A 112,859-nucleotide genomic window follows, 5' to 3' on the forward strand; every position below is an offset into this window, starting at 1 on the left:
CACGAAATTACTGACAGGCCCCAGGATGCTTTTTGTATTTCATGGTGCAGAGGGTGCGCGCGAATGATGACGGTTCCAGGATGCGCTACCGAAAGCGAAAAGACGTGTTCAGGCGCTTTCTAAATCGAGCGATTCTTCTTCTGATCTGCCTGTTCGCGCTGAGCCTGGTTTCGATGTACGTGCAGGCCCATTGGTTAGGGGCTGTGAGCGGATGGGGCTTTGGGATGTTCGGTTTGACAAGCGTGGACCTCGTGCTGTTCGCCTTGTTCGCGTTTTGCGGGGCATATCTTGGTTATGCCCTGGCTAACGTTCGTCTGCCGGGAACAGCGAATAGGTAAGCCGATTGGACGGGAGCCTGCGCACTGGCTGCGTGCGACGTGCTGTGCGCAGGTCCCATGCCGATAGCCCCGGAGACAGCGGCGGAACCATCCGCAGATCAAGCCACCCTGCCACGTACCAAAGCGGTCATGTCGGTGACTCGCCACTCAACTGTTTTGCCCGTGCCAGATTCATTCCGATGACTGTCTGGTACGCGGCCAGCCCGCCCCCGTTGCCGGAGCCGTAGGACGTCATCACCCGCTTGCTCTCGGCATCGCGGAACGCCCGATACGCACGCGCCGCCTTGTCGAAAGCCTGGACGGGATGCATCGACCGGCTTCCCTCGCTGAGCTTTTCCAACTCAACCAACTCCGCACGCGCTTTCGCCTCCGCATGGGTCAACTCGATCTCCGATTGCTTGACGGCGGCGGGATAGCAATCCCGTTGCTCTGCGGTTGTGGTCTTCGCGTCGCACTGCTGGTAGAGCGCCTCGGCGGATGTTTCTGCAAACGCTGTCTGCGCGGTCGGCGCCATCAAGACAAACGTCATTGGGATCACTGCGAAATAGCGGTTGAGCATGGTGGTTGGATTCCTCGCGATTGCACTTGGCCCTCTTGGACATACGCCTAGTCAACATGTTCGCTTGCATTGGCGTTCCGGGCATCTTCTATGCTGAACGAAAGTGTCCATCGCAACAGCGATCGGCAGGCTGGCGATCCACTTGCCACGTGAACGCAACGACCCAGCCGACCGGCAAGGGAGGCGCCATGCAAGGAATCAATCACAAGGTTTGTGCAGTCATGCTTGCCGCGATGGTTGCGCTGCTGACGGCATGCGGCGGCGGCTCGGATAACGGTAGTAGCGCGGCTGCCCCGGCCGGCGGTATTCATCTGCAGGTCGTTTCGTTTGGCGATAGCCTGTCGGACGTCGGGACGTACGCGCCGATCGCGAGCGCGGTGGGCGGCGGGCGTTTCACGACCAACCCTGGGCAAGTGTGGACGCAAGACGTCGCGCAATACTACGGCGACGCGCTAAGGGCGGCGTTTACGATCGACTTCACGCATGCATTGACTGCGCAAGGCGGACTCGGCTACGCGGAAGGCGGTGCCACGGTGGCAACGCCCGCCAACCTGTACGACTTTCTGACCGACGTGATCGGCAACGTCGAGATGCCCGTCAATGAGCAGGTCTCCAGCTATCTGGCCACCAACGGGAGCTTCAACGCCAATCAACTGGTGCTGGTCTGGGCGGGCTCGAATGACGTGCTTCGCGCCGGGGCGTTGCCAGCCGCGGCGCCGATCGTGCAGACGGCTGCCACCACCCTCGCGCAAATCGTTGCGCAGATCATCCAGAACGGCGCCACGCATGTTGTGGTGGTCAATGTCCCGAACGTTGGGCTATCGCCCAAAGGCGTGACCTCGGGCGATGGCGGGGCCAACCTGACCCAGTTGTCGCAAATATTCAATGACAGCCTGAACGCTGCCCTGCAGGCCAACGGCGTGCAGGGCAAGGTCATCCAGGTCGATTCCTATACCTGGGTGAACCAGATCGTCGCGAGCTTTCAGGCCAACGGCTTTGTCGTGTCAAACACCAGTGTCGCCTGCGACCCCGCGAAAACGCCTCGTGCGACGGCCTTGCTATGTTCGCCGGCGACCTACGTGACGGCCAACGCCGATCAGACGTACATGTTTGCCGACAACCTGCATCCGACAACGCGCATGCACAGCCTGTTCGCCCAATTCGTGGAACAGCAGATCGCCAAGAGCGGTCTTGGCCACTGAGCCTGCGAATCAAGCGACCACTCGTCGGCCGGCAGCCTCTTGCCGGAGCCACCGTTTACACGGCGTTTACACTCCTCCCCCCAACCTTTACCCCGTTTTTACCCCCCTTTCCTTAATGTTGCAGTGCACGCAGGCCCACTGACGGGAGCCCGCGTGCACGCCGCATCCGGCCCCAGTCGGGCGCATGTGCGCCGGGTCGGGCGGCATCTACAAAAAACAAGGGAAAGGTCATGCAAGCCAAGCAGGTTTCTTTGCGCGCCACCATCGTCGGTGGCGTTGTCGTTTCCGCAGCGATCTGTGCCGCAGCACTCTCCAGCGCGGCCGCTTATGCGCAATCCACCGATGCCGCGCCCGCCGCTGCGCCCGCCAGTCCGCTGACGGCCAACGTCACGCTGGCCAGCCAGTACCGCTATCGCGGCATCATGCAAACCAACAACAAGCCCGCGATCCAGGGCGGCTTCGATTACGCATTGCCGGCCGGTTTCTACGTCGGCAACTGGAACTCGTCGATCAGTTGGCTGGGGGATTCCAACCCCAACGTCTCCGCCCCCATCGAGATGGATTTCTACGGCGGCTACAAGACCGAGCTGATGAAGGACGTGCCCATTGATGTGGGCGTGCTGCAGTACTGGTATCCCGGCAGCTACCCCGATGACTACACCCGCCCGCATACCACCGAGGGCTATGCACAGATCGGCTATGGCCCGGTCACGTTCAAGTACTCGCACGCGTTTTCCAACCTGTTCGGCTTTGCCGACAGCCATCACAGCCAGTACTTCGACCTCTCGGGCAACTTCGACACCGGTTTCTGGGGCCTGACGCTGAACCTGCACGTGGGTTACCAGCAAGTGCCGCATCAAGCGGTGCGCACGTCCTATGCCGACTGGAAAGTGGGCGTGACCAAGGACTTCGGCAGCGGCTGGACGGCTTCCTTGTCCTACATCGACACGAATGCATCGCGTCTGGCCTATACCAATACGCGCGGCAGCTATATGGGCAAGGCCACGGCGCTGCTGGCCGTGACCAAGACGTTCTGATCATTACCACCCGAACCTGAAACAGAAAGGGGAGCGCACATGGACTTCGTTTATCTCGCCGGCCTCGCGCTGCTGGCCTTGGCAGTGGGCGGGCTGCTTGCTCTCTCCGCCCGGCTCGCCACGCGCGACCAGCCGACCACGCACGCCATGGAGAAAAAGCAATGACCTGGCTCTATGTCCTGTCCGGGGCCATCACCGTGGCCTTGCTCGTGTACTTGTTCGTGGCCCTGCTGTGGCCGGAACGTTTCTAAAACGCGAGCAAAGCGATTCTGGCGGTCCGGCGTCGCCTTGCCGTACCACTTGTACTGTCTGCGGCGCCGCCAAACCACCAGAACCGCTGCGCTTCGCTTTGATCGCGTTTTCAATTTGATTCGAGGCACACCATGAATGCGTTCCTCCTCCAGCTGGCGATCTATCTGGTCGTGCTGCTGGTCCTGGCCAAACCGCTGGGGTCCTACATGGCCGGCGTGTTTGGCGACAAGCCTTCACGCGCACACTGGCTCGGGCCCATCGAGCGCCTGTTCTATCGCATTGCCGGCGTCAACACGCAGGCCGAGATGGGCTGGAAGCACTATGCGCTGGCGGTCATCGTCGTCAACCTGCTGGGCGCGCTGGCGGTCTACGCGCTGCAACGTCTGCAGCAGTGGCTGCCGCTCAACCCGCAGGGCTTTGGTGCGGTGTCGCCCGATTCTTCGTTCAACACGGCCATCAGCTTTGTCGCCAACACCAACTGGCAGGGCTATTCGGGCGAAAGCACGATGAGCTATCTCACACAGATGCTCGGGCTGGCCGTGCAGAATTTCTTGTCTGCCGCCACCGGCATTGCCGTGGTGATTGCGCTCATCCGCGGTTTTGCGCGCCACTCGGCCAACACCATCGGCAACTTCTGGGTCGACTTCACGCGCGCCACGGTGTACGTGCTGCTGCCGCTGTCGATTCTGGTGTCGGTGTTTTTCGTAAGCCAGGGCGTGATCCAGAACTTCGATGGCTACAAGGAGGTGACCACCGTCACGGCCACCACGTATGACAACCCGAAGATGGATGCCCAGGGCAACCCGCTCAAGGATGCCCAGGGCAACCCCGTGACGGAAAAGGCCACCACGCAGACGCAGACCCTGCCGATGGGCCCGGTTGCGTCGCAAGAGGCGATCAAGATGCTGGGCACCAACGGTGGCGGCTTCTTCAACGCCAACTCGGCGCACCCGTACGAGAACCCGAACGCGCTGACCAACTTTGTGCAGATGCTGGCCATCTTCATCATTCCGGCCGCGCTGTGCTTCACGTTCGGGGTGATGGTGGGCGACCGCCGCCAGGGCTGGGCGGTGTTGGCCGCCATGGCGATCCTGTTTGCGGTGCTGGCCACGTTCTTGATGTGGGCGGAGCTGCATGCCAACCCCATGCTCGCCAACCTCGGCATCGATCAGGCTGTGGGCAACATGGAGGGCAAGGAAACGCGCTTCGGCATCGTGGCCTCGTCGCTGTTTGCCACCGTCACCACGGCAGCATCGTGCGGTGCGGTCAATGCCATGCATGACTCGCTCACCGCACTGGGCGGCTTCGTGCCGATGTTCCTGATGCAACTGGGCGAAGTGGTGTTTGGCGGTGTGGGCTCGGGCCTGTACGGCATGCTGGTGTACGCCATCCTGGCCGTGTTCATTGCGGGCCTGATGATCGGCCGCACGCCGGAATACCTCGGCAAAAAGATCGAGGTGTTCGAGATGAAGATGACCTCCATCGCCATTCTCGTCACGCCGCTGCTGGTGCTGGTCGGTACCGCCGTGGCTGTGGTGATGGCGCAGGGCAAGGCGGGCATCTTCAACCCGGGCACGCACGGCTTCTCGGAAGTGCTGTACGCCTTCTCGTCGGCCTCCAATAACAACGGCAGCGCGTTTGCGGGCCTGTCGGCCAACACGCCGTTCTACAACGTGGCGCTGGGCATCTGCATGTGGCTGGGTCGCTTCTGGATCATCGTGCCGGTGCTGGCCATGGCCGGAACCTTCGCCAACAAGAAGCGCCTGCCGGTGACCGTCGGCACGCTGCCCACGCACGGCCCGCTGTTTGTCGTGCTGTTGATCGGCTCGGTGCTGCTGGTGGGTGCGCTCACCTACATCCCGGCTCTCGCACTCGGCCCCATTGCCGAGCATCTCGCACGCTAAGCGCACGGCGAGTCGTCTACCCAATATCAACAGGTGCCTTATGGCTATCCGTTATCCCGAATCCGAACCTGCTGTGCGTACGGTCAAGCACAAGCTTGAGCCCAGCGCCGGTGCCGTCAGTCCCGCTGCCGAGCCGCAGGCGCGCAGCACGCATACCACGCATACGGCGCTGTCCGCCAAGGAGGTGCGCAAGCTGTCGATGTTCTCGGCGGCGCTGGTCAAGCCTGCCATTGTCGATAGCTTCCGCAAGCTCACGCCCGCCGCGCAGGCCAAGAACCCGGTGATGTTTGTCGTCTATATCGGCAGCATCCTCACCACCATTCTGTGGATCATGGCCCTGCGCGGCCAGGCTGAAGCGCCTGCCGGCTTCATCCTCGCTGTGTCGGTGTGGCTGTGGTTCACGGTGCTGTTTGCGAACTTTGCCGAGGCGCTGGCCGAGGGCCGCAGCAAGCAGCAGGCGGCATCGCTGCGCGGCATCAAGACCACTGTGCAGGCCAAGGTGCTGGCCGACGCGCGCCGTCGTGACCGCGTGGAAGCGCGCGCCGCCACTGCGCTGCGCCGTGGCGACATCGTTCTCATCGAAGCCGGCGACATGGTCCCCGGCGACGGCGAGGTGATCGAAGGCGTGGCCTCGGTGGATGAAAGCGCCATCACGGGTGAATCGGCTCCGGTCATCCGCGAGTCGGGCGGCGACTTCTCGTCGGTCACGGGCGGCACGCGCGTGCTGTCGGACTGGATCATCGTGCGTATCACCGCCAACCCGGGCGAGAGCTTCCTTGATCGCATGATCTCGATGGTGGAAGGCGCCAAGCGCCAGAAGACCCCCAACGAGCTGGCGCTGACCATTCTGCTGGTGAGCCTGACCATCATCCTGATGCTGGCAACCGTCACGCTGCTGCCGTACTCGCTGTTCTCGGTCGAAGCCATGAAGGCCGGCAGCCCCATCACCATTACCGTGCTGGTGGCGCTGCTGGTGTGCCTGATCCCAACCACCATCGGCGGGCTGCTGTCGGCGATTGGCGTGGCGGGCATGAGCCGCATGATGCAGGCCAACGTGATCGCCACTTCCGGCCGCGCCGTGGAAGCTGCCGGTGACGTGGATGTGCTGCTGCTCGACAAGACCGGCACCATCACGCACGGCAACCGTCAGGCTTCGCGCTTCATTCCCGCGCCGGGCGTGACGCCCAAGGCGCTGGCCGAAGCCGCGTGGCTGTCGTCGCTGGCCGATGAGACGCCGGAAGGCCGCAGCATCGTGACGCTGGCGCGCCAACTGGGCGAGGCTTCCATTGATGAAGCCGCGCTCGCCAAGACGCAGCCGGTGTACGTCGCCTTCTCTGCGCAGACGCGCATGAGCGGTATCAACCTCGGTTCCCACACCTTGCTCGACGGTCAGGATCGCCAGATCCGCAAGGGCGCAGCCGATGCCATCCGCACGCACGTGACGGTGCTGGCTGGCAAATTCCCGGACGCTGTTTCCGCTGCTGTGGATGACGTGGCACGCAAGGGCGGCACGCCGCTGGTGGTGTCCGACAACGAACGCGTGCTGGGCGTGGTGGAACTGAAGGACATCGTCAAGGCCGGCATCCGCGAGCGCTTTGCCGAGCTGCGCCACATGGGCATCAAGACGGTGATGATCACCGGCGACAACCGCCTGACCGCGGCTTCCATCGCCGCCGAGGCCGGCGTCGACGACTTCATCGCCGAGGCCACGCCGGAGACCAAGCTCGCGCTCATCCGCGAGCAACAGGCGCAAGGCCGCCTCGTCGCCATGACCGGTGACGGCACCAACGACGCCCCGGCGCTGGCGCAGGCCGACGTGGCCGTCGCCATGAACAGCGGCACGCAGGCCGCCAAGGAGGCCGGCAACATGGTCGACCTGGATTCCAGCCCGACCAAGCTGATCCAGATCGTCGAGATCGGCAAGCAGATGCTGATGACGCGCGGCTCGCTCACCACGTTCTCGATCGCCAATGACGTGGCCAAGTACTTCGCCATTATCCCGGCGGCGTTTGCGACCACGTATCCGCAGCTTGCGGCGCTCAACGTGATGCACCTGGCCACGCCGGCATCGGCCGTGATGAGCGCGGTGATCTTCAACGCGCTGATCATCGTGTTCCTGATTCCGCTGGCGCTCAAGGGCGTGAAGTACCGCCCGCTCGGCGCGGCCACGCTGCTGCGTCGCAACCTGTTGATCTACGGTCTGGGCGGCCTGCTGCTGCCGTTCCCGGGCATCAAGGTCATCGACATGTTCCTGGCCGCAATGGGCTGGGTGTAAGACGAGCAAGGAGAACAACATGGCAACCACGACACAACCCACGCAAGCCGAAGTGCCGCAACAAGGCGGTCTGCTGCGCGCGGTGCTGGTGGTCTTCGTCGGGCTGTCGCTCATTACCGGCGTGCTGTATCCGGTGGTGGTGACGGGCATCGGCAAGACAGTGTTTCCGGCGCAGGCCGGGGGCTCGATCATTGAGCGCAACGGCAAGGCGGTCGGCTCGTCGTTGATCGGGCAGAACTTTGAGTCGCCGCAGTATTTCTGGGGGCGTATCTCGGCCACCTCGCCTAATCCGTATAACGCGCAAGCATCGGGTGGCTCCAACCTGGGCCCAAGCAATCCGGCGCTGACCGATGCCGCCAAGGCGCGCATTGCAGCGCTCAAGGAGGCTGATCCGACCAATACCGCGCCGATTCCGGCCGGCCTCGTGACCGCTTCCGGCAGTGGCCTGGACCCGCAGATCAGCCCTGCTGCTGCGGCGTATCAGGTTGAGCGTGTTGCGCGTGCTCGGCACCTGCCGGTGGAGATGGTTCGGAAGGTGGTTGCCGAGAACACCAAGGGGCCGATGCTGGGGGTGTTTGGGGAGGCGACGGTTAATGTGCTGGAGCTGAATCTGGCGTTGGATGATTTGAAGTGAGGCGGGTGGACCACCGGGCTTTTTGTTGGTGGTCCATCCCCCTTTCGTGCCCTGCCGGGCCCGACTCACTTTTCTTTGTCTTGCCAAAGAAAGTAAGCAAAAGAAAGGCGCGCCCGAGATGGCGACACCCTCCTTGAATTTTCATAACCGGGCGGAGAAGGAGGCAAACTCGCTGCGCTCAAACAGCCTCCTTCTTTTTTCCGCCCGCTTACGAAAATTCAAGGCGCCATCAAGGGCAGGAACGTCAAAGGCCAAACCGATGGCGTGCGGAAGCGAGCGGCCGGGATGGGGCGCGACGAACGGTTAATGCGCGTGACGAAGTCGTGCGCTGGCAAAAGACGGTTTGTCTTTCACTGCCCTAGATGGCGCCTTGGATTTGTGTTGCGGGGAGGAAAAAGAAGGGAGGCTTGTTTGAGCGCAGCGAGTTTGCCTCCCTTCCCTCCCCGCGACAAAAATCCAAGGGGAAGTCGCCATCTCGGGCGCGCCTTTCTTTGCTTACTTTCTTTGGCAAGACAAAGAAAGTGAGTCAGCCCCGGCAGGGGATGAAACAGGGGATGGACCACAAGGGCCAAAAACCCACCAAAATACAGCGCATGCAGGCAACCCAGCGCCCCAACCCAGACCAACTCCTGGCCGAACTCCAATCCGACCAGGAGCACGCCTCCCGCGGCAAACTGCGCATCTATTTCGGCGCATCCGCAGGTGTGGGGAAGACCTACGCCATGCTCTCCGCAGCGAAGGCCGCCCGCGCCCAAGGCATTGACGTCGTCATCGGCCTGGTCGAAACCCACGGCCGCGCCGAAACGGCCGCGCTGGTCGCCGCTCTCGAACACCTTCCCACCCGCCAGATCGAATACAAGGGCCGCAGCCTTCCCGAGTTCAACCTCGACGCCGCGCTCGCGCGTAAGCCCGCGCTCATCCTCGTCGACGAACTTGCGCACTCCAACGTGGCCGGCTCGCGCCACCCCAAGCGCTGGCAGGACATTGAAGACCTCCTGGCCGCCGGTATCGACGTCTGGACCACCGTCAACGTCCAGCACCTCGACAGCCTGAACGAGGCGGTGGGCAGCATCACCGGCGTCCGCGTGTGGGAGACCGTGCCCGATGCGGTGTTCGATGCCGCCACCGAAGTCATCCTCGTCGACCTGCCCGCCGATGAACTGCTGCGCCGCCTGGCTGAGGGCAAGGTCTACATGCCCGAGCAGGCGCAGCATGCCGCGCGCAACTTCTTCCGCAAGGGCAACCTCATTGCCCTGCGCGAACTTGCCCTGCGCCGCACCGCCGACCGCGTGGACGACGACGTGCAGGCCTACCGGCGCGCGCGCCGCATCGAAAACGTCTGGCGCACACGCGAGAGCATCGTCGCGTGCCTGGACCCGCAGGGCGACGGCGAGCAGGTCATCCGCAGCGCTGCGCGCCTGGCCGCGCAACTGGAATGCGATTGGCACGCCGTGGCGGTGGTGATGCCCCATCTGCGCGCCGCCGATGCGCGCGCCGAGCGCCTGCACGCGTTGCTCAAGCTGGCCGAAGACGCCGGTGCCAAGGTGGAGACGCTGGCCGGCACGAACGCCGTTGAGGCGATCACCGGTTACATCCGCCGCCACAACATCACCAAGGCCGTCATCGGGCGGCCGCCGGAGAAGCGCTGGCGTTCGGCGCGCGCCATCGTCGTGGCGCTGCGGCTGACGATCGGGCTGGAGCGCCGCCTGCCGAGCGGCGATTTTGCCGAATCCCTGGCGCGGCATTGCCCCGAGGTGGATGTGATCCGCGCCGCGGCTGACCCCGCGCGCACGCAGCTCACGCCGCGCGCCGCCGAGATCGGCCGTGCCGACGTGCGCACCGAGGTCGAACGCGCCGCCGATGCGGAGATCGGTTGGCTGACGCCGGGCTACCTGGCTGCGTGCGTATATGTGGGCATTGCGACCGCGCTGTCGAGCCTCGTGCGACCGGTGTTCGATCTCGCCAACATCGTCATGTTGTTCCTGGCTGCCGTGGTGGCGGTGGCGATGCGCCACGGGCGCGGGCCGGCAGCGTTGGCCTCGGTGCTGTCGGTGGCGCTGTTCGATTTTTTCTTCGTGCCACCGCGCTACTCGTTTGCCGTGAGCGACGTGCAGTACCTGCTGACTTTCGCGGTGATGCTGGCGGTGGGCATGCTGGTCGGCCAGCTCACGGCGGGACTGCGCGAGCAGGCCGAGGCGGCCGTGCAGCGAGAGGCTGCTGCGCGTGCGCTGTATGAGGCCGCACGCGAGTTGTCCGCTGCGCTCACGCTGGACCAGATCGTCAGCATCGGCGGGCGCTTCGTCAACGCAACGTTCGGCGGGCGCTGCGCGTTCTTCTTCGTTGGGGCGGACGGGCGCCTGGGCGCGCCGCAGATCGCCAAGCCCGATGGCGCGGCGGATGCCCCCTCGGGCATGCCCAACCTCGATCGCGTGCTGGCCGACTGGACGTATCAACACGGCCAGCCCGCCGGCACCGGTACGCACACGCTGCCCTCGGGCTCGGTGCTGTACCTGCCGCTGAAGGCGCCGATGGCGATTCGCGGTGTGCTGGCGGTGGAGCCCGAGACCTTCCAGGTGCTGGCCCAGCCTGACAACCGCCGCCAGATCGACGCCTGCGCCACCCTCATTGCCATTGCCATCGAGCGCGTGCACTACGTCGAGATCGCGCAGGACGCGCTGGTGCGCATCGAGTCTGAACGGCTGCGCAATTCGCTGCTGTCGGCCGTGTCGCATGATTTGCGCACGCCGCTCACTGGGCTGGTGGGGATGGCCGAGACGCTCACGCGCACGCAGCCGCCCCTGTCACCTTTGCAGGCCGAAGCCGCCGCCGCCATCGGCGAGCAGGCGCGGCGCATGCGCGCGATGGTCACCAACCTGCTCGACATGGCGCGCCTGCAAAACCGCGAGATCAAGCTGCGGCTGGAGTGGCAGTCGCTCGAAGAGCTGATTGGCGCGGCGTTGCAGGCGATTCCGCTGCCCCATCATCGCGTGGTGGTGGACGACCTGGCCGAACTGCCGCTGGTGCGCTGCGACGGGCCGCTCATGGAGCGCGTGCTGTCCAACCTGCTGGAGAACGCCGGCAAGTTCGCCCCTGAGGGTACCGAGGTGCGCGTCTCGGCGGCGATCGTGCAAGACGAGAAGCGCGGCCAGGAGTTGCGCGTGCGCCTGCGCGACCACGGCCCCGGTGTGCCGGTCGGCTCCCAGCGCATCATCTTCGAGAAGTTCACTCGCGGCGAGAAGGAATCGGCGACGACCGGCGTCGGCTTGGGCCTGGCCGTGTGCGAGGCCATCGTCAGCGCGCACAACGGCCGCATCTGGGTCGAGACGCCGGCTGACGGCGGCGCGTGCTTCGTGGTCGCCCTGCCCGCCGCCGAGCCACCGCCCGTGGAGGCGGATGAGGCCAACGCTTGACCCTGCACCGCCATGGGGCATATGGACATGCCGAAAATGTCGTTCAGTCGCGCTCGCCCGTATGACAGGATCACGTCACACCGCCCGCTACCCGCGGGCGGATTTCATTCACGACAAGATCCACGAGGTTTCTCCATGTCTCTGTTCTCCCGCCTTGCGCGCGTGGCCCTGCCGGCCGTTGCGTTTGCCATTGCCTCCGGCGCCCACGCCGACAACAAGCAGATCAAGCTCGGCACCATGAGCGGCCCCGATGCGCAAATCTGGGAAGTCGTGCAGAAGGTCGCCAAGAAGGACGGCCTGGACATCAAGATCATCGAGTTCAACGATTACGCCCAGCCCAACCCCGCGCTCGACTCCGGCGACCTGGACGCCAACGGCTTCCAGCACCAACCCTTCCTCGACAGCCAGATCAAGGCGCGCGGCTACAAGATCGTCAACGTGGGCCTGACCTACGTGGCGCCGATGGGTTTCTACTCGAAGAAGATCAAATCGTTTGCCCAGCTCAAGGAAGGCGCCAAGGTCGGCATTCAGAACGACCCGTCCAACGGCAACCGCGCCTTGCTGCTGCTGCAGAAGGCGGGCGTGATCAAGCTTAAGGCGGGTGTGGGCACGAATGGCACCAACGCCACCCTGCGTGACGTGGTCGAGAACCCGAAGAAGATCAAGCTGATCGAGCTGGATTCGGCCCAACTGCCGCGCTCGCTGGAGGATCTGGACGTCGCTTCCATCAACACCGACTACGCGGTCAAGAACGGTCTGACGCCCACCAAGGATGCGATCGCGCTGGAAGACCGCCAGGGCCCGTACGCCAACCTGATCGCCGTGCGCGAGAAAGACAAGAACCAGCCGTGGGTGAAGGCGCTGGTGCACGCCTACCAGTCCGAGGAAGTCCGCAAGTTCCTTGACACGCAGTTCAAGGGCGCGATTCTGCCGGCGTTTTAATGCCGCCTAAAAAAGTAAGCGAATACTTTCTCGGAAGGCTTGGTACTGAATCACGGCGCGCGGTGGGAAACATGACATTCCCGGCGCGCCGCACCGTTTGTTGCGTTGCGTCATCCTGTGACAGTTGCAATCGTTTCCGTCACCCGTGGCGCCTTGACAACGCGTTGCTGCATTACGTAGTTCTACCTTATTGCAATGCAACAAACGATTCGCTATAGTAGGAACTGTCTCCTCCACCCTCCTTGGTGGATTGTGGCCCGAGCACCTGGTGCTCGGGCTTTTTTCTTTGGCGTTCGCCACCCTCCCCCATTCGGGCTACCTTGCTTTCCTGCCGGTTCCGGCTACGCTGATTTCCTCAGGTTCGGTCATTGCGGCGTTGCCCGATAGCAACGAGCACTTTTTTCAAGCATCCGATTCAGCCCGCGACCGTGCCGCAGGCCCCGCTTGTCGGATCGCCGCATTGGAAGCGTCTCTTGGATCGCATCGCCGATCTGATTTGTGCGTAACCGTGCGCTTTCTGCCGCCAACATCGCGGAATTGCGTCAGCCTTTGTCCTACAGGCGATTCGGCGAACCCCGGACAGTCTGCGGGAGTCCCCTTCACTAAAATTCACCTTGCTCTCTCTTTAGAGAGCACTCCCCCCCTTTTGAGCCCGCCCCTGTTGCGGGCTTCATTTTTTTAGGGCACGATTTCCTCCATCCCGTCGCCGCCGACACCGGCGCCGGAAGCTCAAAAGGTTGGGGGAATCGCTCAAAGCCCGCGCAGTTGAAAAGCTGCGCGGGCTTTGTTTTTTCCGGCGCCGGCGCCTGACAAGCGGTGCGCACGGTGCTTCAATGACTGCACGCGGCAGATGCGTGCATGGCGCAAACAGGATGCGCCATGCCCCATACGAACAACAACAAGGACTGGCCGATGGAAGGTTTCGCGCAACTCGCCGTGCTGGTGGTGGACGATCACCCTGTGCAACGGGCGGCCGCCCGGCAGTTGCTGCACACGCTCGGCGTGCAGCAGATCCTGACCGCCTGCGACGGCCGCGAGGCGCTCTACCTGCTTCAGCTCTGCCACGTCGACCTTGTGCTGTGCGATATCGATATGCCCGGCATGAACGGCCCTGAACTGATGGAGCAAATGCTGCTGCGCGACGGCCAGATATTCCCGCGACAGGCGCCGGTATGGGCGTGGGTCAGTGCGATGGACGCGCCGATTGTCGAGTCGCACGTGAGCCTGGCCGATGCGATCGGTCTTGCGTACGCGCATGGCCTGCAGAAGCCGCTGCGCCCCGCGCACGTGTTGCCGCTGCTGCAGGAGGCCGCAGCGCGGGACGATGATCCTGCGCCCGCCAACCCGGCCAGCCCGCCGCAGTTCTCCGATGATGAGCTCGCCGCGCTGATCCATGAGACGCCCGAGCAGATCGAGGTGATGCTGCAGCCCCAGCACGATCTCGCCAGCAACCAGATTGCCGGCGCCGAGGCGCTGTGCCGATGGATGCATCCGGTGCATGGGCGTGTGTCGCCCGCCGCGTTCGTGCCACGCCTGGAGGCACTGGGCCTGGCAGACGGCCTGTTCTTCCATGTGCTGGAGCATTGCGTGCGCGTGCAGCACGCGCTGGCCGCACATGCGCATTCCGTGCCGATCGGCGTGAATGCCTCCGCGCAGACGCTCAGCCGCCGGGGCACCATCGAGCGCATCGAGGCCATCGTGCGCGCGTCGCGCGTCGCGCCGGCCTCCATCGCCATCGAGCTGACCGAGGATTCACCGGTGCCCGACGCCACGCAACTGACCATCGCGCTCAACCGCCTGCGCCTGCTGGGGCATCCCTTGGCCATCGATGACTTTGGCGTCGGCATCGCTACGCTCAAGCTGCTGGCCGACTTGCCCTTCTCGATCCTCAAGATCGACCGCTCGTTTACGGCGGCCGTCAACCAGACCAGCCAGCGCGGCGTGATCTGCCGCACCATGATCGAACTGGCGCGCACGCTGCATCTCGAATGCGTTGCTGAAGGGGTGGAAACCGATGCGCAGCGCCAGACATTGCGCGCATTGGGGTGTGCCGTCGGGCAGGGCTACCTGTGGGCGGCGCCGCTGTCGACCACGGCGTTTCTGGCGCATGTGCAGGCGGCGGCGTAGCTGCCGAATGTGGCAACGGTGTTCAGTTTCTTTCAGTCCTGATTGAAACAGCTTCTGCCCCGAAAGGTTACAGAGCATCCAAAGTAAGAAAAGTCTGATCCCTTTGGGTATCTCGGCTGGGTATGGTTGCCTGCACTGTTTTGCAGGTTCCCCTATCCATGACGACTCCGATCCATCCCATTCCGCCGGCGCGCGCCAAGCTGGACGCGCCATCCCAGGCGATGCTGCGCTCGCAGATCGACTGCACCTTCTTCGCGCTCCCTCGGCCGCGCCGCGCGCAGATCGACGATTGGCGACGGCGCATGCGGGACACCACGCAGCCTGCGCTGACTTGATCGCGCGCATCGCATGTCACCTTTCCTGTCGATCGTCGCGGCAGACGATCATCCCGTGATCTTGATGGGGCTGACGGCTGCCATTTCGCAATTTTCCAAGCAGCGTGTCGTTGCGCAAGCGCACGACGGGCGCGAACTGATGCAGGTGCTCGACCATATCGATTGCGACGTCGTCGTGACCGACTATTGCCTGAACGGGGACCCGCGGTTCGACGGCATGCAATTGCTGGGGCGCTTGCGCAAACGCCATCCGAAGCGCGCGATCGTGGTCTGTACGATGGTCCAAAACCCGGCCCTGCTGCGTGCCATGCGGCAGATCGGCGTGGCGGGCATCGTTAGCAAGAGTGACGACCTGATCCATGTCGGCCACGCCATCGAGGCGGCCACCCGTGGTCTGCACTACTTCAGCCCGTGCATTCTGGTGGATGGTGGCCTTGACCCCAACGAGCGCGACGTGCTCCAGACCCTGAGCGCCCGCGAGCGCGAGGTCGTTCGCCTCTATGCCAGCGGCTTGGCCGTGTCGGAAATCGCGCGCAAGCTCGGTTCAAGCATCAAAACGGTCAGCACCCAGAAGACCTCGGCACTGCGCAAGCTGGGGCTGGCCCGCGAGACCGATCTTTTCCAGTATGCGCGCACCAGCGGACTGTCTTCGATCCCCTGAGGGCGGAGCCGCGCGTCAGCCGATCCGGTGGCGCGTCGGCATGGGCAGCGTCTGTGCCGCTGGCGCCGCAAGCGGACGTGGTGCGTCTGCCGCGCCGCCTGCCATCAGCCAAATGAACAACGGCGTCGCGACCAGCGCGCCGGCCAGTTGCGCCAGCATGTAACCCAGCACGTCGCCGGGGCGGATGCCGGAGGGGCCGTCGGTCAGCGCGCAGGCCAGCGTCAGCGCCGGGTTGGCCAGCGACGACGATGCCGTGAACCAATACCCCGCCGCGATGTAGGCGGCCACCGCCAGCGGCAACTGCTTTGGCGCGTGCCGGCCGCAGGCGATGCCGACGGCCATCAACCCGAACGTTGCCAGCGCCTCGCTCCACCACAGCGCCGGGCCGGTCGTGACATGCGTGCCTGCCGACCATGCCGGCATGCCGTACATCGCATGCACCGCGGCCACGCCGAGCGCCGCCCCCACCCCCTGCACGATCACGTAGGCCAGCGCCTCGCGCCAGCGCAGGCGCCCCTGCAGCGCGGCCGACAGCGTGACGGCCGGGTTCAGGTGCGCCCCCGACACTGGCCCGAACGCCGTCAGCAGCGCGCACAGCCCCGCCCCACCCGCCAGCGATTGCGCCAGCAGCGTCCACGTGGCATCGCCACCGGAGAGGCGATGTGCGTGAATGCCCGCGCCGATCACCACGGCAATCAACAAGGCTGTCCCCACCGCTTCTGCAGCGATGCGGCGGCCCAAGGAGACCGAAGGCGAGGTGGCGGGCGCAGCGCGAAGCGGAGAGACGGTGGCCATGCGGGAGCGGAGTGCGGACGATGCAAGGTGCATCGCGCGGGAGTGTGAGACCGCCGCCTCAGGACGATCAATGCACTGCGGCGCGCTTGTGTCGCGCGCCGCAGTATCGAATAGCGGAATCGGGCTCAGGCGGGGCTTGCCGCGCCGGCTGCCGCCAGTTGACGCTGCTGCGTGCCCAGTCGTGCAAAGCCCGCTGCGGCTGCGCCGAGCGCCACCAGCATGGCGATGCATCCGGCGATCGCGCCGTGCGTGATGCCGGTGGCGCTGCCGTCTGCGGCAAACGTGAAATAGAGCCCGCCGATACAGGCCACGCCCAGCGCGCCCGCCAATTGCTGCGCCGTGATCAGCAGCCCCGCCGCCGCACCGGCTTGCGTGCGGGTCACGCCGGTCAGCACCAGGCCGATCAGCGGGACCACGACCAGCCCCTGCCCGGCCCCGTACAGCGCCACTGCGACGCCGATGCGCATCATGCCCGGCGTGGCGGGGTGCGCCCATTCCGCGCCAAAGCCTGACAGCAGCACCAGCAGGCCCGCTGCCATCAGGCCAAGGCCGCCCAGCAGGGCGCGCATGCCGTAACGCCGCACCAATGCATTGGCCACACGCGATGTGATCAGAAAGGTGATGGCCAACGGCAAGATGGCAACGCCCATGCGCAGCGCGGAGAGTTGCCGCCCATTCTGCAGATACAGCGTGATGATCAGGAAGAACGCCATCATCCCGATGTAGTGCAGCCCCGACGCTGTCAGGCCCGTCATGAAGGCGCGGTGCTGCAGCAGCGTGGGCGGCAGCAGTGGTGTGCCACCGGCGCGGTCGACGCGCGCTTCGAGCTGCTGGAAGGTCGCCATGCCGAGCAGGCCCACGATCAGCAACGCCAGGCTCCACACCGGCCAGTGCAGTTCGCGGCCGAACAGCAGCGGCACGAGCACGGCAGCCACGCTGATGGCCATCCACGCTACGCCGGCGGTGTCGAGGCGGACCTCGGCGGCGGCAGTTGGGCGCGGAATCCAACGCCAGCCCAGCAGTGCCGCTGTCAATCCCACTGGTACGTTGATCAGGAACGCCGCGCGCCAGCCCAGCCCGGCGATGTCCGCGCTCGTGAGGGCGCCGCCCACCAGCAGCCCGGCCGCGCCGCCGGTGCCCATGACCAACCCGAAGATCGACAGCGCGCGGTCGCGCTCCGCGCCGGCAAAGAGCGCCTGAACGCTCGCCAGTACCTGCGGCACCATCATCGCGGCGGATAGCCCCTGCGCGAACCGCCATGCGATCAGCGCCGGTGCACTGCCCGCCAGCCCACAGCCGGCCGACGTGGCGGTAAAGGCGATCAGGCCCAGCAGGAACAAGCGCCGCCGCCCGAACAGGTCGCCCAGGCGGCCGCCGGTGATGAGCAAGATCGCATAACCGAGCTGGTAGACGGCCAGCACCGCCTCCAGTTGTGCGGGCGTGGCATGCAGGCTCGTGCGGATGCTCGGAATCGCGACATTGGCGATGAATGCATCGACGATGAACATGAATTGCGCCGTCACCATCACGCCAAAGGCGAGCCAGCGGCGAGGCTCAGACGTGGAGAGGGTGGAAGAAACGTGGGTCACGATCGGCTCCGGAAAGTAGGATGAGCGCAGCGTAGGCGCCCGGGCCGATTCGATGCAGAGCTAGGATTAACCTAGGATTGTGTTATCCCTCCCACCTATACGCGCCGTCGTGTGTAATGCCGCCATGGACGATTTCACCGCCGACCTTTCCCGCTTCCCTGCGTTTCCTGCCGCGCCCCGCAACGAGCTGGGCGAGTTCCTGCGCAGCCGGCGCGGTCAGTTGCGCCCCCAGGATGTCGGCCTGCCAGAGGGCAGCGGGCGCCGCCGCACCGCCGGCCTGCGCCGGGAGGAAGTCGCCCAGCTCGCCAACATCAGCATCGATTGGTATGTGCGCATTGAGCAGGGGCGCGACGTGCGGCCTTCGGTGGCGACCATCGAGGCGATCGGTCGGGCATTGAAGCTGTCACCGGACGAGCGCGCGCACATGCGTGGCCTTGCGCGCGCGGAATCGGTCTTCACGGAGGGGGCCGGGCGCTCACCGGCCGAAGCCGTGCCCGACGTCTTGCGCCGGGCCGTTGCCCGCATGGACCTGCCCGCTCACGTGCGCAGCTACCGCGCCGACCTGCTGTGCTGGAACGAGGCCGCCTCGCGGCTGTTCATGGATTTCGGCACGATGCCGCCGGAAGACTGCAACGCGCTGGTCTACATGTTTCTGTACGCCAACGCGCGCGAGCGCTTTGTCGAGTGGGAGAACGAGGCGCGCCGCATGCTGGCGAAGTTCCGTGCGGTGTACGACCCGCATGCGGACGACCCGGTGCTCGTGGCGCTGGTCGACCGGCTGCGCACCTGCAGCCGCGAGTTCGACACCTGGTGGCGCCAGCACGAGGTGCGCGCCCAGCGCGCGGAGCACAAGCTGATTCGTACGTCCGACGGCAAGATCGTCCGTTACGACTACATCGGCCTGCCGGTGGTGGAAGACCCGCGCTTGCGCATGGTGCTGTACGTGCCGGTGGAGGACGGCACCTGAGGCTCAAGCTGTCAGCGCCGCGAAGATGGTGTCCGTGCTGCGTACGCGGCCCAGGCGCGGGAAGACGTTCTCCACCGAAGACCGATGCAGTGCGGCATCGGTTGAGCTCATGGCATCTTCGGCCAGCACCAGCGCGTAGCCGTGCTCCCATGCGGCACGCGCGGTCGATTCCACACCGACGTGCGTGGAGATGCCGCCCAGCACGATCGTCGAGATGCCGCGGCGGCGCAATTGCAGGTCCAGCTCCGTGCCGTAGAAGGCGCCCCATTGGCGTTTGGTGATCTGGATATCGGTGGGCGCGACGTCCAGCTCGGCGGGCTGTTCCCACCATTGGGGCGGCAGGCCACCGGGCGGCATCGGCGCGGGGCGGTCGACGGGCTGGCGCGGCGCATCGGCATAGTCAGGTGACCAACCCACGCGCACCAGCACCACCGGCGCGCCCAGCTCGCGAAAGCGCTTGGCCAGTTTGGCGGATGCTCCCAACACCTGGTCCGGTGAGTGCGGCCCCTGCGCAAACGGCAGGATGCCGCGTTGCAGGTCGATCAGCACCAGCGCGGTGGTTTTGGCGGACAGCGGTTGCAGCGGTTCGGGCATCAATGTCTCCTGGCAAGTCGTTACGGACGGCGGATCACACACGTTGCCGTGGCATGCGCCAGCAACGTTCCATCCTGCGTCTTGAGCGTGCCCTCCGACACGCCGATCGTGCGCGAGACATGCAGCACGCGCCCCTCAGCCACCAGCGGCTCATCTACTGGCACCGCCTTCACCATCTTCACGTTCAGGTCGACCGTGCCGTAGCCGACGCCGGCTTCCAGCGTGGAGTGCACCGCGCAGCCCGTGACCGAATCGAGCACCGTGGCCGCAAAGCCGCCGTGCACGCCGCCCAGCGGATTGAGGTGGCGCTTGTCTGCCTTGGCGCCGAAGCGCACGGTGCCGGCGTCGATGGCTTCCATCGTCATCGGGATGGTTTCGCTGATGGACGCGCGCGGCAGATCGCCGCGCGACATGGCCTGCAGCAATTGCAGGCCGGTCATTTGGGACGGATGCATGGGCAGTCAGTCGTTTGGGGTGGGGTGGGACGGCACGACACTCTACCCCGAGCCAGGTTTTTGTGACTGCAATGCGTTGCAACGGCCCGCGCAACAACGCCCCCAATGCGGGCGAGCCCTAGCGTTGCATCCATGCCGACGCGAAAGGCTCCAGAAAGGTGGCCCCCTCTACGCTCGCCCAGCGATTGCATCGGGCGGCCTGACCATCCGCTCCCTGCGCGTTACCCCAAGCCGGCATCACGACCGGACACCATCACCCACAAAGCAAGGAGACTTCGATGTCCCGTACCACGCGTTTTCGTACTCATGCCCTGGCGGCGACTGCTGCAGCCGTGGCCACCCTGGCCGCTCCCGGCGCCCACGCACAAGCGTCGAACGTGACGCTCTACGGCCTGATCGACACCACCATCAGCACCGTCAACAACACCAACGCCTCAGGCGCGCGCACCACCGGCTTCCAGATCCCCTGGTTCTCGGGCAGCCGTTGGGGCCTGACCGGCAAGGAAGACCTGGGCGGCGGCACGTCGGCCATCTTCAAACTGGAATCGGAATATGAAACGCCGACCGGCAACATGGACACCCCGGGGGTGCTGTTCAACCGCGATGCCTGGGTGGGCCTGTCGAGCGAGGCGCTGGGCAAGCTGACCTTCGGCCGCCAGAACGCGATTGCCCGTGACGTGTCGGGTATCTACGGCGACCCGTACACCAGTGCGAAAGTCGGTCTGGACGAAGGCGGCTACACCAACACCAACAACTTCAAGCAATTGATTTTCTACGCAGGCAGCGCCACCGGCACGCGCATGAACAACGGCGTGGTGTGGAAGAAGATGTGGGGCGGCCGCTTCCTGACAGCCCTGGGCTATCAGTTTGGCGAAGTGCCGGGCCAGTTCACGCAAGGCACCACCGAGTCGCTCGCGCTGGGCTACAACGGCGACAACTTCCACCTGGCGGGCTTCGCGCAACAGGCCAAGGTGGGCGGCTTCATGGATCGTTCGTACTCGGTGGGCGGCAACGTGATCTTCGGCATGTTCCGTGTCAACGCCGGCTACTTCCACTACACCGGCGAGCAACCGGCCGCGCTGGGCAACCGCAAGGACGACGCCTACACCGTGTCGCTGAAGGTTGCCCCGCCGGGTGCCTTCGACTACGAGATCGGCTACCAGATCATGAAGGCCGACAACGCCGCCTTCAGCGCCGACGGCAACACGCTCAACGCGTATGCCAGCGTGGTGGGTGCCACCGCAGCGGGCAGCGGCCGCAAGAACACGCTGTATGGCTCGGTGTTCTACCACGTGTCCAAGCGCACCGAGTTCTACGTGGCGGCCGACTACATGAAACTGAAGGATCAGTACATCGTGGGTTCGACCAACGGCCATAACAGCCAGACCGAGTTTGGCGTCGGTATGCGCACCCGCTTCTGATGACGTGCTGAGCGCCAGGCGCTCAGCGCTCGCGCACCTGATCAACGAATTTGTTGGTATAGGTGCGCGAGAGGTCGATGTGCTTGTCGCGCGCGTTGGCATTGCTGGCAGCGAGGACGCGCAGGACGGTGGGTGGGCCGTCGTCCGGCATGCGTCCGTCGGTGCCGAAAGTGGGCAACGCTGCGGCAAGCGCTTTGACGTAAAGCTCGGGATGCTCGCGCCGGAATTCGGCCGGCATGTGTGCGGCGACGTCCTCTACGCTATGCGTGTGCATGTAGCGCAGGGTCCGCACAAAGGCACGTGCCAGCTTGGCGGCCAAGTCCGGATGGGCTTCGAGCCATTCGGTCTGCAGATACAGGCACGCGGCCGGATACGAACCACCCAGCGCCGCGCGCGTGCCTTCGAGCGTGCGCAGGTCGAGCAGCACGCGGGCCTCGCCATTGCGCGCCAGGCGCGAGGCGGTCGGGTCGGTGGTCATGCCGGCATCGATGCGACCGCTGCGCAGCGCGCTGAAAAAGCTGTGCTCGGCACCGACCGGCAGCATGGTGTAGTCACCGGCAGATAGACCTTGCTGCGTCATCAGGTAACGCGTGAGAAAGCTGGTGGAGGCCCCAAGCCCCGTTACGCCCAGCGTGCGGCCGCGCAGATCGCGCATCGCCTGCACCGTGGCGGGCAGCCGCGTGGACACCACCTCCGCTTCGCCAGGCACCTGGCTGAACACGACAATGGCACGCACTTCCTTGCCCTTGGCCTGCAGGTCGATCGTGTGGTCGTAAAAGCCGACCACACCTTGCGCGAAACCGGTCAGCAGTTCGCTTTCGGCGTCCACACCGGCGGGTTGCGAGAGCAACTCCACCTCGATCCCCTCGTCGTGGAAATAGCCCAGGCGCTGCGCCAGCGTGGCAGGCAGGTAGATCATCTTGGCGGTGCCGCTGACCATCAGGGTCAGGCGCGTCGGGTCTTGCGCCAGGGCATGCGAGGCCGCTGCCGTCAGGCAGGCGGCGAGCCACGGCGTGACCCAGCCCCGGAGGCCGCGTGCGCGGGCGTCCCTGCAGGTAAAAACACCCATTGAGTTGTCTCCGGCTCTTTTGTAGATATCGGTATCGCGCAAGCGCTGCGGTCATCAAGTGATGGGCCCGGCGCACGCGTAGGCAGCCGCCACCATTCTAGAAAGCGGCAACCCACAAATCGCTTTCATTTCCAGACCGCGCGTCGCCTTCGCATGAAGCTGCTCCTGATCGAAGACAACGCCCCGCTGGCGCACTGGCTCTCCGAAGCGCTGCGCCGCGCGCACTTCACCGTGGACCACGCCACCGATGGCGAGTCCGCCGACAGCTTGTTGCTCACGCAGCATTACGATGTGGTGCTGCTCGATCTGCAACTGCCCACGCTGTCGGGTCAAGGTGTACTGCAACGTTTGCGCGCGCGCCGCAACGCTGTGCCGGTGCTGATCCTGACCGCCAGCGGCGGCATTGACGACAAGGTTGCCTGCCTGGGCGCCGGTGCGGATGACTACCTCGTCAAGCCGTTCGAGATCCGCGAACTGATTGCGCGCATCCAGGTGCTGGTGCGGCGCAGTACGCCCGACCAGTCGGTGGAGCTGCACTGCGGCGACCTGACCTACCACACCGGCAGCCGCACTTTCGTGCTGGCCGGCCAGCCGCTCGTGCTGCCCGCCCGCGAGCACACCGTGCTGGAAATCCTCATGCTTAAGCTCGGGCGCACGGTGTCCAAGCCGGCGCTGGTCAACGGCGTGTTCGGCCTGGACGAAGACGCCAGCCCCGAGGCCATCGAGATCTACATTCACCGCCTGCGCAGGAAGCTGGAGCACTCGGCCGCCACCATCGTCACGCTGCGCGGCCTCGGTTACCTGCTGCGCGATGCCTCGACCCAATCCCAATAGCGCGGGCGCAAGCCCGGCCCCGCCGCGCCCGGCCATCACGCAGACGGTTCAGCGCACCCGCAGTCTGCGTGCCCGGCTGGTGCTGTGGCTGGCCTTGCCATTGGTGATCTACGTGGCCGCCGATGCGTGGCTGGACCTGGCCGCCGCGCGCCACAACGCCGATCTGGTGCACTTTCATGCGCTGGACACCGCCGCGCAGATGATCAGCGGCCAGATCGAATGGGACGAAGGCCGCTTGCGCGTCTCGGTGCCCCCGGCCGCGCTGGCAGTGTTTGCCGCGCCGGAAACGACCGATGTGCCGGTGCGTGACCAGGTGTCATATCAGGTGAGCACCGAGCACGGCCGCCTGCTGGCCGGGCGGCTCGATTTCGGCACGCGCCCCGCGTTCGATGCCGCCGACTTGGCCGATGCCGGCACGTATACCGACACCGTGGAAGGCCGGCCCGTGCACGTGGCCGCCGTGGTGCGCACCATGTACGACGCCGGGCGTACCGAGCGCGTCGTCACGCGCGTGGCGCAGACCATGAACGGCCGCGACGCGATGATCCGCCAGTTGTGGTGGCCCTCCACCGTGCGCCAGCTTGCCCTGGTGGGGCTGGCGCTGGCGATGATCCTGATCGGCCTGACGCTGGAGCTGCGGCCGATCCTGCGGCTGGCCGCCAACGTGTCGGCGCGCTCGCCCACCGACCTTGCCGCGCTCGATCCACGCGGACTGCAGCGCGAGTTGCAGCCCATTGCCAGCGCGTTCAACCAATACCTGCAGCGCATTGCCGACAACGCGCTGACGCAGAAGCGCTTCATTGCCGATGCCGCGCACCAGATGCGCACGCCGCTGGCCATTCTCGACACGCAGATGCAGGTGGCCGCGCAAACCAACGCCGATGCCGCGCTGCGCGAAGTGCTGAAGGCCGCGCGCACCAGCACGCGCAACCTGGCCGATCTCATCAACGACCTGCTGCTGCTCTCGCAGGCCGAGGCCTCGGCCGCCACCAGCGAGACCGTCGACCTGACGCAGGTGGCGCGCACCGTGCTGGAAGACCTCGCGCTGCTGGCCGACGGCCGCCGCATCGACTTGGGCATGGATGCGGCCGAGCGGCCGCAGCCGGTCTGGACATCGGGCAACCGCACGCTGGTGGCGGCCCTGCTGTTCAACCTGGTAGACAACGCGGTGCGTTACACGCAGGAGGGTGGCCACGTGACGGTGCAGGTCGCGGCCGATTACGGCTGGGCCATGCTCACCGTGACGGACAATGGCCCCGGCATCCCGCCCGAGGCGCATGCTCGCGTGTTCGAGCGCTTCACGCGCCTGGCTGGCACGCACACCGAGGGCAGCGGCCTGGGCCTGGCGATCGTGCGGCAGATCGTCGATCGCATGGGCGGACAGATCGCGCTTGCGCCCGGACCGGGCGGTGTCGGGCTGGCGGTGACGGTGTGGCTGCGGCGCGCGGCGGCGCCGGCAGCCGTGTGAGAATTCCCACCGATTGCGCCGATTGCGCCGATTGCCTTACTGCACCGACACAAACACCGGGTTCGAGTAGAACCACAGGTCGTTGTAGTTTCGGTCGTTGATGGCGTTGAAGCTTTTCGCGCCCATGCCAGGCAAGGTAGTCACACGGAATGTCCGGCAAGAGCCTGGGCGGCGCTGATGTTCTATGCGGCGATCGCGCGAGTCTTGACCTGATGCAGCGCCGCCAACAGCGCGTCGACTTCCGAGGGGGCGAAGAGACCATCCGGGCCGTGCGGGGTGATGTCCGTGAAAGGCGACGTATATAGCCGGCCCGCTTCCATGACGCCGTGGTCGGTCAAGTGCTTGACGACCAGATCGACAAATTCAAGCTGATTGGCCGTCATCGGCTTACCGCCCACGAAGCTGGACAGTGCCTCCATGGCGGCCTGTCGATCCAGGCCAATCAGCGAACGCACGAAGAGGCCAAGGCCGTTGGCCTCGCGCTTGGCGCGCTCGATATCTTCTGCTGCGCCGATGCCGTTGGCGGAAAGCATGTGCTCCAACGCAACCAGATCGGCCTGGGTGAGCGGTAGATTGCGCCGCAGCTTGTGCAGCGTCAGGTGATCTTCATGCGCGCGCAGGAATACGCGTGCTTTAGCCCGAAAGCGTTCGAAGTCTGTTCCGCCGGCAAAGGCCGGCATGGCAATCTCGGCCACCTCGCCCAGCGCATCGGCAAAGTCGGTGTACAGCGGCTTGCGTCGTTTCCCGACTTCGATCAGATGGATCAGGGAGCGCAGGCGTCGTCTCGTCTGTTCCAGCATCGGCAGGCTGACGTCTTCCCACCAAGCCTCTCCTGCCACGGCTTCAATCCATTCGATCTGATTCTGCACGGCAGGAATGCGAGCGGTGTCCTTGCTCAGCAACGCTTCCGCCAAGTCACGCACTTGTGTCTTCATGCGCTCCAAGCCTGGCTCGTCGTGCAGCACGCATAGCTGCAGGCGCAGCATCAGCAGATCGAAACGCTTGGCCGCCTCGTCGTTGTCGTCGCGCAGGGTCGTGGGCAGGCCAGAGACATGTTGCGCAAGTTCCGCCGCTTGCGCCCGGCTCAGCCGTTGCCAGGCGTCCTTCTTTGCATAGGATTCGACATATCGACGGTTGGCTCGCACGACAAAGTTGTCAAATGACATCGACGCCACCTGCCGGTGCAGCCAATTGGCGGTTTCCTCACGCACGGCCGCTTCGGTGAGCGGGCCGCTATAGTCGGCCCGGGTCTGCTGGACTTGAAGCGGGCTCGGCTGCGCATCCAGGCTGGCCAGCAGTTCCACCCGGGCATTGAACAGGCGCTGTCCCAGCGGGGCCTGCATTGCGCCTTCCGCCGCGTCGGGGTTGGCATTGAAGAATTCAAAGTTCTGGCAGAAATCGAAGATCAGGAAATCCTGCTTGTCCTGCCCAGGGCCGTACAAGTCTTTGCACAGCCGCGTACCGCGCCCCACCATTTGCCAGAACTTGGCCTTGGAGCGGACGATCTTGAAGAACACCAGGTTCACGACCTCCGGCACGTCAATGCCGGTGTCCAGCATGTCTACCGAGATGGCGATGCGAGGCATCTTGTCGGCCACCGAAAAATCATCAATCAGTGTCTGTGCGTGCTCGACTTCGTAGGTGATGACACGCGCGAGCTGCCCGGCGTATTGCGGGTAGTTGCAGTCGAAGCGGTCGGCAATGAACTTGGCGTGGTCGTTGTTCTTGGCAAAGATGATGGTCTTGCCGATCCAGTCGCTGCCAGCCACGCGGTGACCGCGCTCCTCCATTAGAAGCGCGATCATCTGGTCGACGGTGTCCACGTTGAACAGCCATTTGTTGACCGCTTCGGCTTCCACGGTATCCGGCGTGCCGTTCTCGTCGTCCCATTCCAGTGCGTCCCACTGGTCTTTTTCGTCTTCCGACAGGTCATCGTAGTGAATGCCCTCGCGCTGAAACCGCAGCGGCACGGAAACGGCGCGCGGCGGCACGAGATAGCGTTCGGCAATGGCCTCGTCCAAGCCGTAGGCGTCGGTCGGTACGCCATCTTCCAGGCCGAACATGCCGTAGGTGTTGCGGTCGATCTCGTCTTTGGGGGTGGCGGTCAGACCCACCAGCAGCGCATCGAAGTACGAAAAGATGGCCCGGTATTTCTGATAGATCGAGCGGTGTGCCTCGTCCACGATCAAGAGGTCAAAGTGCCCGGGACCGAAGCGCTGGACGCCTTCCGCGCGCCCGTCGATCAGGCCCATCATCGTCGGGTAGGTCGACACGTACACGCGCCCATCCGATGTCTTGTCCCGCACGAGGTTGACCAGCGCGGCTTCCGGCAGGTGCGCAGCAAAAGCGTCCGCAGCCTGCTTGACCAGCGCCACGCGGTCCGCCAGAAACAGCACGCGCTTGACCCAGTTGCAGCGCATCAGCATGTCGACCAGCGCAATCACGGTGCGCGTCTTGCCGGCGCCAGTGGCCATGACCACAAGCGCCTTGCGCTGCTTGTCCTGTTCGAAGGCTTCCGCAATGCGCCGGATGGCGCGGTGCTGGTAGTGACGCTCCACGATGGCCGTGTTGATGGCCGCCGTGGCCAGCGGCTGGCGCGTCGTCCGGCGCTGGATCAAGCGCTCCAGTTCGTCTTTGTGGTGAAAGCCCTGTACCGTGCGGGGCGGATAGGCCAGGTCGTCCCACAGCCAGTGTTCGTAGCCGTTGGTGTAGTAGATCACCGGTCGTTGGCCGGTCATGGCTTCCAGGCAGTCTGCATACAGCTTGGCCTGCTGTTGGCCGGCGCGTGCGTCGCGCCGCGTGCGCTTGGCCTCCACAATCGCCAACGGCTTGCCGTCGTCGCCCCAGAGTACATAGTCCACATAACCGTTGCCGGACGGCGTGGGCATACCTGTTACGGCGTACTCCGTGGAGTTCGCCCCTGTGAGCGGCCAACCGGCGTCGCGCAGCAGGCGGTCGATAAAGCGGTCCCGGGTGGTGGCTTCATCGTAGTCGTGCGTGTCCTGCACCACGAGGTTGAGCGCCTTGGCTGCGGCCACCTCGGCCTGCAACGTAGCGGCGCGGAGCTTGGCCAACTCGGCGTCGAGAGCATCGTTCCTGCGCTGTTCCTCGGCCAGCTTCTCGTCACGCGCGGCGAGTTCGGTCTCCAGGGCCTTGACCTGGGCCTGGGTCTTGGCGGCAATGTTGGCGGGCGAGGCCGGCACCAGGGCGGGGTCAAAGCGCAGGGCCGGTTCAGGCCGGCCGGCAGCGGTACGTGCGTAATGGCGGGCCAGCCAGTACATGACGTGAAACAGCTCGTGCACCACGCCTTGCGCATCCTGCTCGCGCACCGTCCGGGCGCGGTGGATGGCCGCGTTGCCGTCGCGGCGGATCAAGTCCATCTTCGCGTGCACGGCTTGCCCGACCAGCGCCTGGAAGCCCGGGTCGAACAGATAGGCGGAGAGATCGTCCCGATATGGCCGGCGCAGCGTGGCGTCAGCGCGGAACAGCCATGCCACGGCGTGTTCCAGGGCGCGCCGCGCATAGAAGCAGGACGTGCGAGGGTCAGCGCTGGCGTAGCGCTCCGCGCTGGCGGCCTCGGCATACAGCTCTGGCCATTCCGACTGCAGGAAGATGAAGTTGCTCATAGGCCCTGCTCCGCTCTTGCCGGGTCGATTTTTATCAGGTTCAGGTGCCCGCAATGATGCCGCGGCTAGTCTCTACGGCAACCCCACGCCGGAGTGACAGATTGCACACTTTACCTTGCCGGCACACCGCCAGCGGATTCTCCACGCCATACCCGGCTGGCATCGAATCCATCCGCCAGATACGGCGTAAAGCCCACCAGCAGGATCGACATGGCGATCATGTCGCGCAGGTTGATGGTGCGCCGCGCGTTTCTGGGGGTGCCGCTGTGGCGGATGCCCGGGTAATCGGACGCGAATGCATACAGATTCTGCATGGCCTCTTTCACCTTGCCATGCGGCCAGTGCGCAACCTGGTTGCAGGCCAGCCCGAGGCTGCGTTCCGTCATCCCCGTACTGTGCCGCGTGAGCGCCTCCACCAGATTGATCTGCTTTTGCATGCAGGTCTTGATGCGGCTGTCGGAGGCCTCGGCATGAACGTCGCGGAAGGCGTGGTCGAAATCGCGCATCAGCATCGCCAGATGCAAGTCTTGCCCGGCTTGCTCCCGCAGGGTTTGAACGAGGCAGCCGAACAAGCCGGGCAGAGAGAGCGTAAGCACGCACGGCCGGCGTAGCTCATAGCGAAGGTTGTAGGTGTCGACCAGCCCGGCCAGCAGCTGGAAATACGCATTGGCCAGAGGCTCACCGCCCAGTTCGCCTACGGTGGTGTGGGCCTCTTGCAGGAACGCCAGCAGTGCCGCTTCGTCGGCAATGCTGCCTGCTGGTGCTGTGGCGAACAACGTGCGGCACGCATGCGGATCGTTGATCAGATCTGCCAGCGCTGCCCCTGAAGGCGCGTTAGACATTGCGCTCGCTAGATCGCGTGCCAAATCGCAGAACAGGTCTGGCGGCGCGCTTGGGTGGGTTGCCAGCACTTGCCACAGCTCTGGCCAGAGGCGTGGCCAGAGCGCGAGCCAAGTGCCGGGCTGGCCTCGGCGGGAATCAGGCCGTGCCACGGCAGCCGGCATTCAAGTGTTTTCCGGTTCAGAGGGATCGGCGTCACTCTTCAGCTGCCGAAGTTCTTTCTCGATCTGCTTGATGCTCTTGGCCGGCGTAGGCAGTTTTTCGGGCATGGTGCCGCCGATCTCGGCAATGGTCTGGCGCACCTTGGCACCCACCTCTCGGTGCGTCTCATTGGCCTGGCGCTTACCACGCACGTTGTCGCGTCGCAGCTTGTCTTCCGTCTGCGTGGCGCGGAACAGGTTGGCGGCCAGTTCCGTGCTGCCCATGTGGTCCAGGATCTTCTGGCTCTTCTTCAGGCCCTTGGTCGTGTGGATGTCCTTGGCGCCCAGGCCGCCGTAGAGGCCTTTGTAGCCGTGGTCCTGGAAGATGGCGTAGTCCAGCCCGGACTCCACGCCAGCCTTCTTGGCGGCACTCGTCAGCGCTTTGTTGTGCTCGGTCAGCTCACCGCGCAGCATGAGGCGGCGGGCGTCTTCGGATAGCTGGCCGAGACGCCCCGCATCCGCCAGTTCCTGCCGGCGTGTCTGCACGGCAAAGTACGTCTGCCCGTTGGCGATGACCGGCTTGGATGGGTCGCCGTTCTGGACGATGAGGTAGCAGGCGTATCGGGTGAGCCGGTAGTCCGTCACCCGACGGGCGGCACCGGAGCCGAGCTCGACCATTTTGTCGAACTCGACAAAATGGTGGTCGGTGGCCTGGCCGGAGCGCTGGCAGGCCAGCTTGGCCTTTTCAATGACTTGCACGAAGTTGCGCCAAGCCTGGTATTCCAGCACCGGCGCCAAGTCCCGCGCAAGCCAGAACTCGGAATCGTCCTCGTTCAGTTGCCGGATACTCTCAAATGTTCGTGCGTGTTTGGTGTCGACACGTTTGTCGCTCATTGCCTGCTCCCAGATGGCGGGCACCTGGGCTGCGGGCCGACAGCGTGTCGGGAGCGGCGCCGCCGCGCGTGGGCGGGCGGCGCGGAGCCTGGGTGCCGATTGTTTGCGAAGCAGACAATCTAGGCAGTGTTAGGCACGTTTGTTGTCAAACGTTGTCACGTTGCGCCCGGGTGGGCGCAGTGCATCAGAGCAGTCCTGCAAACGCGCGGTGCTGCAGCGAGGCGAACAGCGCGTCGAGTTGCGCCAGTGCAGCGCGGTGGGTGGACTTGAGGCGCTCGATGGCGGTGAGGCGTTGGGCGAATTGTTCTTGCAGGGCGAGCGGAGGGGTAAGCAGTTCGATTTGCTCGAATCTTGATTTATTGAGCAGGCCTTTCATCGCAGAGGTTGCGTCAGCTTGGAACAGGCGTTTGCCCACGCGGATCTGCCCATAGAAGAAATGGGCGTTGCCGAGCTCGGGTGTGAATGCATTGATCTGCTGATTGAATGCCACCTCTCGGTCAATCATGGCGGAGTTCCCGATGCAGTTGGGGCTTCCCGCAATGCAGGTCACGAGAATTGATCCGGGAGGTGCAGTGCGCGCGACGTGTTTTCCTTCAGGAGAGAGCGATTCGCTTGCTTGGGTAGCGTAGTAATTTGCGGTTCCGAGGTTGTCAGACTTGATCCACTCAATGGCGTTGCCGTAGTAAGCCGCATTGGCTCTGGACGGTGTATTGCCGGTCACTACCCTGCCGAGTTCACTGATCGGCTTGCGTTCCCATCCCTTCGGATTCGTCACCGGATCACCAAACATCTCGATGAAGACCGATTGTGCAAGCTCATCGAGCAGCGCGAGCGCCTGCCGGCGCTTGGCGCGCAGGGCTTCGGCCTGGTCGAGGATGGTGGCGATGCGGCGTTGTTCGGGGAGTGTGGGCAGCGGCACCGGCAACGACAGAAAGATGTCGTCAGGCAGGGTGCGCCGTCGGGCAGTGGTTCCCTGTAGCTTGGTTACGTAGAACCGGCACGCTTGTGGTGATCGCAGGAAGCGCTCCAGATACCGGTGATCAACCCTGGTGAAATCGCTCACGTCCCACACGTCGTACGCAGGGCTGACAATGGCCGCGTCATGCAGCCGCTGGAATGCAAGAACCCCTTCGTCGATGGGAAAGCCCACCACGAGTTGGTTGTAGCGCACGACCTTGTATGGCGACGTGTCGGCGCTGGCAACCCGCTTCTTAAATTTCTCCGCTTGGTCGACAAGCCCACTGTGCATGGTCATCGACAGGATCGGGTAGTTGCCGTCCCCCGCCCTCACAAGCCTTGCCGGGGTAATGATCTCTCTGAGCTGCTGGTGCTCTAGTTGCCGAGACGTCATGCCAGCAGCCTCCGCAACTCAGCGGTTTCGCGCTCGATTTCCGCTTCCAATAGCGTAAGGGCCGCGAGAATGTTGCTTGGTGAATCGTGCTCCACTGAGATGTGAGCGACCTCCTTGTACCGATTGATGGAGAGGTCATACCCCTGCGCCGCAATTTCCTCCTTCGGCACACAAAAGCTCTGCGCCGTGCGCGGGTTGTCGCGCTCGCGACGTTCGCGCTGGCTCCAGCGGTACAGCGCGTCGGGTAGGTTGTTCCTGGCGTGGTCTTCCGGCACCAGCGGCGTTTTCGGCGTGGCGCCCTGCTTGTCTTCGGGCAGCAGCGGCGTGCGCTTGTCGTCCAGGCTCATGCCGTCGGCGGCCAGGTCGTAGAACCAGACCTGGTCGGTGCCGCCCACGCCGGTCTTGGTGAATAGCAGGATGGCGGTCGACACACCCGCATACGGCTTGAACACACCGCCCGGCAGCTTGACGATGCCTTCCAGCTTATGGTCTTCCACCAGCATCTTGCGCAGCGTCTTGTGCGCGGTGCTGGAGCCGAACAGCACGCCGTCGGGCACGATCACCGCCGCGCGGCCGCCGTTCTTGAGCAGCTTCAGGAAGAGCGCGAGAAACAGCAGTTCGGTCTTCTTGGTCTTGACCATGCGCAGCAGGTCTTTGGCGGTGCTGTCGTAATCCAGGCTACCGGCAAACGGCGGGTTGGCGAGGATGAGCGAGTATTTGTTCTCGTCATCGGCATGCGCCTGCGCGAGCGAATCGCGATAGCGGATGTCGGGCCCTTCCACGCCGTGCAACAACATGTTCATGCTGCCGATGCGCAGCATGGTGTTGTCGAAGTCGTAGCCGTGGAACATGTTGTGGTGGAAGTGCGCGGCCTTTGCTGCGTCATGCAGCAGTTCGGGATGCTCGCGCCGCAGATACTCGCTGGCAGCCACTAGGTATCCGCAGGTGCCCGAGGCAGGGTCGCAGATGGTGTCTTCCGGCTGCGGCCGCGTGAGCTCCACCATGAAATCGATGATGTGGCGCGGCGTGCGGAACTGCCCGTTCTGCCCGGCGCTGGCGATCTTGCCGAGCATGTATTCGTACACGTCGCCCTTGGTGTCGCGCCGCTCCATCGGCACGGCGTCGAGCAGGTCCACCACCTTGGCCAGCAGCGCCGGCGTGGGGATGGTGAAGCGCGCATCCTTCATGTGGTGGGCGTAGGTGGAGCCGTCGCCGCCCATGGTGCGCAGGAAGGGGAAGGCGCGTTCGGCCACTACGTCGTACATGGCCTGCGCGCTGCCCAGGTTCTTGAAGTTGCGCCAGCGCAGGTCTTGCTGGTCCGCTCCGAAGATCAGGCGGCCGCTGGTGCTGCCTGTGCGGTTGCGCTCGTTCTCGGCCAGGGTGTGCAGGTCATCCAGCCGCTTGAGGAAGAGCAGATAGGTGAGCTGCTCGATGACTTCGATCGGGTTGGCGATGCCGCCGGACCAGAAGGCGTCCCAGATGCGGTCGATTTGGTTCTTGATGTCGCCGGTAATCATGCGTGTGCTCGTCGGGCTGGTTGCCAGGCAGTGTGTGCCTGCCGCCGTCGCCCGGCTGTGAATTCGTGTGATGCGCGGTGCGGCGTGGCCGGCACGTCGCTCGGGAATGGTGTGCCGCGCATTATTGCAGATCAGAAGGGGGGAGCGCGGCGCATGGACGGCGAGGCGGCATCGCCTGTATCACTCCGGCTTTCGACTTGAAGATCGGGGCAGTACAGGAGTGCTGGCCAACGGCGCAAACGGGTGGATGGACTGGCAAGACGCCAAGGGCAATACGTTGAAGATGCTGCTGGAGGCAGCTGGCCGAGGGTCCTGAACCGACGGCCGATCAACCCGCCTTGCGCTTGACGCTACGCGGCATCGGCAGCGTCGTCGACTCGCCCAGCGCGCGGTTGACCGCGGCAGGTTTGTCGACGAGATCTTCCAGCGTGTACCCGTCGAGCACCTCGAAGTACGCCCGCAATGCCGTCCCCAGCACCCCGCGCAGCCCGCATACGCGGGTGATCACACAATGGTTGTCTTCAGTGTGAAAGCACTCGACCAGGCGAAAGTCGGGTTCGGTGGCGCGCACCACTGCGCCCAGGTTGATCTCGGCGGCGGGCCGGCCCAACGTGATGCCGCCCGCGCGACCGCGCACGGTGTGCAGGAAGCCGTCCTGGCCAAGCTGCTGCACGATCTTGATGAGGTGGTTCTTGGGAATGTCGAAGGCATCCGCAATGCGCTGGATGGTGACCAGTTCGTCCGGGTGCACGGCCACATAGATCAGTGTGCGCAGGGCGTAGTCGGTGTAATCGGTCAGTCGCATGGCGGGCAGACAGGTTTGTGGTGCGCAAAACATTCACGAAAGACACATCTTACGGGCAAGTGAGCCAGAAGATGCGCCGGTTTGCCGCAGATCAATTTGTTGCATCTCAAATATATGTTTAATAGAATCGATTTCAAGCAGTTGCCTCGTCATCGAGGCAACACATAACAGAGCGTGACGGCGCCCCCGTCCTATTTGTTGTATTCATCACGCATATTTGGAGTTCACAATGCTGTCCGAGCGGTCCAAGCCTTTCATTGATGCCAGTGTTCCCGTGCTGCGCGAGCACGGTCTGACGATCACGCAGACCTTCTACCGCAACATGTTTGCCAGCCATCCTGAGCTGACCAACGTGTTCAACATGGGCAACCAGGCCAATGGGTCGCAACAGCAGTCGCTGGCCTCAGCCGTGTTTGCCTACGCCGCCAACCACGGCAACAACGCGGCACTGGGGCCGGTGGTCAACCGCATCGTGCACAAGCATGCGGCCGTGGGCATCAAGCCGAGCCACTACCCCATCGTCGCGCGGCACCTGCTGGGCGCGATTGCCGAAGTGCTGGGCGATGCCGCCACGCCAGAGTTGCTGGCCGCGTGGGATGAAGCGTATTGGCTGCTCGCCGCCGAGCTGATCGCCGCCGAAGCGCGCCTGTACCAGCATGCCGGCAGTGGCCCGGACCACCGTCAGCCGGTGCGCATTGTCGAGCGCCGTCAGCAAGCCGAAGATGTCGTCTCGTTCACGCTGGAAGCCGTGGGCGACACCCCGCTGGCGGGCTTCCTGCCCGGGCAGTACATCTCGGTGCAGGTGGAGCTGGCCCCGGGCGTGCTGCAGCAGCGTCAATACAGCCTGTCGGACGCGCCGAATGGCCGCACGTGGCGCATCTCGGTCAAGCGCGATGCCGGCGATGGCAATCATCCGGCCGGCACCGTATCGAACTGGCTGCACGCCAACGCACGCGAAGGCGAAGTCCTGCTGGTCAGCCAACCGTACGGCGATTTCGTCCCGCAGCTCGCCACCGATAATCCCATCGTGCTGCTGTCGGCCGGCGTCGGCATCACACCGATGATTTCCACGCTCAACACGCTTGCGCAGCAGAGCAGCGCACGCAAGATCGTGTTTAGCCATGCCGATCGCGCAGCCGCGCACGTTGCCCATGCCGATGACCTGGAGCGTGCGGCGCAAGCCCTGCCGGATTTCGAGGCGCACGTGTTCCTGGAGTCGGGCGAGGATGCCGCCTTCGCCTCGCGCCCGGCCCAGCCCGGTCGCATGACGGTCGATACATTCATCGACTGCCATGCCAATGCCGATTTCTATCTCTGCGGCCCGCTGCCCTTCATGCAGGCTCAGCGCGCGGCGTTGCTTGCCGGCGGCGTGCCGGTTGAGCGCATCCACCGCGAGGTGTTCGGCCCCGATCTGCTGGACGACATCCTCTAAGCCCAACTTTCGGGAGACCACCATGCCCCGCCCCGCCCCGCTGCTCACCATCGGCCAGCCCGATCCCGCCAGCCGCGTGCCATATGCGGGGCATCCGGTCTTTGCGCTGGGCTTCCGGCCGTTCTACTTGCTGGCAGCCGGGTTTGCCGCGTTGGGGATGGCGCTTTGGGCTGCCTTGTCGGCGGGCGTGTTGCCTTCTGCGCATGGTCCGGTGCTGCCACCGCTGTTCTGGCATGCGCACGAGATGGTGTTCGGCTTTGCGGCCGCCGTGGTGGTCGGCTTTCTGTTCACGGCGGGCAAGAACTGGACAGGCTTGCAGACGCCACAGGGGTGGCGGCTGGCCGCGCTTGCGGGGTTGTGGCTGGCGGCGCGCGTGCTGATGTGGACCGGGCCGCTGCCATTGGCAGTCGCCGTGGATGTGGCCTTCCTGCCGGCATGCGGCGTGTTGTTCCTGCTGATCCTGCGGCGGGCGCGCAGCGTGCGCAACTATGGGCTGGCGATCGCGTTGCTGGTGCTCGGCGCCATCAACGCCGGTTTTCATACGGCGCTGGCCATGGGCGCGCCGCTCGCCGCGCTGCGTTGTCTCGATGCGGCGGCCGGGCTGGTGTGCGTGTTCGTAACGGTCATGGGCGGGCGCGTCATCCCTATGTTCACGACCAACGCCATTGCCGGCGTACATATCCGGCGCACGGTGTGGGCCGAACGCGCGATGGTGCCGCTGACCGTGCTCGCGGTGGTTGCCCTGGCGGTGCCCATGCAGGGCATCGTGCCGGCTGCCGTGTTTGCGGCGGCGGCTGTGGTGCAGGCTATCCGCTGGGCCGGCTGGGATTCGCGCCGCACGCTGCGCACGCCCATCGTCGCCGTCCTGCACGTGGCGTATGCGTTCCTGCCGGTCGGGTTTGCCTTGCTGGCTGCCGCCGCGCTCGGTTGGGGCGATCGCTCTACCGCGCTGCATGCGCTCACGGCCGGCGCCATCGGTTGCGCCATCGTGGCGATGATCACGCGCACGGCGCTTGGCCACACCGGCCGGCTGCTGCGTACGGGCCGGGCGGAGAACTTTGCCTATGCCGCCGTTACCCTGGCGGCGCTGGTGCGTGTTGCCGGGCCGATGCTGCTGCCGCGCGGTGTGTGGATCGGTGCGGCAAGCGCACTCTGGGTGGCGGCCTTCGTGGTCTACCTCTGGCGCTACACGCCGTGGCTGCTGACCCCGCGCGCGGATGGCCGCGACGGCTGAGCGCGGTGTTTCCCATCTTCCATCGCATTGCCCGCTGAAGCGGCGGCTCCGTAGAATGGCGCAGCCCCACCGCTCTCTGCGTCCACGATGGATGTCCATTTGACGATCCACGGCCGGCACGATCTTGCCGGCCAGCTCTACCGCCAGTTGCGCACCGCCATCCTCGACGGCCGGCTCGTGCCGGGCGAGCGGCTGCCCTCCACACGCGATCTTGCGCAGCAGATCGGGGTGTCGCGCAAGACCACGCTCGATGTGTTCGAACGCCTGATCGCCGAAGGCTATCTGCACTCGCGCGCCGGTTCCGGCACCTTCGTGGCCGAGGCGACGCAGGGTTTGGCCGGACGCATGCTGCAGGCGTCGACGGCCGCGCAGCTCGCGTCGTCGGCGCCGTCTGTGCGTACCTTCGCCACGCCATGGAACGACGTGCCCGACGTGCTGCCCATGCCGCGCACAAGCGTGGTCTACGACTTCGTGGGCGGCGTGACGGAGAAGCGTCTCTTCCCGTTCGACAAGTGGCGCAGTTGCGTCGCGCATGCGCTGCGCCAGCAGGCGCGCGGGCGCGGCGCGTATCACGACCCGGCCGGCGACCAGGCGCTGCGCCTGGCCATCTCGCGCTACCTGGCGTTCAGCCGCGCAGTGGTCTGTGCCTGGGGCGATATTGTCGTCATGCATGGCGCGCAGCAGGCCATCGACCTGATTGCCCGCGTGCTGGTGCGCCCCGGCGACACGGTAGCGGTGGAAGACCCCGGTTATCCGCCCGCGCGCATTGCACTGCAGGCGTTGGGGGCCAACGTTGTGCCGGTGCCGGTGGATGCCGAGGGCCTGATCGTCGACGCCCTGCCGCCGCACGCCCGGCTCGTCTACGTAACGCCGTCGCACCAGTTCCCATTGGGCATGCCGATGAGCCTGGCGCGCCGCGCGCAATTGCTCGAGTGGGCGCAGCGTCATGACGCGCTCATCATCGAAGACGACTACGACAGCGAATTCCGCTTCGACGGCCGGCCGATGGAATCGCTCAAAAGCCTGGATGCGGCCGGTTGCGTGGCCTACGTCGGCACCTTCTCGAAGACGATCTTTCCGGAGCTGCGCATCGGTTACGTGGTGCCGCCGGCCTCGCTGGTGGTGCCCCTGCGGCGTGCCAAGCAGGTGGCCGACTGGCACAGCGAGTCGCTCACGCAGGCGGCACTGGCCAAGTTCATGCTCGACGGCGATTTCGGCAAGTATCTGCGCCGCATGCACAAGGAATACGCCGCGCGGCGCAACGCACTGCTGCGGCATCTGCGCGGGCCTCTTGAACGGTGGCTGGCGCCGATGCCCTCGGCGGCGGGCATCCACATGGCGGCGCAACTGCAGGCGCCATTGTCGGAGGCGGCCGTGGTGAAGCTGGCCGAGAGCGTGGGCGTGGGCCTGTACGGCACGGCCAGGATGCACGTGGCACTGCCGCCGCAGCCGGGGCTGCTGCTCGGTTACGGGCACGTGAACGTGGCGGAAATCGATGCCGGGCTCAGCAAGCTGTCGGAGGCTCTGGCCAGGGTGGCTACCTGAAAGTCACGCCGATTGGTGCTTTTTTCGGGGCCACCAGAACGCTAATCTGGCATCCGTCCCACGCTACGGATGCCCGATCATGGAAGCTCGTCTCGATTACACCAAGAGCAGTCCCGCCGCCGTTCAGGCCGTTATGGGCCTGGAGAAAGCCCTCGGCAAGAGCACGCTCGAAAAACCCCTGACCGAACTCGTGCGCCTGCGTGCCTCGCAGATCAATGGCTGCGCTTACTGCATTGACCTGCACACCGCCGACGCGCGCCGTGCCGGCGAAGACGATCGGCGCCTCGCCACCGTTTCGGTCTGGCACGAAACGCCGCTTTTCACCGACCGCGAACGCGCCGCGCTGGCCTGGACGGAAGCCGTCACGCTGGTCGGCCAAACGCACGTGCCCAACGATGTGTGGCACGCCGTGCGCGCGCAGTTTTCCGATGCGGAGTTGGTTGACCTGACGCTGCTGATCTGCACCATCAATACGTGGAACCGGCTGGCGATCAGCTTTCGCAAGCCCTTGGCCTGAGCGGCCAGCAAGGCGGAGGAGCGCCCGCCTATACTCGGTCGATCGGCCGCATCCCGACCGCGTTCCGCCGATTTTGGAGGCAGCATGCTGCACCCCGTCCGCACCCTCAGCATCAACGTCGCGCGTCATTTCGATGACGTGGCCGCCTTCCTGGCCGAGCCGCTGAATTTCCCCACCTGGGCGACCGGCCTGTCGACGGGGCTCACACCCGGCACGCAGGGTTCGGGCGCGGCGCCCGGCGAGTGGATTGCGCAGGCGCCGGAGGGCGCTGGGGGCACCGTATTCATCCGCTTCAGCCCGCCCAACGAGTTCGGCATTGCCGACCACTGGGTCCGCCTGCCTGACGACACCGTCGTCTACGTGCCGCTGCGGGTGGTGCGCAACGGGGCCGGCACCACCGTTTCGCTCACGCTGTTCCAGCCACCCAACATGGACGATGCGCAGTTTGAGGCCGACGCGGAATGGGTACAGCGAGACTTGGTGAAACTCAAGACGGTGCTGGAAGCGGAGTGAAGGTTGAAGGTTCAGGCCTGTTCAGTATGCGTGGTTTGCGGTGCGGACGGCGACGCGAGCGACGGATCGCCGTGCTCGTTCGATCCCTTCACCCGGTGCACCAGGAACACGCAGAACAGCCCCGCCACCACAGCTAGCCAGCCATTGAGCCCGTAGCCGTCAATGTGTCCGTTGGCGCCATTGGTGAGCAGCAGCCCACCCAGCCATGCGCCGATGCCCGTGCCCACCGACATCACCGCACTGTTGGCCGAGAGAAACGCGCCGCGCACCTGCGGGGAGGGCACCGTCGTCATCAGCGCCTGCATGGGCACCATGCGGCTGGAGAGGATCACCATGAAGCACGGGAAGAACAGCAGGATGCCGACAAACGGCCAATCCGGCAGGTGCGTCATCACCAGCACCGGAATGAAGGCCAGCAACGCGGCCACCACGAACACGCGGCGGCGCCCGTAATGGTCGGCCAGCTTGCCGACGGCGCGCGAGCTGAAGAACGACGCCGCACCACCCGCCACATACAGCCATGCCAGATCCTGCGGCGCCACGCCATGGTTGGCCACCAGCACCGGCGAGATGAACGGAATCACCAGCATGTGCGAGCCCATCATCACGAAGGTCAGCAGAAAGGCACGCAGATGGCGCGGGTTGGTCAGCAACTGCCACAGGCCCGTGAGGATCTGGCCGGGCGTCTGGCTGGTGCCGCTGAGGTGTTCGGTGAGCGGCGGAATGGTCTGCCGCGCGCCCAGCCAGATCAGCACGGTGAGCGCGGTCAGCAGGAAGAACGGCGCCGTCCAGCCCAGGTGCGCCCCTAGCGCCACGCCCACCGGCACACCTGCCATGGCCGCCAGCGCAAACGACGACATCACCACGCCGGTGGCGGCCCCGCGCCGCGCGGGCGGAATCACATCGGCCAGGACGGCGAGAACGATCGACCCGAGCACGCCGCCCGTGAGCCCAGCAAAGGCACGTGCAAACAGCAGCATGGCGTAGCTGCCCGACAGCGCGCAGGCCAGGTTGGCCAGCGTGAACAAGCCGTAGACGGTCAGCAGCAGGCGGCGACGGTCGAAGCGGTCTGTATAGGTGGCGGCCAGCAGGCCCGAGGCGCCCGAGCACAGCGAATACACCGACACCGCTGTGGCGAAGGCCGCCGGGCCGATGCCAAACGTGTGCATGATTTGCGGCCCGAGCGGCATCATCACCATGAAATCCATGACGACGGTGAACTGCGTGAGCGCGAGCAGCCAGAGCAGGCGGCGCTCTCGGGTGGGGTCAAGTCGGGGCATGAGGGCGAAGGAAAGGAGTGGGCGCACGCTGGTGGCGGCGCCTATTTGTGTCTAAAAATATATCTTACGATAGTTATCGCGACACAAGAAGTCAAACTCTATTCAGCAGGATTCTGCTCCTGACCGATGCGTCAAGGGGAGCAACGGGCTATTTCACCCGCAGCGCCCACAGCACGTCGAGCACGTGCTGCGTGGAGCGCTCGATATGCCCGGCCCGGTGCGCGATCCCCAGCTCGCGCCACAGTGCCGGCCGCAGCGGCCGCATGACGATGCGCGCGTCCGACAGCGGCGCTGATGCCTCATGCGGCAGCAGCGTCGCGCCATAGCCGGCGGCCACGAGGCTCTTGATCGCATCGTTGTAGTTGAGCTGGATGCGCGGCGCGGGGTGGTGGCCGTCGGCCGCGAACCATTCCGTCGTCAGGCGCGAGAGCCGCGTGGTGGCGTCGTTCAGGATCAGCGGCTGCGCGGCCAGCCAGGTGGGCGTGATGCGCGCCGGGCTCTGCCAGTGCGCGGGCAGGAAGGCCACCACCGGATCGCGCCGCCACGGCTTGATCGCCAGCCCCGCCACCTGCGACTGCGGCAGGGCCACCAGCCCGATGTCGAGCGCGCCATCGGTCAGCCCCGCGAGCGTTTCCTGCGAGGTGAGCACCGCCACCTGCACGTCGATGCCTGGGTGGTCCTGGCGCAGCGCCTCCAGCGCCTGCGGCAGCAGGTGCGCGATCGCGCCGGTGGAAGCCCCCAGCCGCACGCGCCCGCTCAAGCCCTGCACCTGGCGCTGGATATCGTCGAGCGCCTGTTCGGCATCGGCCAGCAGCTTGCGGGCGCGTTCGACCATCGCCTCGCCGATGGCCGTCGGCCGCACCTCCCCACGCTTGCGCGAGAGCAGTGGCGCACCCACGCGGCTCTCCAGCTCGGCAATGTGCAGGCTGACCGTGGGCGGTGCCAGGTGCAGCGCGCGTGCCGCGTCGGCAAACGAGTTGCGGTCGGCCACTTCCACCAAGGTGCGCAGACGGTCCAGGCTGATCTCTCGCATCGCTCTCTCAGGGTCGGTTGGCTGATTCAGAAAACATGAATGTGGTGGTTGTGAAATTCAACTTTTCACATTCTAGGCTGCGCCCGAAGATAACGGCACACACGCTTCACACGCGCCTGCCCACCAACCCCACTGGAGACTCCCGCCATGTCCGCTCCCCTGATCTTCATCGACGGCGACCAAGGCACCACTGGCCTGCAGATCCACGAACGCCTGCGCGGCCACAAGGACTTGCAGGACTTGCAATTGCTGACGCTGCCCGCCGAATTTCGCAAAGACCCGGCCCGCCGCGCCGAGGCCATCAACGCCTGCGATATCGCCATCCTGTGTCTGCCCGATGCCGCGGCGCGCGAGGCGGTGGCGTCCATCGTCAACCCGAACGTGCGTGTGATCGATGCCAGCTCCGCGCATCGCACCACGCCAGGCTGGACGTACGGTTTTCCGGAGATGACGGCTGGTCAGGCGCAGCGCGTTGCCACGGCCGCGCGCGTGACCAATCCCGGCTGCTATCCGACCGGGGCGATCGGGCTACTGGGCCCGTTGGTCTGGGCGGGGCTGGTGCCGGCGGACTACCCCGTCAGCATTCACGCGGTGTCCGGCTATTCGGGCGGCGGCCGCGCGGCCGTTGAGCAGTACGAAGGGCCCGAAGCATCGAACGCGCCGGCGCTCCAGGTATACGGGCTGGGCCTCGCGCACAAGCACACGCCGGAGATTCAGCAGCACGCCGGGCTCACGCAGCGGCCGATCTTCGTGCCAGCCTACGGCGCGTTCCGCCAGGGCATCGTGCTTACGGTGCCGCTCGAAGTGCGGCTGCTCGCGCCGGGTGCCAATGCGGCCAAGCTGCATGCCTGCCTGGCGGATCACTACGCCGGCACGCGGCACGTGCAGGTGATGCCCCTGGAGGCGTCATCCGAACTGACGCATCTGGACCCGCAAGCGCTCAACGGCACCAACGACATGCGTCTGGGTGTGTTCAGCAATGCGGCCCATGGCCAAGTGCTCTTGACCGCGGTGTTCGACAACCTTGGCAAGGGCGCGTCGGGCGCGGCGGTGCAGAACCTGGAACTGATGCTGGCGCGCGCTTGAGCCCCTCGTGCGCGAGGAAGGCCCTGCATGCGCGCCGGGCCTCCTCATGCGCACCGCCGCTCGTCACGCACGCGCGCCCCGTGCATCGCTCGGATAGTTCGTGTCGCTGCGCCATGCGAGCGCGTCATGCGCGTTCGTTTGACGATTGGCGCCTTGCCCGTAGGGGTCGAAGCGATCGTATTTCCAGGCCAGGTAGCCATAGGTGTCGGCCTGACGATCTGCGCCTTGCGTGAACGGGTCCGCCTTGTCGATGGCGCCTTGCGTATAGGGGTCGAACCTCGTCTGGGCGGCCGACGCAGGTTGTGCGAGAAACAGTGCGGCGGAAGCTGAAAGCGTGGCGAACAATGCCAGCGAAAGGCGGCGAGTGCGGGTGTGCATGATGAACTCCTGATGCAGTGAACGTGCGCCGCCGGAGGCGGCATCCCATCGGGTCGCTGGCGGCGCCTTGCCGCCTCGATCCCACAGGTTGGTCGCGCCATCGATGCAAACCTGACACTGCATTGACGAGAACCTGATCGCGCCGGCCGGCCTGTACCTGCTGATACGCGGGCCGGCCGGCAACGGATGCAGTCTCGGGAGCGCGTGCGCCTGACGCAATATCCACACGCACGCGGGACGCCACCGCTACGACAACTGCATCACCCCCCGCACGCCCTGCCAGCCCACGTACAGCCCCACCAGCGCAATCAGCACACCCGAGAAATACGGCGCCGTGCGCGCGAACTCGCCAAAGCCGCTCCAGCGTTTGGAGACATGCTTCACGCTGAGTGCCGCCAGCGCGCCCGAGGCGACCATCGTCAGCGCCAGACCGATGCTGAAGCACACCACCAGCGTCGCGCCCAGCGAGATCTTCTTGAGCTGCAGGCACAGCAGCAGCACGGTAATGGATGCCGGGCACGGGATCAGCCCGCCGGTCAGGCCGAACACGATGATCTGACCCGTGGTCACCGCACGATTGGCGAAGCGGCGGCGGATGTCGTTGGCGTGCGCGCGCTCGTGCGCATCCTGGTAGTCGTCGGACGAGACATCCAGCCCGCCGTGATCATGCTCGGCGAACTCGACGTCGTAGTCGTGCCGATGATGCTCGTGCCCGAGCGACAGGCGCGCCACGAAGGCGTGCGGCTCGGGAATGGTCTGCTCCGATTCCAGGAAGCCGTCGCGTTGCACGAAGCTGAATGCCTGCCGGCTGCCATCGGGGCGTTCGGTGACGATCTGCACCTGATCTGCTGACCACGCATGGCCGCGCGTGCCTTCGCGTGCAAGCCGGAAGCGCGGCGGCACGCCGTCTTCGAACACTTCCAGCCGGACGACGCCGTGGCCGGTGTCGATGTGCTTGACGTCGTCATGGCCGTGATCATGCTCGTGCGCCGCGCTATGGCCGCGCCACGTGCGCCAGATCATCCAACCTGCCACGGCGACGATCAGCACGGCGGAAGCGACCTGGAAATACGGCTCGGTCGTCTCTGCATTCCAGTTGCGGCCGAAGTACAGGCCTGCCATGGCCACTGCCCACACCACCGCCGTATGCGAGACCGTGGCCGACAGGCCCAGCAGCACGGCCTGTGAGAGCGTGCCCCGGATGGCGACGATGAACGCCGCCATCATCGTCTTGGAATGCCCCGGCTCCAGGCCATGGAGCGCACCGAGCAGGATCGCACTCGGGACGAACAGCCAGGCATTGCCTTGCTGCAACAGGGTGGTGAAGGCGGTCATGGGTGGCGGAAAGAGCAGTTTTTTGAATCGGCGCAGTATACTGGCCCCCAGTATATTTATGCTAGCCTCCCGCGTCTGCAATCCACCCGAAGCCCTTCATCCATGGCACATACCATTCGCGATAAAGCCAAGCTGCTGGCGCGCGTGCGGCGCATCCAGGGGCAGGCGGCCGCTTTGGAAAACCAACTCGCGCAGGAGGGCGATTGCACGGCGATCTTGCAGCAGATCGCTGCCATTCGCGGCGCGGTCAACGGCCTGATGGCGGCCGTCATTGAAGGGCACCTGACGGATCACGTGGTCAAGGAGCCGACCGAGGCGCAGCGCCAGGAAGACCTCGATGCCGTGCTGCAGGTGATCAAGTCGTACCTGAAATAGAACGGTAGAACGCACCCGCGGCCTCGCGGCTCTCCATGACAACGGAGACCACGCAGACCGTCCGCGCCGAGCGCAACCTTCAACTCGCGCACGCCCTGCTCGACTGGAACCGCCAGCACCTGCGGCACGATACGGCGCTCTCCGAGGCCGTCATCGCCGAGCGCTTTGCCCCGCAGTTTGTCGTTTTCGCCAACGGGCGGCGCTACGACGCCAGCCACGAGAACTACAAAACGTTTCTCGACGGCTTCAAGCACACCATCGCAGCCATCGATTACGAGATAACGCAGACGGTGGCGGATGACGCCGGCGTGCTGCTCGGCATGCGCGCTTCGATTGCGCGCACGCACGGCGCTGTCGACGCTTTCGAGGCGATGCTGCTGCTGCGCTTCGACCACGCGGGCAAGGTGAGCCTGTGGCACGGGGTGTATGTGGAATCGCCGCGCGCGGCAGCGTCATCCTGAGTGCAGGGCTTGCGCGGCGATGATCCTGCTGGGGCTGGCGTTGGTGTTCCGCGCACAGCGATAAGCGGCGCGCAGCGGCTGACTTCCGGTCCGTGTCAGGCCTGGGGCAGTTGCACCGTTACCCGCAGCCCGCGTTTGGAGCCGCCAGCCTCGCCCGGTTCGACCTCCCAGCCCAGGCGCTGCACCACCGTGCTCACGATCGACGGCCCCAGCCCCGAACTCGTGGTCTCGTTAGCCAGCACGCAGTAGAACGGACCGCACGCGTGCGCGTTCATCGGCGGGGATGCCGGGCGATTCCACAGCACTCTGCCCGGGCAGACTTAGATGCCCCATAGGCGGCCACGCGATGTGGCGCCACCGCGTCTGGCGCCTGCGGCACAATACAGACCGATCCGGCTGGCCAGTCTTCCTTCATCCGACCTGAGATGAGTTGCCATGGTGACGCTGCTCTTGCATGCCCCCGCGCCCGACGAACACGCCGTGCAGACCCGCTTCGGCGGGCGTCCGCTGGTGCCGACCGACGCGCCCTTCACATGGCCCTGCTGTGCCACCTGCAAGCAGCCGATGCAGTTCCAGGGGCAGATCGGTGTCGAGGCGACAGCCGACCATCCGGCCGGGCTGCTGCTGGTCTTCATGTGCCAGAACGACCCCGGCTGCTGTGATGAATGGGATGCCAACGGAGGCGGCAACCTTGCAGTGTTCGTGCCGACCGGGCCGCTTACCCTGGCCGAGCCACCCGCCGAGGGTTTGACCCTGCGCGAGACCACCTTCGGCGCGCGCACTGCGGTGCAAGATGCCGACGACTACGAAGCGGCTCGCCGCCTATGGTGCGAGCACGCTGGCCAGTCCGGCCGCCAAGTGCTCGGCCAGTTGCATGGCACGCCATCCTGGCTGCAGGCCGACGAGACGCCCGCCTGCCCCGCCTGCGGCGCACCGATGCACCTGGCCGCGCAACTGGAGGAAGGACCGGATGCCCATACGGCGATGAACTTTGGCGGTGGCTGCGCCTACCTCTTCCAGTGCGCACACCATGCGGGGCAGGTGAAATTTCTGTGGCAGTGCTGAGGCCGGAACTGGGCTTAGGGGCTTACTGCGCCAACCTGCGCAGTTTCCACTCGCCGCTCGGTTGCTTGCACAGCCAGGCTGTCCACTGCTCCTTGCTGGAGCCGCGCGTCAGCTCGCTCTGCAGACGTCGGCATGATTGGCCGGCGTCGGTCTTGCTCTCCAGTGGGGTGATGGTGGCGTCGATGGCGGGCTGCTTGCCTTTGGCGGGCCACGCCCATTGCGCGGGCGTGTTGTCGGCCGTGTTGACCAGCGTGTTGCCGATGGCCTTGGTGAACGACTTCAACTCCGTCTGACTCATCGAGCCGATGATGGTGCTGGCCAGCACCTCACGGAAATACGCGAACGACGGCGTGGCCGTGGCAAACAGGGCGGCGCCCGTCAGGGCGAGGGCAAGGCGGGCGGTGCGGCGATCCGGCATGGTGGTGTCCTCTCGGATGTGACGAAAAGTGCCTTCATCCTAGACCATGCCGTGCCGCACGGCTGTGACAGTCATCAGCCGCCCGGTTTGTCCAGCAGGCTGTACCAAGCTACGCCCACTGCGATGCCCAGGCGGAGTATGCGGAGAATCGGCGGGCTAATCTCCGCAAAATGTGCGGAGATCGCGCGCGCCGTAAAGCTACGCCTTGGGCGCCTTCACCAGCACCACCGGGCATTCCGCATGGGCCACCACGCGCCCAGCGACCGACCCCATGATCGCCTCCACAAACACGCCGCGCCCGTGCGAGCCCATGACGATGGCGGCCGCGCCTGCACTCTTCGCGTGGTGAACGATGCGGTCCGGCGCGAAGCCCACCATTGCGTGCTGCTCGAACGGTACGCCCGCCTCGGTCAGGATCGCGCAGACGGAGCGCATGGCGCCGGCGCTTTCCTCCGCGTACCAAGCGTCAACCTCCGCCTTGCCGACCAGTGATTTGATATCGCCCGACAGGTCGGGCATGCAGTGGACCACATGCACGGTCACGTCACTGCCGAACAGCGTCTTATCTGCGATGCAGCGCGCGGCTGCGTCGGAATAGCTCGAGCCGTCCGTTGCCAATACGAGGGTCTTCATGTGGCCTCCTTGCCATGTCTGCGGCCGCGCCCGATGCGCGGTCGACGCCTACTACCAAGGTAAAGCCTGCTGGAAGGGGCGCGTTGATACGAGTCAACCTGAGCGGCATGGTACGGCAGCGCCGTCAGCGGTTGCACAGGAAGGCAGGCAGAATGCACAGGTTCACCAGACCTACAGCCCCACATGACCACGCCCGCGATCACCGACTTCCCGCTTCAATCCACCGACAAGCTCCGCTACGGCGACACCGACCGCCAGGGCCACGTCAACAACGCCGTCTTCGCCACGTACCTGGAAACGGGCCGCGTGGAAATGCTCTTCACGCCCGACAACCCGCTGGCGGCGCCCGGTTGCGAGTTCGTCATCGCCCAGCTCGTGCTGGACTTCCGCAACGAGATCCTCTGGCCGGGCTCGGTGCAGATCGGCACGCGTGTGGCGAACATCGGGCGCAGCTCGGTCAAGCTCGATCAGGCGATCTTCCAGAATGGCCGCTGTGCCGCCACCGCGCAGACGGTAATCGTGCAGATCGACACCACCACGCGCCAATCGGCTGCGCTCACCGAGAGCACACGCGCACGCCTCGCTGCGCTCGCCGTCACGCCTGCCGGCGCGGAAACCGAGTAAGCGCGCCGGCACCGCGCGTGACGCGCGGTCTACGCAAACGCAAACGCGCGGAAATTTTTTACTTTGTTTGCGCTCCAGCCCCGGCTTGGTGGGAACATGGCTCTCCCGTTCGACCAAATGGAGTGACCATGGGACTGCTGGATGAAGTGGGCAAGATCGCAGGCGCTGTCGCCGCTGTCGAAGCCGCCGAGAAAGTCGATCCGGATGCCGGCCTGCTGACCAAGGCCGTGGCCGCCGTTGCCGGCTTCAAGGGCGCGGGCGCGCTGGAAGAGATGCTGGAAAAGAAGGAAGACCAGACCAAGGCCGAAGGCGAACAAGCCGCACCGGACGATGGGGCTGCGCCGCAGGCTTGATTGATTTGCTGGCTCGAAAGGATTTGGGGACCCCGCCGGTTGGCGGGGTTTTGTTTTTTTGGGGTGACAGGTAGCAAGGTGACCCAAATCAGTTCATCACCGCGATTCGGGTTGCCGAAGCCATTCCATATGCTTCGAGCGCGCTTCTTTTGGTCTTTGCGCGGCCCACGATCACGTTGGTTACCAAATTGAGCGTGCGATGCCAGACAACCCATCAAAACGAAGAAACTGAGATGGGAAATAGATTCGCGGATTTCCCCCTAGCTCCTGCTGCAATAGAGCCATCAACCTCCCGAGTACCACCTTGCCGCGACAGAATCGTGCCTCGTTTTCACGCAGATCATGCTCTGCCTGTACTGCAATTGCTCCGTGATTTGGTGCTCCGCCGCCGTTGTTTCTGTTCCGGAATGCCTCTTCGGTGCGTAAGTTCACGATTGCTTCGAGCGATCGTTCTCTAGTTTCCTGAATGGCTGTCTGTATTAACTCTTGTATGCGAGCTAAGGGAACCTCGGGATTCAAGTGATGCAGGTGGTCTGCATTCAAAAAGTGTCCCTCGATGTCGCTATGAGCCGTCAAAAAGGCAGATACTCCCGCATTTTCCAGCTTGGTCTCAAAATCTTGTGCTCTGCCGTCGCTCATGTAGTCGCGATCACGATGAACAACCAAGCGCACGTGAGGTGCTTTGTCGCTAAGGAAATCGCCCAAGACGAGCGCGGCGTCCACCTTGGCACAACCCGCATATGACGCTACCTCGGTATCTGCCTCAACAAAGTCGTTGCTCCACAACAGTGCGCGTAACGCATCTTTATCACTATCCTCGGTGGCGACAACACAGCGTGTATGGCCGTCAGCAAAGTAGTCAACGGAATCCAGTGCGCCTAAATCCATTAGAACTGCAGTTGAGTTGAGGTCAGGTTGCTCAACCGACCTTCCTTTGCTAAGCCAAATAACTCGGCCTCGGTCCTTCAAGGAGTCAAGAACGTGGCGAGAGTGTGTGCTGATAAGGGCTTGGAATCCTCGTTCTGCAGCTAGACGGAAAACTAGATCGCAAAGCGCGCGTTGATTGTCAGGGTGTAAGTGCGAATCCGGCTCATCCAGAATCAAGACTTGGGGTTGAAACAATGAAATGTAGGCAAGTATCTGGGATGCTTGGAGAACAGATGTCCCAGCCGCATCGACCTGAAGCCTCGGCCCCCCCGGAAACTGAAAATAGACCTCGATAGATTCATCGGTGTTCACATCGAAATCAATCTCGATAGTGATTGCACCGAAAATTGATTGCATGTCCTGAACAAACGCATCCCACCTTGCTTCATCCTCACGGAGCATGCGCAGTACATTGCGCAATGCTAGGTTCGCATCTCCGCGCGCTACGATTCGCCTGACGACGCCCGGTGAAAGAAATCGCTCCTCTTTGGGGATACCGGCTAGGCCCGGCGCATAGACTGTGAACGGCTGAGTCAGGTCCATCAGCCGCTCTCCAATCTGACGCCCAACAATCGAAACGGCGATATTTCGATTCCGCCCTCTTCGCAGACCGACGGTACATCTTCCGCCATCCTCGTCTCTCAACTCAATCTCGATCTGGCTGGGCCGAGGTTCTTGCAGGGTTCCGCCAGTCGCTAGCGAAAGAACATCTGATATCGGTGAATATAGGAGCTGGGCAGGGTTAAAGGAGAGTTCAAAGGCATCCTTTTGCCAAGCGACCCCTTCGCCAATCAGTCGGGCAGATTGTGCAATCGCCACAGCAAAGTGAATCGCCTGTAGAACACTGCTTTTTCCAGCATTGTTTGCGCCAATCAATAAGGTTACGTCCGAGATTGGTAGCTCGATCTCCTCAAGGCGCTTAAATCTACGAATAACTACAGAGGCCAGCCTCGGCATGCTCTCGTCCTTTTCGGTTGAGGTGGTGATTGATGGAGATATTCGGCTCTGGTAAACCTATGTAATTTTTCTACAGGAATGATGCTATTTTCGCCTGTCTTGTTGCGCAAGCGCTTTCTTGATTGGCGAGTATGGGTGGTAACTCCACTATTCGCTATAATCCCCACCGTCGCCGCCTTCGCGGTGACCGGGTTTAGCAGCCCATCCTCCCTTTTCCCAGACGGACAGCCGCCTCTGCGCGGCGTTTTTGTGTCCGGTGCTTGTGCACGCCTATGCTTTTTGCGGCGGGCCGGGCGGTGAGACCTTCGGGTCTGCCGGTAGCTGGGATAGGGCCGGTCTGCTAACGCCGTCGTCAGGCCCGCCACCCTCGTTTAGCAGCGAGCGGCGAGCCTCCATCAACCTATCCCCGGAGGCCACATGGCAACCGCACTCAGCGGGCATCGCCCCGCGTCTTATCCCTCCCCGCCCCCTTGGCGACACAGTCTTCCCACGCAACCGGGAGGTGCCGCATGTCTCTGACCAAAAACCGTATCTACCTGGATGGTGCGGTATCGGCGCGTGCCTTTCTGTGCCGCACGCGCACCGACATGCGTACCTACGGCCAGCGCCGGCCGGGCATGCTGCGCGAGCAGCTCACCTACTTCTCGGAACACGCGTATCCGTCGGCATTCGTGAAGGGCTTTATCGATGCCATCGACGCATATGTGTCGATGTCGCTCGGGGGGAGCGACGTTGATCCGCGCACGTGGGAGGTGTTGGCCGCCATAGAGCGGCGGCGGGTTTCCGCCGCATAACAACGGATTGACGCGTCCCCGGGGCGGGCCGGGGATGCCAGATAGGCAGTCGATCGAAGATCAAGCCGCGCGCTTGCGCTCCACCGCGCTTTGCCGCGTAGAGAATCCGTCTCGAATACATTGCGCCAGCGCTTGTGCGGCCTGGCTCGCCCCCTGCGCGGGCAACAGCAAGCTGATCGCAAACATCGGCAACTCAGGCAGCCCGGCCTCGGGCCCGAGAATGTCCAGGTCCCCCGGCACCGTCGGCGTGAGCCATGCGGTTACGGCCAGCCCCGTGCGCACCGTGGCGGTGGTGGCCTCGATGTTGCCGCTTTCGAACACCGTGCGCCATTCAATGCCGTGCGCGCCCAGCGCCTTGAGCACGCGGGCGCGGAAGGCGCAGCTCTCATCCACCATTGACAGCGGTAGCGGCCGCTTGGCATGCGCGCTGCCGCCGCGCGCGCCCACCCACACCAGCCGCTCCACGCACAGGCATTCGCCAGTGGCTTCGTCCGTCGGGGCTTCGACCACGGCAATGTCCTGCTCACCGCGCGCAATGCCTTCAGCCAGTTTGGGCGAGGCGCCGCACACGAGGGTCAGCTCCACCGAAGGCCATGCCTCGGTAAACGCCTTGAGGATGGGCGGGAACACGGTGCCGACCAGGTCATACGGCACGCCCAGGCGCACGGGGCCTTGCAGCGGGCGGGCTGCCATCTCGGCCCAGACTTCGTCGTTGAGCGCGAGCAGGCGCTTGGCCCGGCCGAGGAAGCGTTCGCCTGCGTGCGTGAGTTCGAGCCGCCGGCCGTCGCGCTCGAAGAGGCGGCATTCAAAGGCGTCTTCGAGCCGCTTGATCTGCTGGCTGACGGCACCTTGCGTGAGGTGTAGCGCGTTGGCCGCCACCGTCATGCTGGCGTTTTCCGCCACGGCAACGAAGGTGCGGACGAGGGTGATGTCGAGGTTCTTGGCCATCGAAGCATTCTAGAAGCTAATGCGCAGGATCAAAAACCTTCGATTTGCTAATGGTTTGGCGCGCTCTACAGTGAGCCATTCATCACCTACCCTGAAGGTGCCGCCCATGCCCGCCGAAGTGTTTTCCTCCATCGCGCCGTTGGTGTTGTTTGCCGTGGTGTCTACGGTATCGCCCGGCGGGGCCACGACCCTGGCGACGGCATCGGGGTCGCAATTCGGCTTTCGGCGCTCGATTCCGTTGATGATGGGGATTGCCGTTGGGCTGGCTTCGCTGGCGGCGGGCGCGGCAGCCGGGTTGGCCGGGTTGCTGATGGCCGCGCCGGGGCTGCTGCTGACGATGAAGGCAGCGGGTTCGGCCTACCTGCTGTGGCTCGCATGGAGGGTGGCACGCAGCGGCCCGCCCAACCTCAATGCCGCCGCGACGGTGCCGACCACGCTGCTGGGCGGCGCCTGTCTGCTGTGGTTGAACCCGAAAGGCTGGGCGATGGCGCTGGGTGCGGCGGCTTCGTTTGCAATGCTGGCGAGCGGCCCGCTGCAACTGGCGGCATTGCTGGGTGCCACCTTCGGGCTGGCCGCGCTGGTGTCGTTGTCGCTGTGGTGTGCGGCGGGCATCGTGCTGGCGCGGCTGCTGAAAACGCCGCGCCAGTGGCGGGTGCTCAATGCTGTGCTCGGTGCGCTGTTGGCGCTCTCCATCGCGCCGATGTGGACGTCCTGAGCGCGTCGCTCAACGTACCAGCAGCTTCATCATCGTCTCGAACGTCTTGCCGTACGGCGCGCGGAACAGGCCCAGCCCGTTGAGGGTGGCCTGCCGGAACACCGGTTTCATCTTCGAGAACCGCTCGAATCCGTGGATGCCGTGGTATGCGCCCATGCCGCTGGCGCCCACGCCGCCAAACGGCAGATCGTCCTGCGCCACGTGCAGCAGCGTCTCGTTGATGCACACGCCGCCGGCAATGGTGCTGGCCATCACGCGGTCGACGGTGCTGCCGTTGCGCTCGAACAGGTACAGCGCCAGCGGGCGCGGGCGGGCGTTGATGTAGTCGATCGCTTCGCCCAGCGTGCGGTACGGCACCAGCGGCAGCAGCGGGCCGAAGATCTCTTCCTGCATCACGCGCATGTCGTCGGTGCCGCCAGTGATGAGCGCGGGCGGGAACTGGCGCGTGGCTTCATTGGGCGCGGCGTTGGTGAGCGGCAGCACCTGGGCGCCCTGCGCGCGCGCCTCGTCGGCCAGGCTGGCCATGCGCTGGAAGTGGCGCGGGCTGATGAGCGTGGTGTAGTCGCGGTTGCTCGCCATGTTTGGGTACATCTTGCCGACCAGCTTGCGTGCAGCGTCGATAAAGCGCCGTTCGGTGCCGGCAGGCAGCAGCACGTAGTCGGGCGCCACGCAGGTCTGGCCGGCGTTGAGCAGCTTGCCGACGAGCGTGCGTTCCACGGCGCGGTCGAAGTCTGCATCGGGCCCGATGATGGTCGGCGACTTGCCGCCCAGCTCCAGCGTGACGGGTGTGAGGTTGTCGGCGGCCGCGCGCATGACGTGGTGGCCGACGTTGGTCGATCCCGTAAACAACAGGTGGTCGAACGGCAGCCGCGAGAACGCCTCGGCGACTGCAGCATCGCCGTTGACGACGCGCACCTCGTCGGCGGCGAAATGGCGCTCGATCAGATCGGCAAACAATGCCGAGAAGCGCGGCGTGTATTCCGACAGCTTCACCATCGCGCGATTGCCTGCCGCGAGTGCCGAGACCAGCGGCCCGACGGTCAGGTAGATCGGGTAGTTCCACGGCACGACGATGCCCGCCACGCCCAGTGGCTGCGGAATCAGCCGCGTGCTGGCGGGCCGGAACCACAGGCTCACGCCGCGCCGCTGCACGCGCATCCAGCGCTTGCCATGCGACAACGCGTGCTTGATGCCGTCCACGCTGGGGAAGATCTCCAGCAGTTCGGTCTCCTGCCGCGAGCGGTTGCCGAAGTCTGCGCTGACGGCCTGGGCGATGGCGTCGCGGTTGTCCATGACAAGGCGCTTGAGGCGTTCCAGCCGATCGCGGCGCAAAGCCCAAGCGGGCAGCATGTCAGCCTGGTGCGCGGCGCGCATGGCCTCGAAGGTTTGCTGCATGTGCAGCAGGTGCGGGGCGGGCAAATCGGCAAGTTGCATGGCGATGTTCCTGGCAAAGGCAGACGGGCGCAATTGCAAAGCAGTATGGTCGCCCAGGCAGCCTTCCATGACCTGATACGGCAGTGCTGTGTGCGGAGCGGCGCCCGCCAGTGCGTGCCAGCAAGCGATCGCGATAAGCGAATTGCTGCTGCGCAACATATCAGTTCTCCCATTCCAGCAAAGGCCTTTGCCTACCTCCATGCAGACATTGCTGCATGACATCGAACGATGCCTCTAATGCGGGTTAGTTCGACCGTTTGAAACATCCCGAGGCGCCTAGGATGTGGGTCAAGACAGGCAGCGCGCCCGGTGGCGTCGCTCGCCCAAGACAAAAGACCCTCCGGAGACACCCATGGCCAGCGATTCCCTCACTTTTGACTACGTCATCGTCGGCGCCGGTTCGGCCGGCTGCGCGCTGGCCGCCCGCCTGACCGAAGACCCGGATGTGACGGTCGCGCTGCTGGAGGCCGGGCCGCACGATCACCATTTCTCTGTGTGGGTGCCGGCGGGGTGCGCGGCGTCGCTGCCGTTCAAGAACAAGCGCAACTACGCCTTCGAAACCGTGCCGCAGCCGGGCCTGGGCGGACGCCAGGGCTACCAGCCGCGTGGGCGCGGGCTGGGCGGCAGCTCGTCGCTCAACGCGATGATCTACATTCGCGGCACGCGCAATGATTACGACCACTGGGCATCGCTCGGCTGCGTCGGCTGGGGCTGGAACGATGTGCTGCCGTACTTCAAGCGCTCGGAAGGCAACGAGCGCTTTGCCGGCCGCGATGATGACGCGCTGCACGGCGGCACCGGCCCGCTGCACGTGAGCGACCTGCGCACCGGCAATCCGATCCCGAAACGCTTTGTCGACGCCGCCGCTGCGGCCGGTTATCGCCGCAACGACGATTTCAACGGCCCAGACCAGGAGGGCGTCGGCCTGTACCAGGTCACGCAATACAACGGCGAGCGCTGGAACGCCGCACGGGCCTACCTGCACGGCGGCAACAAGGCCGACGCCACCTTCAACCGGGGCCGCCGCCAGTTGACGGTGCTGCCCGACACGCAGGCGCTGCGCATCGTTTTCGAGGGCAAGCGTGCGACGGGCGTAGTGGTGGAGCGCGGCGGCAGCACGCAGACGCTGCAAGCGCGACGCGAAGTGATCGTCTCCTCCGGCGCGTTCGGCTCACCGCAGTTGCTGATGGCTTCGGGCGTGGGCCCGGCAGAACACCTGCGCGCGCTCGGCATTCCCGTTGTGCAGGACTTGCCTGGCGTCGGCCAGAACCTGCAGGACCACCTCGACATCATCCTGCACAAGAAGCTCTTCAACCTGGACCTGATCGGCTATTCGCTGCGCGGCAGTGCCCACATGCTGGGCGAGATCCTGCGCTACCGCCGCGAGCGGCGCGGCATGCTGGCCACCAACTTTGCCGAGGCCGGCGGCTTCATCAAGAGCCGCCCCGATCTGGCCGAACCCGACCTGCAATTGCACTTCGTGGTCGCCATGGCCGACAACCACAACCGCACGTTCAACTACGGGCATGGCTATTCGTGCCACGTGTGCGTGCTGCGCCCGAAGAGCCGTGGCGAGGTGCGCCTGGCTTCCGCCGACACGCGCGACGCACCGCTGATCGATCCCCGCTTCCTGTCCGACCCCGACGACATGGCCGGCATGCTGGCGGGCTTCCGCGCCGTGAAGAACATCTTTGCGCAGCGGCCGCTGTCGGAGCTGGGCGGGCGTGAGTTGTACGCGGGAGGTATCCGCGGCGACGGCTCCGACGACGAAGCCGTGCGCGCGCTGATCCGTCAGCATGCGGACACCATTTACCACCCCGTTGGCACCTGCAAGATGGGCCGCGCGGATGACGCGATGGCCGTGGTCGATCCGGAATTGCGTGTGCGCGGCATGACGGGTTTGCGTGTGATCGACGGCTCGGTCATGCCGACGCTGATCGGCGGCAACACCAACGCGCCGATCATCATGATCGCCGAGCGCGCGGCCGACCTGATCCGCCAGGGCGGGCGGCCGACGCTGAATGTGGTGGCAGGCACCTCGGCGCAAGCGTCGCCAGCCGAGGTGCATTGAGCGAGCGGCTTAGTGCCTATTCACGATCGACGGAAACTCACCTTGACGCCAAAACGCATGCCCAGACGGTTTGGCCGTCCCCTGCCCTAGATGGCGCCTTGAATTTGTGTTGCAGGGAGGAAAAAGAGATGGGGCCTGTCTGAGGCCCTTCAGGCCGAGTTTGCCCCGTCTCCCTCCCTGCGACACAAATTCAAGGAGGGTGTCGCCATCTCGGGCGCGCCTTTCTTTGCTTACTTTCTTTGGCAAGACAAAGAAAGTGAGTCAGCCCCGGCAGGGGATGAAATAAGGGATGCACCACCAGCATCAATGGATTGCCAAGCATTGCACCCGACAATCCAAGCGATCGCGAGCAAGAGCTTAGTTCCCCGCGCTATCAGTCGGCGTATTGAACGAGTCGCGCAGTAAATAGCTCATCGGCACTTCCAGATTCACCCCATTGGGCGGAATCGGCTGCTGAAACCACTTCTTGTAGAGCTTCGGCACCTCGCCATCGACGATCAGGCGCGTCATCGACTGGTCGATCAGCTTCTTGAACTCGGGGTCCTGCTTGCTGAGCATGATCGCGTACGACGACACGAGCTGCGTCTTGCCCGTCACCGTGAAGTCCGCGGGGTTCTTGGCGGTGGCGCGCATGCCGGAGAGCAGGATGTCATCGCCGGCAAACGCGTTGGCGCGGCCCTCGGCCAGCATCGCAAAGGCGCCGCGCAGGTCGTTGGCGTCCACCACGTGCATGGACAGGCCGGTTTCGTTGAGCTTGCGGGCGAGCTCGGCATTGCTCGAGCCGCGTGTGGCCACCACCGTCTTGCCGTGCAGGTCTTCCCATTGCTGGATGCCAGAGTTGGCCTTGACCAGCATGCGGCCCTTGGTGATGTAGTGCGGAATGGTGAAGGCGACCTTCTCGCGGCGGTCCGGCGAGTTGTTGGTCGAGCCGCATTCCAGGTCGGCCTTGCCCGCGACGATCACGTCCATGCGGTTGGCGGCCGTCACCGGCACGTACTGCACCTTCAGGTCGGGGCGCTTGAGCGACGTTCGCAGCGAATCGATCAGGCGCGAGCAGATGTCGATCGTGTAGCCGACGGGGCGGCCGCCGTCGGTATACGAGAACGGGATGGAGTCTTCACGGTAGCCCACGTGCACCGTGCCGGAATCGCGAATGCGATCGAGCGTCGGCGTGGCGGCAACGGCGTGGGAGACAGGAGCGACAGCAAAAACGGTGGGAACGGCAATCGCGGCCAGCAGCCACGCGCGCGCAGGGAACAGCATCGTCAAAGGTCCTAGGAGAGGGTTCGGGCTTTTAATGGCCGGTTGCCGCACCGTTGCCCGATCGACGCGGCAATCCTGTGCAATCGTTTGCCGGGCCGAGCCCGTTCGGATGCGCAGAAATGGCTGGGGCGCGCGGTCACTCCCCCCCCCGGGGAATGCCAAACGTGAAGCAATGTGAACGCGCCGCCACGGGCGCGCATTATGCGCTGATTACGGGTATACCCTCAAGCACCTCAAAGACCCGTCTGAAAGCGGGGCGGAATCAGTCCGCCACCTTGTCGGTCGGGAACTTGAACGAGTCGCGCAGCAGGAAGCTCATCGGAATGCCGAGCTTGACGCTGTTGGGCGGAATCGGCTGCTGGAACCACGTCTTGTAGAGGCGCTCGGCCTCGCCGTCGAGGATCGTGCGGGGCATCGCCAGGTTGCTGCCGACCACCGTGTAGTCCGCCGGGTTGGGCGACGTGGCCCGGAAGCCGCCTGGAATGCGCACAACGCCAGGCCGGCCGCGAGCATTGCGCTGGTCGGATACGGCACGGGGGGGATGTCTCCTGTCTGCTTGTTCTTGTTGTGCCGGACGTGGGCGCGCGGCCCACCTACCTAGGGTCTTTCATCCTGCTTTCACCTGGTGTCGCCCCCGACATTCTTCACACAGGCCAGGCGCGTTGCAGCACCGCGCCCAGTTCTTGCGCGTGACCGTCGAGCGTGCCGAACACGCGGCCGTGCTGATGGTGAAAGCGGCTGGCGATGAAGCGCTCGGCGTCGTCGGGGTGCGCGTGGGCGAGCATCAGCGCGGCCTGCGCCGTGAGCGCCAGCCCCTGGGCGATGCGGCGCGCCGAGGTTTCCTGTATGTCGCCTGGCTGGTGCAGCATCGCTTGCAATGCCGCCAGTTCGGCACGGACGGCGCGGTGGCCCTGCGCGCGCTTGCCGATGTCGTGCACCAGGCGCTGCGCGTCGTCCGGCGTGCGGGCGATGGCGCGCAGCACGTCCAGGCACATCACGTTGCCCGAGCCTTCCCAGATGGAGTTGACCGGCGCCTCGCGGTACAGGCGTGCCATCGGACTTTCTTCCACATAACCGTTGCCGCCCCAGACTTCCATGGCTTCGCCCGTGGCCTCGATGGTGCGCTTGCAGACCCAGAACTTGGCGGCCGGTGTGACGATGCGTTTCCAGGCGGCGGCCAGCGGGTCCGCCTCCGCACGCTCAAAGGCGTTGCCCAGTTCCATCATCAGCAAGGTCGCCGCCTGCGATTCGAGCGCGAGATCGGCCAGCACATTGCGCATCAGCGGTTGGTCGACCAGCAGGCGGCCGAACGCCATGCGATGCCGCGCGTGGTGCAGCGCCTGCATCAGCGCGTGACGCAGGATGGCCGCGCTGCCGATCACGCAGTCCAGCCGCGTGTGCGTGGCCATCTCGATGATGGTCGGGATGCCACGCCCCTCCTCGCCGATGAGGATGCCCTCCGCACCGCGGAACTCCACTTCGCTGCTGGCGTTGGAGCGGTTGCCGAGCTTGTCCTTCAGGCGCTGGATCTGGATCGGGTTCTTGCTGCCGTCGTCTCGGAAGCGCGGCACGAAGAAGCACGATAGCGGCCCGTCTTCCGCCCCCATGCGTGCGACTACCAGATGCGCATCGCACATCGGCGCAGAGAGAAACCACTTGTGCCCGGTAATCGCATACGTGGCGCCGCGCCCCTCGCCGCGCAGGGGAATGGCTACGGTGGTGTTGCTGCGCACGTCGGAGCCGCCCTGCTTCTCGGTCATGCCCATGCCGATGAGGATGGTGGCCTTCTGCCGCCACGGCAGGTCGCGCGCGTCGTGCTCGCGGGCGTAGAGGCGGGGCCCAAGGTCGGCAAACAGCGCGGGCTCCTTCTGCAGCACGGGGATGCTGGCGAAGGTCATCGTCGCCGGGCACAGCGAGCCGGATTCGATCTGCGCCTGCATGAAGTAGCCGGCGGTGCGCGCGGCCCAGGCGCCGGGGCGTGGGTCGGCAAACGGCAGCGCCTGCAGGCACTGGCTGCGCATCAGGCCGAGCAGCGCATGCCACGCCGGGTCGAAGCGGATGGCGTCGATGCGCTCGCCGGTGCGGCTGTGGGTGTGCAACTCGGGGTGGTACTGGTTGGCCTCGGCAGCCCACCGCAGGGTCTCGGGAGCGCCGAGCTGGTCACCGAAGGCGCGCAGCGTGTCGGCATGCCAGCCGCCGCCCAGCCGTTCGAGCGCGCCTTGCAGCGTCGTGTCGGACGTGAGTGGGTTGAAACCGGTCAGGTCCGCGACTTGGTTGAAGACGCGGTGGGTGGCGTCGGTGGGCATGGCGGGCCTCCTGAAATGTCACCTTTGGCTGTGAACCCATGGTAGACCCGTGGCGGCTCGGGTGAGTGGAAGGGGGCGGGGTGGCTGGATGGGCAATCGCTCGCCATTGCGCGTCGCCTATCCTCGTGGTGGAAATCCAAATGCGAAGAGGCGGGTTTCTTTAGCGCGTGGCTTCACAATGTCTTCTTAATTCGGAAATGCCGAAATGGTCGTTTGCCGATATTTGGATGATGAATGGTCTCCGTGTCTCAACGCCCAGTTATGCCGTCTCGATATACACTATTTTAACGAGATGGCGCCGCAATATTAAGGTGGAAAAAGGCCTAAAAATCCTTGTCTGGCAAAGGTTTTGCCGGTAGTCAGTGTTGACGGATGGGGAGGCTTTTTTTTAGCGTCACGTCCGGATCAATGTGCCAGTCAAAATAAATAAGAAAGGCTGCGCCGGTCTGATGGGGGATTTCCACGGGATAGCACGCAGCCTTGCACCGTTTGTCGACGTGCAATGGATTGCCGGTATGCAAATCCCACGCGCTATTCCCTCGTGACGGGGGAGTGCCTGACAGCAGTCAGGCCCTGAACTTCGCACAAACGCTCGAGAGAAAGAGCTCGCAAGACAGCGGGCGTGATCGAGTGCAGATCGGGCTGGGGACGAAGTTCCGTACGGGGCCGCTCACGTTCGGCTTCGACTACAACGTGATGGCGGGGATGGGTGGGCTGCAGCAGGGGGTGAGGCTGACGTTTAGTGCGCCGTTCTGAGGCGGCGCGCGCTCATTGGCAAAGGGCCAGCTCTCGGGCTGGCTTTTTGTTTTTCTGGGCTTGGTGGTGCATCCCTTGTTTCATCCCCGGCAGGGGATGAAACAAGGGATGAACCGCAACGGTTCAACTCACCGCCGGTTTTTCCCCAGTCAGCAAGTAATGCATCAACTCCCGCACCGGCCGAATCGCCTCCCCAAACGGCAGCTTCCCCGCGCCGCGGAAGAACAACCCGCGCTCCACATCCCCGCGCAGCGCTTGGGCCAGCTTCAGGTCGATGCAGAACTGCCCCACCTTGCCGATACCATCGCGCAGCCCGCACGTCTGCAAGCAATCGAACCCTTGCAAGCAATCCCGCACCTTGGCCTTGGCCTGCAGCGCGCTTTCACGCGACAGATAACGCGACAGCCACGGCGTCATCACCGCGCGCGCCGGCAGCCCGGCCACGCTGACGAACTCGGCAATGTCGCCCTGCTCCGCGCCGGTCAGCACGCGCTTGAAGCGCGGGTGCGCGTCACCTTCTTCCGTCACTGCAAACGCAGTGCCGAGTTGCACGGCGGCAGCGCCCTTATCCAGCCAATGCCGCACCTTGGCATGCGAATCAATGCCGCCCGCGAGGATGATCGGAATCTGCTCCGCCGCCAGCCCCAGCTTGACGAACAACTCACGGCATTCGTCCAGCACGCGCGCGAACGAGAAGCGCTCGTCGCGCAGGTCCTCGATGCGCGCCGCGCCCAGGTGGCCGCCCGCGTGCGACGGGTGCTCGATCACCACCGCATCCGGCAGCCGTTCCTTCTTCATCCAACGCTTGAGCACCACGCCCACGCCGCGTGAGTCAGAAAGAATCGGGATCAACGCCACATTCGGATGCCCTGCTGTCATCTCCGGCAGGTCGAGCGGCAGGCCCGCACCCATGACGATGGCGTCCGCGCCACTCTCGCAAGCCTGCCGCACCAGCGCGGCGTGTGACTCCACAGCCTTCATCACATTTACGGCGATCAGGCCATTGCCTTGGGCACCCTCGCGCGCGGCGCGAATCTCCCGATCCAGCGCGACGAGGTTGGCGGCATTGATGGCCTCCTTGTCGCGGGACTTCTCGGTGGCGGCTGCCAAGTCTGCATGGTGATGTCGCAGGTCGATGCTGGCGATGGTGCCAACGCCGCCCTCGCGCGCTACGGCGCCGGCCAGCCGGTGCGCCGAAATACCCACGCCCATCCCGCCCTGCACGATGGGCACGAGGCTGCGCCCCGCGAGTGTGAAGCGACGCTCCAGCATGACAACTCCCTGCGGCTGCGCCGCAATGTAATAGAAAAGGGATCGAGCGTCGCACAGGTGAAACGCGGCCGCGTTGCGCCAGATCAAGACCGGGGTTGTCGGTGCGCGCTGCCGCACATTACGCAGGGGTTTGGACTGAAATAACGCCCGCGCCGTCACCCACCGGGTTTTCCTGCTGGCAACGGCGGCAGCCCTGTGCTTAAATTCAGCCTCGTTGGATGAAACAGGGGTGCCGTACGGATGGGCCGTGCGGCTGAGAGAGTCCCTTCGCACCCGATCCGGTTCGTACCGGCGTGGGAAGTTTCAGAACACCGCGTAGTCTCTGGCAGCGCCCCATCAATTCTTCGGGTCACGCCACCTCTCCCGGTTTCGTCCACCGCCTGCTCCACCAGGCCACAGAATCTAGGACGAGACCATGCCCCAAGCCAAAAACGCCCCCGCCGCATCGTTCGACTCGCTGCAGTCCGAGCTCGACCAGAAGTTCGCCTATCCGGCCTCCAGCAAGACCTACATCGTCGGCAGCCGCCCGGACATCCGCGTGCCGATGCGCACCATCAAGCAGACCGCCACGCGCACCGACAAGGGCGAGATGCTGAACCCGCCGGTGCCGGTGTACGACACCTCGGGCCCCTACTCCGATCCGGACGTACACATCGATCTGAAGGCGGGCCTCGCCCCGCTGCGCGCCAAGTGGATCGACGAGCGCGGCGATACGGAAATCCTCTCGGGCCTGTCGTCCGAATACGGCCAGACGCGTGCCAACGACCCGGCTACGGCGCACCTGCGCTTCTCGCACATCTCCAAGCCGCGCCGCGCCAAGGCTGGCGCCAACGTGAGCCAGATGCACTACGCGCGTCGCGGCATCATCACGCCGGAAATGGAGTACGTCGCGCTGCGCGAATCGCTGAACCTGCAAGCGCTGCAAGACAAGCCCGAGTACCGCCAACTGCTCAAGCAGCATCCGGGCTTCTCGTACGGCGCGAACCTGCCGCAGCGCCCGGAAGACATCACGCCGGAATTCGTGCGTGCAGAAATCGCTGCCGGCCGCGCGATCATTCCCGCCAACATCAACCACACCGAGCTGGAGCCGATGGCCATCGGCCGCAACTTCCGCGTGAAGATCAACGGCAACCTCGGCAACTCGGCGGTCACCTCGTCGCTGGCCGAGGAAGTGGAAAAGATGGTGTGGGCGATCCGCTGGGGCGCCGACACCATCATGGACTTGTCCACCGGCAAGCACATCCATGAAACGCGCGAATGGATCCTGCGCAACTCGCCGGTGCCCATCGGCACGGTGCCGATCTATCAGGCGCTGGACAAGACCGGCGGCGTGGCCGAAGACCTGACGTGGGAGATGTTCCGCGACACACTCATCGAACAGGCCGAGCAAGGCGTGGACTACTTCACCATCCACGCGGGCGTGCTGCTGCGCTACGTGCCGCTGACGGCCGACCGCATTACCGGCATCGTCTCGCGCGGAGGCTCCATCATGGCCAAGTGGTGCCTGGCGCATCACAAGGAAAACTTCCTGTACACGCACTTCGACGAGATCTGCGAAATCATGAAGGCGTACGACGTGTCGTTCAGCCTGGGCGACGGTCTGCGCCCCGGTTGCATTGCCGACTCGAACGACGCCGCGCAATTCGGCGAGCTGCACACGCTGGGCGAACTGACCAAGAAGGCGTGGGAGCACGATGTGCAGGTCATGATCGAAGGCCCGGGCCACGTGCCGCTGCAGCGCGTGCAGGCCAACATGGACGAAGAGCTGAAGCACTGCTTCGAAGCCCCGTTCTACACGCTGGGCCCGCTGGTGACCGACATCGCCCCGGGCTACGACCACATCACCAGCGGCATCGGTGCGGCCAACATCGGTTGGTACGGCACGGCCATGCTGTGCTACGTCACGCCCAAGGAACACCTGGGCCTGCCGGACAAGGAAGACGTGCGCGAAGGCATCATCACCTACAAGATCGCCGCGCACGCGGCCGACCTTGCCAAGGGCTGGCCGGGTGCGCAGCTGCGTGACAACGCGCTGTCGAAGGCACGCTTCGAATTCCGCTGGGAAGACCAGTTCAACCTCGGCCTCGATCCGGAGAAGGCACGCGCCTTCCACGATGAAACGCTGCCGGCCGAGGGCGCCAAGATCGCGCACTTCTGTTCGATGTGCGGTCCGAAGTTCTGCTCGATGAAGATCACGCAGGAAGTGCGCGATTACGCGGCATCGCTCGATTCCAACGCCACAGCCGCAGTCCAGGGCATGGAAGAGAAGTCGATCGAGTTCCGCAAGACAGGCGGCAAGATCTACAGCTAACCACAACCGGTGCAATGTCAACCTCGACTTCATTCGACGTAACGATCCTCGGCGGCGGCCTCGCTGGCCGCCTGTGTGCCTGGCAACTCGCGCAGACGGGGGTGCCGCCCGCGCGCATTGCCGTGGTGGAGCGCGGCCCGCGCGACGGCAGCGGTGCCGCTGCGTTTGTCGCAGCCGCGATGCTCGCCCCGCTGGCCGAAGCCGCCGTGGCCGATCGTTTTGTCGTGGACTTGGGGTTGGCAAGCCTGGCGCTGTGGCGCGATTGGTTGCCGAAGCTGCGCACGCCGGTCTTCTTCCAGGAGGCCGGCACGCTGGTAGTGTGGCACGCGGCAGACCGTGGAGAGGCATCGCTGTTTGCCAACCACGTGCGCAATGCCGCGCCGCCCGAGCGCGTGGCCTCCGATCTGCGTGCCGTAGACGCGGCGGGCATTGCCCAGCTCGAGCCGCTGCTCGCACAACGTTTCACGCAGGGGCTGTATCTGGCGGGCGAAGGCCAACTGGACCCGCGCGGCGTGTTGGATGCGCTGGCGACAGAGCTTGAAGCGCTGGGCGTGCAACTGCGCTGGAACACGGAAGTGGCGGATCCGAGTCCCGACGCGCTGGCCGCTGCGGGGCTTGGCGCGCGCCTCGTGCTCGATTGCCGTGGCCTCGGTGCCAAGCCGCAATGGCCGCGCCTGCGTGGCCTGCGCGGCGAAGTGGCCCGCATCCATGCGCCGGACGTGTCGCTCACGCGACCGGTGCGCATGCTGCATCCGCGCTACCCGCTGTACATCGCGCCCAAGCCGGGCAACGTGTACGTGATCGGTGCGACCGAGCTGGAATCCGACGACATGTCGCCGGCCAGTGTCCGCTCCACGTTGGAATTGCTCTCCGCTGCGTACGCTGTGCACCCCGCCTTTGGCGAGGCGCGCGTGCTGGAGCTGAACACGCAGTGCCGCCCGACTTTGCCCGACCATCGCCCGGCCATCCGCTGGGATGGCATCAGCACGCTGTCGGTGAACGGCCTGTACCGGCACGGCTACATGATTGCGCCCGCCGTGACGCAAGCTGCCGTGGCGGCTGCGCGTGCGCTGCTGGACGGCAGCACCATCGATGCGAACGACGGCGAATGGCGCGAGCTGTTCGCTGATGCCGCATCCCCCGAACCTGTTTTGTCATGACGCTGAACGTCACCCTCAACGACCTGTCGCTTGCGCTGCCTGCGGGCAGCACGCTGGCCGACGCCATTGGTGCTGCCACGCCGCAACTGCAGATCGCGCCGCCGTTTGCCGCATCGGTGAATGGCGATTTCGTGCCCAAGGCGCGCCATGCGCAGCATGCGCTCAACGCTGGCGACCGCATTGCGCTCGTGCAGCCCGTCGTGGGCGGCTAGGAGTCTTCGATGACCACTACCAATCTTTCCACCGTGGCTGACCCGCTGCGCCTGTACGACGAGACCTTCGCCTCGCGCCTGCTGCTCGGCACGGCGCGTTATCCATCGCCGCAATCGCTGGAAGACGCGGTGCGCGTGTCCAACCCAGCCATGCTGACGGTCGCGCTGCGCCGCCAGAGCGCCGGTTCGCCCGATGGTGGCGCCAGTTTCTGGAAGATGCTGCGCGCACTCGGCGTGCCCGTGCTGCCGAACACCGCCGGCTGCTATTCCGCCGACGAGGCTTACACCCTCGCGCAGATGTCGCGCGAAGTGTTCGAGACGGATTGGATCAAGCTCGAAGTCATCGGCGACGATTACACGCTGCAGCCCGACACGCTCGCATTGCCGGCCGCCGCCGAACGCCTCATCAAGGACGGCTTCAAGGTGCTGCCGTATTGCACAGAAGACCTCGTGCTGTGCCGCCGCCTGCTCGACGTCGGCTGCCAGGCGCTGATGCCGTGGGCCGCGCCCATCGGCACCGGCCGCGGGCCCACCAATCCGTACGGCCTGCGCTTGTTGCGCGAGCGCCTGCCCAACGTGCCGCTCATCGTCGATGCGGGCCTGGGTGTGCCGTCGCACGCCACGCAGGTCATGGAGTGGGGCTACGACGCGGTGTTGCTGAATACCGCCGTTGCGCAAGCCGGTGATCCGGTGGCGATGGCGCGGGCGTTTGCGATGGCCACGCAGGCCGGTCGCCTTGCACGCCTGTCTGGCCCGATGCCGGAGCGTGATGTGGCGCAGGCGAGCACGCCGGTTGTGGGCTTGCCGTTCTGGCATGCCGAGGAGAAGAGTGCATGAGCGAATCGGCTCTGCGTTTCTCCGCCGCTTGGCCGGAAGCGGCTGCACTGGCCGCACAGATCATCGATCGCCATGTGGACGCCTTTGGCCGCGCGCCGCACGCCTGGAGCGTGACTGACCGCGCTGAAGAAGCAACCAGCTCCACCACTGTTCTGCTGACGACGGACGCCGCACAAGCCGAACGCGCGCGCACGGCAGGTGCCGCTGTCGTATTGGCTGCAACGGAAGGCGATCAGCGCATCGACACCGTGCACGATCGCCTCGGCACGTATCGCTTCGCCTCTGCGGCAGCAGGCGATGCGCTCGACGCTCGCTTTGTCGCCGTGTTCGGCGCGGCGCTGGCGCTGGCATTCGAGCCGCGCGATGCGCTGTGCGTGGCGCGCGCGTGGATCGCCGAGGGCAATGCCGACGCGCTCGCCTGGCCGACCCGCTTCAATGCCCTGCCCCGCGTGCTCGAACCGGCGTTGCCGTGTCCGACCGCAGCGGACCTCGCCTTTGCGCCGTGCCCGACGCAACTCGGCATCTACGCCGTCGTGCCGGACGCGGATTGGATCGAGCGCCTTGTCGCGCTCAAGGTGCCGACGGTGCAACTGCGCTTCAAGTCGGACGATGCGCAAGCCGTGGTCGACCAAGTGCGCCGCGCAGAGGCGGCTGCACGTGGCAGCAGTACGCGCCTGTTCATCAACGACCATTGGCGCGTGGCGCTGGACGTGCACGCGCAGGTGCCCAGCGGCGGCATCTACGGCATTCACCTCGGCCAGGAGGATATCGACGAGGCTGACCTGGTGGCGATCCGCTCAGCCGGTTTGCGCCTGGGCATCAGCACGCACGGTTACGCAGAGATGCTGCGCGTCGCACCGCTGAACCCCAGCTACCTCGCGCTCGGCGCCGTGTTTGCCACGCCCACCAAGAGCATGCCGACTGTGCCGCAGGGCCTCGGCCGGTTGTTCGCCTATGCGGCAGCCATGCGCACGCGCGTGCCGGCGCCGCCACTGGTCGCCATCGGCGGCATCGATCTGGCAGCGATGCCCCGCGTGCTGGAGTCTGGCGTCGGCTGCGTGGCCGTGGTGCGTGCCATCACCCAGGCGGCGGACGTGCCTGCCGCCGTCGACGCACTGCAAGCGACGTTCGCGGCGCACGTGCACGCCTGATACACCACAAGGGTTGCGCGCGGCGGATTGCTGCGCGCAACCGGCATCTGCCTGACCTATCCTGTTCGTGCGCTGCTGCAGGCGGCCATCGTGGCTGCCGTGGCGGCGCATTCTCATTCACGCTGCAGGAGACAGACATGGCGGTCAAGCCCATTCCCGAGGGTTACCACAGCGTCACCCCGTACCTGAGCATCAAAGGCGCCGCAAAGGCGATCGAGTTCTACAAGAAGGCGTTCGGCGCCACCGAACTCCTGCGCATGGACGGCCCCAACGGCACCATCGCGCACGCCGAAATCCGCATCGGCGATTCCCCCATCATGCTGTCGGATGAAACGCCGAACATGGCCTGCGCCAGCCCCGACACGCTGCAGAGCACGTCGGTCGGAATGATGATCTACGTACCCAACGTCGATACCGTGTTTGCGAATGCGCTGAAGGCAGGTGGCACGGAAGTCCGCCCGGTGGTGGATCAGTTCTACGGCGACCGCTCCGGCACGCTCAAAGACCCGTTCGGCCACGTGTGGACCGTGTCCACGCATGTGGAAGACGTGGCGCCCGATGAGATGGCCAGGCGCATGGAGAAGTGGACGAAGGAGCAGGCAGCGGCATCGGCCTGACATCGGGAGCAGCAAAGAAAAAAGCGCGGACGTGAGCCGCGCTTTTTTTCTTCCTGCGTTCTCGACTAACTACCGCGTTGGACATATCCCCTCGTTGTTCATTGCGTGCAGGCCTCGGGTGCCATGAAGTCAAAGAGTGTTGAGTTCCGCCGATTTCGTGCGCAACGGTCAGACACTGATGGATCTCTGTGCATTCGCATCTTCCCACCTTGAGGTCCTGCACGATGACTCCTCCCGACCACACTCTTCCCGAAACATCTGTCACGGCCCGCCGTCGCCCTTTCTGCGGGATTCAAGCCGAAGCGCTCACCTTGCCCGGTTGCCCGTGCCTGAGCGTTGTCTACCCCGCACCGCTGCCCGGCGTCATCATCTTCGTGCATGGCGTCAACTCCAGCGGCGAATGGTTCGACGCTGCGGAGGAGGGCCTTTGCAAGGGGCTCAATGCCCGGCTGCAGCGCAATGACGATCAGGTCGCCTACCCCAAGGAGAGCGGCAAGCTCCGCCCCATGCGATACACGGCCGAACTGACGGAAGACGGCTATATATCCGACGACCTCAAAGCCAATACCTTTGTCCAACCAGGCAGCGGCAGGAGCCCCGTCATCCGCTTCCGCTGGGGCTACAAAGCCAGCAGCGAAGACGTCGTCCAGGAAGACGGTACCGTCCGCAACGAGCTTGCCAGTGTGGGCGGCAATATCCTGCTCGACGAGAAAAACGCCTGGGGCGGCGGTCCCTTCGTCAATGGCGCCTCCGCCCTGCCGGATCTGTTCGGCAAGGGCACCGACAGTGAGGTCTTGGGCGGTCTGTTCGAACTCCAACACCTGCAAACCAGCGACCGCCAGATCTACAGCGCTCCCACGCGCCACTACCAGGCCTTTGCAGCTTGGCGGCTAGCCAAGCTGGTTGCCCGCATCCGCGAGCTGCACCGCGACATCTTCGAACGCGATTGCCCCATCACCGTCGTCTGCCACAGCCAGGGCAACATGGTGGGCTTGGCCTCTGCCTACTTCGGCGCCAACCATCCCGAGTTCCAATCATTGGGCGTAGCCGACACCTACGTCCTCGCCAACCCACCCTACAGCCTGCGCGGTAGCCGCCTGGATAACTTCAGCCAATTCGACGGCGCAGGTCGCGTCACCTACGACGCGCGCGTTGCCGGCCTCAAGGGCTTCTTCGACATCGTGCGCCACTTCCAGGGCCGGGCCCAGCACTACAGCCACCACGCCGTGGATCAGCTCGGATTCAACGCGTGTCCCCAGAATGGCGATAACCCGCGCACTGCCGCTCTGGACAGCGCAGACCACCAGACCCGTGGGCACGTCTTCCTCTACTGTTGCCCGCACGACCGGGTCATTTCTGTTGCTCCCGTTCAGGGCATGGGCTGGCTGGGCATGAACAAGGACGACGTGAAGGCCACCGAAGCCCATGACATCCTGTTCCAACGCGTCTGGGCACAAACCAAGCCGGGCACCCCTTACAAGGTGGGCGCAGAACCGGGCTATCGATACCGCTACTGGCATGACACCATCGGCGCCATGCCGGCCGATGCAGGCAGCGGCTGGGATGACACCACCGGCACCTTCAAACCGCGGAACACCAAGCCCACCTTCTGGAGCCCGTCTGCCGACACCGCGAGTGTTTCCTTCGCCAGAATCTGGGGCGATTCGCGCAAGAGCATTTGGGGCAAGCTTCTCGCCAGCGCTGCGGGTGTTCCGATCCAAGCCCTCATGTGGGGTGGCCAAGCCGTCAAGGGCGCCACCAACGTTAATGCCGACCCAGCGGATGACTGGGCCGTGCTGGTCAATGCCCCCAAGGTGCCCAGCGGCGGCATCGTGCCCCAGGCCGTCTACCTGCCGCACGGCGAGCCTCGACCCGGCGAGACCTCACATCCGGATGGCGTGCGCACCATCGGCCCCTTCAACGCGCACAAGGAATCCGCCAGCGATGCGCTGAACCGCAAGCGGAGCATCCCCGAAGGGCAGTTCGACCCCTACGCCAAGCAACGCAAGTCCGGCCACGGCAATGCCACCAGCGAAGCTGCCATGCGCTACGACCAGAACGCCGGGGTGCGCCAGCGCGCGCGGCGCGAACTCTACAACGACGACGGCACCGTCAGGAAGGGCGTGCCCTTTGCGGAAGACGACGTCGCGAAGATGAACGCCGCACAACACCACACCTTGCGCGGCACCACGTTTGGCGCTTTCGAACAGCAAGAGCGCACGGCGCTGATGAAGGACGGCGAAGACGCGCAAGCCACCAACCACTCCACCATCCTCACCAACGCCGCGCATGCAGAGCACGTGCTTGCCTATGACGTGGATGTGGGCCTGTGCCACTTCGATGAACCGCTGATGAACCAGTTGCGGCGGATGGCGGATTGGCGGTGGTGTAAGCCAGAGAGGACTGATGAATATCCAGCGGGACGCGACCGCAAGAAGGACAGCGAGTTCACGTACTACGGCACGAAGGCGGCGCTCTACGACAACGGCTCGTTGGACCAACACGAAAACCTAGCCGCCACCAAGGGTGCTGTCAGGGCTATCGGCATTGACGACGCGCGCAATCCCGGGCGCTTAGATGCGCACCACGTGTCGCCAGGCGGACCACGCCACGCCTAAGGAGCCAGCATGCGCAATCCATTTCATTCCACCTCTTATCGGTGTGCAGCCACCCACGCGCTAGCCGTCGCCTGCCTGTTGCTTACTGCCTGTCAATCCGGAGTCCAGATGCCCACCAGTAAAACCTACTACCGCCAACCCATCGCTTGGCCGCGCATGCAAACGCAAGCACAACAAGGTGATCCGGCCCAAGCCCCCGCCGCTGTCCTGCTTGGCGTGCAATGGCTCAACCCGCTAATGCGCCGCAGTTACCCAACTCAATGGAATCTACTGTGGGCACAGGGGCTTGCACAGACCAATGACGACGACCTGCAGGCGAAGCGCTTCAAGCTGGGCGATGCAGTGGGGCAGTTGACGCTTGGCTTGTCGCGCCGTGAACGGTTGGAGGACTTTCCACATGTAAAGCGCGACAGATTCGAGTCGGCATTGAGCAAATTGATTACCGCCCCACTGCTCACCTTTAACGACTACCTGGAGGACGCGAATTATTTCTATTCCCTGAAGCGCGGCACCAGCCGCCCAAACTACCTCGACCCGAACGTGTTCTTTGGGTTGCCGCGCGAGTGGTTGAACACGCCAACCTACCTTGATGACACTCACCCCAGTACCGGCCAGAAGAGTCTTTTGAAAGAACAGGAAGCCATGGGCATGCCCGCGCCCAGCATCCTCGCCTACGACGCCGCCCACGCCGAAGAGCGCATGCGCGACTATTGGGTCACCTTGCACAAAGACGACAAGGGCAAGACCGTGCGTGGCTTGCGCGTCTTCCGGGAAATGATTATTGGCGAGCGCACCTTGTCGCTGCTGGCAGTTCGACGGCTTGTGTTTCACGAGATTGCCAGCGATGCCCAAGCTAAGAGCATGCTGCTCAACCCCGAGGGCAAACTGCCCAACGTAACGGTATCGGCAGGCGATACCAATGTGGGCTTCTACAACCTGCAAGACGCCCTCAAGTTCCTGGCGCAACACCCCAACAAGCTGGCGTGGGTGTGGAACGTGGATGCGCCCAACTATCCCATGGGCGAGCAGACCAACGAAAACACCGCCCTGCTGATCCTTGGCCACCCGAGTGCGGATTGGGGCTATACAGCGCTGGCTTCGATCTGCACGCCGCATCGGCATCGAGGCGCCATTGGCAACAAGGCGGCCAACTCCGGTGGGGCGTGGACGGGGCTCATGCAAGCTGTGCAAGCGCAGGCCTCAGAGCAGCACCCGGTCGAGCGGGTCTACTACGACGTGCCAAAACATGCGGCCAACATCAACACTTTGATGGGGCCGCTGCGCGCTGCTATTCACCAGCAGTGGCCAGACCTCGACCAGATCGCCAACGTGTATAGCGTGGCTGAACACATGGAGGGGCCGGCACGGGCAGCAAGCTTTGCCGTCAATGCCGCGTTTGCGGCGGCGTATGCCAACCAGAGCGGCAAGAGTGCCGTCGTCACCAGCGTGGCCGACGCGACCGACAGCTGGGCAGTGCTGATCGGTCCGCCGCCGGGCTGGCAGCCCAAGCCGCCGGTGACCTATTGGCCGCGCGCACGAGGTGAAAACCGGGCGTACTGGGCGTGGTTTGGGGAGCGGACCGGTGGCAACAAGGCTGATGTTCCATGAAGCCCGTTACCAGGTAGGTTCAGCGCGGCTGGCACGTCACCTGCACATTGTTCACGTCCCCACTGACCGTGCCGCTGCCATTGGTCACCACGCAGTTGGCCGATGCGGGCTGCGTGCTGATCGTCACCAGGTAGCTGCCGTTGAACGGCACCAGCCCGCCAAACACGAACGTGCCGTTGGCGGCCAGCGTGAGCGAATCGCGGCCGTTGTTGAGCAACACGATCGACTGGCCGTCAGGCAGCCCGGTCAACGTGCCGCCAATCGAGAAGACGCCGCCGATGGGCGAGCCGATGCTGATGTAGCCATTACAGGCACCAAGCAGCGCGCACAGCGCAGCCACCGGAAGGTGGCGAACCAGCATGATCGGCAGGCGTTTCATGGCAGCTCCCTGATCAGTCTTCCTCAACATCCGCTTCAAGCGAACGCGGTGCCGCGAGCGGCCGCGGCGCGAACCCGTGGTTCAACGGACCGGCGCCGCGCCCGAGCGCCAAGTGGCGGCCCGCGCCGATGGCGTGCAGCAGGTAGTCGAGCGAGGCTTCGATGGCGGCTTCCAGCGTGTCGCCGCGTGCCAGGTGCGCGGCAATGGCGGCAGACAGCGTGCAGCCCGTGCCGTGCGTGTGCGGCGTGTCGATGTAGGTATGGGCGTAGATGCGCTCGGCGCCGTCGACCGTGACGAGCACGTCTTGCAGTACGCCGCCTTCGCCGACGGTGGACGCGTCGGCCAGGTGTCCACCCTTGAGCAGCACGGCGCGAGGCCCAAGCGCCAGCAAGTCGCGCGCGGCAGGCAGCATGTCGTCGGCCGTGCGCACCTCGCGGCCGAGCAATGCGCTTGCCTCGGGCAGGTTCGGCGTGACGAGCAGCGCGCGCGGGAACAGCCATTTCGCCATCGCCTGCGCCGTGGCGTCGCTGCCGAGTTGCGCGCCGCTGGTGCTGACCATGACTGGATCGACGACAAGGTTGGCGATGGGATGCCGATCCAGCGCGGAGACGATCGCTTCCACCACCTGTGGCGTACCGAGCATGCCGGTCTTGGCCGCATCGACGCCGATGTCGCCTGCCACGGCATCGATCTGCGCGGCCACGATGTCGGGGGTGAGCGATTCGACCGCCGTCACGCCCAGCGTGTTCTGCGCGGTGATGGCCGTGATGGCCGACATGCCATAGCAGCCGAGCGCGGCAAACGTCTTCAGGTCGGCCTGGATGCCGGCGCCACCACCGCTGTCCGATCCGGCGATGGTGAGCACGCGCGGCACGTGCGAGGCGGGAGCGGCAAACGCAGCGAGGGTCGGGTCGGTGATCGGCATGGCGCGTGCGAACGTTTGAGATGTGTTCGCACTATAGCGCCATCGCGGCCGGACCGACGGCCGGGTTCTGCCCCCCGGAAGGCGAGGGTTTCAGGCGCAAGCGCGAAGCGAAAACCGTGGAGCGTGACGGTTTTGGGCTCGGGCGTGAGGCACAGACCATGAGGGGCGATCGTTTCCCGCGCGCATGCGAGCCTCAGACCGTGGAGCACGAGGCCCAAACCGTGGCGCGCCACCGCGTCAGGGTCGAACGCGAGGCCCGGAGCGCGGCGCCCCGCCTTCAAAGGACCAGTTTGTTGGCTTGTGGAGAGCCGCGCGTGGGGCTCGGAGCCCGGTACGCCGCCCACCAAGGCTGGCGCGTGTGGGTTGGTGCGTGGAAGGCGGCCGTCCGAGGTCGAAAATTTGAAGCTCGGAGAGCGGAGCATGGGTCTTGGAACCCGGCGCTCGGCTCTCCGAGCCTGGAGCGCGAGGCTTTTTGCCTTGCGCTCGGGAGGCAGACGGTCGCGCGTCAGTCCATCAGGTCGGTGTAGTCGGCGGCGGCGTAGCGCTGGGCGCGCTCCCACGGTGCTGCGGCCGGCGCCGGCAATGCCGTCACGCGCGTGAGCTTGCGTTGGGTGCCGGTGGCGTTGCGCGATTCCACGCGGCGCGGGTATTGGCCTGCCACATCCCATTCCACCGTGACGGTACGCTCGCCCTGCGTCGATCGATAGGTCTGGACGCCATTGCGCACCGGGCCTGCGGCACGCATGCCCTTGAGCGCGGCCGGGTCGAGCAGGTGATAGGCCGTCGCCCATGAGCCGTCGAAGCCGATGTTGGAATATTCGGCCGGTTCCACGGCGTAGTTTTTCTGCTGCGACTCGCTCACCACGCGCACGGTGAGCGCGCCCTTGGCGTCGCGCTCGATCCAGCGCGGGGCGGTGTCGGTCTCGGCGTGCTTGTGGCCGGCGTGGGCATTGGCCTGATCGTGCTCGGCGTGGGCTGACTCGGGCGGCAACTCGCGCGCGATCCAGACGCGGTCGCCCTGGCGGTAGACGCGCTCGGCAAAACGGGCGTCACGCTGGATGCCGTCGGTGCCGAGCGACGAGAGCTGATGCTCGACGCGCAGCGCGGTCAGCGGGGGCGACGCCGCCGGGCCAGCGGCCTGTGCCGTGGCAGTGAGCGCGGTGAAGACAAAGGTGAGCAGAAAACGGGCAGGTCGGATCATGCGAAATCGATGCGGCAAAAAACGAAAAAAAGCGCATGCCGAAACAATCGGCATGCGCGTCAAAGGAAACGCCGGAATCAGAGGCCCATGGCCGTCTTGACCACGCCGAACACTTTCGTGTTGTCCAGCGTGCCCTTCAGCGGTGTGCTGCCAGGACCAGAGGAGAACAGCATCACATCACCGCCGCCGTGCGTTTCCGAGCCGGGCGTGCCGAGCTGCACGCCCACTTCCTGCAAGTAGTCATCCGCCGTGGTGTCGACTGCGGCCACGTTGTCGCGCGTGGCGCGGCGCGTGGTGCCGCCGTTGCCGAACACCAGCGTGGTGTAAGGCAGGCCGTCGGCAGCCAGTTGCGGCTGGCGGGTCTTGATGTCGGTCGACACGCCCAGGATCGGGTTGCCCTTGTGCGGGTAGCCGTTGATCGTCATCGTGTGGTCGTGGTCGGCCGTGACGACGATCAGCGTGTTCGACAGATCCACCGTGCCGAGCGCGCGCTTGATGGCTTCGTCAAACGCGCCGGCATCTTCCAGCGCGCGCTTGGCGTTGGTGCCGTGCAGCGCGTGGTCGATGCGGCCGCCTTCCACCATCAGGAAATAGCCCTTGCCGTTCTTCTGCAGCACACGGATGGCCTTCTCGGTCATGTCGGCCAGGCTGGGCTCGTCCACGCTCTTCTTCACGCGGTCCAGCTCGTAGTTCATGTGGTCCAGGTTGAACAGGCCGAGCAACTTGTTGGTGGTGGCCGGGTTGACCGCCGCCAGTTGCGTGCCGGTGGACACATAGGTGTAGCTGGCCGCCTGGAACTGGGCGATCAGGTCGGTGGTGTCGGTGCGCTTGCTGCCGGCGGTGCCCTGCGGCAGGTAGTGGCGGCGGCCACCGCCCAGCAGCACGTCCAGGCCGTCCTTGAGGGCGGCGTTGTACAGCGCGTTGCCCGGCGCGCCTTGTGCGGCGATCTGGTTTTCACCATCGCGGTGGCAGATGTGTGAGTACGTGGCCGCCGGCGTGGCATGCGTGACGCGCGTGGTCGTGACTGCGCCCACCGACTTGCCGGCCGCCTTGGCGAGTTCCAGCAGCGTAACGGCCGGGGTGCCGTTGTTGGCCGGGCACGTGCTGTCGGCACCGCTCACGTAGCCCTTGCCGGTGGCATCGCTGGCCTTGGTGTCGGCCGACATGGAGATGACCTCGTTGTTCATCTTCACGCCGGTCATGTACGCCGACATCGACGGCGCGCTGTCGGTGGTCTGCGCATCGTTGGAGTACGTCTTGATGCGCGCCGTGCGCTTGAGCGATTCCATCGTCAGGCGGCCGCCCTCGCCCACCTTGTAGATGCGCGTGGCGGTGACGGTGGTCGGGCCCATGCCGTCGCCCAGGAAGAAGATCACGTTCTTGGCTTCACCGGCGGCGTGCGCTTGGGCACAGGCACCGGCTGCCAGCGCCAGCAGGCTGGCGCGCACGATACGGTTCGATTGCTTGTTCATGATTTGCCCTCTCCCTCTTACAGACCCACGGCCTGCTTGATGAGGCCGAAGACCTCGGTGTTGTCCATCGTGCCGGTAAAGCGCTCGGCTCCCAGGCCGCGTGCGCCGATGAAGACATCGGTGCCGCCGTGCGTTTCGCCGCCCGGCGCGACCGGGATCACGGCTTCCTGGTGGTAGGCCTTGTCATACACGGCAGCATCGGTCAGCGCGCCGCGCGTGGCCGGGCGGTTCTCACCCGTGCCGAAGCCGATGATGGTGAACGGGTTGCCGGCCGTGTCGGTGGCGTTGGCGCCCGTCACGTAGTTCTTGAGCAGGCCCAGCACGCCGGGGTTGCTGTCGCTGGTCGGGCCCGTGCGCTTGGCGTAGCCGTTGAGCACCAGCGTGTGGTCGTGGTCAGCCGTCACGACGATCAACGTGTTCTTCAGGCCCGGGTCGATCGTGTTGAGCTTGTCGATTGCGCCGCGGATGGCGGAGTCGAATGCCACGGTGTCCTGCAGTGCCTTGCGGGCGGTGGTTTCGTGCAGCGCGTGGTCGATGCGGCCGCCTTCCACCATCAGGAAGAAGCCCTTCTTTTTGGCGGCCAGCACATCGATGGCCTTGTTGGTCATCTCGCCCAGGCTCGGTTCCTTGGTCGGGTCGCGATCTAGGTCGTACGACATGTGGCTGCTGGTGAACAGACCCACGACCTTGCCGTCGGTGGCTTGCAGCGTGTCGAACTCGGCCTTGTTGCTGGCGTAGCGATAGCCGCCGGCCTTGAGTTCAGCGATCAGGTCGCGGCCGTCGGTGCGGGCGCCGCCTGCGGTGCTCGGCTGGAAGTGCTTGCGCCCGCCGCCGAAGACGACGTCCACGCCATCGCCCAGCGCGGCGTTGAAGCCCTTGCCGGCCGGCGTGAGCTGCGCGGCGATGGTGTTCTCGCCGTCGCGGTGGCAGATGTGCGAATACGTGGCGGCCGGCGTGGCGTGCGTGATGCGCGTGGTGGTGACCACGCCCGTGCCGTAGCCCGCAGCCTTCATCAGTTCGAGCAGCGTGGTGACGGGCTTGCCGTTGCCGTTCGGGCAGGTGCTGTCGGCGCCCGAGATGTAGTCCTTGCCGCCCGCGTCATAGGCCATCGTGTCCGCAGACATGGAGATGACCTCGTTGTTCATCTTCACGCCGGTCATGTAAGCCGACATCGACGGCGCGGAGTCGGTCACCTGCGCGTTGTTCGAGAAGGTGCGCACGAAGCCGGTTTCCGGCAGCGTGTCCATGGTCAGCTCGCCGTCTTCGCCCACCTTGTAGATGCGCGCGGCAGTCATGGTGGTCATGCCCATGCCGTCACCCAGGAAGAACACGACGTTCTTGGTCGGGCCCGACGGGTTGGTCGGCGTGCCGGCATCCGGCGTGGCATTGCCGGCGTTGCTGGACGTGCCGTCGCTACCACAGGCGGTGAGGGCCGCCATGGCGACTGCGGCCGCCACGGCGGCGGCGTACTTCGTAAGTTTGTGATTGTGCATCGTTGGCTCCCTGAACGATGCCCGGCACTTTGGTGGCCGCGTGTTGCACGTCTGTGATGCGGGCTCGCCACTTCTTAACCGGATCGCAAGGTTGGCCTGTGACAACGCATTGACACTGCCGCGTGATGCGCGTTACAGCGGCTCCGTTGCCTGAGCAGGTAGCCGCTCGCGAGCCGGCACGCGGCGCGATACGATGCGGCATCTCCGATTCGCCCTGCGCCGCCCCATGCTTACCCACCAGTTCGTCAGCCACGTCACGCTGCGGCGCGACACCGTTGCCGCGTTCGATGCGTATCCGTTCAGCCTGCCCGCCGTGCGCGCGCTCGACGCGCTGGAGCTGCATCCCAAGGTCACGTTCCTCGTCGGCGAAAACGGCTCGGGCAAATCCACGCTCATGGAGGCGATTGCCGTGGCGCTCGGCTTCAACGCCGAGGGCGGCTCGCGCAACTTCAACTTCAGCACGCATGCATCGCACTCCGAGCTGCACGCGCATCTGCGCATTGCCCGGGGCTTTCGCAAGCCGCGCACCGAGTTCTTCCTGCGCGCCGAGAGCTTCTTCAACGTGGCCACGAATATCCAACAGATGGATGAGGAGCCCGGCCTGGGCGGGCGCGTGATCGATTCCTACGGTGGCCGATCGCTGCATGCGCAATCGCATGGGGAATCGTTTCTCGCGTTGCTGATGAACCGCTTCGGCCCGAACGGCCTGTATCTGCTCGACGAACCCGAGGCGGCACTGTCACCGCAGCGGCAGCTGGCGGTGCTCACGCGCCTGCATGACTTGGTGCAGGCGGAAAGCCAGTTTGTGATCGCCACGCACTCGCCCATCCTGATGGCCTATCCCGACGCTTGGATTTATCAATGTGACGGAGACGGCATTCGGCGCATCGCCTATGAAGAGACCGAGCACTTTCAGGTGACGCGAGACTTTTTGGCGAATCCGCAGCGGACGCTGAACATGCTGCTGGAGCAATGAACTGCCGTGGTGGCGGTCGAATCCGCTGACTCGGCGGCATATCCCCGGCCCGCCCCGGGGAAACGTTCATTTGTTGCTAGTGGGCGCACACCTGCCGGCGTTCGATGGCGGCCAACACTTCCCACGTGCGCGGATCTACGTCGCTCCCCCCGAGCGACATCGCTAGGTACGCATCGATAGCATCGATAAAGCCCTTCACGAATGCCGGTGGATACGCATGTTCCGAGAAGTACGTGATCTGCTCGCGCAGCATGCCCAGTCGCCGTTGGCGATGGGTCTGCATGTCGGAGCGCGTGCGGCACAGAAACGCGCGCGCTGAGACTGCGCCGTCGAGGTAGGGCGATTTTTGGTCAGCGACATACGGCACCTCCTGACGGCGTGGGAAGCAAGGGGTGCCAAAGGGGCGGGGAAGGGTAAGACGCGGGGCGATGCCCGCTGAGTGCGGTAGCCATGTGGCCTCCGGGGATAGGTAGAGGGAGGCTCGCCGCTCGCTGCGAAACGAGGGTTGCGGGCCTGACGACAGGGTTCGCAGACCGGCCTCCTATCCCAGCATTGCCGGCAGACCCGAAGGTCTCCCTGCCCGGCCCGCCATGAAAAGCATAGGCGTGCACAAGCACCGGACATGAAAACGCCGCGCGAAAGGCGGCTGTCCGTCTGGGAAAAAAGAGGAGGAGATGGGCTGCGAAACCCGGTCACCGTTGAGGCGGTGACGGTGGGGGTTATAGCGACGGGATCAACGTGCTCCGCTGTCATATTTCGCCAAATCCGCGAAATCAGTCGATTTGCCCAAGACAATTCATAGAAGCCACCGGCATCGCCAGAGTCGATGCCTGTATAGGGGCGAATGACAAATCGAAACGGAGAGATGCGTTATGTGGAGCGAATGGAGACCATGCTGCACGGTGGAGGTCGGACCATGATGCGAAGAATTGCTGTTGTCGGTGACACGCTTCTGAATGGCGGAACGATCCTGTCCTATGCGGGGCCTGCCTGCACCTTTGGAGATGCTGGTCACCAAGTCGCCCTGATTGGCGGCCAAGCCTACTGCGAGGTGTGCAAGAGCGTCGGCATCATTACCAAGGCGGGTGGCCCCCGCCGGATGAATTTCATGGGCGAAGTTGCTTTGGATGGTGACGAGGTGCTGTGCAAATGCCTGCATCCAAAGCGCATCGTTGCAGTGCTTGCGGGCGAAGCTTGGTATGAGGACATGGGCGGTGCGAGAGGTACGCGCTATCAGTCAGGTGCCGATTTTTCCGATGCAGCACAGGCCAACTCACTTGGGCACTACGACCTGTTCTTTCATGCAAAGCACGAGCAGACAGGAAAAGACCTCTGCCACGTGGGTTACAGAATCACTCTTGAAGACGGCAGGCAATTTGTGGGCGTGACTGATGAGAATGGCTACACGTTGAACGTTGCCGCTGACAGAGCGCTTAACGCAAAAATCGAGATTCCATACTATGACAACAGCCCAACTGACACCTCAAGCGAATCAGAGCCCTGCGCTTGTTAGTGGAGGCAACGAATTGAGCGGTGCGCAATGGGTTGCTAGGTTTCCTGGAAGCGATAACACGTCAGCGCTGACACCCGAATTCCGCCAATCCGTAGATCGCTTCATTGAGGCCATGCGAAATGCTGGCGCCACTATCAGGGTCTCCGCGACATATCGCCCGCCACAGCGCGCGTACTTGATGCATTGGTCATGGAAAATTTCCCATGGGACGCCTCCGTCGTCCGTCCCTTCAATGGATGGCGTTAACATCGAATGGGTGCATTCAACGCTGGAGGCGTCTGTGAGAGCCGCTCGGAATATGGTCAATGCATATGGTATGCAGAACCTTCAGATCCCTCCGGCCTTGGCAACTCGGCATACTCAACGCAAAGCCATTGATATGTCGATTTCGTGGACAGGCACATTGCTTATAGAAGATGCTTCAGGTGACACCGTTACGATTGCCACAACCCCGAAAGACGGTATGAACGCCAAACTCAAGGAGGTAGGTCGCAGCTACGGCGTAATCAAATTCGTTGGCGGTGCAACCGACAAACCTCATTGGTCAACAGACGGACACTGACATGCGTCGACTTCTGTTCCTTGCGTTGCTTCTTATCAGTGCGGCGTGCTCTGCGACGCCTCCAACCTCCACTCATCTGGGGTATTTCTCTAACCAGAAGACTACAGCGACTACTGGTGACCCCCACAGCGAGGGCTATGCCGTCGACCTTTATCGGGAGGGATCGCACGTATTCGGCAAGTTCTACGTCTCAACCGGTATCGAGACACCCAGTGGCCCTATCTACAACGCTAAGATCGATCTGTCGACTCACACCATTACCTTTGGTGTCAAGCTTTCGACTGGCTTCGAATTCACCCGAGATTCAGGCCCGCAAGGGCGGCCGGCTCGGGATGTGTTCGAGTTCCACGGGAAAATTTCACGCAGCACTTTAGAAGGCCGTCTCATCCACAAAAGTGGTTACGACCCAACAAGCGATATCCGGTCTGAACATGTATTGCTGCGACGAGTCAAGATCGATATGCCTTCTGTTAACTATGCTGACTGGTCAAAAGAGCCTGCCAACGCACCGGTTGGTTGGTGAATCTCAGACTTCCCAAGGCTTACCGTATGGCAGTGGCAGAATGCGCACTTATGCGCGGGCACACGGCCGCTGATCCGGTAGTCGCATCCCGGCCAAATCCGCTACAATCCAGCCCATTCCGAGGAGCGTTGCAACGGGTGGGCCTTGCCCCAACCGCCAGGCTCGGAAGTTCAAACGGCGCTCGCAGTATCGTGGCTGACACGATGGCGAGAGCGCATCTATCCGGGGCCCCCAGCATGGGCCCCGTCTCAGTGGTCATCTCCCCGCGTGCGGTCACCCATTTTTCCGGAGTGATCCAATGAACGCTGTCACCGAACTGAAACACGATTACCTCGTCGCCGACATCAAGCTGGCCGACTGGGGCCGCAAGGAAATCGCCATCGCCGAGACCGAAATGCCCGGTCTGATGGCGATTCGCGACGAGTTTGCCGCGAGCCAGCCGCTCAAGGGCGCGCGCATTGCGGGCTCCCTGCACATGACCATCCAGACCGCCGTGCTGATCGAGACGCTCAAGGCGCTGGGCGCCGACGTGCGCTGGGCCTCGTGCAACATCTTCTCGACGCAAGACCACGCTGCCGCGGCCATCGCCGCCTCGGGCACGCCGGTGTTCGCCTTCAAGGGCGAATCGCTCAAGGAATACTGGGACTTCACGCACCGCATCTTCGAATGGGCCGATGGCGGCACGCCGAACATGATCCTGGACGACGGCGGCGATGCGACGTTGCTGCTGCACCTGGGCGCCCGCGCCGAGAAGGACGCCTCCGTGATCGCCAAGCCGACCAGCGAAGAAGAAACCTTCCTGTTCGCGGCCATCAAGGAAAAGCTGGCCAAGGACGCCACGTTCTACAGCCGCAACCTCGACGCCATCAAGGGCGTGACCGAAGAAACCACCACGGGCGTGCATCGCCTGTACCAGATGGCCCAGCGCGGCGAACTGCGCTTCCCGGCCATCAACGTGAACGACTCGGTCACCAAGAGCAAGTTCGACAACCTGTATGGCTGCCGTGAATCGCTGGTCGACGGCATCAAGCGCGCCACTGACGTGATGATCGCCGGCAAGGTGGCGGTCGTTGCCGGCTACGGCGATGTGGGCAAGGGCTCGGCGCAGGCACTGCGCGCGCTGTCGGCGCAAGTGTGGGTGACGGAAATCGACCCGATCTGCGCACTGCAGGCCGCCATGGAAGGCTACCGCGTGGTGACGATGGACTACGCCGCCGAGCACGGCGACATTTTCGTCACCTGCACGGGCAACTACCACGTCATCACGCACGACCACATGGCCAAGATGAAGGACCAGGCCATCGTCTGCAACATCGGCCACTTCGACAACGAGATCGACATTGCATCCGTTGAGAAGTATCAGTGGGAAGAGATCAAGCCGCAGGTCGATCACGTGATCTTCCCCGACGGCAAGAAGATCATCATCCTGGCCAAGGGCCGCCTGGTGAACTTGGGCTGCGCCACGGGTCACCCGTCGTACGTGATGAGCAGCTCGTTCGCCAACCAGACCATCGCGCAGATCGAGCTGTGGACGGAAGCGCAGAAGGGCTCGAACAAGTACCCGGTGGGCGTCTACACGCTGCCCAAGCATCTGGACGAGAAGGTCGCGCGCCTGCAGTTGAAGAAGCTGAATGCGCAACTGACTGAGCTGACCGACCAGCAGGCCGCGTACATTGGCGTGAGCAAGGAAGGCCCGTACAAGGCTGACCACTACCGCTACTGATCTGCACGCTGTATCCGCCCGCCGGCGCATCCCGCGCCGGCGGCGGCTTTCAACATGAGGCTCCACACATGAAACTGCTCGCTGTCTGGGTCATCAACGCGCTGGCGTTGTTTCTGGTCGCTTACCTGCTCAACGGCATCCACCTGAACGGTTTCGGCTCCGCGCTGATCGCGGCGCTCGTGCTGGGTCTCGTCAATACGCTGATCCGCCCGATCCTGGTCATCCTCACCCTGCCGGTGACGATCCTCACGCTTGGGCTGTTCATCTTCATCATCAACGCGCTGCTGTTCATGTTCGTCGGCAACGTGCTGGCGGGTTTCCATGTGGCCAGCTTTGGCGCGGCGCTGTTGGGCTCGGTGCTGTACAGCGTGATCTCCTGGCTGCTCTCCAGCCTCCTGCTGCGCGATGTATCGCGCCCTTGAAATGAACGACCGTCAATTCAGTTTCGAATTCTTCCCGCCCAAGACGGCGGAAGGCGCCGAGAAGCTGCGCAACACGCGCGCGCAGCTTGCGCCGCTCAAGCCGCGCTTTATTTCCGTCACATTCGGCGCGGGTGGCACCACGCAGCAGGGCACGCTCGACGCCGTGGTGGAAATCCAGCGCGAAGGCATCGAGGCCGCGCCGCACCTGTCTTGCGTGGGCTCCTCGCGCGAGAACATTCGCGCCATCCTCAATACCTATCGTGACAACGGCATCCGCCACATCGTCGCGCTGCGCGGCGACATGCCCTCGGGCATGGGCGAGATCGGCGAATTCCGCTTCGCCAACGAGTTGGTCGCGTTCATCCGCGAGGAAACCGGCGACGCTTTCCACATCGAGGTCGCGGCGTACCCGGAATACCACCCGCAGGCACGTTCGCCGCGGCACGATCTGGAGAACTTCGCCCGCAAGGTGAAGGCCGGTGCGAACTCCGCCATCACGCAATACTTCTTCAACGCGGATGCCTACTTCCAGTTCGTCGACGACGCGCGCAAGCTCGGTGTGGAGGTGCCTATCGTGCCGGGCATCATGCCGATCACGAACTCGTCGCAACTGATGCGTTTCTCCGAAATGTGCGGCGCCGAGATCCCGCGCTGGATCGCCAAGCGCCTGGAGAGTTTTGGCGACGACCGTGAATCGATCCGCGCCTTCGGCCTGGACGTGGTGACGGCGCTGTGTGACCGCCTGCTGCAAGGCGGCGCGCCGGGCCTGCACTTCTACACGCTCAACACGGCCACGGCCACGCGGGCGATCTGGCAGCGTCTCGGTCTGTAAATGGCAGCCGCACCGGATCCGCTGATCGCCTGGCTGCTGGATGAACTCCAGCCGCTCGCCGCGCAGATCGGCGCGATCCGCGCCCGCCGCATGTTCGGCGGCGCGGCGCTGTATTACGACGACATCGTTTTCGCGCTGGTGATCCGCAGCACCTGCTATCTGCGCGTGGACGACACCACGCGCGAGCGCTTTCTCGCCGAAAAGTCGATGCCGTTCAGCTACGACCGCGACGGCCGCACCATCAGCATGTCCGGTTATCTGAGCGCACCGGCTGATGCACTCGACGGCGGCCAGCCGCTGCGCGACTGGGCGCGTCTGGGCATCGAAGCCGCATTGCGCGAAGCGAACGCGAAGGCGGCCAAGCCGAAGCGAGCGGCTGTGAAGAAAGCACCGGCCAATAAGGCGCCCGCCAAGAAGGCCGCGACGCGCGCCAAGCGCTGAACGCTCAGTACAGCGTCGTCTTCAGGCGCTCGGGCAGTTCGCGATCGTAGGTCTCTCCATCGAACCCGCCGCCGCTGATGCGTTGCAAGATCTTGCCTGCCGTCGGCAGCGACGGCGTTTCCTCCTGCGCTCGTTCCCACAGCTTCGAGCGCACCAGCGCCTTCGAGCAATGGAAGTACACCGTCTGCACGTTCACGAGGATCACGCTGCGCGGCAGTTTGTCCCGCACCGCAAACGAGGCGAGCAGCTCGGGGTCGGCCGAGATGGTGGCGGTGCCGTTCACGCGCAGCGTCTCGCCCACCCCTGGCACGATGAAGAGCACCGACACGCGCCCGTCTTCGACGATGTTGCGCAGGTTGTCAATGCGGTTGTTGCCGGGCCGGTCGGGAATCGCCAGCGTGCGTTCATCGAGGATGCGCACGAAGCCCGGCGCATCGCCTTTGGGCGAGGCATCCGTGCCACCCGAGCCCACCGACGACAGCACGATGAACGGCGATGCCTCCACGAACGCACGGTAGTCCTCGTTCAGATGGTCGAGCTCCTTGAGGAGGGAACGCGGGTTCGGAGTGCCGTAGACGGCTTCGAGTTCGGCAACGGTCGTCAGCGTGCGGGACATGGACGTTTCCCAAAAGGGGGCGGTTAGAACACGCCACGCTCGGTGACGATGCAATCGAGCGCGATGTCGTGCGATTGCGGCGCAATGGATTCCATCCGGTTCACCTCGAACGCCACGCCGATGGTGCGCGGTCGGTGGCCGGCGGCATGCAGCGCGGCAAGCGTGCGGTCGTAGAAGCCGCCGCCGTAGCCGATGCGGTAGCGCTGCGCATCGAAGCCCACGCACGGGATCAGCAAGGCATCGGGCGTTTCCATCTCACCCATGCGGGGGATGGGGATGTTGTACGCGCCCGGCGTCATTTCACAATCGGGCGTCCATCGCCGAAACTGCAAGGGTGAAAACTTGTCTGTCACCACAGGGAGCAGCGCATGGCGCGCAGCATCGGCGGCCAGCCAGTGGCCCAGCACGGTCAACGCATCGAACTCGCTCTGCGTTGGCCAGTAGGCGGCCAGGCGTTGAATCGGCAGCGCATGCAGCAGATCAGCCAGATGGTGTGCCAGCGCGGCGTCATGCGCAACGCGGTCCGGCAGCGAGGCACGCGCGTCGAGCAGCATGGCGCGCAGCGTGCGGCGCGATTCGATCGGCGTGGTCGGATTGGCTGGATCGTGCGGCTTCCCTAAGGCTGACATGGGATAATTCGGCGACCTAAGCGTGATGATTGGATGGGGCAGGAGATGACATTGAAGGCCAAGGCAGTATATCGCGCGGTCGCGCTGGCTTTTGCAGGCGTGGTCGGCATGAGTGTGGTCGGCCCGGCACCTTTGGCGATGGCAGCCAAGCGGCAGGCGCCGCAGGGCATTCCGGCCAATCCGGACGACGCCTTTGTCGAGTTGCGCAACGCCGCGCGCCGCAATGACGTGTCGCGTAGCTGGGAACTGGCCGACAGCCTGTCCGACTACCCGATCCAATCCTACGTCCAGTATTTCCGCATCAAGCCTCAGCTCTTCGACGCCAGCGGTTACGCCCGGACGGACGCCCCGGAAGACGAGATCCGCTCGTTCCTGCAGCGCTACCAGGGCGAGGCCATTGCCGACCGCCTGCGCAACGACTGGCTGCTCGTGCTTGGCAAGAAGCGCGACTGGGCCACCTTCGATGTCGAATATCCGAAGTTCGTCTTGAAGGACGACACGCAGGTCGAGTGCTACGCCCTGCTGTCGCGCGCGATGAAGGGCCAGAATGTGGCCGCCGACGCGCGCAACACGCTGCTCGATCCCAAGGGCTACGGCGAAGGCTGTGTCGACCTGATCGGTTACCTCGTGCAGGCGAACCAGTTCACGCGGGCTGACGTGGCCTTTGCGGCGCGGCTGTCGCTCGAACAGAACCTGGTGACGCAGGCTTCGCGTATCGCGGCCGTGCTGCCCGAGGGCGACCGCGTCGACAACGACACGCTGGCCAACGTGACCCGCATGGCGCGCAACGATCCGTCGCAGGCGACCGCCTATCTGCTGTCGCAGAGTGGCGGCCTGTCGCGCGAGGAGCAAGGCGCGGGCTGGGGCGTGATCGGCCAATACGCCGCCAAGAAGCAGACGCCCGACGCGCTCGATGCCTACCGCCGCCAGATGACGCTGGGCGGAGATGCCTGGCTGTCGGACGATTCGCAGGAATGGCGCGTGCGCACCGCCCTGCGCGCCGGCGATTGGAAGATGGTGCGCAAGGCCATCGAGACCATGCGCCCCAGCCTGCGCAGCCGCGATCCGGCCTGGACCTATTGGTACGGCCGCGCGCTCAAGGCCGACAATCGCAACGACGAGGCCAAGCAGCAGTTCCAGTCGATCGCCGGGCAGTTCAACTTCTACGGTCAGCTCGCGCTGGAAGAACTCGGCCAGCGCATCACCGTGCCGCAGCGCACAACGGTGACCGACGCCGAGATCGACCCGATGGGCCGCAACCACCCGGGTTTCGGCCGCGCCAAGCGGCTGTATGACCTGAACCTGCGCTTCGAAGGCAACCGTGAGTGGAACTGGGAGTTGCGCAACATGAGCGACCGCGAGTTGTTGGCGGCGGCGGAATACGGCCGCAAGCTCGGCCTGCTCGATCGCACTGTCAACTCGGCCGACAAGACCAAGAGCGAGCATGACTTCTCGCTGCGCTTCCCGATGCCGTTCCGCAAGGTGGTCGAGCGCAACGCCGATGCGGTGGGCCTGGACATTGCGTGGGCGTATGGCCTGATCCGCCAGGAATCGCGCTTCATCATGGACGCGCGCTCGTCGGTGGGCGCTTCGGGCCTGATGCAGGTGATGCCGGAAACCGCCAAGCGCGTGGCCAAGAAGATCGGCCTGCCGGGCTTCCGTCCCGCGCAGATGAGCGATATCGACACCAACGTGCTGCTCGGCACGAGCTACCTGTCGATGATTCTGACCGATCTGGACAGCTCGATGACGCTGGCCACCGCCGGGTACAACGCCGGCCCGGGCCGGCCGAAGCGCTGGCGCTCGACGCTCACGCGCCCGGTGGAAGGCGCGATCTTTGCCGAGACAATTCCCTTCAATGAGACGCGTACGTATGTGAAGAACGTGCTGTCGAACGCCACGTATTACGGCGCGCTGCTGACCGGCCGCCCGCAATCGTTGAAGGACCGTCTGGGCAAGGTGGCACCGGAGGCCGCGACGCCGGACGATCTGCCGTAAGCGACCACGATAAGCGACCCTGCCGTCATAAAGCGCCCGCAGCAATGCGGGCGTTTTGCATTGGCGTTGGCGCGGGCCGCCGGATGATCACGGCGGTGCCGCCGGCTGCACGGTTTCATGGGCAGATTGTGAAACCCGCTCAACGGCCTTGGGGTCGATCGCCTTCGGGATGTATTGTGGTGAAGCTCCCCACCCGTCTTGGAGATGCCACCATGCATACCTCCAACCTGCTCGTTTTCGGCGGCACCGGTTTCATCGGCACGCAGTTGCTCTCGCGCCTGGTGACCGAGACCTTCGCCGCGCCCGGCCTGCCCGAGGGCCGTGTGATCGTGCCCACGCGCGATGCCGAATCTGCCCGGGCACACAATCTCACGCTGCTGCCGCGCGTGGATGTGATGGACGCCGACATCTACGCTGACGATGCCCTCGACGCGCTGTTCCTGGCGCTGACGGAACGCGGCAGCGAGCATTGCGCCGTCATCAACCTCGTTGGCGTGCTGCAGGACGCTCGCGCGATGCCGTATGGCCCGATCTTCCAGCGGGTGCATGTCGATCTGCCCCGCCGTATCGTGGCCGCCTGCCGCCGTCACGGCGTGAACCGGCTGCTGCACATGAGCGCATTGGGCGCCGATCCGACCGGCCCGTCGATGTATCAGCGCAGCAAGGGCGATGGCGAGCGCGTGGTCATGAACAGCGAACTGGACTGGACCGTGTTCCGCCCCTCGGTGGTGTTCGGTCCGCAGGATCATTTCCTGAACCTGTTCGCACGCATGCAGCGCATGGCCCCGTTTGTGCCGCTGGCCTGCGCCGACGCGCGCTTCCAGCCTGTCTATGTGGACGACGTGGCTGCTGCCTTCGTCAATGCGCTCGACAACCCGGCCACGGTGCGGCATGCGTACGCGCTGGTCGGCCCGCGCATCTACACCCTGGCCGAGCTGATGCGTTTTGCTGGGCGTGCCAGTGGGCACCGGCGCTGGATCGTGCCGCTGCCCGAGGGCCTGGGCCGTATGCAGGCCGCGTTGTTCGAGCATCTGCCTGGGGCGCCCCTCTCGCGCGACAACCTCGACTCCATGCGCGTGGACAACGTCAGCGCCGAGCCGGTCGCGCCGGAACTCGGCATCCATCCGCTCGGCATGGAGGCCGTGATGCTGCCTGCGCTGGCCGGCTTCGGACCGAATTCCGGGTTGCGCTCCGTCCGCGCTCGGGCGCATCGCTAGCCGGGCGGGCACCGTTGTGGGCGCTAGTTGTGAGTTCATCTAACAACGGTGGCCAATCCGTTTCATTTTGTCGCGCTGCAGCGCAGGTCTAGAATGGCCCGTTCGCCCCGCGCTGCAGACCTTCGCCATCGTCAAGAACAAGAGCGTCCGGCGCCCGGCGCGCTGCAGGCGCGCTCCCATAATCATTGCAGTGCACTCTCCAAGGACGGGAATCATGAAACTGGTCATCGGCAACAAGAACTATTCGTCGTGGTCGCTACGCCCGTGGCTGTTGGCCAAGCAGGCCGGCATTCCGTTCGAGGAGATCCGCGTGCGCCTGCTGAGCGAGAGCTTTGCCGCCGACGTGGCACGTCATTCGCCGGCTGGCCGCGTGCCCGTGCTGGTCGATGGCGATATGAATGTGTGGGATTCGCTGGCGATCTGCGAAACGCTGGCCGAGCGCTTCCCGCGCGCGCAACTGTGGCCGCAAGACCCGAAGGCGCGCGCACATGCCCGCTCGATCTGCGCCGAGATGCACTCCGGCTTTGGCAGCCTGCGCAGCAACATGCCGATGAACGTGACAGCCGTGCTGCCCGGCATGGGCTGGAACGTGGCCGTGCAGCGCGACATCGACCGCATTGCCGCCATGTGGACAGAGCTGCGCCAGAAGTACGCAGCCGAAGGCCCGTTCCTGTTTGGCCACTTCACGGTGGCGGATGCGTTCTACGCGCCGGTGGTCAGCCGCTTCGCCACCTACGGCGTGCGCCTGCCCGAAGCCGCCAAGGCGTATGCCGACCACATCCTCAATCTGCCCGCCATGCAGGAGTGGATCGACGGCGCGCGTGCCGAGCATGATTTCCTCGCCGACGACGAGCCGTACCGTACCGCGCCAGACGAGGAAACGCTGGTCGCCGCCAATCAATGACGGAACGCGCGGCACTGGTGGGGGGCAGCGTCGTTGATCCGGCCACGCATGGGCTGGATGTATATGCCGTGGGCGGCGCGATTCGTGACGCGTTGCTCGGGCTGCCCGTGCAGGATCGCGACTACGTGGTCGTCGGAGCCACGCCCGAGGCGCTGGAGGCACGCGGCTTTCGCGCGGTCGGCAAGGATTTCCCGGTCTTCCTGCACCCGCGCACGCAGGCCGAGTACGCGCTGGCCCGCACCGAGCGCAAGACGGCTGCCGGCTACAAGGGCTTCTCGGTCTACTACGCACCCGACGTCACGCTCGAAGACGATCTGATCCGCCGCGACCTGACCATCAACGCGATGGCAAAGCGCGTGGCGGAAGACGGCGCGCTGGTCGGCCCGGTCATCGACCCATACGGCGGACAGGCCGACCTGGCCGCGCGCACGTTCCGGCATGTGTCCGACGCCTTTGCAGAAGACCCGGTGCGCATCCTGCGCGTGGCGCGCTTTGCCGCCCGCTTTGCGGACTTTCACGTGGCACCCGAAACCAACGCGCTGATGCAGCGCATGGTGCAGGCCGGTGAGGTCGATGCGCTGGTGCCCGAGCGCGTGTGGCAGGAGATCGCCCGCGGGCTGCTGGAAGCGCACCCGGCGCGCATGTTCGCCGTGCTGCGCGACTGCGGCGCGCTGGTCCGCCTGCTTCCCGAACTCGATCGCCTGTGGGGCGTGCCGCAGCGCGCCGACTACCACCCAGAGGTCGACACCGGCGTGCACACCATGATGGTGATCGAGACCGCCGCCGCCATGGATGCGCCGCTGCCGGTGCGCTTTGCCGCGCTGGTGCACGACCTGGGCAAGGGCACCACGCCCGTCGACGTTTTGCCGCGCCACATCGGCCACGAAGAACGCAGCGTGCCGATGATCGAAGCGGTCTGCCAGCGCCTGCGCGTGCCGACCGACTGCCGCGATCTGGCAGTCGTCGTCGCGCGCGAGCACGGCAATATCCACCGCAGCGATGGCTTTGACGCCACCGCCCTGGTGCGCTTGCTGGAGCGCTGCGATGCGCTGCGCAAGCCCGAACGTTTCCGTCAGGCGCTGCAGGCATGTGAGGCGGATGCACGCGGTCGCCTCGGGTTTGAAGATCGCGCCTATCCGCAAACGGAACGCCTGATGCGTGCGCTGCAGGCGGCCACATCCATCGATGCCGGTGCCGTCGCCAGGCGCTACGCCGACAACCCCGCCCACATCAAGCAGGCCGTGCACGTTGCGCGCATCGAGGCCGTCGCGCAGGCGGGCATTTAGCTCGTCGCGGGCTGCATGGCCAGCCGCTGCGACATCGCAAACAGCTTCAGGAAGAGCGTCCGGAACGCCTCGGGACCGGGACGCGCCGTGGTTTGCTGCGCGCCGATGAAGCACAGGTGCGCGATGCGGCCCCAGAACGCAGCGTCGCCCGGCGCGCCGCCTTCCAGGCTGCATAGCGAGGTGGAGAAGGCCAGGCGCAGTGCATCCACGCGCTGCAGCGTTTCGGCCACCAACGGCTCGCGCATGGCCCAGGCACGGATGGCGACTTCGCGCTGCGGGTGCATCGATGCGGCCACGTCGAGGTAGCGCATGAGCAGCGTTTCAGCAGTGTCGCCGGGCTGGATGAGCGAGAGGATGCTGCCGGTATAGGCGCGTTCCCATTCGGCGAGCAGGCTGCGCACGTAGTCTTCGCGGCTGGTGAAGTGGTGGTAGAACGCGCCGCGCGTCACGTTCAGGCGACGGGCAAGGCGTTCAGCGGAAACGCCGCCGGCACCCTCGATGTCGAGCAGCTCGAAACCGGCTTCGATCCAGTGTGAGCGGGTGGTTTTCGGCATCGTGGCGTCCTCGAAGGAAAACTGACAGGCTGTGTATGGTGCGCAGCCGGCCGGTATTGTAGGCGGCGTCTCCTCCTTCTTCCTTGCCATGCGAGATTTCATCGTTGTGGGTGCGGGCATTGCCGGGCTGAATGCCGCACGCCATCTGCAGCAGGCCGGCTGCACCGTCACCGTGCTGGAAGCGGCGCGCTCGCCCGGCGGGCGCATTCGCAGTGTGCTGTTCCATGGGCAGACCATCGAGTGCGGCGCGCAGTTTGTATCGTCGCGCTATCGCCACGTGCTGCCGCTGCTGCAGGACACCGGGCTGGCGTCACGCCTGCGCAAGACGTCGGCCGTGGCCGCCATGCAACGCGGGTCGGTCTTCCACACGGTGCACACCAAGCGCCCTTGGACGCTCGGTTCCGGCGGCCAGCTCACCTGGGGCGAGACCTGGCGGATGGTGCGCGGGGCCCTGGTCACCGCGCGCGAATTGCGTGGCATCGACCCAAATCACTACGCCAGCCTCAGCGCCTACGATGATGCCGATGCGCTGGACTGGAGCGCGCGCGTGTTTGGCGATGCGGCCGCGCGCTATTTCTTCGAGCCGATGGTCCACGGCTTGTACTTTCATCGGCTGGCCGGGACGTCGCGAGCACTGCTGGCGGCACTGACCGCGTTCAACGGCGCGGATACGCTGACCGTCGATGGCGGCTGGCAGGCCTTGCCGCGCGCGATGGCCGCAGCGCTCGACGTGCGTTATGGCGCCAGCGTGGAAGCCGTGGAGGAAACGTCGGGCGGCGTGCGCGTCAACGTCAACGGAGAATGGCTGAACGCCGATGGTGCGGTGCTCGCCACGCCCGCGCACATCACGCAAGATTGGCTGTCGCGGCCCACGGAGGAAGAGCGTGCCGTGCTGGCCGCGCGCTATGCGCCGAGCGTGCATCTGGCGCTTGGCCTGTCGCCGTCTTGGTCGGTGCCGAAGGTGTTCCAGCCGGTGTACGGTGCGCTGTATGCGCCGGTGGAGGGCAGCCCGCTTGCCGCGCTGACGTTCCAGCCAGGGCAGACGCCCGGCGACGGGACGATCGTCTGCGCGATGCTCGGGGCGCAGGCTGCCGGCGAGGCGATCCATCTGAACGATACCGAGCTCACCCGCTTCGTGATCGAAGCCATGGACGTGCATCTACCCGGCATCGGCCGGGCGGCGCAGGCGACGCACCTGCAGCGCTGGCAGGCGGCGGAGCCGCTCTCCCCGGTGGGACGGGCGCGAGCGGTGGCGACTTATCGCGCCGCACTCGGCTCCGCGCTCGGGCGGGGTCGCCGCGTCGTGCTGGCCGGCGACTACCTCGGCAGTCCTTGGACCGACGGCGCTGCCGAAACCGGCCGCTGGGCCGCGCAGCACCTGCTGGCGGCCCGCACACAGCCGGACCGCATGACGGTGGCCCAAGCTGTTGCCTAGCGCGCGGTGGCTTACTCGAACGGCGTGTCGTTCGGGTTGGCGTACAGCGCCTTCAACTGCTCGCCCATCGGGAAGTTGAAGTTGATGCTCTTGGGCGGCACTGGCTTCTCGAACCATTTTGCGTAGAGCGCTTTGATCTCGCCGCTCTTCATGACGCCAGTGAGCGTGTCGTCCACCAGCTTCTTGAACTGCGGATCGTCCTTGCGCAGCATGAAGCCATAGGCCTCGAATGACTGCGGCGTGCCCGTCACGACCCAGTCGGTGGGCTTCTGCGCCAGCGTGCGCGCGCCGGCCAACAGCACGTCATCCATCATGAACGCCGCCACGCGGCCGCTTTGCAGCGTGAGGAAGGACTCACCATAGTCCTTGCCGCTGATGACGTTCATGTTCATCTTCTTCTCGTCGTTCATCTTGCGCAGGATGCGCTCCGACGTCGTCCCCGCATTGGTGATGACCGATTTGCCGGTCAGGTCCGGAAAATCCTTCACGCCCGAACTCACGTTGGTCAGCAGGCGCGTGCCGGCGATGAAGAAGGTGGTGGAGAACGCCGTCTGCTGTTCGCGCGACTTCAAATGCGTGGTCACCCCGCACTCCAGGTCCACCGAGCCGTTCTGCACCAGCGACGTGCGGTTTTGCGAGGTGACGGGAATCTGTTGCACCTGCAGACCGGGCTTGCCGGTCTTCTGCTTGACCGCGTCGATTACGCGCGAACACAGGTCGGCCGAGAAACCGATGATCTGGTTCTTGCTGTCGCGATACGAAAACGGAATCGATGATTCGCGCACGCCGATCAGGATGGTGTTGCTGTCCTGGATCTTTTTGAGCGTGCCTTCGAGTGCCTGGGCGTGCGCGCTGGCAGCGAGCACGCCAGCGAGGGCCAACGGGATACAGCGGATAGTGAAACGCATACTTCCTCCAATGGTTGTGTGGCGCGGCCCGATGCGTGTCGGGGCCGTCTGTGTGATGACTTCGTGGTGTGCAATTCGGGTGGGTTATCTGCCGAACCAGCCGCGCAGTTCTGCGGCGCTGGCCAGTGGGCGATGCAGCGCGTCGATATGGCGACGCAGGTTGGTGACGAGTGCCGCGTTGTCGGGCGCGGCGCTGCCGTCGGGCAGCAGCATGTTGTTCTCGAAGCCCAGGCGCGCGTGGCCACCGAGCAGCGCGGCGGTGAGCGCGCATTCGGCTTCGCGCGGGCCGAACGCGCACATCGCCCAGGGCACGTTGGCCGTCAGCTCGCCGCCGTCGGCCCAGGTGTGCAGGAACGGCAGCAGGTCCGATGGGTCCGAGCGTTGCCCCGCGCTGTAGCGGCCGAGCACGAACAGCACCCAGTGCGGTGTCTCGGGCAGGATGCCGCGCGTGCGCAGGTCGCGGTAGCGCACCACGTCGTCGGCGGAATAGAGGATGTACTGGATCGCCGTGCGTGCCGCTGCGAGTTCGGCGAAGAAGCGCGCCGCCTCGGTTTCATGGGCGGCATCAGGGACCAACTCGCGCAGCGCAGCGGAGATCGCCTCCGGCTGCAGCGCGCGCACCGATGCCATCTGCTGTTCGGGCGTATAGATGCCGACGGCCTCGGTGGTGACCTGAATCACCAGCGCATCGCCCACCGCCTGCCGCACAGCGGCGATGGCCGGGTGGTAGTCGCCCGGCTCCAGGCTGTGCGTGCCATCGGGGTGGCGCACATGCAAATGCAGCATCGCCGCGCCGGCGTCGACGCATTGACGCGCGCAGGCGGCCAGTTCATCGGGCGTGATCGGCAGCGCGGGGTGATCGGCGTGCGTCTTGCGTGCGCCGTTGGGTGCCACGGCGATGGCGATCGGCCGGTGCGTCATGCGGCCTCCAGCGCGTTCGCCGTGGCGGCTTCCACCGCATCACCCAGGCGCTCGACGATGGCATCGATGTCCTGGGCGGTGGCGATGAACGGCGGCGCGAGCAGGATGTGGTCGCCGCGCAGGCCGTCGATCGTGCCGCCCATCGGGTAGACCATCAGGCCGCGCTGCATGGCTTCGGCCTTCACGCGCGCGTGCGTCTTGCGTGCAGGCGGCAGCGGCGCCTTGGTGGCGCGATCGGCCACCAGCTCGACGCCGACGAACAGCCCGCGCCCGCGCACGTCGCCCACGTGCGGGTGATCGGCAAAGCGCGAGCGCAGTGCAGCGCGCAGTTGCTCGCCGCGCGCCTGCACGTTGGCGAGCAAGTTTTCTTCGGCAATCACCTTCTGCACTTCCAGCGCCGCCGCGCACGCCGTGGCGTGGCCGATGTAGGTGTGGCCATGCTGGAAGAAGCCGCTGCCGCGCGTGATGGCGTCATAGATGCGGCGGCTCACCAGCGTCGCGCCGATCGGCTGATACCCGCCGCCCAGGCCCTTGGCGATGGCGATCAGGTCGGGCACCACGCCGTCTTCCTCGCACGCAAAGAGGTAGCCGGTACGGCCCATGCCGGACATCACCTCGTCCAGCAGCAACAGCACGCCGTGGCGATCGCACACCGTGCGGACTTTGCGGAAGTAATCCGCCACCGGCGGCACCGCGCCGGCCGTGGCGCCCACCACCGTCTCGGCAACGAAGGCGGCGACGTTGCCGGCGCCAAGTTCGATGATCTTGGCGTCCAGTTCGTCGGCCAGGCGCTGCACGTATTGCGCGTCGGTCTCGCCATCGCGACGCTCACGATAGGCGAAGCATGGCGACACATGATGCGCTGGCACCAGCAGCGGCAGGAACGGCTCGCGTCGCCAGGCGTTGCCGCCGATCGCCAGCGCACCGAGCGTGTTGCCGTGATAGCTCTGGCGCCGCGCAATGAAGTATTGGCGCTGCGGCTGGCCGATCTCGACGAAGTATTGGCGTGCCAGCTTGAGCGCCGCCTCGATGGCTTCCGAACCGCCCGAGACGAAGTACACGTGGTCGAGATCGCCCGGTGCGGCGGCGGTCAGGCGTGCGGCCAACTCCTCCGCCACGTCGGTCGTGAAGAACGACGTGTGCGCATACGCCAGCGCGCGCACCTGCTTGCAGATGGCCTCGACCACCCGCGGGTGGCCGTGACCGAGACACGAAACGGCTGCGCCACCGCAGGCGTCGAGGTAGCGTTTGCCCTCGGCATCGATCAGGGTCATGCCCTCGCCGCCAATGGCGGTGGGCAGCGCCTTGCGCGGGTCGCGGTGGAAAACGGAGGTGGTGGAGGGTGTCATGATCGGTTGGGAAAAGTCGGCAAGGTCAGCAAGGTCAGCGTTGAGGCGGCATCGCGACAGCCGCTTCACTGCGGCGGGCGCTGCGCACGTAGGCGTGTTGTTGCTTGAGCTGGGCGTCGCTGTCGGCCAAGTGCGCGAGCGCGGTGGGGCCGGCGTGGCGGAACCACGTCATCAGCAGCGCATCGAGCAGCGCCAACGGTGCGGCCAGCGAATGGAAGAACGAGGGGATTGCCACGGGCGCGACCAACTGTTGCCACGCCAGTTCGGTGCCCGGCGCAAACGCGCTGTCGGTCACATACACGAGACGCGCGCCGCGCTCGTGCGCGTACTGCATCGCCTCGATCACTTCGCGCGTGTACGGGTCGAACGTGACGGCGATGACGACGTCGCCCTCGCCGCAGAAGCGCAGCGGATCGGCCAGCGTGTTGCCGGTGCCGCTGCACAGCGTGACCTTGTCGTCGAAGAGCTGCGCGGCATAGCCGAACGCATGCGTGAGCGCGAGGCAACTGCGCGCGCCGAGCAGGAACACGCGGCGTGCCTTGCACAGGGCGGCCGCCACGGTCTCCAGCGTCGCGAGGTTGGCCGGCGAAAACGCCGCCTGCACGTTGGAGCCAATGGCCGCGCCGATGCGCTCGGCTTCCGGCGCGCCTGCGTCGTCGTCACCCTGCAACGCGCTCGCGCGGCCGGCAAAGCCGTCGGCCTGCTGGCGGAGATGACTCACGCAGACTTCGCGCAACGCGGCAAAGTCTTCAAAGCCCAGCGCCCGCGCCAGCCGCGAGAACGTAGCTGGCGGCAGGTCGCATCGTCGCGCCAAGTCGCGCATCGACAACAACGCAATATCGCTCTGGTGGGTTTCCAGCAGCATGGCGGCGCGCTGCAGTTGCGGCGACAGGTCGGACGCGCGGTCGCGCAGGGTTTGCGTCAGCTCATCAAAGGTCATCGGCGGTTGTGTTGATCCATTTGTTTCAAAATCTATGGCATTGAAACAAATGAGTCAAGTTAACCGATCGACGAGACGGCTGTTTCGGCGGGCGGATGCGCTGGATTCAGTGCCACAAAAAACAAAACGGAGGCCGAAGCCTCCGTCTGGAGTGGTGAAGTGCGCAGCTCAGGCTGTCGCGGGCGCGTCGAGTTGCTCCATGCGGAACTGAAAGAACCCGGCAGCGATCAGGCCAAGCAGGCTCATGGCCATGCAGGTGCATGCCAGAATCATCACCGCCGCGAGCGGCGAAACGCCATCCATGATCGGCGTGTGCATCAGGGCCGACAGGTTGCCGCCGACCCACATGGCCGCGATGAGCGCCATCAGGCACGTCAGCGCTGCGGCATTGCGCAACCACGTCAACCGCGTCTTGCGGCTGATGCCGTCGAAAGCGTGGAAATGGAAGTGGTGACCGGTGCCAACGAGTGCCATGGAGTGTCTCCTTGTGCTTGCCGCCTGATAGCGTTGAGTCACTATACCGAGGGCTGCGACAATTTGGCGCAATTTGCCGCGCTAGGTATACCCTGAGCTGCGCTGCGTCAAGAGGGTTTGGCGCAATTTTTGTGGTTGCGGCGATCCGTCGCAGATCGGCGACGGGTGCGGCGATCCATGGAAAGGCGGGTGCCCGGAAGGTGGGGCTGGAAATGAAAAAAGACCTCGCGAGGAGGTCTTTTTTGTTGCTCCGCAGAATCGATTGACCTTGCGGAACGAAGAATTTTGGTGGCCTGGGGCGGAATCGAACCACCGACACGCGGATTTTCAATCCGCTGCTCTACCAACTGAGCTACCGGGCCAAGCAAAGAAATGCAAGTATGGCAGGGTTTGTCCTCCGCCGTCAAGCGTTCCGTCAATTCATCTGTCGATCAAGAGGCGGCTGACTCGCCTTTATTGCGCGAGAGTTCGACGCCCAACTGCTTGAGTTTGCGGTACAGGTGGGTGCGCTCCAGGCCAGTCTTTTCGGCCACGCGGGTCATGCTGCCGCCTTCGCGCTGCAGGTGGTATTCGAAGTAGGCACGCTCGAATAGGTCGCGCGCTTCGCGCAGCGGCATGTCGAACGAGAACTGCATGCCGCCGCCCTCGGCTGCGCGAGCGGGCACGCCGTTGATGTCAGCGCGGTCAAGCGTGGCGGGTGCGCCTGCGGCAGCGGCATTCGGCGCGGCCCCAGCAAGGCCGAGGCCTGCTGCCGGCGCTGCCGCCGGTGTGGCCGCGCGCGGCTTTTCCTTGCTGCGCGACAAACCCTGCTCGACCGCGGTCAGCAGCTTCTGCAGCGCGATGGGTTTCTCGAGGAAGTTCAGCGCGCCGATCTTGGTCGCTTCCACGGCGGTGTCGATCGTGGCGTGACCCGACATCATGATCACCGGCATGGTCAGCAGACCTTGCGACGCCCACTCCTTGAGCAGCGTCACGCCATCAGTGTCCGGCATCCAGATATCGAGCAGGACGAGATCGGGTGTTGCATTTGCGCGGTATTCACGCGCGCGCTGCGCGTTCTCGGCGAGTTCGACGACGTGTCCTTCGTCTCCGAGAATTTCGGAGAGCAACTCCCGGATACCCATTTCGTCGTCGACAACGAGGATGGTGGCCATGCTTTTCCTCTATGTGCGGCGGGATTGCCGTCCGCGCTACGCGAGTTTTACGAACAGGATGGAAACCTGGGCGCCGATGGTGTCGGTGCCCGATTGGGACTGGCGGTTGCGCAATTCGATGCGCGCGCCGTGCTCGTCCATGATCTTCTTGACCATGGCCAAGCCCAACCCTGTGCCCTTGGCTTTGGTCGTGACGTACGGCTCGAAGGCGCGGTTGAGGATGCGGGAAGAGAACCCGCTGCCGTTGTCCGCGATCGCAAGCCGCACGGCCTGCCGCCGCGCGCCCGAAGCGTCGTCGTATTCTACAGTGTCAGTTTGCAACATGACATGTGGAGCGGCCCGCCCGGAGGCTTCATTCTCGGCCACCGCGTCCTGCGCGTTCTGGAGCAGGTTGTGGATGACCTGGCGCAATTGCGTTGGATCGCCCTTGATCAACGGCAATCCCTCGCCAAGCTTGACCTCGATGACCGGATGATCGTGCTTGCCGGGGTGATCGATGCCGTACAGGTGCAGCACCTCGGCACATAGCGCGTTGAGGTCCAGCTCCTGCAGCACAGCCGGCGGCGTGCGCGCGTAGTCGCGGAAGTCGTCCACCATGCGCTTCATGGCCGCAACCTGGTTGACGATGGTGGTGGCGCCGCGGCGCAGCACCTCTGCATCGGCATCCGTCAGTTTGGGCGAGAGCTTCATCTCCAGGCGCTCGGCCGAAAGCTGAATGGGCGTGAGCGGATTCTTGATCTCGTGCGCCAGGCGCCGCGCGACTTCGCCCCACGCCACCGAGCGCTGCGCCGAGATCACGTCGGAGATATCGTCGAACACCACCACGTAGCCGCGCTCGGTTCCGTGCGCGCCCACCGATGGCCCCGGCAGGCGCGTGCCGCGCACCAGCAGCGTGAGCGGTTCGTCTTCGTCTTCCAGCGGGATCTCGACCTGCTTCTGCCAGTGCACCGCCATGCCGCCCGCTGCGGCGCTTACGTCGTGTTCGGCGAAGGCCTGTTCGACCACCGGGGCGAAGGCGGCCAGCGGCGCGATGCCGGTCAGGCTCTGCCCGACCCACGCGCCGAAGGGCTGCTTGAAGATGCGCTCGGCGCCGGGGTTGGCGGTCAGCAGCACGAAGCGGTGGTCGAACACGAACACGCCGGCGGTCAGGTTGGTCAGCACGCTTTCGAGATAGGCCTTCGACTGCTCGAGTGCCGCGCGATTCTGCTCCACTGCGCGGCGCGCATCGGCCAACTGGCGCGTCATCTGGTTGAACTGCTGCGTGAGCAGGCCGAGTTCGTCGCGCGTGTGCAGCTCGCGCTTGGGCGAGAGGTCGCCCTCGGCCACTTCGCGCGTGCCCTGCAGCAGCATCAGCAGTGGCCGCGCCAGTTGCGCGCCGAGCAGCAGCGCCAGCATCACCGCGATGAACACGGCCAGGAACAGCGTCAGCGTGAGCGTGCCGATGTACATCTTGCGCAGGCCGGTGCGGCCGAGCGCCTTCTCCTGGTATTCCTGGTAGGCGCGCTGCACGGCATCGGCATTGCGTGCGAGCGCCTGCGGCACCGGCTGCACGAGCTGCAGGAAGCGCTCCTCGCGGCCGGCCTCGCCGATCAGGCCGAAGCCGCGCGCGGCGTTGCCGCCATCCTCTGGACGGCGATCGGCCAGCAGCCCCGTGCCGGCCCACTTGCGCGCCGGCGAGTTCAGCCCGAGCCCCGAATCTTCGCGCGAGGCCGTGCCCAGTGCCACCACCACGTGCAGTTGGTAGAGATCGTTGCGGCGGTTGTTGCTGCGTGCGGAGGGCGCCGGACCGCTATCGCCTTCGTTGTCGCTGCCGCCTTCCAGGCTGGCGTAGCCGCCGGGTGTGCGCGCCTGCTCCAGCACCGCCTGGTCGGGCAGGTTCGGCACGAGCGTGTCGTACGTGCTCGACGCGGTGGCGACCACGCGGCCGCTGGCGGTGAAGATGGTCGCTTCCTGCACGCCGAACTGCTCGCGCAGGCGGTTGAGCGTGATGGCCGTGGCGGAGGCCGAGCCGTCGCCCACCTGCTCGGCGATCAGGCGCGCCTTGTTCTGCAGGTCCGCCAGTGCGGTGTCCATGGTCGAGCGGCCCAGGTTCAGGCCGGCCTCCAGTGCCGATTCCACCTTCACGTCGAACCACGACTCGATGCTGCGCGAGACGAACTGCAGCGACACCAGATAGATCAGCACCCCTGGCAGCACACCCACCACGCCGAAGAACACGGCCAGCTTGGTCATCAGCCGCGTGCCGAACTTGCCGCGCCGCGCGCGCAGCGCCAGCGCCAGCATCAGCCCGCCGATGATCACCACCAGCATCACGCCGATGACGAGGTTGACCTTATAGAGCAGCGTGAAATAACGGTCGAAGAACTCGGTGTTGGCCGATGCCGCCGCCAGCAGGCCCACCAGCACGATCGCCAGAAAGACGATGGTGCCCGCCACCACCTGATAGAGCAGGCGCTTGTAGCTGCGGTCGAAGATCATTTGGCAGGCGCCGGCAGCAAAAGCGAGGCCGCATTGGAGGGGCCGGCCGTCATGCCCCAGCCTGGATTGGACGACTGGCCCGATGTGCCCGGCGTCGGGGTGGAAGACGCCGGCGCGCTGGCGGGCGGCGTGGACGTTGGTGCGGGCTGCGGTGGCGCGGGTGGAGGCGGAGTCGCGCCGACCTCGTTCGGCACCAGGAAGCCGAAGCGCTTCCAGTCGGAGGTGAGGTTCCAGTCGCGCGTATTGAGAGCGTTGATCTGGAACGGCTTGGGCAACTGCGTTACGTCTAGGCGCATGCGCACCTCGGCCTGCGCGGTCTCGCCGGGCTTGACGGCGCGTTGATCGAACACGCGCCAGCCGCGCACGTGCTGCATGAAGTCAACGGCGTCTTTCAGGCGCGAGAACGGCACCTGCAGGCCGCCGGTCGACACGCGGTACTGGCGCGTGAGCGGGTGGTACGACAGCCGCACTACGCGCGTGGCGCTGACGGCATGGTCATCGAACCAGTACCAGCGCGGGCGGATCAGCTCGAACTCGACGAGGAAATAGAGCGCGATGCCTTTGTTGACCGCGTCTTCCAGGTTGCCAGGCAGGTCGAAACCGAAGTCGGCGGAGAGGTTCCAGCCGCCGTCGGCATATTCCAGTTGGGCGCGATTGACTTCGATGGTCTGTGCGGAGGGTGCCGTTGTCCACAACAGGCACAGCATGCCCAGTATGACAAGCCGATGCAGCATCTGCCGGAATCGGGTGGGCATTAGCCGGAGCGATGGGCGGAAGGTGGCTGTCACAACGGTCGGTGCGTCAAGGCCGTTTCTGGAACACTGCGTAAAAGAAGCCGTCGTGATCGAGCGGCAGGGGCAAAGCTTCGGGGGCACTGCGACCGGAGGCGAAACCGCCAGCTCGCGCCGCGTCGGGCGTGGTCGGCAGCAACTGACCGGGCGCGTGCAATCGTATCGCATCTTCCAGATGGCGTTCAAACCATCCGGCCTGGGCCTCGCCTTCCGTCGGGAAAATCGAACAGGTGACGTAAAGCAACTTGCCACCGGGCGCCAGACATGTCCACAGGGCGCGCACGATGTCCCGCTGCAGTGCGGCCAGCGCCTTGAGATCGGCCGGGCGCCGCAGCCAGCGGATGTCCGGATGGCGCCGCACGATGCCGGCCGCCGAGCACGGCACGTCGGCCAGGATGCGGTCGAACGGGCGGCCGTCCCACCAGGTGTCGGGGCTGGCCGCGTCGCCCACGCAAACGGTGGCGGTCTGGGAAAGCCGCGCGAGGTTCTCATCGATGCGCACGGCGCGCGCGGCATCGGATTCAAGCGCCGTCACGTCCAGGTTGTCCGCTAGTTCCAGCAGATGGCCGGTCTTGCCGCCGGGAGCGGCGCAGGCATCCAGCACGCGCTGGCCCGGCGCCACGTCGAGCAGCGCGGCCGCCAGTTGCGCGCCGGCGTCCTGTACCGAGACGTCGCCCTCAGCAAAGCCCGGCAACTCGATGACCGGTACGGCACGGGTCAGGCGCACTGCCTGCTCGCCGATGCGCTCGGCGTCGATGCCGGCGTCAAGCAGGCGCGCGAGGTAAGCGTCGACGGTAACGCGGCGCGGGTTCACACGCAGCACCATCGGCGGGCGGCGGTTACCGGCGGCCAGGATGCTCTGCCATGCGTCGGGATAGGCGTCGCGCACGGCGTCGATCCACCACCGGGGGTAGTTGTTGGCGGCCACCGGGTCGGCCTGCATGGCGGCAACCAGTTCGTTTTGCTCGCGCAGGAAACGTCGCAGTACGCCGTTGACCATGCCTTTGCCGTGCGCGAGCTTCGGGTCGGCCGAGGCGGCGCGCACGGTCTGGTCGACCACCGTGAAGGGGGCATACGGCAGAGGATCGTCCAGCAACTGGGCCAGCGCCACGCGCAGCAGGTTGGCGGCGCCCTCGGCGGGCGGACGTGGGATGAGCGTGCGGATCAGCCAGTCGGTGCTGCCGAGCCAGCGCGTGGCGCGATAGGCGAGGTCCTGCACGGCGCCTCGCACCGGGCCGCGCGTGGGGCCGGCCTCGCCTTGGCACGCGGTATCGATGGCCTGCGGCAAAGCCGTGCCTTGCCGCAGCTTTTCCACCGCAACGGCGGCAAGCGATAAGGCGTGGGCGAGGGAGTCGGGGGGCAGGCGCATCGGTGCGGAAGAATCAGGCGGGTGAAAAGCAGCGAGCCCGCGGTGGGCGGGCTCGTGCGGACTGCAGAAGTATAAGGGAAGCGATCGCCTACGCCGGATACTGCCCGGTCTGCGCCATGTGCATCAGGCGCGCAATGCGCTCTTCCGTGGCCGGGTGCGTGCTGAACAGGTTGGCCAGGCCGCCGCCGTGCAGCGGGTTCATGATCATCATCTGCGCGGTGGCCGGATGCGCCTCGGCGGCGGCAAACGGGATACCGGCGGCGTAGCGGTGAATCTTGTCCAGCGCGGAGGCCAGCGCCTGCGGGTCGCCGCTGATCTCGGCGCCGCCGCGGTCGGCTTCGAACTCGCGCGCGCGGGAGATCGCCATCTGGATCATCGCTGCTGCCAGCGGCGCGAGGATCGCCACCGCAATCCCGGCGATCGGGTTGGCCGGGCGCCCTTCGCTGTCGCGCCCGCCGAAGAACACCGCAAAGTTGGCCAGCGCCGAAATTGCGCCGGCCATGGTGGCTGAGATGGTGGAGATGAGAATGTCGCGGTGCTGCACGTGGGCCAGCTCGTGTGCCATCACGCCGCGCAATTCGCGCTCACTCAGGATGTTGAGGATGCCGGTGGTGGCCGCCACGGCGGCGTGCTCCGGGTTGCGGCCGGTGGCGAACGCGTTGGGCTGGGCCTCGTCGATCAGGTAGACGCGGGGCATCGGCAGGCCGGCGCGGCCGGCGAGTTCCTGCACCAGGCGGTAGAACTGTGGTGCGGAGGCTTCGTTGACTTCCTGCGCGTTGTACATGCGCAGGACCATCTTGTCGGAGAACCAGTACGAGAAGAAATTCATGCCCAGCGCGAACAGCAGCGCCAGCATCATCCCGTTGCGTCCGCCGATCATGCCGCCGATGACGATGAACAGCGCGGTGATCGCTGCCATCAGCATGAAGGTCTTGATCCAGTTGAACATGGGGGCGTGGCTCCTGTGGGTCTATGGTGTCCGGTCAGGACAATTTTTCGAGTCTCTTAGATCGCGATAATCGCCGAAGATTCAAGGGTTTGCGCGATGCTTACGCGTGATTTCGCCGCGCCGGACCGTTGCTTGGTCAACGAGTGGTGAAGGCCAGGCGCGCACCCAGCCCGATGAACGCCGTGCCCACTACGCGATCGAGCCAGCGCTTGATGCCCGGCTTGCCCGCCACGCGGCGCGTAACGCTCGCTGCCACCCAGGCCACCAGGCTGTTCCACACCGTCGACATGACGATAAACACCGCGCCCAGCGCCAGGAACGCCGCCGCCTTGTGGTTGGCATGCGGGTCAACGAACTGCGGGAAGAACGACAGGAAGAACAGCACGACCTTCGGGTTCAGCACATTGGTCAGAAACCCCTGCATGAACAGCGCCTTGAGCGGACGCGGACGGCGTGAGGCGGCGGCCTGTTCAGCGGTTTCCGCTGGGGCGTCGTCGTCGCGATCGGGCGGCGCCAGCAGCATGCGCCCGCCCAGGTAGATCAGGTAGGCCGCGCCTACCACCTTGATGACAGTGAAGGCCACGGTGGAGGCTGCCAGCAGCGCCGTCAGCCCGAAGGCTACCGCCAGCACATGCACGCAGCAGCCGCCCGACACGCCCAGGGCCGACATCAGTCCCGCCACCCGCCCCTGCGAAACGCTGCGCCCGACAATGTAGGCCGTGTCCGGCCCTGGCGTCACATTCAGCAGGAACACGGCCAGCATGAAGAGCGGCAGGTTGACGATGCCCAGCATGGTCATGGCGAGGTCCTCTCTATATAGATAAGGGAGCTGCGGTGCTTCAGGCGCGCGAAGCGAAGCGCTGGCCCGGCTGGATCGTCAGGCTCTGCAGGAATTCGCGCGCGGGCAGGCGCTTGCCGCCCGGCTTCTGCAACTGTGTCACGCGCAGCGCACCGGCGCCACAGGCAATCGTCACGCCATCGGCGTTGGCGGCGAGCACCGTGCCGGGTTCGGCGTCGGCCGGTTTGTCCGTCAGCGCCTCGGCCTGCCAGAACTTGATCGTCACGCCATCGAGCGAGGCCGATGCGCCGGGGAACGGGTTGAAGGCATGCACCTGTCGCAGCAGCGCGGCGGACTGGCGCGACCAATCGAGCGCCGCCTCGTCCTTGGCGATCTTCTCGGCGTACGTGACGCCCTCGGCTGGCTGTGGCGTGGCGCTCAGCTTGCTGTCTTGCGCGAGCTTGGCGAGCGCGTCCACCACCATGCGCCCGCCGAGCGCGGCCAGCGTATCGTGCAGCGTGCCCGTGGTGTCGGTCAGGCCGATGGGCACGTGTTCCATGGCGATCATGTCGCCGGTGTCCAGGCCGGCATCCATCTGCATGAGCGTGATGCCCGATTCGGCATCACCGGCTTCGATGGCGCGATGGATAGGCGCCGCCCCACGCCAGCGCGGCAACAGCGACGCGTGGATGTTGATGCAGCCGAAACGCGGCAAGTCGAGCACTTCATGCGGCAGGATCAGGCCGTACGCAGCCACCACCATCACGTCGGGACGCTGCGCGGCCAGCGCGTCGATGGCCTCGGCGGCTTCCTGCGGGTACTTGCCCGCGCGGCGCAATGAAGGAGGCTGCAGGATCGGCCCGAGCCCATGCGACACGGCATACTGCTTGACGGGGCTCGCCTGCAATTGCATGCCGCGCCCGGCCGGGCGATCCGGCTGGCTCAATACGGCGACTAGGGAGAAGTCGGCTTGGTGGATGGCCGCCAGGGCGATCTGCGCAAATTCAGGCGTGCCGGCAAACGCTACGCGAAGGGTGGACGTCATTGGGTGGGAAAACAGGGAAACGCGCTACCCAGAGCGTAGCGCATGGGGCTCAGCGACGGCCGCTTAATGACGGCCGCGATTGGGCGTGTCGGTCAGCGGCACGATCGGCTCGGGCGAGGGCAATGCCTCGGCCATGCCATTGCTGCGCCGCTGGAACAGCGAAAAGGTCTCGTTGGTATCGCCCGGGCGACTGCCGCGCCATACCATTTCCCACTCGGCGCCCTTGGGTTGGCGGCTGCGTTCGGCGGACTTGTCCAGCACCAGCATCAGGTCACAGGTGCGTGCGGCGGGGTTCGGATGGCGCGCATCGCCGTGGCCGCTGTGGCCCAGCAGCCATTTGACCGGGCGCACGCCCGTTTCATAGTGCATCATGGCGCGCTCGCTCTCCCCCATGCCGCGTGTGGCGACGCAGATCTGCGCGGATTCCAGCATCGGCTTGATGGCCTGGAACAACGGACGGTAGCTGCGCGCGTCGTCCACCCACGGCATCAGCAGTGTGCCGAGCAGGCCCCACACCATACTGAGGCCCGCGGCCCACGCCACCACCCCCGAGCGTGCCGGCCGCAGCCACACGCAGACGGCCCACAGCACGGTGATGCCCACCGCCGCCAGCACTGCGACTGGGTGCACCAGCATGTCGTAGGGCAACGGCAGCACACGGCTCAGCACCTTGGCCAGCCAGCCCGGCAACAGCAGTCCGCCGCTGGTGACGAGGGCGCCCCATACGGCCCAGACCACCAGCCCCAGCGCGCCGAACAACACCACTGCCGCACCCCACATGCGCGCGCGCCAGGCCGGCGCGATCAGCAGCAGCACCGGTGCGCCCAGCACGGCCAGCGCAGGCTGCAGCGGCATCAGATAGACATCGCGCAGCATCGCCGAGCGCAGCATGACCGTCAGCGTCACCAGCACGAACAGCGCCACCGCTGCGTGTCCTTGATATCGCAGCAGCCATGCTACCCCCGTGCTGCGTCCCCGCTGGCGCACCAGCGTCCACATCGACAAGCCCAGCATGCCCAGCGCTGGCCACACGGCCGGCGTACCCGTCAAGAAGACGGAGCGCAGGGAGGTCGCGAGCGGACTTTTTTCACCCCCCAGTTCCGAAAAACCGAAGAAACGGCCAATGTTGTTGACCCAGAACCATTCGATAAACAGCTCTGGGGACGCACGCCAGAAGATGGCTGGCCAGATCAACAGCCATGGTGCCGCCACCGCTAGTGAGATCAGATAGAACCGCCACGCTTGGCGGCTACGGAAATCAGGTAACACGGCCATCGCCGCCAGCACGGTGACTGCAAAGAGGCCCGGTACCAGCACCCCCTTGCCAAGAAACGCTACGCCCACGCCGGTGCCGAACCACAATGCGGCAGGCAGTACCCGTACGCCGTCGGCGCTGCCCTCCTCACTGACCTTGGCGTAGCGCACCAAGCCGTACAGCGCCGTGGCCGTGCCGGCCAGTTGCGGCACATCGGCAATGAACTTGTGCACGTGCTCGACAAGCCCGATGCAGCCGACAAACAGCAGGAGGGCGCCCAGCGCGTAGTCGTGCAGCGCGGTCGTGCTGGCATCCGGCCCGGCCAAGCGGCACTCGTGCGGGATTGGCCCATGGTCGCGCGCCGGCGGCGTACCGATGTGCATGCGCCAGGCCCATGCCTCTCCGCGCAGTAGCCGCGCGGTACGCCATACGGCCACGCAAGTCAGCGCCATCCAGAACAGAACCGCCAGCCGCACCGCCTCATGCGGTGGCAGCTCTGGCACCGCCAGCGCGGCCAGCGCGCCGCTCCAGTACAGTAGCGGCGGTTTCTCGACAAAAGGCTCGAACGCCACATTGGGTACGATCCAGTCGCCGCGCTCGATGATGTTGAGCACCACCCCGAATGAATAAGGCTCATCTGCCTTCCATGGCGCGCGCCAGAAGGTGCCGGCGATCAGGTACGCGACCACCAGCAGCACGATGGCTACACGCCAGTGTCGCACCAGCCCCATCGCCGGGGCTGCCGGTTGCAGCCCACTGCTTGGCCTGGAGCAGGCATGGCCGTTAACATCGCCGTCAACGGACCAGCGCTTGTCAGCAATCGCCGGAGGACTTTGGTCATTCATGGTTTGATGTTCAACTGTCTTTTCGTATTGGCACGACGATTGGCGAGACTTCAATGAAGCGCGGCAAAAGGCGCAAGGAACGGCCACCGTTCACAGTTGGTGCGATGAACGGGGATCCGCGTGGCCACACCTGGGGCAACAATGACCGCATCGCTGTAGCTTGCCGCCAGGTCTACGGTCTTCACTTTGACTAGGAGAACCTGCTCGCAGCAGCGCTGATCTATTGGTTTGGATCCAGGCGCAATTGGATAAGCGCCTGAGCCGAAGCTGCCACCCTCTGAGCCGTAATGGCCTCCATGCAGCGATTGTGCGTGCATGTCCGAAATGCAGGTGTGCCTACGCAAGGACTGCAGGAAACCTTAGCCGACACGATGTCAACGAAGTTTTTGCCGTCAGCAAACGGCCCCGTTTGCAGCGCCAGCGTCGGCCCGAACAAGGAGACCACAGGAACACCAAGCGCGGCCGCCATGTGGCTGGGGCCGGTGTCTGTACTAATCAAACCGGCACTGCCCGCCATGATGGCCATCATCTGCGGCAAATTTGTCTTGCCACATAGGTTGATGTGGCCTTCTATTCCGTCCGTAATCGATGCGGCCAGCTCTGCCTCGGAGGCAGTCCCGATGATGACGGGGGTATAGCCGGGGAAGTCGTTCATCCAGTTCGAGAGCAATTGCCGCCATTGCTGCGCCGGCCAAGCACGCAGCGCCTTTCTGCCAGCGGCAATCCAGCTATTGCCGAAATGCAGGCATATGTAGGGCCTCTTGCCCGGAATCAGTGATTGCAAGTCAATCGATGTGGGCGCAATCAACTTGGGGGTGGCAGCGTGAGCTAGCGCCTCGGGGATCGCAAGTTGAGTGATTCTCTGGACAGAGATCACCGCATGCTCAGTCGGCGCACCGACCTGATCACGGATGGTGCAACCCATGACCTTCTTCTTGGCTCTCAACAACAAAAACAATCCACGAAAAAAGGACTTGGTCTCCATGTCAAGCGCCAACTCATAGGGCTGGCGCAGCGAGTGCAGGAGCACCCGCCACTTCGTTGGGCTGAACGGCAGCGGGATTTTGCGCTTGGCGATCTCGAACACACGTCCAACTCGCGGGTCGTGCACGAACAGCCCGGCCATCCCCTTCTTGACGACGACGTCGACCTTGGTGTGAGGGCCGTAATGCGCGATGAGACTATCAATCGGTGACATCCCCCAGATCGTGTCCCCCAGCATCCCGACGCGGATCAACAAAACGCTTTTTTCCTTCATTACCTAAGGTCATTCATTTTTCCATCGATCTCGCCCGAACTTCGGGGGCGATGACCGAGGAGGATGGAGAAATGGCAACGGCGATTGCCAGATTTCGAGACGGCATGGCTTCGCGCGAATAAGCGCCGCCACCATGCCACTCCAGCAAATCAGCAGCGGCAGCCTCTCATTTCCTACAAGAGACTCAAAAGCAACGTTGAGGTGCCCCAGTCGCCGCGTTCGATGATATTGAGCACCACGCCTAATGAGTGCGGCGCGTTGGCCTTCCATGGCGCGCGCCCACGCGGGTGCCCGCTTTGGCGGAGGCGGTCGGTATCAATTGGGGGGGGCGTCGATAGCATCGATGTTCGGGAGCATGGGGGTGGGTGTCAGCGCTGATGCTCCAGCTCGCGTTGATGCTTCTTGAGCTTGGAGCGGATGCGCGTCTGCTTGAGCGGCGAGAGGTATTCGACGAACACCTTGCCCATCAGGTGGTCCATCTCGTGCTGGATGCACACGGCCAGCAGGCCGTCGGCTTCCAGTTCGAAGGTCTCGCCCTTTTCATTCAGTGCGCGCACGCGCACGCGGTCCGGGCGTTCCACCTTGTCGTAGATGTCGGGCACCGACAGGCAGCCCTCGTCCCAGGCCTTGCGCTCGGCGCTGGCCCAGGTGATCTCGGGGTTGATGAACACGCGCAGCTCGTCGCGCGACTCCGACACGTCGATGGTGATCACGCGCTCGTGCACGTCGACCTGCGTGGCGGCCAGGCCGACGCCCGGCGCCTCGTACATGGTTTCGGCCATGTCGGCGACCAGTTTGCGGATGCGATCGTCCACAACATCCACCGGTTTGGCGATCTTGTGCAGTCGCGGATCAGGGTATTGCAGGATATTCAATAGGGCCATGATGCTTGGCAACAACGGTTGCGGAAGGCCACGCTAACGAGGGGTTGCCTTCAATTGCGATCGCTTCGAATGTCATGCAGAATCGGGGCGCTATCCGCCACTTGGCTTAGGAGAAAGCCTGACGAACGTTCGATGCCATACCCCCCAAACGCTGCAGCAACGTGACATCACGATGTGCGCACAGTGGCGGCGGCCAGGCGTCGAATACCACGCGGACCACTCGCCGATTCTTCGAAGAATAATGCGCCATCGTAACACACCGAGGCTGTTCAAGTCCGCCATGAAACCGCGCCAGTCTTACGTTTGCGCCCTGTCAGCGGTTGCCGCGGCAGCGCTTTTTTGCGCGGGTGCCGTGCACGCCGCTGAACGTGCTGTCTCGTCGGCGCAACAGGCTCAGGCCACCGCTGCCGCCCAGGCAGGCATCCCGGAAACCGAACTTGCCGCCAACGCGCCCGAGCAGTACACCGTGCGCCGTGGCGACACGCTGTGGGCGATCTCCGGCAAGTATCTCAAGCAGCCGTACCGCTGGCCCGAACTGTGGGGCATGAACCGCGAGCAGATCCGCAACCCGCACCTGATCTATCCGGGACAGATCCTGTATCTGCACCATGCCAATGGTCGCGCCTGGCTGTCGAGCTCGCCGGCTTCGGCTGATGGCAGCACGGTGCGCCTGTCGCCGCACGCCCGCGTGTCGGGCCAGGACGGCGACGCCATCTCCAGCATTCCCGCTGCGGTCATCGAGCCGTTCCTCACGCAGCCAATCGTCGTGGATGCGGAAACACTCGCCACGCCGGCGCGCGTCTTCGGGCTGCCCGAGGGCCGCGTCTACCTGGGCAAGGGCGAGACCGCCTACGCCCGCGGCCTGCCGGGCGGCGAAGCGGGTCAGGCCGGCAGCGAATGGCAGGGCTACCGGCCCGTGCGGCCGCTCAAGGACCCCGTGACGGGCAGCGTGCTCGGTTTCGAAGCCGACTTCCTGGGCACGCTGCGCGTGGTGCGCGCGGCTACCGGTGCGCAGGCCGTGACCAAGATGGAGGTGCTGTCGTCCAAGGAGGAAATGGGCGTCGGTACGCAACTGATGCCGCTGCCGCCGCGCGTGCCGGTGCGCTACGTGCCGCATGCGCCGGAAGGCGATGTGCACGGCGCGGTCGCCAAGGTGACCGGCGGCGTGCGCTTTGGCGGCACTGATCAGGTGGTTGTGCTGAACATCGGCAGCCAGCAGGGTCTGGAGCCTGGTCACGTGCTGGCGCTGTCGCGCGCCGGTTCCATCGTCAAGGATCCGACTGCCGGCAACCAGCGCGTGCAATTGCCGGAAGAGCGCTATGGCCTGGCGTTCGTGTTCCGCGTGTTCCCGCACGTGGCCTACGCACTGGTGACCGACGCTTCGAACACCGTCGAGGTGGGCGATGCCGTCAATAACCCGATGACGCAACCCTGAGCCGCACACCTGCAGTCCTGATTTGACCGATGCCTCACAGGTCGCGGCGCGTGCCGCGACCGACGCCACCGACCCTCTTTCTTCCACGCGTGACCCGGCCGAACTGGCCGCGTGGCTGCGCCTGACCGAAACGCCCGGCGTTGGCCCCGTGGCGGCACGCCAACTGCTGGCGGCCTTCGGCTTGCCGCAAGACATCTTCGCCCAGTCGTATTCCGCGCTCGCCAAGGTGGTGCCCGAGCGGCAGGCGCGCGCGCTGCTCGCCGAGCCCGACGAAGCGCTGACTGCGCTCATCGCGCGTACCGTCGCTTGGTTGGACGAGCCGGGCAACGCTGTCTTCACATTGGCTGATCGCGGTTACCCGCCCCGCCTGCTGGAACTGCCGGACCCGCCGACCCTGCTGTACGCCAAGGGCGATGCATCGCTGCTGCGCGCGGCGGCGGTGGGCGTGGTGGGCGCGCGCAGCGCCACGGCGGCCGGCATCGACAATGCGCGCGCGTTTGCGCAGGCACTGTCCGCGGCCAGCGTGACGGTGGTCTCCGGCTTGGCGCTGGGCATCGATGCGGCGGCGCATGAAGGGGCGCTGGGCGGACCAGGCTCCACGATTGCGGTGGTGGGGACCGGCCTCGATATTGTTTACCCGGCGCG

Annotated in this window: 103 protein-coding genes, 1 tRNA gene, 1 pseudogene and 2 riboswitches (1 of these 107 running past the window's edge); of the genes and pseudogenes, 54 read left to right on the top strand and 51 right to left on the bottom strand. The window is 65.1% G+C overall.

Annotation, left to right across the window (positions count from 1 at the left end; all coding sequences use genetic code 11):
* Window positions 1-465 precede the first annotated feature (465 nt).
* Window positions 466-897 carry a lysozyme inhibitor LprI family protein gene (locus B4F51_RS14510; RefSeq protein ID WP_296226622.1) on the bottom strand — a complete coding sequence of 144 codons (432 nt, stop codon included), beginning with the start codon at window positions 895-897 and terminating at the stop codon, window positions 466-468.
* A gap of 188 nt (window positions 898-1,085) precedes the next feature.
* Here B4F51_RS14510 and B4F51_RS14515 point away from each other — a divergent pair, with 188 nt between their 5' ends.
* The 12 genes from B4F51_RS14515 (at window position 1,086) to B4F51_RS14570 (ending at window position 15,676) form a co-directional block, all read left to right on the top strand.
* Window positions 1,086-2,099 carry an SGNH/GDSL hydrolase family protein gene (locus B4F51_RS14515; RefSeq protein WP_296226624.1) on the top strand — a complete coding sequence of 338 codons (1,014 nt, stop codon included), beginning with the start codon at window positions 1,086-1,088 and terminating at the stop codon, window positions 2,097-2,099.
* Between the two features lie 230 nt (window positions 2,100-2,329).
* The gene (locus tag B4F51_RS14520) at window positions 2,330-3,136 is read left to right on the top strand and encodes a TorF family putative porin (protein WP_296226626.1); all 807 of its coding nucleotides are present in this window, start codon (window positions 2,330-2,332) and stop codon (window positions 3,134-3,136) included.
* A gap of 39 nt (window positions 3,137-3,175) precedes the next feature.
* Window positions 3,176-3,301, top strand: coding sequence for a hypothetical protein (locus B4F51_RS14525; protein WP_296226628.1), 126 nt, complete (start codon window positions 3,176-3,178; stop codon window positions 3,299-3,301).
* Window positions 3,298-3,387, top strand: a complete 90-nt coding sequence (gene kdpF / locus B4F51_RS14530; protein ID WP_037026363.1) for a K(+)-transporting ATPase subunit F — start codon at window positions 3,298-3,300, stop codon at window positions 3,385-3,387. The genes B4F51_RS14525 and kdpF overlap by 4 nt, the downstream gene beginning before the upstream one ends.
* Window positions 3,388-3,519: 132 nt before the next feature.
* Window positions 3,520-5,292, top strand: a complete 1,773-nt coding sequence (gene kdpA / locus B4F51_RS14535; RefSeq protein ID WP_296226630.1) for a potassium-transporting ATPase subunit KdpA — start codon at window positions 3,520-3,522, stop codon at window positions 5,290-5,292.
* 40 nt (window positions 5,293-5,332) lie between these two features.
* Window positions 5,333-7,567: a potassium-transporting ATPase subunit KdpB gene (gene kdpB / locus B4F51_RS14540; protein ID WP_296226631.1), complete on the top strand. Its 2,235-nt coding sequence runs from the start codon at window positions 5,333-5,335 to the stop codon at window positions 7,565-7,567.
* Between the two features lie 19 nt (window positions 7,568-7,586).
* Entirely contained in the window at window positions 7,587-8,201 is a 615-nt protein-coding gene (gene kdpC / locus B4F51_RS14545; RefSeq protein WP_296226633.1) for a potassium-transporting ATPase subunit KdpC, read from the top strand.
* A gap of 593 nt (window positions 8,202-8,794) precedes the next feature.
* Window positions 8,795-11,611: a sensor histidine kinase gene (locus B4F51_RS14550; protein ID WP_296226634.1), complete on the top strand. Its 2,817-nt coding sequence runs from the start codon at window positions 8,795-8,797 to the stop codon at window positions 11,609-11,611.
* Window positions 11,612-11,746: 135 nt separating this feature from the next.
* Window positions 11,747-12,553 (top strand): MetQ/NlpA family ABC transporter substrate-binding protein, encoded by an 807-nt coding sequence (locus B4F51_RS14555; protein ID WP_296226635.1) that lies wholly within the window; start codon window positions 11,747-11,749, stop codon window positions 12,551-12,553.
* Window positions 12,554-13,465: 912 nt separating this feature from the next.
* Entirely contained in the window at window positions 13,466-14,680 is a 1,215-nt protein-coding gene (locus tag B4F51_RS14560; protein WP_296227082.1) for an EAL domain-containing response regulator, read from the top strand.
* A gap of 158 nt (window positions 14,681-14,838) precedes the next feature.
* Window positions 14,839-15,015 (top strand): hypothetical protein, encoded by a 177-nt coding sequence (locus B4F51_RS14565; protein ID WP_296226637.1) that lies wholly within the window; start codon window positions 14,839-14,841, stop codon window positions 15,013-15,015.
* A 13-nt stretch (window positions 15,016-15,028) separates the two neighbouring features.
* The gene (locus B4F51_RS14570) at window positions 15,029-15,676 is read left to right on the top strand and encodes a response regulator transcription factor (protein ID WP_296226639.1); all 648 of its coding nucleotides are present in this window, start codon (window positions 15,029-15,031) and stop codon (window positions 15,674-15,676) included.
* Window positions 15,677-15,691: 15 nt separating this feature from the next.
* Here the strand turns inward: B4F51_RS14570 and B4F51_RS14575 are convergent, their stop codons facing one another.
* On the bottom strand, window positions 15,692-16,471 hold the full coding sequence (locus B4F51_RS14575; protein WP_296226640.1) for an aquaporin: 780 nt from the start codon (window positions 16,469-16,471) through the stop codon (window positions 15,692-15,694).
* A gap of 125 nt (window positions 16,472-16,596) precedes the next feature.
* The gene (locus tag B4F51_RS14580) at window positions 16,597-18,060 is read right to left on the bottom strand and encodes an MFS transporter (RefSeq protein WP_296226642.1); all 1,464 of its coding nucleotides are present in this window, start codon (window positions 18,058-18,060) and stop codon (window positions 16,597-16,599) included.
* Window positions 18,061-18,184: 124 nt separating this feature from the next.
* Between B4F51_RS14580 and B4F51_RS14585 the strand changes: the two genes are divergently transcribed.
* Window positions 18,185-19,027 (top strand): helix-turn-helix transcriptional regulator, encoded by an 843-nt coding sequence (locus tag B4F51_RS14585; protein WP_296226643.1) that lies wholly within the window; start codon window positions 18,185-18,187, stop codon window positions 19,025-19,027.
* 3 nt (window positions 19,028-19,030) lie between these two features.
* On the opposite strand, the gene B4F51_RS14590 is transcribed toward B4F51_RS14585, so the two are convergent.
* On the bottom strand, window positions 19,031-19,621 hold the full coding sequence (locus tag B4F51_RS14590; RefSeq protein ID WP_296226645.1) for a hydrolase: 591 nt from the start codon (window positions 19,619-19,621) through the stop codon (window positions 19,031-19,033).
* Between the two features lie 20 nt (window positions 19,622-19,641).
* On the bottom strand, window positions 19,642-20,076 hold the full coding sequence (locus tag B4F51_RS14595; protein ID WP_296226647.1) for a PaaI family thioesterase: 435 nt from the start codon (window positions 20,074-20,076) through the stop codon (window positions 19,642-19,644).
* 278 nt (window positions 20,077-20,354) lie between these two features.
* On the opposite strand from B4F51_RS14595, the gene B4F51_RS14600 reads away from it, so the two are divergent.
* Window positions 20,355-21,497, top strand: a complete 1,143-nt coding sequence (locus B4F51_RS14600; protein WP_296226649.1) for a porin — start codon at window positions 20,355-20,357, stop codon at window positions 21,495-21,497.
* A 22-nt stretch (window positions 21,498-21,519) separates the two neighbouring features.
* On the opposite strand, the gene B4F51_RS14605 is transcribed toward B4F51_RS14600, so the two are convergent.
* On the bottom strand, window positions 21,520-22,566 hold the full coding sequence (locus B4F51_RS14605; protein ID WP_296226651.1) for an ABC transporter substrate-binding protein: 1,047 nt from the start codon (window positions 22,564-22,566) through the stop codon (window positions 21,520-21,522).
* Between the two features lie 153 nt (window positions 22,567-22,719).
* Here B4F51_RS14605 and B4F51_RS14610 point away from each other — a divergent pair, with 153 nt between their 5' ends.
* Together B4F51_RS14610 and B4F51_RS14615 are read left to right on the top strand one after the other, a co-directional pair.
* On the top strand, window positions 22,720-23,400 hold the full coding sequence (locus tag B4F51_RS14610) for a response regulator (RefSeq protein WP_296226652.1): 681 nt from the start codon (window positions 22,720-22,722) through the stop codon (window positions 23,398-23,400).
* On the top strand, window positions 23,378-24,868 hold the full coding sequence (locus B4F51_RS14615) for a sensor histidine kinase (protein WP_296226653.1): 1,491 nt from the start codon (window positions 23,378-23,380) through the stop codon (window positions 24,866-24,868). The genes B4F51_RS14610 and B4F51_RS14615 overlap by 23 nt, the downstream gene beginning before the upstream one ends.
* 182 nt (window positions 24,869-25,050) lie before the next feature.
* On the opposite strand, the gene B4F51_RS14620 is transcribed toward B4F51_RS14615, so the two are convergent.
* The 6 genes from B4F51_RS14620 to B4F51_RS14645 all read right to left on the bottom strand — a co-directional run bounded on the left by B4F51_RS14620 (window position 25,051) and on the right by B4F51_RS14645 (window position 34,041).
* Window positions 25,051-28,494: a DEAD/DEAH box helicase family protein gene (locus B4F51_RS14620; RefSeq protein ID WP_296226654.1), complete on the bottom strand. Its 3,444-nt coding sequence runs from the start codon at window positions 28,492-28,494 to the stop codon at window positions 25,051-25,053.
* Between the two features lie 110 nt (window positions 28,495-28,604).
* Complete coding sequence (locus B4F51_RS14625; protein ID WP_296226655.1) at window positions 28,605-29,336, bottom strand: hypothetical protein; 732 nt, start codon at window positions 29,334-29,336, stop codon at window positions 28,605-28,607.
* A 162-nt stretch (window positions 29,337-29,498) separates the two neighbouring features.
* The gene (gene dinD / locus B4F51_RS14630) at window positions 29,499-30,368 is read right to left on the bottom strand and encodes a DNA damage-inducible protein D (protein ID WP_296226656.1); all 870 of its coding nucleotides are present in this window, start codon (window positions 30,366-30,368) and stop codon (window positions 29,499-29,501) included.
* 184 nt (window positions 30,369-30,552) lie between these two features.
* Entirely contained in the window at window positions 30,553-31,719 is a 1,167-nt protein-coding gene (locus B4F51_RS14635) for a restriction endonuclease subunit S (protein WP_296226658.1), read from the bottom strand.
* Window positions 31,716-33,236, bottom strand: a complete 1,521-nt coding sequence (locus B4F51_RS14640) for a type I restriction-modification system subunit M (RefSeq protein ID WP_296226659.1) — start codon at window positions 33,234-33,236, stop codon at window positions 31,716-31,718. Before B4F51_RS14640 ends, B4F51_RS14635 begins: the two co-directional genes overlap by 4 nt.
* Before the next feature lie 328 nt (window positions 33,237-33,564).
* The gene (locus B4F51_RS14645; protein ID WP_296226660.1) at window positions 33,565-34,041 is read right to left on the bottom strand and encodes an RrF2 family transcriptional regulator; all 477 of its coding nucleotides are present in this window, start codon (window positions 34,039-34,041) and stop codon (window positions 33,565-33,567) included.
* Between the two features lie 229 nt (window positions 34,042-34,270).
* On the opposite strand from B4F51_RS14645, the gene B4F51_RS14650 reads away from it, so the two are divergent.
* From B4F51_RS14650 to B4F51_RS14670, 5 genes are all read left to right on the top strand, one after another.
* Window positions 34,271-35,473, top strand: coding sequence for a globin domain-containing protein (locus B4F51_RS14650; RefSeq protein WP_296226661.1), 1,203 nt, complete (start codon window positions 34,271-34,273; stop codon window positions 35,471-35,473).
* Window positions 35,474-35,495: 22 nt separating this feature from the next.
* Window positions 35,496-36,707, top strand: a complete 1,212-nt coding sequence (locus B4F51_RS14655; RefSeq protein WP_296226663.1) for an NnrS family protein — start codon at window positions 35,496-35,498, stop codon at window positions 36,705-36,707.
* 87 nt (window positions 36,708-36,794) lie between these two features.
* Window positions 36,795-38,252, top strand: a complete 1,458-nt coding sequence (locus tag B4F51_RS14660; protein WP_296226664.1) for a PLP-dependent aminotransferase family protein — start codon at window positions 36,795-36,797, stop codon at window positions 38,250-38,252.
* A gap of 79 nt (window positions 38,253-38,331) precedes the next feature.
* Entirely contained in the window at window positions 38,332-38,769 is a 438-nt protein-coding gene (locus B4F51_RS14665) for a carboxymuconolactone decarboxylase family protein (protein WP_296226665.1), read from the top strand.
* Window positions 38,770-38,853: 84 nt separating this feature from the next.
* On the top strand, window positions 38,854-39,282 hold the full coding sequence (locus tag B4F51_RS14670; protein WP_296226666.1) for an SRPBCC family protein: 429 nt from the start codon (window positions 38,854-38,856) through the stop codon (window positions 39,280-39,282).
* A gap of 11 nt (window positions 39,283-39,293) precedes the next feature.
* Here B4F51_RS14670 and B4F51_RS14675 read toward each other — a convergent pair whose 3' ends face one another.
* Window positions 39,294-40,562, bottom strand: a complete 1,269-nt coding sequence (locus tag B4F51_RS14675; protein ID WP_296226667.1) for an MFS transporter — start codon at window positions 40,560-40,562, stop codon at window positions 39,294-39,296.
* Between the two features lie 148 nt (window positions 40,563-40,710).
* Window positions 40,711-41,595: a LysR family transcriptional regulator gene (locus tag B4F51_RS14680; protein WP_296226669.1), complete on the bottom strand. Its 885-nt coding sequence runs from the start codon at window positions 41,593-41,595 to the stop codon at window positions 40,711-40,713.
* A gap of 147 nt (window positions 41,596-41,742) precedes the next feature.
* On the opposite strand from B4F51_RS14680, the gene argC reads away from it, so the two are divergent.
* The gene (gene argC / locus B4F51_RS14685; protein ID WP_296226670.1) at window positions 41,743-42,681 is read left to right on the top strand and encodes an N-acetyl-gamma-glutamyl-phosphate reductase; all 939 of its coding nucleotides are present in this window, start codon (window positions 41,743-41,745) and stop codon (window positions 42,679-42,681) included.
* A gap of 63 nt (window positions 42,682-42,744) precedes the next feature.
* Here the strand turns inward: argC and B4F51_RS14690 are convergent, their stop codons facing one another.
* Together B4F51_RS14690 and B4F51_RS14695 are read right to left on the bottom strand one after the other, a co-directional pair.
* On the bottom strand, window positions 42,745-43,059 hold the full coding sequence (locus B4F51_RS14690; RefSeq protein WP_296226671.1) for a hypothetical protein: 315 nt from the start codon (window positions 43,057-43,059) through the stop codon (window positions 42,745-42,747).
* Between the two features lie 246 nt (window positions 43,060-43,305).
* Window positions 43,306-44,394, bottom strand: coding sequence for a nickel/cobalt efflux protein RcnA (locus B4F51_RS14695; RefSeq protein ID WP_296226672.1), 1,089 nt, complete (start codon window positions 44,392-44,394; stop codon window positions 43,306-43,308).
* Window positions 44,395-44,496: 102 nt separating this feature from the next.
* On the opposite strand from B4F51_RS14695, the gene B4F51_RS14700 reads away from it, so the two are divergent.
* A complete protein-coding gene (locus tag B4F51_RS14700) occupies window positions 44,497-44,769 on the top strand; it encodes a metal/formaldehyde-sensitive transcriptional repressor (RefSeq protein WP_296226673.1) in 273 nt (90 codons plus the stop codon).
* Between the two features lie 35 nt (window positions 44,770-44,804).
* Complete coding sequence (locus B4F51_RS14705; RefSeq protein WP_296226674.1) at window positions 44,805-45,230, top strand: nuclear transport factor 2 family protein; 426 nt, start codon at window positions 44,805-44,807, stop codon at window positions 45,228-45,230.
* Window positions 45,231-45,325: 95 nt separating this feature from the next.
* Here B4F51_RS14705 and B4F51_RS14710 read toward each other — a convergent pair whose 3' ends face one another.
* Window positions 45,326-45,535 carry a hypothetical protein gene (locus B4F51_RS14710; protein ID WP_414706773.1) on the bottom strand — a complete coding sequence of 70 codons (210 nt, stop codon included), beginning with the start codon at window positions 45,533-45,535 and terminating at the stop codon, window positions 45,326-45,328.
* Window positions 45,536-45,665: 130 nt separating this feature from the next.
* Between B4F51_RS14710 and B4F51_RS14715 the strand changes: the two genes are divergently transcribed.
* Entirely contained in the window at window positions 45,666-46,295 is a 630-nt protein-coding gene (locus B4F51_RS14715; RefSeq protein ID WP_296226675.1) for a hypothetical protein, read from the top strand.
* Between the two features lie 22 nt (window positions 46,296-46,317).
* Here B4F51_RS14715 and B4F51_RS14720 read toward each other — a convergent pair whose 3' ends face one another.
* Window positions 46,318-46,713 (bottom strand): hypothetical protein, encoded by a 396-nt coding sequence (locus tag B4F51_RS14720; RefSeq protein ID WP_296226676.1) that lies wholly within the window; start codon window positions 46,711-46,713, stop codon window positions 46,318-46,320.
* Between the two features lie 198 nt (window positions 46,714-46,911).
* Complete coding sequence (locus tag B4F51_RS14725; RefSeq protein WP_296226677.1) at window positions 46,912-47,346, bottom strand: universal stress protein; 435 nt, start codon at window positions 47,344-47,346, stop codon at window positions 46,912-46,914.
* A gap of 183 nt (window positions 47,347-47,529) precedes the next feature.
* On the opposite strand from B4F51_RS14725, the gene B4F51_RS14730 reads away from it, so the two are divergent.
* Together B4F51_RS14730 and B4F51_RS14735 are read left to right on the top strand one after the other, a co-directional pair.
* The gene (locus B4F51_RS14730) at window positions 47,530-47,970 is read left to right on the top strand and encodes an acyl-CoA thioesterase (protein WP_296226678.1); all 441 of its coding nucleotides are present in this window, start codon (window positions 47,530-47,532) and stop codon (window positions 47,968-47,970) included.
* A 128-nt stretch (window positions 47,971-48,098) separates the two neighbouring features.
* Window positions 48,099-48,323 carry a hypothetical protein gene (locus B4F51_RS14735; protein WP_296226679.1) on the top strand — a complete coding sequence of 75 codons (225 nt, stop codon included), beginning with the start codon at window positions 48,099-48,101 and terminating at the stop codon, window positions 48,321-48,323.
* Window positions 48,324-48,503: 180 nt separating this feature from the next.
* Here the strand turns inward: B4F51_RS14735 and B4F51_RS14740 are convergent, their stop codons facing one another.
* Entirely contained in the window at window positions 48,504-50,207 is a 1,704-nt protein-coding gene (locus B4F51_RS14740) for an AAA family ATPase (protein WP_296226680.1), read from the bottom strand.
* 509 nt (window positions 50,208-50,716) lie between these two features.
* Here B4F51_RS14740 and B4F51_RS14745 point away from each other — a divergent pair.
* Window positions 50,717-51,001: a hypothetical protein gene (locus B4F51_RS14745; protein WP_296226681.1), complete on the top strand. Its 285-nt coding sequence runs from the start codon at window positions 50,717-50,719 to the stop codon at window positions 50,999-51,001.
* A gap of 60 nt (window positions 51,002-51,061) precedes the next feature.
* On the opposite strand, the gene B4F51_RS14750 is transcribed toward B4F51_RS14745, so the two are convergent.
* A complete protein-coding gene (locus B4F51_RS14750) occupies window positions 51,062-51,949 on the bottom strand; it encodes a LysR substrate-binding domain-containing protein (protein ID WP_296226682.1) in 888 nt (295 codons plus the stop codon).
* Window positions 51,950-52,055: 106 nt separating this feature from the next.
* Between B4F51_RS14750 and B4F51_RS14755 the strand changes: the two genes are divergently transcribed.
* Window positions 52,056-52,664: a LysE family translocator gene (locus B4F51_RS14755; protein ID WP_296226683.1), complete on the top strand. Its 609-nt coding sequence runs from the start codon at window positions 52,056-52,058 to the stop codon at window positions 52,662-52,664.
* A gap of 9 nt (window positions 52,665-52,673) precedes the next feature.
* Here B4F51_RS14755 and B4F51_RS14760 read toward each other — a convergent pair whose 3' ends face one another.
* Window positions 52,674-54,098 (bottom strand): coniferyl aldehyde dehydrogenase, encoded by a 1,425-nt coding sequence (locus tag B4F51_RS14760; RefSeq protein ID WP_296226684.1) that lies wholly within the window; start codon window positions 54,096-54,098, stop codon window positions 52,674-52,676.
* A 352-nt stretch (window positions 54,099-54,450) separates the two neighbouring features.
* Here B4F51_RS14760 and B4F51_RS14765 point away from each other — a divergent pair, with 352 nt between their 5' ends.
* Window positions 54,451-56,169, top strand: a complete 1,719-nt coding sequence (locus B4F51_RS14765; RefSeq protein ID WP_296226685.1) for a GMC family oxidoreductase — start codon at window positions 54,451-54,453, stop codon at window positions 56,167-56,169.
* Between the two features lie 357 nt (window positions 56,170-56,526).
* Here B4F51_RS14765 and B4F51_RS14770 read toward each other — a convergent pair whose 3' ends face one another.
* The 3 genes and pseudogenes from B4F51_RS14770 to B4F51_RS14780 all read right to left on the bottom strand — a co-directional run bounded on the left by B4F51_RS14770 (window position 56,527) and on the right by B4F51_RS14780 (window position 59,738).
* Window positions 56,527-57,432, bottom strand: coding sequence for an amino acid ABC transporter substrate-binding protein (locus B4F51_RS14770; protein WP_296226686.1), 906 nt, complete (start codon window positions 57,430-57,432; stop codon window positions 56,527-56,529).
* 262 nt (window positions 57,433-57,694) lie between these two features.
* Window positions 57,695-57,850, bottom strand: a pseudogene (locus B4F51_RS14775) (amino acid ABC transporter substrate-binding protein); the annotation flags it as partial.
* 226 nt (window positions 57,851-58,076) lie between these two features.
* On the bottom strand, window positions 58,077-59,738 hold the full coding sequence (locus B4F51_RS14780) for an acyl-CoA dehydrogenase family protein (RefSeq protein WP_296226687.1): 1,662 nt from the start codon (window positions 59,736-59,738) through the stop codon (window positions 58,077-58,079).
* A 552-nt stretch (window positions 59,739-60,290) separates the two neighbouring features.
* Here B4F51_RS14780 and B4F51_RS14785 point away from each other — a divergent pair.
* Window positions 60,291-60,494, top strand: a complete 204-nt coding sequence (locus tag B4F51_RS14785; RefSeq protein WP_296226688.1) for a hypothetical protein — start codon at window positions 60,291-60,293, stop codon at window positions 60,492-60,494.
* A 123-nt stretch (window positions 60,495-60,617) separates the two neighbouring features.
* Here B4F51_RS14785 and B4F51_RS14790 read toward each other — a convergent pair whose 3' ends face one another.
* Window positions 60,618-61,766: an NAD(P)H-dependent flavin oxidoreductase gene (locus B4F51_RS14790; RefSeq protein WP_296226689.1), complete on the bottom strand. Its 1,149-nt coding sequence runs from the start codon at window positions 61,764-61,766 to the stop codon at window positions 60,618-60,620.
* Window positions 61,767-61,981: 215 nt separating this feature from the next.
* A riboswitch (TPP riboswitch) is annotated at window positions 61,982-62,083 on the top strand.
* A gap of 98 nt (window positions 62,084-62,181) precedes the next feature.
* On the opposite strand from B4F51_RS14790, the gene thiC reads away from it, so the two are divergent.
* The 8 genes from thiC (at window position 62,182) to B4F51_RS14830 (ending at window position 72,280) form a co-directional block, all read left to right on the top strand.
* Window positions 62,182-64,077, top strand: a complete 1,896-nt coding sequence (thiC, locus tag B4F51_RS14795) for a phosphomethylpyrimidine synthase ThiC (protein WP_296226690.1) — start codon at window positions 62,182-62,184, stop codon at window positions 64,075-64,077.
* A 14-nt stretch (window positions 64,078-64,091) separates the two neighbouring features.
* Complete coding sequence (locus tag B4F51_RS14800; RefSeq protein ID WP_296226691.1) at window positions 64,092-65,237, top strand: FAD-dependent oxidoreductase; 1,146 nt, start codon at window positions 64,092-64,094, stop codon at window positions 65,235-65,237.
* On the top strand, window positions 65,234-65,449 hold the full coding sequence (gene thiS, locus B4F51_RS14805; RefSeq protein ID WP_296226692.1) for a sulfur carrier protein ThiS: 216 nt from the start codon (window positions 65,234-65,236) through the stop codon (window positions 65,447-65,449). The genes B4F51_RS14800 and thiS overlap by 4 nt, the downstream gene beginning before the upstream one ends.
* A 9-nt stretch (window positions 65,450-65,458) precedes the next feature.
* Entirely contained in the window at window positions 65,459-66,286 is an 828-nt protein-coding gene (locus B4F51_RS14810; protein ID WP_296226693.1) for a thiazole synthase, read from the top strand.
* The gene (locus B4F51_RS14815) at window positions 66,283-67,437 is read left to right on the top strand and encodes a thiamine phosphate synthase (protein WP_296226694.1); all 1,155 of its coding nucleotides are present in this window, start codon (window positions 66,283-66,285) and stop codon (window positions 67,435-67,437) included. Before B4F51_RS14810 ends, B4F51_RS14815 begins: the two co-directional genes overlap by 4 nt.
* Window positions 67,438-67,574: 137 nt before the next feature.
* Entirely contained in the window at window positions 67,575-68,054 is a 480-nt protein-coding gene (locus B4F51_RS14820) for a VOC family protein (protein ID WP_296226695.1), read from the top strand.
* 224 nt (window positions 68,055-68,278) lie between these two features.
* On the top strand, window positions 68,279-70,672 hold the full coding sequence (locus tag B4F51_RS14825; protein ID WP_296227083.1) for a T6SS effector phospholipase Tle3 domain-containing protein: 2,394 nt from the start codon (window positions 68,279-68,281) through the stop codon (window positions 70,670-70,672).
* 9 nt (window positions 70,673-70,681) lie between these two features.
* Window positions 70,682-72,280 carry a hypothetical protein gene (locus B4F51_RS14830; protein WP_296226696.1) on the top strand — a complete coding sequence of 533 codons (1,599 nt, stop codon included), beginning with the start codon at window positions 70,682-70,684 and terminating at the stop codon, window positions 72,278-72,280.
* A gap of 19 nt (window positions 72,281-72,299) precedes the next feature.
* Here B4F51_RS14830 and B4F51_RS14835 read toward each other — a convergent pair whose 3' ends face one another.
* The 5 genes from B4F51_RS14835 to B4F51_RS14855 form a co-directional block, all read right to left on the bottom strand.
* Complete coding sequence (locus B4F51_RS14835) at window positions 72,300-72,659, bottom strand: DUF4369 domain-containing protein (protein WP_296226697.1); 360 nt, start codon at window positions 72,657-72,659, stop codon at window positions 72,300-72,302.
* A gap of 13 nt (window positions 72,660-72,672) precedes the next feature.
* Window positions 72,673-73,584, bottom strand: coding sequence for a bifunctional hydroxymethylpyrimidine kinase/phosphomethylpyrimidine kinase (thiD, locus tag B4F51_RS14840; RefSeq protein ID WP_296226698.1), 912 nt, complete (start codon window positions 73,582-73,584; stop codon window positions 72,673-72,675).
* A gap of 505 nt (window positions 73,585-74,089) precedes the next feature.
* Window positions 74,090-74,785: a hypothetical protein gene (locus tag B4F51_RS14845; RefSeq protein WP_296226699.1), complete on the bottom strand. Its 696-nt coding sequence runs from the start codon at window positions 74,783-74,785 to the stop codon at window positions 74,090-74,092.
* 77 nt (window positions 74,786-74,862) lie between these two features.
* Entirely contained in the window at window positions 74,863-76,257 is a 1,395-nt protein-coding gene (locus tag B4F51_RS14850) for an alkaline phosphatase (protein WP_296226700.1), read from the bottom strand.
* Window positions 76,258-76,274: 17 nt separating this feature from the next.
* Window positions 76,275-77,750, bottom strand: a complete 1,476-nt coding sequence (locus tag B4F51_RS14855) for an alkaline phosphatase (protein ID WP_296226701.1) — start codon at window positions 77,748-77,750, stop codon at window positions 76,275-76,277.
* A gap of 226 nt (window positions 77,751-77,976) precedes the next feature.
* Here B4F51_RS14855 and B4F51_RS14860 point away from each other — a divergent pair, with 226 nt between their 5' ends.
* Window positions 77,977-78,726, top strand: coding sequence for an AAA family ATPase (locus B4F51_RS14860; RefSeq protein WP_296226702.1), 750 nt, complete (start codon window positions 77,977-77,979; stop codon window positions 78,724-78,726).
* Between the two features lie 76 nt (window positions 78,727-78,802).
* On the opposite strand, the gene B4F51_RS14865 is transcribed toward B4F51_RS14860, so the two are convergent.
* Window positions 78,803-79,009: a hypothetical protein gene (locus tag B4F51_RS14865; RefSeq protein ID WP_414706774.1), complete on the bottom strand. Its 207-nt coding sequence runs from the start codon at window positions 79,007-79,009 to the stop codon at window positions 78,803-78,805.
* Window positions 79,010-79,609: 600 nt separating this feature from the next.
* Here B4F51_RS14865 and B4F51_RS14870 point away from each other — a divergent pair.
* From B4F51_RS14870 to B4F51_RS14900, 7 genes are all read left to right on the top strand, one after another.
* Window positions 79,610-80,239, top strand: a complete 630-nt coding sequence (locus B4F51_RS14870; RefSeq protein WP_414706775.1) for a PAAR domain-containing protein — start codon at window positions 79,610-79,612, stop codon at window positions 80,237-80,239.
* 316 nt (window positions 80,240-80,555) lie between these two features.
* A complete protein-coding gene (locus B4F51_RS14875; RefSeq protein ID WP_296226703.1) occupies window positions 80,556-80,801 on the top strand; it encodes a hypothetical protein in 246 nt (81 codons plus the stop codon).
* Window position 80,802: 1 nt separating this feature from the next.
* Complete coding sequence (locus B4F51_RS14880) at window positions 80,803-81,324, top strand: hypothetical protein (protein WP_296226705.1); 522 nt, start codon at window positions 80,803-80,805, stop codon at window positions 81,322-81,324.
* 114 nt (window positions 81,325-81,438) lie between these two features.
* Window positions 81,439-81,514: riboswitch (S-adenosyl-L-homocysteine riboswitch) on the top strand.
* 108 nt (window positions 81,515-81,622) lie between these two features.
* On the top strand, window positions 81,623-83,047 hold the full coding sequence (gene ahcY / locus B4F51_RS14885; RefSeq protein WP_296226707.1) for an adenosylhomocysteinase: 1,425 nt from the start codon (window positions 81,623-81,625) through the stop codon (window positions 83,045-83,047).
* Between the two features lie 68 nt (window positions 83,048-83,115).
* A complete protein-coding gene (locus B4F51_RS14890; protein WP_296226708.1) occupies window positions 83,116-83,469 on the top strand; it encodes a phage holin family protein in 354 nt (117 codons plus the stop codon).
* 1 nt (window position 83,470) lies between these two features.
* Window positions 83,471-84,301, top strand: a complete 831-nt coding sequence (metF, locus tag B4F51_RS14895; RefSeq protein ID WP_296226710.1) for a methylenetetrahydrofolate reductase [NAD(P)H] — start codon at window positions 83,471-83,473, stop codon at window positions 84,299-84,301.
* The gene (locus B4F51_RS14900) at window positions 84,302-84,742 is read left to right on the top strand and encodes a TfoX/Sxy family protein (protein ID WP_296226712.1); all 441 of its coding nucleotides are present in this window, start codon (window positions 84,302-84,304) and stop codon (window positions 84,740-84,742) included.
* 4 nt (window positions 84,743-84,746) lie between these two features.
* On the opposite strand, the gene B4F51_RS14905 is transcribed toward B4F51_RS14900, so the two are convergent.
* Window positions 84,747-85,358 carry a pyridoxamine 5'-phosphate oxidase family protein gene (locus tag B4F51_RS14905; protein ID WP_296226714.1) on the bottom strand — a complete coding sequence of 204 codons (612 nt, stop codon included), beginning with the start codon at window positions 85,356-85,358 and terminating at the stop codon, window positions 84,747-84,749.
* A gap of 23 nt (window positions 85,359-85,381) precedes the next feature.
* Entirely contained in the window at window positions 85,382-85,987 is a 606-nt protein-coding gene (locus tag B4F51_RS14910; RefSeq protein ID WP_296226715.1) for a 5-formyltetrahydrofolate cyclo-ligase, read from the bottom strand.
* A gap of 45 nt (window positions 85,988-86,032) precedes the next feature.
* Between B4F51_RS14910 and B4F51_RS14915 the strand changes: the two genes are divergently transcribed.
* The 4 genes from B4F51_RS14915 (at window position 86,033) to B4F51_RS14930 (ending at window position 91,392) form a co-directional block, all read left to right on the top strand.
* The gene (locus B4F51_RS14915; protein WP_296226716.1) at window positions 86,033-87,985 is read left to right on the top strand and encodes a lytic transglycosylase domain-containing protein; all 1,953 of its coding nucleotides are present in this window, start codon (window positions 86,033-86,035) and stop codon (window positions 87,983-87,985) included.
* Between the two features lie 212 nt (window positions 87,986-88,197).
* Window positions 88,198-89,202: a complex I NDUFA9 subunit family protein gene (locus tag B4F51_RS14920; protein ID WP_296226717.1), complete on the top strand. Its 1,005-nt coding sequence runs from the start codon at window positions 88,198-88,200 to the stop codon at window positions 89,200-89,202.
* Between the two features lie 214 nt (window positions 89,203-89,416).
* Window positions 89,417-90,106 carry a glutathione S-transferase family protein gene (locus B4F51_RS14925; protein WP_296226718.1) on the top strand — a complete coding sequence of 230 codons (690 nt, stop codon included), beginning with the start codon at window positions 89,417-89,419 and terminating at the stop codon, window positions 90,104-90,106.
* The gene (locus B4F51_RS14930; protein ID WP_296226720.1) at window positions 90,103-91,392 is read left to right on the top strand and encodes a multifunctional CCA addition/repair protein; all 1,290 of its coding nucleotides are present in this window, start codon (window positions 90,103-90,105) and stop codon (window positions 91,390-91,392) included. Before B4F51_RS14925 ends, B4F51_RS14930 begins: the two co-directional genes overlap by 4 nt.
* Here B4F51_RS14930 and B4F51_RS14935 read toward each other — a convergent pair.
* Window positions 91,389-91,946 carry a TetR/AcrR family transcriptional regulator gene (locus B4F51_RS14935; protein ID WP_296226722.1) on the bottom strand — a complete coding sequence of 186 codons (558 nt, stop codon included), beginning with the start codon at window positions 91,944-91,946 and terminating at the stop codon, window positions 91,389-91,391. The two genes, B4F51_RS14930 and B4F51_RS14935, sit on opposite strands and share 4 nt — an antisense overlap.
* 88 nt (window positions 91,947-92,034) lie before the next feature.
* Between B4F51_RS14935 and B4F51_RS14940 the strand changes: the two genes are divergently transcribed.
* Complete coding sequence (locus tag B4F51_RS14940; protein WP_296226724.1) at window positions 92,035-93,381, top strand: protoporphyrinogen/coproporphyrinogen oxidase; 1,347 nt, start codon at window positions 92,035-92,037, stop codon at window positions 93,379-93,381.
* An 11-nt stretch (window positions 93,382-93,392) separates the two neighbouring features.
* On the opposite strand, the gene B4F51_RS14945 is transcribed toward B4F51_RS14940, so the two are convergent.
* From B4F51_RS14945 to def, 16 genes are all read right to left on the bottom strand, one after another.
* The gene (locus B4F51_RS14945) at window positions 93,393-94,289 is read right to left on the bottom strand and encodes a transporter substrate-binding domain-containing protein (RefSeq protein WP_296226725.1); all 897 of its coding nucleotides are present in this window, start codon (window positions 94,287-94,289) and stop codon (window positions 93,393-93,395) included.
* A gap of 84 nt (window positions 94,290-94,373) precedes the next feature.
* Window positions 94,374-95,210 (bottom strand): 3-keto-5-aminohexanoate cleavage protein, encoded by an 837-nt coding sequence (locus tag B4F51_RS14950; RefSeq protein WP_296226727.1) that lies wholly within the window; start codon window positions 95,208-95,210, stop codon window positions 94,374-94,376.
* The gene (locus B4F51_RS14955) at window positions 95,207-96,559 is read right to left on the bottom strand and encodes an aspartate aminotransferase family protein (protein WP_296226729.1); all 1,353 of its coding nucleotides are present in this window, start codon (window positions 96,557-96,559) and stop codon (window positions 95,207-95,209) included. Before B4F51_RS14955 ends, B4F51_RS14950 begins: the two co-directional genes overlap by 4 nt.
* 34 nt (window positions 96,560-96,593) lie before the next feature.
* A complete protein-coding gene (locus B4F51_RS14960) occupies window positions 96,594-97,499 on the bottom strand; it encodes a MurR/RpiR family transcriptional regulator (protein WP_296226730.1) in 906 nt (301 codons plus the stop codon).
* A 168-nt stretch (window positions 97,500-97,667) separates the two neighbouring features.
* Window positions 97,668-97,973: a hypothetical protein gene (locus B4F51_RS14965; protein WP_296226732.1), complete on the bottom strand. Its 306-nt coding sequence runs from the start codon at window positions 97,971-97,973 to the stop codon at window positions 97,668-97,670.
* A gap of 286 nt (window positions 97,974-98,259) precedes the next feature.
* Window positions 98,260-98,335, bottom strand: a tRNA-Phe gene (locus B4F51_RS14970).
* Between the two features lie 69 nt (window positions 98,336-98,404).
* Window positions 98,405-99,127 carry a response regulator gene (locus tag B4F51_RS14975; RefSeq protein ID WP_296226733.1) on the bottom strand — a complete coding sequence of 241 codons (723 nt, stop codon included), beginning with the start codon at window positions 99,125-99,127 and terminating at the stop codon, window positions 98,405-98,407.
* Window positions 99,128-99,163: 36 nt separating this feature from the next.
* Complete coding sequence (locus tag B4F51_RS14980) at window positions 99,164-101,605, bottom strand: sensor histidine kinase (protein ID WP_296226735.1); 2,442 nt, start codon at window positions 101,603-101,605, stop codon at window positions 99,164-99,166.
* Window positions 101,602-102,393 carry a DUF4390 domain-containing protein gene (locus B4F51_RS14985; protein ID WP_414706776.1) on the bottom strand — a complete coding sequence of 264 codons (792 nt, stop codon included), beginning with the start codon at window positions 102,391-102,393 and terminating at the stop codon, window positions 101,602-101,604. Before B4F51_RS14985 ends, B4F51_RS14980 begins: the two co-directional genes overlap by 4 nt.
* A 13-nt stretch (window positions 102,394-102,406) precedes the next feature.
* Window positions 102,407-103,765 (bottom strand): 16S rRNA (cytosine(967)-C(5))-methyltransferase RsmB, encoded by a 1,359-nt coding sequence (rsmB, locus tag B4F51_RS14990; RefSeq protein ID WP_296226739.1) that lies wholly within the window; start codon window positions 103,763-103,765, stop codon window positions 102,407-102,409.
* 88 nt (window positions 103,766-103,853) lie between these two features.
* A complete protein-coding gene (gene htpX, locus B4F51_RS14995) occupies window positions 103,854-104,714 on the bottom strand; it encodes a zinc metalloprotease HtpX (protein ID WP_296226741.1) in 861 nt (286 codons plus the stop codon).
* Between the two features lie 136 nt (window positions 104,715-104,850).
* Window positions 104,851-105,513: a LysE family translocator gene (locus B4F51_RS15000; protein ID WP_296226743.1), complete on the bottom strand. Its 663-nt coding sequence runs from the start codon at window positions 105,511-105,513 to the stop codon at window positions 104,851-104,853.
* 40 nt (window positions 105,514-105,553) lie between these two features.
* The gene (fmt, locus tag B4F51_RS15005) at window positions 105,554-106,537 is read right to left on the bottom strand and encodes a methionyl-tRNA formyltransferase (RefSeq protein WP_296226745.1); all 984 of its coding nucleotides are present in this window, start codon (window positions 106,535-106,537) and stop codon (window positions 105,554-105,556) included.
* A 63-nt stretch (window positions 106,538-106,600) separates the two neighbouring features.
* Window positions 106,601-108,523, bottom strand: a complete 1,923-nt coding sequence (locus B4F51_RS15010) for an ArnT family glycosyltransferase (RefSeq protein ID WP_296227087.1) — start codon at window positions 108,521-108,523, stop codon at window positions 106,601-106,603.
* Between the two features lie 334 nt (window positions 108,524-108,857).
* Window positions 108,858-109,895 (bottom strand): glycosyltransferase family 9 protein, encoded by a 1,038-nt coding sequence (locus B4F51_RS15015; protein WP_296226747.1) that lies wholly within the window; start codon window positions 109,893-109,895, stop codon window positions 108,858-108,860.
* Between the two features lie 368 nt (window positions 109,896-110,263).
* Window positions 110,264-110,779 (bottom strand): peptide deformylase, encoded by a 516-nt coding sequence (gene def, locus B4F51_RS15020; protein WP_296226749.1) that lies wholly within the window; start codon window positions 110,777-110,779, stop codon window positions 110,264-110,266.
* Between the two features lie 241 nt (window positions 110,780-111,020).
* On the opposite strand from def, the gene B4F51_RS15025 reads away from it, so the two are divergent.
* Both B4F51_RS15025 and dprA read left to right on the top strand, forming a co-directional pair.
* Complete coding sequence (locus tag B4F51_RS15025; RefSeq protein WP_296226751.1) at window positions 111,021-112,214, top strand: LysM peptidoglycan-binding domain-containing protein; 1,194 nt, start codon at window positions 111,021-111,023, stop codon at window positions 112,212-112,214.
* Between the two features lie 22 nt (window positions 112,215-112,236).
* Window positions 112,237-112,859, top strand: partial view of a DNA-processing protein DprA gene (gene dprA / locus B4F51_RS15030; protein ID WP_296226753.1) — the 5' portion only. 586 nt of this gene lie beyond the right edge of the window; 623 of the gene's 1,209 nt are visible here — the first part of the coding sequence; it begins with the start codon at window positions 112,237-112,239; its stop codon lies off the right edge, out of view.

It is taken from the genome of Ralstonia sp. UBA689, assembly GCF_002298975.1.
Lineage (GTDB): Bacteria > Pseudomonadota > Gammaproteobacteria > Burkholderiales > Burkholderiaceae > Ralstonia.

Excerpts from the sequence above, each read along its gene's own strand:
- B4F51_RS14510 (WP_296226622.1), bottom strand. The coding sequence starts at position 897 with ATGCTCAACCGCTATTTCGCAGTGATCCCAATGACGTTTGTCTTGATG.
- B4F51_RS14515 (WP_296226624.1), top strand. The coding sequence starts at position 1,086 with ATGCAAGGAATCAATCACAAGGTTTGTGCAGTCATGCTTGCCGCGATG.
- B4F51_RS14520 (WP_296226626.1), top strand. The coding sequence starts at position 2,330 with ATGCAAGCCAAGCAGGTTTCTTTGCGCGCCACCATCGTCGGTGGCGTT.
- B4F51_RS14525 (WP_296226628.1), top strand. The coding sequence starts at position 3,176 with ATGGACTTCGTTTATCTCGCCGGCCTCGCGCTGCTGGCCTTGGCAGTG.
- kdpF (WP_037026363.1), top strand. The coding sequence starts at position 3,298 with ATGACCTGGCTCTATGTCCTGTCCGGGGCCATCACCGTGGCCTTGCTC.
- kdpA (WP_296226630.1), top strand. The coding sequence starts at position 3,520 with ATGAATGCGTTCCTCCTCCAGCTGGCGATCTATCTGGTCGTGCTGCTG.
- kdpB (WP_296226631.1), top strand. The coding sequence starts at position 5,333 with ATGGCTATCCGTTATCCCGAATCCGAACCTGCTGTGCGTACGGTCAAG.
- kdpC (WP_296226633.1), top strand. The coding sequence starts at position 7,587 with ATGGCAACCACGACACAACCCACGCAAGCCGAAGTGCCGCAACAAGGC.
- B4F51_RS14550 (WP_296226634.1), top strand. The coding sequence starts at position 8,795 with ATGCAGGCAACCCAGCGCCCCAACCCAGACCAACTCCTGGCCGAACTC.
- B4F51_RS14555 (WP_296226635.1), top strand. The coding sequence starts at position 11,747 with ATGTCTCTGTTCTCCCGCCTTGCGCGCGTGGCCCTGCCGGCCGTTGCG.
- B4F51_RS14560 (WP_296227082.1), top strand. The coding sequence starts at position 13,466 with ATGGAAGGTTTCGCGCAACTCGCCGTGCTGGTGGTGGACGATCACCCT.
- B4F51_RS14565 (WP_296226637.1), top strand. The coding sequence starts at position 14,839 with ATGACGACTCCGATCCATCCCATTCCGCCGGCGCGCGCCAAGCTGGAC.
- B4F51_RS14570 (WP_296226639.1), top strand. The coding sequence starts at position 15,029 with ATGTCACCTTTCCTGTCGATCGTCGCGGCAGACGATCATCCCGTGATC.
- B4F51_RS14575 (WP_296226640.1), bottom strand. The coding sequence starts at position 16,471 with ATGGCCACCGTCTCTCCGCTTCGCGCTGCGCCCGCCACCTCGCCTTCG.
- B4F51_RS14585 (WP_296226643.1), top strand. The coding sequence starts at position 18,185 with ATGGACGATTTCACCGCCGACCTTTCCCGCTTCCCTGCGTTTCCTGCC.
- B4F51_RS14590 (WP_296226645.1), bottom strand. The coding sequence starts at position 19,621 with ATGCCCGAACCGCTGCAACCGCTGTCCGCCAAAACCACCGCGCTGGTG.
- B4F51_RS14595 (WP_296226647.1), bottom strand. The coding sequence starts at position 20,076 with ATGCATCCGTCCCAAATGACCGGCCTGCAATTGCTGCAGGCCATGTCG.
- B4F51_RS14600 (WP_296226649.1), top strand. The coding sequence starts at position 20,355 with ATGTCCCGTACCACGCGTTTTCGTACTCATGCCCTGGCGGCGACTGCT.
- B4F51_RS14605 (WP_296226651.1), bottom strand. The coding sequence starts at position 22,566 with ATGGGTGTTTTTACCTGCAGGGACGCCCGCGCACGCGGCCTCCGGGGC.
- B4F51_RS14610 (WP_296226652.1), top strand. The coding sequence starts at position 22,720 with ATGAAGCTGCTCCTGATCGAAGACAACGCCCCGCTGGCGCACTGGCTC.
- B4F51_RS14615 (WP_296226653.1), top strand. The coding sequence starts at position 23,378 with ATGCCTCGACCCAATCCCAATAGCGCGGGCGCAAGCCCGGCCCCGCCG.
- B4F51_RS14620 (WP_296226654.1), bottom strand. The coding sequence starts at position 28,494 with ATGAGCAACTTCATCTTCCTGCAGTCGGAATGGCCAGAGCTGTATGCC.
- B4F51_RS14625 (WP_296226655.1), bottom strand. The coding sequence starts at position 29,336 with ATGTCTAACGCGCCTTCAGGGGCAGCGCTGGCAGATCTGATCAACGAT.
- dinD (WP_296226656.1), bottom strand. The coding sequence starts at position 30,368 with ATGAGCGACAAACGTGTCGACACCAAACACGCACGAACATTTGAGAGT.
- B4F51_RS14635 (WP_296226658.1), bottom strand. The coding sequence starts at position 31,719 with ATGACGTCTCGGCAACTAGAGCACCAGCAGCTCAGAGAGATCATTACC.
- B4F51_RS14640 (WP_296226659.1), bottom strand. The coding sequence starts at position 33,236 with ATGATTACCGGCGACATCAAGAACCAAATCGACCGCATCTGGGACGCC.
- B4F51_RS14645 (WP_296226660.1), bottom strand. The coding sequence starts at position 34,041 with ATGCGACTGACCGATTACACCGACTACGCCCTGCGCACACTGATCTAT.
- B4F51_RS14650 (WP_296226661.1), top strand. The coding sequence starts at position 34,271 with ATGCTGTCCGAGCGGTCCAAGCCTTTCATTGATGCCAGTGTTCCCGTG.
- B4F51_RS14655 (WP_296226663.1), top strand. The coding sequence starts at position 35,496 with ATGCCCCGCCCCGCCCCGCTGCTCACCATCGGCCAGCCCGATCCCGCC.
- B4F51_RS14660 (WP_296226664.1), top strand. The coding sequence starts at position 36,795 with ATGGATGTCCATTTGACGATCCACGGCCGGCACGATCTTGCCGGCCAG.
- B4F51_RS14665 (WP_296226665.1), top strand. The coding sequence starts at position 38,332 with ATGGAAGCTCGTCTCGATTACACCAAGAGCAGTCCCGCCGCCGTTCAG.
- B4F51_RS14670 (WP_296226666.1), top strand. The coding sequence starts at position 38,854 with ATGCTGCACCCCGTCCGCACCCTCAGCATCAACGTCGCGCGTCATTTC.
- B4F51_RS14675 (WP_296226667.1), bottom strand. The coding sequence starts at position 40,562 with ATGCCCCGACTTGACCCCACCCGAGAGCGCCGCCTGCTCTGGCTGCTC.
- B4F51_RS14680 (WP_296226669.1), bottom strand. The coding sequence starts at position 41,595 with ATGCGAGAGATCAGCCTGGACCGTCTGCGCACCTTGGTGGAAGTGGCC.
- argC (WP_296226670.1), top strand. The coding sequence starts at position 41,743 with ATGTCCGCTCCCCTGATCTTCATCGACGGCGACCAAGGCACCACTGGC.
- B4F51_RS14690 (WP_296226671.1), bottom strand. The coding sequence starts at position 43,059 with ATGCACACCCGCACTCGCCGCCTTTCGCTGGCATTGTTCGCCACGCTT.
- B4F51_RS14695 (WP_296226672.1), bottom strand. The coding sequence starts at position 44,394 with ATGACCGCCTTCACCACCCTGTTGCAGCAAGGCAATGCCTGGCTGTTC.
- B4F51_RS14700 (WP_296226673.1), top strand. The coding sequence starts at position 44,497 with ATGGCACATACCATTCGCGATAAAGCCAAGCTGCTGGCGCGCGTGCGG.
- B4F51_RS14705 (WP_296226674.1), top strand. The coding sequence starts at position 44,805 with ATGACAACGGAGACCACGCAGACCGTCCGCGCCGAGCGCAACCTTCAA.
- B4F51_RS14715 (WP_296226675.1), top strand. The coding sequence starts at position 45,666 with ATGGTGACGCTGCTCTTGCATGCCCCCGCGCCCGACGAACACGCCGTG.
- B4F51_RS14720 (WP_296226676.1), bottom strand. The coding sequence starts at position 46,713 with ATGCCGGATCGCCGCACCGCCCGCCTTGCCCTCGCCCTGACGGGCGCC.
- B4F51_RS14725 (WP_296226677.1), bottom strand. The coding sequence starts at position 47,346 with ATGAAGACCCTCGTATTGGCAACGGACGGCTCGAGCTATTCCGACGCA.
- B4F51_RS14730 (WP_296226678.1), top strand. The coding sequence starts at position 47,530 with ATGACCACGCCCGCGATCACCGACTTCCCGCTTCAATCCACCGACAAG.
- B4F51_RS14735 (WP_296226679.1), top strand. The coding sequence starts at position 48,099 with ATGGGACTGCTGGATGAAGTGGGCAAGATCGCAGGCGCTGTCGCCGCT.
- B4F51_RS14740 (WP_296226680.1), bottom strand. The coding sequence starts at position 50,207 with ATGCCGAGGCTGGCCTCTGTAGTTATTCGTAGATTTAAGCGCCTTGAG.
- B4F51_RS14745 (WP_296226681.1), top strand. The coding sequence starts at position 50,717 with ATGTCTCTGACCAAAAACCGTATCTACCTGGATGGTGCGGTATCGGCG.
- B4F51_RS14750 (WP_296226682.1), bottom strand. The coding sequence starts at position 51,949 with ATGGCCAAGAACCTCGACATCACCCTCGTCCGCACCTTCGTTGCCGTG.
- B4F51_RS14755 (WP_296226683.1), top strand. The coding sequence starts at position 52,056 with ATGCCCGCCGAAGTGTTTTCCTCCATCGCGCCGTTGGTGTTGTTTGCC.
- B4F51_RS14760 (WP_296226684.1), bottom strand. The coding sequence starts at position 54,098 with ATGCAACTTGCCGATTTGCCCGCCCCGCACCTGCTGCACATGCAGCAA.
- B4F51_RS14765 (WP_296226685.1), top strand. The coding sequence starts at position 54,451 with ATGGCCAGCGATTCCCTCACTTTTGACTACGTCATCGTCGGCGCCGGT.
- B4F51_RS14770 (WP_296226686.1), bottom strand. The coding sequence starts at position 57,432 with ATGCTGTTCCCTGCGCGCGCGTGGCTGCTGGCCGCGATTGCCGTTCCC.
- B4F51_RS14780 (WP_296226687.1), bottom strand. The coding sequence starts at position 59,738 with ATGCCCACCGACGCCACCCACCGCGTCTTCAACCAAGTCGCGGACCTG.
- B4F51_RS14790 (WP_296226689.1), bottom strand. The coding sequence starts at position 61,766 with ATGCTGGAGCGTCGCTTCACACTCGCGGGGCGCAGCCTCGTGCCCATC.
- thiC (WP_296226690.1), top strand. The coding sequence starts at position 62,182 with ATGCCCCAAGCCAAAAACGCCCCCGCCGCATCGTTCGACTCGCTGCAG.
- B4F51_RS14800 (WP_296226691.1), top strand. The coding sequence starts at position 64,092 with ATGTCAACCTCGACTTCATTCGACGTAACGATCCTCGGCGGCGGCCTC.
- thiS (WP_296226692.1), top strand. The coding sequence starts at position 65,234 with ATGACGCTGAACGTCACCCTCAACGACCTGTCGCTTGCGCTGCCTGCG.
- B4F51_RS14810 (WP_296226693.1), top strand. The coding sequence starts at position 65,459 with ATGACCACTACCAATCTTTCCACCGTGGCTGACCCGCTGCGCCTGTAC.
- B4F51_RS14815 (WP_296226694.1), top strand. The coding sequence starts at position 66,283 with ATGAGCGAATCGGCTCTGCGTTTCTCCGCCGCTTGGCCGGAAGCGGCT.
- B4F51_RS14820 (WP_296226695.1), top strand. The coding sequence starts at position 67,575 with ATGGCGGTCAAGCCCATTCCCGAGGGTTACCACAGCGTCACCCCGTAC.
- B4F51_RS14825 (WP_296227083.1), top strand. The coding sequence starts at position 68,279 with ATGACTCCTCCCGACCACACTCTTCCCGAAACATCTGTCACGGCCCGC.
- B4F51_RS14830 (WP_296226696.1), top strand. The coding sequence starts at position 70,682 with ATGCGCAATCCATTTCATTCCACCTCTTATCGGTGTGCAGCCACCCAC.
- B4F51_RS14835 (WP_296226697.1), bottom strand. The coding sequence starts at position 72,659 with ATGAAACGCCTGCCGATCATGCTGGTTCGCCACCTTCCGGTGGCTGCG.
- thiD (WP_296226698.1), bottom strand. The coding sequence starts at position 73,584 with ATGCCGATCACCGACCCGACCCTCGCTGCGTTTGCCGCTCCCGCCTCG.
- B4F51_RS14845 (WP_296226699.1), bottom strand. The coding sequence starts at position 74,785 with ATGATCCGACCTGCCCGTTTTCTGCTCACCTTTGTCTTCACCGCGCTC.
- B4F51_RS14850 (WP_296226700.1), bottom strand. The coding sequence starts at position 76,257 with ATGAACAAGCAATCGAACCGTATCGTGCGCGCCAGCCTGCTGGCGCTG.
- B4F51_RS14855 (WP_296226701.1), bottom strand. The coding sequence starts at position 77,750 with ATGCACAATCACAAACTTACGAAGTACGCCGCCGCCGTGGCGGCCGCA.
- B4F51_RS14860 (WP_296226702.1), top strand. The coding sequence starts at position 77,977 with ATGCTTACCCACCAGTTCGTCAGCCACGTCACGCTGCGGCGCGACACC.
- B4F51_RS14865 (WP_414706774.1), bottom strand. The coding sequence starts at position 79,009 with ATGCAGACCCATCGCCAACGGCGACTGGGCATGCTGCGCGAGCAGATC.
- B4F51_RS14870 (WP_414706775.1), top strand. The coding sequence starts at position 79,610 with ATGGAGACCATGCTGCACGGTGGAGGTCGGACCATGATGCGAAGAATT.
- B4F51_RS14875 (WP_296226703.1), top strand. The coding sequence starts at position 80,556 with ATGCAGAACCTTCAGATCCCTCCGGCCTTGGCAACTCGGCATACTCAA.
- B4F51_RS14880 (WP_296226705.1), top strand. The coding sequence starts at position 80,803 with ATGCGTCGACTTCTGTTCCTTGCGTTGCTTCTTATCAGTGCGGCGTGC.
- ahcY (WP_296226707.1), top strand. The coding sequence starts at position 81,623 with ATGAACGCTGTCACCGAACTGAAACACGATTACCTCGTCGCCGACATC.
- B4F51_RS14890 (WP_296226708.1), top strand. The coding sequence starts at position 83,116 with ATGAAACTGCTCGCTGTCTGGGTCATCAACGCGCTGGCGTTGTTTCTG.
- metF (WP_296226710.1), top strand. The coding sequence starts at position 83,471 with ATGAACGACCGTCAATTCAGTTTCGAATTCTTCCCGCCCAAGACGGCG.
- B4F51_RS14900 (WP_296226712.1), top strand. The coding sequence starts at position 84,302 with ATGGCAGCCGCACCGGATCCGCTGATCGCCTGGCTGCTGGATGAACTC.
- B4F51_RS14905 (WP_296226714.1), bottom strand. The coding sequence starts at position 85,358 with ATGTCCCGCACGCTGACGACCGTTGCCGAACTCGAAGCCGTCTACGGC.
- B4F51_RS14910 (WP_296226715.1), bottom strand. The coding sequence starts at position 85,987 with ATGTCAGCCTTAGGGAAGCCGCACGATCCAGCCAATCCGACCACGCCG.
- B4F51_RS14915 (WP_296226716.1), top strand. The coding sequence starts at position 86,033 with ATGACATTGAAGGCCAAGGCAGTATATCGCGCGGTCGCGCTGGCTTTT.
- B4F51_RS14920 (WP_296226717.1), top strand. The coding sequence starts at position 88,198 with ATGCATACCTCCAACCTGCTCGTTTTCGGCGGCACCGGTTTCATCGGC.
- B4F51_RS14925 (WP_296226718.1), top strand. The coding sequence starts at position 89,417 with ATGAAACTGGTCATCGGCAACAAGAACTATTCGTCGTGGTCGCTACGC.
- B4F51_RS14930 (WP_296226720.1), top strand. The coding sequence starts at position 90,103 with ATGACGGAACGCGCGGCACTGGTGGGGGGCAGCGTCGTTGATCCGGCC.
- B4F51_RS14935 (WP_296226722.1), bottom strand. The coding sequence starts at position 91,946 with ATGCCGAAAACCACCCGCTCACACTGGATCGAAGCCGGTTTCGAGCTG.
- B4F51_RS14940 (WP_296226724.1), top strand. The coding sequence starts at position 92,035 with ATGCGAGATTTCATCGTTGTGGGTGCGGGCATTGCCGGGCTGAATGCC.
- B4F51_RS14945 (WP_296226725.1), bottom strand. The coding sequence starts at position 94,289 with ATGCGTTTCACTATCCGCTGTATCCCGTTGGCCCTCGCTGGCGTGCTC.
- B4F51_RS14950 (WP_296226727.1), bottom strand. The coding sequence starts at position 95,210 with ATGACGCACCGGCCGATCGCCATCGCCGTGGCACCCAACGGCGCACGC.
- B4F51_RS14955 (WP_296226729.1), bottom strand. The coding sequence starts at position 96,559 with ATGACACCCTCCACCACCTCCGTTTTCCACCGCGACCCGCGCAAGGCG.
- B4F51_RS14960 (WP_296226730.1), bottom strand. The coding sequence starts at position 97,499 with ATGACCTTTGATGAGCTGACGCAAACCCTGCGCGACCGCGCGTCCGAC.
- B4F51_RS14965 (WP_296226732.1), bottom strand. The coding sequence starts at position 97,973 with ATGGCACTCGTTGGCACCGGTCACCACTTCCATTTCCACGCTTTCGAC.
- B4F51_RS14975 (WP_296226733.1), bottom strand. The coding sequence starts at position 99,127 with ATGGCCACCATCCTCGTTGTCGACGACGAAATGGGTATCCGGGAGTTG.
- B4F51_RS14980 (WP_296226735.1), bottom strand. The coding sequence starts at position 101,605 with ATGATCTTCGACCGCAGCTACAAGCGCCTGCTCTATCAGGTGGTGGCG.
- rsmB (WP_296226739.1), bottom strand. The coding sequence starts at position 103,765 with ATGCGCCTGCCCCCCGACTCCCTCGCCCACGCCTTATCGCTTGCCGCC.
- htpX (WP_296226741.1), bottom strand. The coding sequence starts at position 104,714 with ATGTTCAACTGGATCAAGACCTTCATGCTGATGGCAGCGATCACCGCG.
- B4F51_RS15000 (WP_296226743.1), bottom strand. The coding sequence starts at position 105,513 with ATGACCATGCTGGGCATCGTCAACCTGCCGCTCTTCATGCTGGCCGTG.
- fmt (WP_296226745.1), bottom strand. The coding sequence starts at position 106,537 with ATGACGTCCACCCTTCGCGTAGCGTTTGCCGGCACGCCTGAATTTGCG.
- B4F51_RS15010 (WP_296227087.1), bottom strand. The coding sequence starts at position 108,523 with ATGGGGCTGGTGCGACACTGGCGTGTAGCCATCGTGCTGCTGGTGGTC.
- B4F51_RS15015 (WP_296226747.1), bottom strand. The coding sequence starts at position 109,895 with ATGAAGGAAAAAAGCGTTTTGTTGATCCGCGTCGGGATGCTGGGGGAC.
- def (WP_296226749.1), bottom strand. The coding sequence starts at position 110,779 with ATGGCCCTATTGAATATCCTGCAATACCCTGATCCGCGACTGCACAAG.
- B4F51_RS15025 (WP_296226751.1), top strand. The coding sequence starts at position 111,021 with ATGCGCCATCGTAACACACCGAGGCTGTTCAAGTCCGCCATGAAACCG.